General features: G+C 41.1%; 81 protein-coding genes (1 of these 81 running past the window's edge). 33 read left to right on the top strand and 48 right to left on the bottom strand.

What is annotated here, in order from left to right; translation table 11 throughout:
* Nucleotides 1–60 carry the beginning of a M20/M25/M40 family metallo-hydrolase gene (locus DDV96_RS07745; RefSeq protein WP_116694184.1) on the bottom strand. 2,307 nt of this gene lie to the left of the window's left edge, so the window shows 60 of its 2,367 coding nt (coding positions 1–60); its start codon is at nucleotides 58–60; its stop codon lies beyond the left edge, outside the window.
* Between the two features lie 259 nt (nucleotides 61–319).
* On the opposite strand from DDV96_RS07745, the gene DDV96_RS07750 reads away from it, so the two are divergent.
* Nucleotides 320–781 (top strand): CBS domain-containing protein, encoded by a 462-nt coding sequence (locus DDV96_RS07750; RefSeq protein ID WP_116694185.1) that lies wholly within the window; start codon nucleotides 320–322, stop codon nucleotides 779–781.
* A gap of 9 nt (nucleotides 782–790) precedes the next feature.
* Here DDV96_RS07750 and DDV96_RS07755 read toward each other — a convergent pair whose 3' ends face one another.
* From DDV96_RS07755 to DDV96_RS07770, 4 genes are all read right to left on the bottom strand, one after another.
* The gene (locus DDV96_RS07755; RefSeq protein ID WP_116694186.1) at nucleotides 791–1,330 is read right to left on the bottom strand and encodes a hypothetical protein; all 540 of its coding nucleotides are present in this window, start codon (nucleotides 1,328–1,330) and stop codon (nucleotides 791–793) included.
* Nucleotides 1,331–1,420: 90 nt separating this feature from the next.
* Entirely contained in the window at nucleotides 1,421–1,777 is a 357-nt protein-coding gene (locus DDV96_RS07760; protein ID WP_116694187.1) for a hypothetical protein, read from the bottom strand.
* A gap of 1 nt (nucleotide 1,778) precedes the next feature.
* Nucleotides 1,779–2,339: an HNH endonuclease gene (locus DDV96_RS07765; protein ID WP_116694188.1), complete on the bottom strand. Its 561-nt coding sequence runs from the start codon at nucleotides 2,337–2,339 to the stop codon at nucleotides 1,779–1,781.
* A gap of 53 nt (nucleotides 2,340–2,392) precedes the next feature.
* Entirely contained in the window at nucleotides 2,393–3,313 is a 921-nt protein-coding gene (locus DDV96_RS07770; RefSeq protein ID WP_133240825.1) for a DUF6268 family outer membrane beta-barrel protein, read from the bottom strand.
* 159 nt (nucleotides 3,314–3,472) lie between these two features.
* On the opposite strand from DDV96_RS07770, the gene ileS reads away from it, so the two are divergent.
* From ileS to DDV96_RS07790, 4 genes are all read left to right on the top strand, one after another.
* A complete protein-coding gene (gene ileS, locus DDV96_RS07775; protein ID WP_116694273.1) occupies nucleotides 3,473–6,901 on the top strand; it encodes an isoleucine--tRNA ligase in 3,429 nt (1,142 codons plus the stop codon).
* A gap of 2 nt (nucleotides 6,902–6,903) precedes the next feature.
* Complete coding sequence (locus tag DDV96_RS07780; protein ID WP_116694190.1) at nucleotides 6,904–7,287, top strand: TraR/DksA family transcriptional regulator; 384 nt, start codon at nucleotides 6,904–6,906, stop codon at nucleotides 7,285–7,287.
* Nucleotides 7,288–7,428: 141 nt separating this feature from the next.
* Nucleotides 7,429–8,058: a hypothetical protein gene (locus DDV96_RS07785; RefSeq protein ID WP_116694191.1), complete on the top strand. Its 630-nt coding sequence runs from the start codon at nucleotides 7,429–7,431 to the stop codon at nucleotides 8,056–8,058.
* A 32-nt stretch (nucleotides 8,059–8,090) separates the two neighbouring features.
* A complete protein-coding gene (locus tag DDV96_RS07790; RefSeq protein ID WP_116694192.1) occupies nucleotides 8,091–8,708 on the top strand; it encodes a lipoprotein signal peptidase in 618 nt (205 codons plus the stop codon).
* A 4-nt stretch (nucleotides 8,709–8,712) separates the two neighbouring features.
* On the opposite strand, the gene DDV96_RS07795 is transcribed toward DDV96_RS07790, so the two are convergent.
* The 10 genes from DDV96_RS07795 to DDV96_RS07840 form a co-directional block, all read right to left on the bottom strand.
* Nucleotides 8,713–9,126 carry a DUF2752 domain-containing protein gene (locus DDV96_RS07795; protein WP_133240826.1) on the bottom strand — a complete coding sequence of 138 codons (414 nt, stop codon included), beginning with the start codon at nucleotides 9,124–9,126 and terminating at the stop codon, nucleotides 8,713–8,715.
* A complete protein-coding gene (locus DDV96_RS07800; protein ID WP_116694194.1) occupies nucleotides 9,116–9,409 on the bottom strand; it encodes a CD225/dispanin family protein in 294 nt (97 codons plus the stop codon). The genes DDV96_RS07795 and DDV96_RS07800 overlap by 11 nt, the downstream gene beginning before the upstream one ends.
* A 41-nt stretch (nucleotides 9,410–9,450) precedes the next feature.
* The gene (locus DDV96_RS07805) at nucleotides 9,451–10,011 is read right to left on the bottom strand and encodes a 5-formyltetrahydrofolate cyclo-ligase (protein WP_116694195.1); all 561 of its coding nucleotides are present in this window, start codon (nucleotides 10,009–10,011) and stop codon (nucleotides 9,451–9,453) included.
* The gene (locus DDV96_RS07810) at nucleotides 10,011–11,009 is read right to left on the bottom strand and encodes a succinylglutamate desuccinylase/aspartoacylase family protein (RefSeq protein WP_116694196.1); all 999 of its coding nucleotides are present in this window, start codon (nucleotides 11,007–11,009) and stop codon (nucleotides 10,011–10,013) included. Before DDV96_RS07810 ends, DDV96_RS07805 begins: the two co-directional genes overlap by 1 nt.
* A gap of 2 nt (nucleotides 11,010–11,011) precedes the next feature.
* Nucleotides 11,012–11,884: a 30S ribosomal protein S6--L-glutamate ligase gene (gene rimK, locus DDV96_RS07815; protein WP_116694197.1), complete on the bottom strand. Its 873-nt coding sequence runs from the start codon at nucleotides 11,882–11,884 to the stop codon at nucleotides 11,012–11,014.
* Nucleotides 11,881–12,309: an ATP-dependent zinc protease family protein gene (locus DDV96_RS07820; protein ID WP_116694198.1), complete on the bottom strand. Its 429-nt coding sequence runs from the start codon at nucleotides 12,307–12,309 to the stop codon at nucleotides 11,881–11,883. The genes rimK and DDV96_RS07820 overlap by 4 nt, the downstream gene beginning before the upstream one ends.
* Before the next feature lie 30 nt (nucleotides 12,310–12,339).
* Nucleotides 12,340–13,374, bottom strand: a complete 1,035-nt coding sequence (locus DDV96_RS07825; RefSeq protein WP_116694199.1) for an AlbA family DNA-binding domain-containing protein — start codon at nucleotides 13,372–13,374, stop codon at nucleotides 12,340–12,342.
* 81 nt (nucleotides 13,375–13,455) lie between these two features.
* Nucleotides 13,456–14,328, bottom strand: coding sequence for a RimK family alpha-L-glutamate ligase (locus DDV96_RS07830; protein ID WP_116694200.1), 873 nt, complete (start codon nucleotides 14,326–14,328; stop codon nucleotides 13,456–13,458).
* A 62-nt stretch (nucleotides 14,329–14,390) separates the two neighbouring features.
* Nucleotides 14,391–16,298 carry an acetate--CoA ligase gene (gene acs, locus DDV96_RS07835; RefSeq protein WP_116694201.1) on the bottom strand — a complete coding sequence of 636 codons (1,908 nt, stop codon included), beginning with the start codon at nucleotides 16,296–16,298 and terminating at the stop codon, nucleotides 14,391–14,393.
* 137 nt (nucleotides 16,299–16,435) lie between these two features.
* Nucleotides 16,436–17,380: a hypothetical protein gene (locus tag DDV96_RS07840; RefSeq protein ID WP_116694202.1), complete on the bottom strand. Its 945-nt coding sequence runs from the start codon at nucleotides 17,378–17,380 to the stop codon at nucleotides 16,436–16,438.
* A 281-nt stretch (nucleotides 17,381–17,661) separates the two neighbouring features.
* On the opposite strand from DDV96_RS07840, the gene DDV96_RS07845 reads away from it, so the two are divergent.
* From DDV96_RS07845 to DDV96_RS07860, 4 genes are all read left to right on the top strand, one after another.
* Entirely contained in the window at nucleotides 17,662–17,994 is a 333-nt protein-coding gene (locus DDV96_RS07845) for a single-stranded DNA-binding protein (protein ID WP_116694203.1), read from the top strand.
* A 270-nt stretch (nucleotides 17,995–18,264) separates the two neighbouring features.
* Complete coding sequence (locus DDV96_RS07850; RefSeq protein WP_116694204.1) at nucleotides 18,265–18,561, top strand: GIY-YIG nuclease family protein; 297 nt, start codon at nucleotides 18,265–18,267, stop codon at nucleotides 18,559–18,561.
* 358 nt (nucleotides 18,562–18,919) lie between these two features.
* On the top strand, nucleotides 18,920–21,055 hold the full coding sequence (gene recQ, locus DDV96_RS07855) for a DNA helicase RecQ (RefSeq protein WP_116694274.1): 2,136 nt from the start codon (nucleotides 18,920–18,922) through the stop codon (nucleotides 21,053–21,055).
* Nucleotides 21,056–21,259: 204 nt separating this feature from the next.
* Nucleotides 21,260–21,925 (top strand): C40 family peptidase, encoded by a 666-nt coding sequence (locus DDV96_RS07860; protein ID WP_116694205.1) that lies wholly within the window; start codon nucleotides 21,260–21,262, stop codon nucleotides 21,923–21,925.
* 191 nt (nucleotides 21,926–22,116) lie between these two features.
* Here the strand turns inward: DDV96_RS07860 and DDV96_RS07865 are convergent, their stop codons facing one another.
* The 7 genes from DDV96_RS07865 to DDV96_RS07895 all read right to left on the bottom strand — a co-directional run bounded on the left by DDV96_RS07865 (nucleotide 22,117) and on the right by DDV96_RS07895 (nucleotide 33,010).
* Nucleotides 22,117–23,022, bottom strand: a complete 906-nt coding sequence (locus tag DDV96_RS07865; RefSeq protein WP_116694206.1) for a histone deacetylase family protein — start codon at nucleotides 23,020–23,022, stop codon at nucleotides 22,117–22,119.
* The gene (locus DDV96_RS07870) at nucleotides 23,010–23,918 is read right to left on the bottom strand and encodes a DMT family transporter (RefSeq protein ID WP_116694207.1); all 909 of its coding nucleotides are present in this window, start codon (nucleotides 23,916–23,918) and stop codon (nucleotides 23,010–23,012) included. Before DDV96_RS07870 ends, DDV96_RS07865 begins: the two co-directional genes overlap by 13 nt.
* A 119-nt stretch (nucleotides 23,919–24,037) precedes the next feature.
* Nucleotides 24,038–26,176, bottom strand: coding sequence for a Tex family protein (locus DDV96_RS07875; RefSeq protein ID WP_116694208.1), 2,139 nt, complete (start codon nucleotides 26,174–26,176; stop codon nucleotides 24,038–24,040).
* Nucleotides 26,177–26,183: 7 nt separating this feature from the next.
* Nucleotides 26,184–27,599: a hypothetical protein gene (locus DDV96_RS07880; RefSeq protein ID WP_116694209.1), complete on the bottom strand. Its 1,416-nt coding sequence runs from the start codon at nucleotides 27,597–27,599 to the stop codon at nucleotides 26,184–26,186.
* A 7-nt stretch (nucleotides 27,600–27,606) separates the two neighbouring features.
* Nucleotides 27,607–29,763, bottom strand: a complete 2,157-nt coding sequence (gene metG, locus DDV96_RS07885) for a methionine--tRNA ligase (RefSeq protein ID WP_116694210.1) — start codon at nucleotides 29,761–29,763, stop codon at nucleotides 27,607–27,609.
* Between the two features lie 153 nt (nucleotides 29,764–29,916).
* Nucleotides 29,917–31,536 carry a DUF1501 domain-containing protein gene (locus tag DDV96_RS07890; protein WP_116694211.1) on the bottom strand — a complete coding sequence of 540 codons (1,620 nt, stop codon included), beginning with the start codon at nucleotides 31,534–31,536 and terminating at the stop codon, nucleotides 29,917–29,919.
* 7 nt (nucleotides 31,537–31,543) lie between these two features.
* Nucleotides 31,544–33,010, bottom strand: coding sequence for a DUF1800 domain-containing protein (locus tag DDV96_RS07895; RefSeq protein WP_116694212.1), 1,467 nt, complete (start codon nucleotides 33,008–33,010; stop codon nucleotides 31,544–31,546).
* Between the two features lie 113 nt (nucleotides 33,011–33,123).
* Between DDV96_RS07895 and DDV96_RS07900 the strand changes: the two genes are divergently transcribed.
* The 5 genes from DDV96_RS07900 (at nucleotide 33,124) to DDV96_RS07920 (ending at nucleotide 38,350) form a co-directional block, all read left to right on the top strand.
* Entirely contained in the window at nucleotides 33,124–34,023 is a 900-nt protein-coding gene (locus DDV96_RS07900; RefSeq protein ID WP_116694213.1) for a S66 peptidase family protein, read from the top strand.
* 145 nt (nucleotides 34,024–34,168) lie between these two features.
* A complete protein-coding gene (locus DDV96_RS07905) occupies nucleotides 34,169–34,663 on the top strand; it encodes a hypothetical protein (RefSeq protein ID WP_116694275.1) in 495 nt (164 codons plus the stop codon).
* 69 nt (nucleotides 34,664–34,732) lie between these two features.
* Nucleotides 34,733–36,274 (top strand): phage tail sheath family protein, encoded by a 1,542-nt coding sequence (locus DDV96_RS07910; RefSeq protein WP_240607689.1) that lies wholly within the window; start codon nucleotides 34,733–34,735, stop codon nucleotides 36,272–36,274.
* Nucleotides 36,275–36,547: 273 nt separating this feature from the next.
* On the top strand, nucleotides 36,548–37,162 hold the full coding sequence (locus tag DDV96_RS07915) for a hypothetical protein (protein WP_116694214.1): 615 nt from the start codon (nucleotides 36,548–36,550) through the stop codon (nucleotides 37,160–37,162).
* Nucleotides 37,163–37,444: 282 nt separating this feature from the next.
* Nucleotides 37,445–38,350 carry a hypothetical protein gene (locus DDV96_RS07920; RefSeq protein ID WP_133240827.1) on the top strand — a complete coding sequence of 302 codons (906 nt, stop codon included), beginning with the start codon at nucleotides 37,445–37,447 and terminating at the stop codon, nucleotides 38,348–38,350.
* A 100-nt stretch (nucleotides 38,351–38,450) separates the two neighbouring features.
* Here the strand turns inward: DDV96_RS07920 and DDV96_RS07925 are convergent, their stop codons facing one another.
* Nucleotides 38,451–40,358 (bottom strand): S9 family peptidase, encoded by a 1,908-nt coding sequence (locus tag DDV96_RS07925; protein ID WP_116694216.1) that lies wholly within the window; start codon nucleotides 40,356–40,358, stop codon nucleotides 38,451–38,453.
* A gap of 159 nt (nucleotides 40,359–40,517) precedes the next feature.
* Here DDV96_RS07925 and DDV96_RS07930 point away from each other — a divergent pair, with 159 nt between their 5' ends.
* The 3 genes from DDV96_RS07930 (at nucleotide 40,518) to cysM (ending at nucleotide 42,627) form a co-directional block, all read left to right on the top strand.
* On the top strand, nucleotides 40,518–40,880 hold the full coding sequence (locus DDV96_RS07930) for a YraN family protein (RefSeq protein WP_116694217.1): 363 nt from the start codon (nucleotides 40,518–40,520) through the stop codon (nucleotides 40,878–40,880).
* A gap of 72 nt (nucleotides 40,881–40,952) precedes the next feature.
* On the top strand, nucleotides 40,953–41,750 hold the full coding sequence (epsC, locus tag DDV96_RS07935; protein ID WP_116694218.1) for a serine O-acetyltransferase EpsC: 798 nt from the start codon (nucleotides 40,953–40,955) through the stop codon (nucleotides 41,748–41,750).
* A complete protein-coding gene (gene cysM, locus DDV96_RS07940) occupies nucleotides 41,743–42,627 on the top strand; it encodes a cysteine synthase CysM (protein WP_116694219.1) in 885 nt (294 codons plus the stop codon). The genes epsC and cysM overlap by 8 nt, the downstream gene beginning before the upstream one ends.
* A 2-nt stretch (nucleotides 42,628–42,629) precedes the next feature.
* Here the strand turns inward: cysM and DDV96_RS07945 are convergent, their stop codons facing one another.
* Both DDV96_RS07945 and mfd read right to left on the bottom strand, forming a co-directional pair.
* Nucleotides 42,630–43,439 carry a helix-turn-helix domain-containing protein gene (locus tag DDV96_RS07945; protein ID WP_116694220.1) on the bottom strand — a complete coding sequence of 270 codons (810 nt, stop codon included), beginning with the start codon at nucleotides 43,437–43,439 and terminating at the stop codon, nucleotides 42,630–42,632.
* 130 nt (nucleotides 43,440–43,569) lie between these two features.
* Nucleotides 43,570–46,917 (bottom strand): transcription-repair coupling factor, encoded by a 3,348-nt coding sequence (gene mfd, locus DDV96_RS07950; protein WP_116694277.1) that lies wholly within the window; start codon nucleotides 46,915–46,917, stop codon nucleotides 43,570–43,572.
* 126 nt (nucleotides 46,918–47,043) lie between these two features.
* Between mfd and DDV96_RS07955 the strand changes: the two genes are divergently transcribed.
* The gene (locus DDV96_RS07955) at nucleotides 47,044–48,396 is read left to right on the top strand and encodes a dihydrolipoyl dehydrogenase family protein (protein WP_116694221.1); all 1,353 of its coding nucleotides are present in this window, start codon (nucleotides 47,044–47,046) and stop codon (nucleotides 48,394–48,396) included.
* Between the two features lie 61 nt (nucleotides 48,397–48,457).
* Here DDV96_RS07955 and DDV96_RS07960 read toward each other — a convergent pair whose 3' ends face one another.
* The 5 genes from DDV96_RS07960 to DDV96_RS07980 all read right to left on the bottom strand — a co-directional run bounded on the left by DDV96_RS07960 (nucleotide 48,458) and on the right by DDV96_RS07980 (nucleotide 55,072).
* On the bottom strand, nucleotides 48,458–49,258 hold the full coding sequence (locus tag DDV96_RS07960) for a tryptophan-rich sensory protein (RefSeq protein ID WP_116694222.1): 801 nt from the start codon (nucleotides 49,256–49,258) through the stop codon (nucleotides 48,458–48,460).
* 38 nt (nucleotides 49,259–49,296) lie between these two features.
* Nucleotides 49,297–49,932 (bottom strand): ligase-associated DNA damage response endonuclease PdeM, encoded by a 636-nt coding sequence (pdeM, locus tag DDV96_RS07965; protein ID WP_116694223.1) that lies wholly within the window; start codon nucleotides 49,930–49,932, stop codon nucleotides 49,297–49,299.
* Nucleotides 49,929–52,388, bottom strand: a complete 2,460-nt coding sequence (locus DDV96_RS07970) for a ligase-associated DNA damage response DEXH box helicase (protein ID WP_116694224.1) — start codon at nucleotides 52,386–52,388, stop codon at nucleotides 49,929–49,931. Before DDV96_RS07970 ends, pdeM begins: the two co-directional genes overlap by 4 nt.
* Nucleotides 52,385–53,977, bottom strand: coding sequence for an ATP-dependent DNA ligase (locus DDV96_RS07975; RefSeq protein ID WP_116694278.1), 1,593 nt, complete (start codon nucleotides 53,975–53,977; stop codon nucleotides 52,385–52,387). Before DDV96_RS07975 ends, DDV96_RS07970 begins: the two co-directional genes overlap by 4 nt.
* A 69-nt stretch (nucleotides 53,978–54,046) precedes the next feature.
* Entirely contained in the window at nucleotides 54,047–55,072 is a 1,026-nt protein-coding gene (locus DDV96_RS07980; RefSeq protein ID WP_116694225.1) for a ligase-associated DNA damage response exonuclease, read from the bottom strand.
* A 139-nt stretch (nucleotides 55,073–55,211) separates the two neighbouring features.
* Here DDV96_RS07980 and DDV96_RS07985 point away from each other — a divergent pair, with 139 nt between their 5' ends.
* Nucleotides 55,212–55,640 carry a tellurite resistance TerB family protein gene (locus DDV96_RS07985; RefSeq protein ID WP_116694226.1) on the top strand — a complete coding sequence of 143 codons (429 nt, stop codon included), beginning with the start codon at nucleotides 55,212–55,214 and terminating at the stop codon, nucleotides 55,638–55,640.
* Between the two features lie 54 nt (nucleotides 55,641–55,694).
* Here DDV96_RS07985 and DDV96_RS07990 read toward each other — a convergent pair whose 3' ends face one another.
* On the bottom strand, nucleotides 55,695–56,225 hold the full coding sequence (locus DDV96_RS07990) for a hypothetical protein (RefSeq protein WP_116694227.1): 531 nt from the start codon (nucleotides 56,223–56,225) through the stop codon (nucleotides 55,695–55,697).
* A gap of 11 nt (nucleotides 56,226–56,236) precedes the next feature.
* Complete coding sequence (gene fbp, locus DDV96_RS07995) at nucleotides 56,237–57,244, bottom strand: class 1 fructose-bisphosphatase (protein WP_116694228.1); 1,008 nt, start codon at nucleotides 57,242–57,244, stop codon at nucleotides 56,237–56,239.
* A 78-nt stretch (nucleotides 57,245–57,322) separates the two neighbouring features.
* Here fbp and DDV96_RS08000 point away from each other — a divergent pair, with 78 nt between their 5' ends.
* From DDV96_RS08000 to DDV96_RS08010, 3 genes are all read left to right on the top strand, one after another.
* A complete protein-coding gene (locus DDV96_RS08000; RefSeq protein WP_116694229.1) occupies nucleotides 57,323–57,805 on the top strand; it encodes a GNAT family N-acetyltransferase in 483 nt (160 codons plus the stop codon).
* The gene (locus DDV96_RS08005) at nucleotides 57,806–59,062 is read left to right on the top strand and encodes an aspartate kinase (protein ID WP_116694230.1); all 1,257 of its coding nucleotides are present in this window, start codon (nucleotides 57,806–57,808) and stop codon (nucleotides 59,060–59,062) included. It abuts the gene before it with no gap.
* A 67-nt stretch (nucleotides 59,063–59,129) separates the two neighbouring features.
* A complete protein-coding gene (locus DDV96_RS08010) occupies nucleotides 59,130–60,947 on the top strand; it encodes a GNAT family N-acyltransferase (protein WP_116694231.1) in 1,818 nt (605 codons plus the stop codon).
* Between the two features lies 1 nt (nucleotide 60,948).
* Here DDV96_RS08010 and DDV96_RS08015 read toward each other — a convergent pair whose 3' ends face one another.
* The 12 genes from DDV96_RS08015 to DDV96_RS08070 all read right to left on the bottom strand — a co-directional run bounded on the left by DDV96_RS08015 (nucleotide 60,949) and on the right by DDV96_RS08070 (nucleotide 69,791).
* The gene (locus tag DDV96_RS08015; RefSeq protein ID WP_116694232.1) at nucleotides 60,949–61,212 is read right to left on the bottom strand and encodes a DUF1206 domain-containing protein; all 264 of its coding nucleotides are present in this window, start codon (nucleotides 61,210–61,212) and stop codon (nucleotides 60,949–60,951) included.
* 51 nt (nucleotides 61,213–61,263) lie between these two features.
* Complete coding sequence (locus DDV96_RS08020) at nucleotides 61,264–61,716, bottom strand: DUF1206 domain-containing protein (protein ID WP_165805986.1); 453 nt, start codon at nucleotides 61,714–61,716, stop codon at nucleotides 61,264–61,266.
* 64 nt (nucleotides 61,717–61,780) lie between these two features.
* Nucleotides 61,781–62,497: a flavodoxin family protein gene (locus DDV96_RS08025; RefSeq protein WP_116694234.1), complete on the bottom strand. Its 717-nt coding sequence runs from the start codon at nucleotides 62,495–62,497 to the stop codon at nucleotides 61,781–61,783.
* A gap of 126 nt (nucleotides 62,498–62,623) precedes the next feature.
* Entirely contained in the window at nucleotides 62,624–63,022 is a 399-nt protein-coding gene (locus DDV96_RS08030; RefSeq protein ID WP_116694235.1) for a TM2 domain-containing protein, read from the bottom strand.
* 44 nt (nucleotides 63,023–63,066) lie between these two features.
* Nucleotides 63,067–63,456 carry a VOC family protein gene (locus DDV96_RS08035; protein ID WP_116694236.1) on the bottom strand — a complete coding sequence of 130 codons (390 nt, stop codon included), beginning with the start codon at nucleotides 63,454–63,456 and terminating at the stop codon, nucleotides 63,067–63,069.
* 4 nt (nucleotides 63,457–63,460) lie between these two features.
* On the bottom strand, nucleotides 63,461–64,402 hold the full coding sequence (locus tag DDV96_RS08040; protein WP_116694237.1) for a 2-hydroxyacid dehydrogenase: 942 nt from the start codon (nucleotides 64,400–64,402) through the stop codon (nucleotides 63,461–63,463).
* A 3-nt stretch (nucleotides 64,403–64,405) separates the two neighbouring features.
* The gene (locus tag DDV96_RS08045) at nucleotides 64,406–64,771 is read right to left on the bottom strand and encodes a cupin domain-containing protein (protein WP_116694238.1); all 366 of its coding nucleotides are present in this window, start codon (nucleotides 64,769–64,771) and stop codon (nucleotides 64,406–64,408) included.
* 11 nt (nucleotides 64,772–64,782) lie between these two features.
* On the bottom strand, nucleotides 64,783–65,175 hold the full coding sequence (locus tag DDV96_RS08050; RefSeq protein WP_116694239.1) for an acyl-CoA thioesterase: 393 nt from the start codon (nucleotides 65,173–65,175) through the stop codon (nucleotides 64,783–64,785).
* A complete protein-coding gene (gene mgtE / locus DDV96_RS08055; RefSeq protein WP_116694240.1) occupies nucleotides 65,172–66,524 on the bottom strand; it encodes a magnesium transporter in 1,353 nt (450 codons plus the stop codon). Before mgtE ends, DDV96_RS08050 begins: the two co-directional genes overlap by 4 nt.
* Nucleotides 66,505–67,296 (bottom strand): 16S rRNA (adenine(1518)-N(6)/adenine(1519)-N(6))-dimethyltransferase RsmA, encoded by a 792-nt coding sequence (gene rsmA / locus DDV96_RS08060; protein WP_116694241.1) that lies wholly within the window; start codon nucleotides 67,294–67,296, stop codon nucleotides 66,505–66,507. The genes mgtE and rsmA overlap by 20 nt, the downstream gene beginning before the upstream one ends.
* A gap of 268 nt (nucleotides 67,297–67,564) precedes the next feature.
* Nucleotides 67,565–67,873: a DUF4286 family protein gene (locus DDV96_RS08065; protein WP_116694242.1), complete on the bottom strand. Its 309-nt coding sequence runs from the start codon at nucleotides 67,871–67,873 to the stop codon at nucleotides 67,565–67,567.
* 133 nt (nucleotides 67,874–68,006) lie between these two features.
* Nucleotides 68,007–69,791 carry a tetratricopeptide repeat protein gene (locus DDV96_RS08070; protein ID WP_116694243.1) on the bottom strand — a complete coding sequence of 595 codons (1,785 nt, stop codon included), beginning with the start codon at nucleotides 69,789–69,791 and terminating at the stop codon, nucleotides 68,007–68,009.
* A 122-nt stretch (nucleotides 69,792–69,913) separates the two neighbouring features.
* Here DDV96_RS08070 and DDV96_RS08075 point away from each other — a divergent pair, with 122 nt between their 5' ends.
* The 7 genes from DDV96_RS08075 to DDV96_RS08105 all read left to right on the top strand — a co-directional run bounded on the left by DDV96_RS08075 (nucleotide 69,914) and on the right by DDV96_RS08105 (nucleotide 75,655).
* Complete coding sequence (locus DDV96_RS08075) at nucleotides 69,914–70,174, top strand: thiamine-binding protein (protein ID WP_116694244.1); 261 nt, start codon at nucleotides 69,914–69,916, stop codon at nucleotides 70,172–70,174.
* Nucleotides 70,158–70,799: a nicotinamide riboside transporter PnuC gene (gene pnuC, locus DDV96_RS08080; protein WP_116694245.1), complete on the top strand. Its 642-nt coding sequence runs from the start codon at nucleotides 70,158–70,160 to the stop codon at nucleotides 70,797–70,799. Before DDV96_RS08075 ends, pnuC begins: the two co-directional genes overlap by 17 nt.
* The gene (locus DDV96_RS08085) at nucleotides 70,751–71,323 is read left to right on the top strand and encodes an AAA family ATPase (protein ID WP_116694246.1); all 573 of its coding nucleotides are present in this window, start codon (nucleotides 70,751–70,753) and stop codon (nucleotides 71,321–71,323) included. Before pnuC ends, DDV96_RS08085 begins: the two co-directional genes overlap by 49 nt.
* Before the next feature lie 3 nt (nucleotides 71,324–71,326).
* The gene (locus DDV96_RS08090; RefSeq protein ID WP_116694247.1) at nucleotides 71,327–72,898 is read left to right on the top strand and encodes a DUF4301 family protein; all 1,572 of its coding nucleotides are present in this window, start codon (nucleotides 71,327–71,329) and stop codon (nucleotides 72,896–72,898) included.
* Between the two features lies 1 nt (nucleotide 72,899).
* Complete coding sequence (arfB, locus tag DDV96_RS08095) at nucleotides 72,900–73,304, top strand: alternative ribosome rescue aminoacyl-tRNA hydrolase ArfB (RefSeq protein ID WP_116694248.1); 405 nt, start codon at nucleotides 72,900–72,902, stop codon at nucleotides 73,302–73,304.
* Between the two features lie 202 nt (nucleotides 73,305–73,506).
* Nucleotides 73,507–73,836 carry a hypothetical protein gene (locus DDV96_RS08100; RefSeq protein ID WP_116694249.1) on the top strand — a complete coding sequence of 110 codons (330 nt, stop codon included), beginning with the start codon at nucleotides 73,507–73,509 and terminating at the stop codon, nucleotides 73,834–73,836.
* A gap of 436 nt (nucleotides 73,837–74,272) precedes the next feature.
* Nucleotides 74,273–75,655 (top strand): sigma-54-dependent transcriptional regulator, encoded by a 1,383-nt coding sequence (locus DDV96_RS08105; RefSeq protein WP_116694279.1) that lies wholly within the window; start codon nucleotides 74,273–74,275, stop codon nucleotides 75,653–75,655.
* On the opposite strand, the gene DDV96_RS08110 is transcribed toward DDV96_RS08105, so the two are convergent.
* Nucleotides 75,652–78,120 (bottom strand): ATP-binding protein, encoded by a 2,469-nt coding sequence (locus DDV96_RS08110; protein WP_116694250.1) that lies wholly within the window; start codon nucleotides 78,118–78,120, stop codon nucleotides 75,652–75,654. The genes DDV96_RS08105 and DDV96_RS08110 overlap by 4 nt on opposite strands.
* 362 nt (nucleotides 78,121–78,482) lie before the next feature.
* On the opposite strand from DDV96_RS08110, the gene DDV96_RS08115 reads away from it, so the two are divergent.
* Nucleotides 78,483–80,657, top strand: a complete 2,175-nt coding sequence (locus DDV96_RS08115) for a TonB-dependent receptor (protein WP_116694251.1) — start codon at nucleotides 78,483–78,485, stop codon at nucleotides 80,655–80,657.
* Between the two features lie 131 nt (nucleotides 80,658–80,788).
* Here DDV96_RS08115 and DDV96_RS08120 read toward each other — a convergent pair whose 3' ends face one another.
* Nucleotides 80,789–81,220: a Rieske (2Fe-2S) protein gene (locus tag DDV96_RS08120; protein ID WP_116694252.1), complete on the bottom strand. Its 432-nt coding sequence runs from the start codon at nucleotides 81,218–81,220 to the stop codon at nucleotides 80,789–80,791.
* Between the two features lie 182 nt (nucleotides 81,221–81,402).
* Between DDV96_RS08120 and greA the strand changes: the two genes are divergently transcribed.
* The gene (gene greA / locus DDV96_RS08125) at nucleotides 81,403–81,879 is read left to right on the top strand and encodes a transcription elongation factor GreA (RefSeq protein ID WP_116694280.1); all 477 of its coding nucleotides are present in this window, start codon (nucleotides 81,403–81,405) and stop codon (nucleotides 81,877–81,879) included.
* A gap of 3 nt (nucleotides 81,880–81,882) precedes the next feature.
* On the top strand, nucleotides 81,883–82,275 hold the full coding sequence (locus DDV96_RS08130) for an HIT family protein (protein ID WP_116694253.1): 393 nt from the start codon (nucleotides 81,883–81,885) through the stop codon (nucleotides 82,273–82,275).
* A 38-nt stretch (nucleotides 82,276–82,313) separates the two neighbouring features.
* Here DDV96_RS08130 and DDV96_RS08135 read toward each other — a convergent pair whose 3' ends face one another.
* On the bottom strand, nucleotides 82,314–82,673 hold the full coding sequence (locus tag DDV96_RS08135) for a hypothetical protein (RefSeq protein ID WP_116694254.1): 360 nt from the start codon (nucleotides 82,671–82,673) through the stop codon (nucleotides 82,314–82,316).
* 291 nt (nucleotides 82,674–82,964) lie between these two features.
* On the opposite strand from DDV96_RS08135, the gene DDV96_RS08140 reads away from it, so the two are divergent.
* Nucleotides 82,965–85,901 carry a GEVED domain-containing protein gene (locus DDV96_RS08140; protein WP_116694255.1) on the top strand — a complete coding sequence of 979 codons (2,937 nt, stop codon included), beginning with the start codon at nucleotides 82,965–82,967 and terminating at the stop codon, nucleotides 85,899–85,901.
* Nucleotides 85,902–86,016: 115 nt separating this feature from the next.
* Here DDV96_RS08140 and DDV96_RS08145 read toward each other — a convergent pair whose 3' ends face one another.
* Complete coding sequence (locus DDV96_RS08145; RefSeq protein ID WP_240607690.1) at nucleotides 86,017–89,529, bottom strand: hypothetical protein; 3,513 nt, start codon at nucleotides 89,527–89,529, stop codon at nucleotides 86,017–86,019.
* Between the last annotated feature and the right edge of the window lie 221 nt (nucleotides 89,530–89,750).

Raw genomic sequence — 89,750 nt, forward strand, 5'->3', positions numbered from 1 at the left:
GGAATAAAAGACAAGCCCTATTATCAGTAACAGGGAAAGTACGGCAGGGATTCTTTTCATTTGGGCGGTTATTTAGTGACCTAAAAGTACGATTTTTAATGGGATTGCGCTTCTTCAGAAAAGAAGATAACCGAACATATCATAAAATTGACTATCTTTAAAGAACTTAAGAACCTGTTACCGAACAAGCTGTACTTTGGTTTGGTTGTCCTGTACTTTTTGAACAAACCTTCAGGATGCACTATTACCAAGGATTTTGGCATTGGATTTCGGGCAGGCTCGAACCGAAAATTTAAAAACAACTTAAAACAATAGCGTTATGGGAATTAAAAATTATATAGGAAAACGTGCAAAGCCAATAAAAGGCTCTACGGAAAACATAAAAGTTTCAGATTATATGTGCAGGAACCTCATTACGTTCAAGCCAGAGCAAACGGTTTTGGAAGTGATGAATACCTTGATTAAAAAGAAAATCTCCGGCGGCCCGGTGGTAAACGACAACCACGAACTCGTTGGGATTATAAGTGAAGGGGACTGTATAAAAGAAATTAGCAATAGCCGCTATTACAACCAACCCATGGAAGACATAAAAGTGGAAGAACACATGATCAAAGAAGTGGAAACCATAGACGGTGAAATGAACCTTTTTGATGCTGCCGAGAAGTTTTTAACGGCCAAACGCAGGCGGTTCCCCATTTGTGAAAACGGGAAACTGGTTGGGCAAATAAGCCAAAAAGATGTATTAAAAGCCGCGCTGGAGCTGAAAGGGAATAGTTGGTAGTAATCACTGTTATTGGGTAGGTTCCGTGGCAATCCAGTCTATAAAGACATCATTAGTATTTGCATTGTCATAAATTCCAACTGTAAAACCTGTTGTGCTGGCCTTTGCAACTTTAATATGTTCTGCAGAGTAGCTTCCTGAATTATCTGTTCCCGATCCCTCCCTAAATGTAAGGTTTATAATTGGTATGGTAGTGAATGGAGTAGCAAAGACGATCTTATAGTATTGCCAACCTGTGGAGGTAGATCCAACATCAAAACTTCCCGCTTGTTGTGTTCGGTTTACACTGGCAAGACTGGCCAGCTCAATCCATTGTGTGCCGTCGTTATAGAAGAAAGCATTGGCAGTGGTTTCATACACCAACATGCCTTGAACAGCTACCATAGCAGTGCGCTGGCCTTGGGTAAGCCTAGGGATCAATACGCCAGCATCGGTTGCCTGTATGTCTAAAGCAGAATGGGCATTTGGTGTTGTGGTGTTAATGCCCACTTGTGCAGTAGCTAAAAAACTGAAAAAAAGAAAAAATAAAAGTAACGTGCTGTGTTTCATACAGCAATAGTAGAAAACGCGGTATACGGCATAAAATTTTTTCGATAAACCAATAAAAAAAATGGTTTAACGTAAGAAAATACTTCTAAATCACATGGAAAGCTCCGTCTTTACCAACAAGTACCAATCGTCCTCCAGCGGCAAATAGCCTTGGTCATAGACGTAAAAATAGACAGTTCCCGCTTTGGTTACATATTGTCCGGTAAAAAACTTAAAATTGAAACCGTATTTTTGCAGGGTCTGTTTTTTTACTTTGGTTTTGTCTTTCGCATTCAGTTTCTCGAGAATACGGAAGTTTTTACGCAGGCGGTTGTTGATGTTGCGCACCAAATTTTTACTGTCCTTGTTCAGCGCATTGTTGTGAGCATTGCGGCATGCATCGCTACAGAACTTCTTGTCTGCTCGACCCATTATTTTATCGCCACATTCGGGACAGGTTCGTTCCATGTTATTTATAATCTATATGTCCCCAGTTTTCGCCAGACTTTATACGGTACAGTTGCATTTCAGAAATACCAAACTGTTTGGCGATCAATCGCAATCGGGTCCTTCGGTTGGGGTCGAAAATTTTCTTTTTCAACAACCTGACTTTTTGCGGGGATAGCTTGGAGTACTTGGGTTTAATCAAGGCTTCCTTTTTTGCCCGTATGACCGCCGGGTTGTTTTTGTTGTGCTCGGTAAGCTCCTTTCGGTTCACAAACCGCAAGTTCTCAATACGATTGTTGGTTTTGTTAAAATCTTTATGGATGACCATATTTTTTCCTTCGGGCTTCTCTAAAAAAAGCGTGGCAACAGCCCGATGGATATAGATTAAACTGGTTTTGCCGTTTTTCTTAATGGTAGAAAAAACTTCGTAACCGTTCAAGTTGTAGGTGTTCAACAATTCACCTTTGTCATCGTTCCTAAAATGCTTTACCCGGCCGTAGTTTGAAATGTGAAACGTTTCATTTTTACGCCAAGAAGGATCGGAAAACGGCTTCCAAACCTCATCTTTTAAATTCGGTATCATTTAAATAGGGAGTTTGTACCAAATATACTAAAATAAGATTAGTATTTGTACGCTTATTTAATTTCAGGTGTTCTGCTTACTTCGGCGGGCAGGTTAAAGCGGTAAATCGCTTCAATTTTAGCATAGAAACCGCCACTTATACTTGGGTTTAACTGATTGCGGTTGTCCCCAAAACTAAAGGCCGAAACCCCGAGGTCGATGGTGTCATCTTGCGTATATACTTCATAATCATTGGTAGAGTAGCCCAATTTGGTTCGTAACAGCACACTTTTGTCCAAAAAATTGAATTGCCAGTACGCGGCAAAATCCAAGGAGCTTAAATCTACATACCTATCCGATTCATTTTCTTCTTTTATATTGAAACTTCTTCCAATCCCAAAATAATCCATCCCAATAGTGGTTTTTCCCAAAGCATAGCTTACATCGGCCGAGATGGGCAATGACATATCCATTTCAAATTTTTTGTTGGGGCTTAAATAATACCAACCAATAATAGGCGTGGTAAATAAACCGAACGCTTCCTGCGAGCCGTAAGCCCCAAACCGGTAAATTAAATTTTTCTTTTTCTGAAGTTTTAAAACAGCAAACCCTCCCATATAAAAATCGTCACCAGAGATACCGTTATAATCTGAAGCAATTTTAGGCAATAAAACAATGGTTGAACTCCACTTTTCAGAATATGTAGAAGCCAATCCTAATTTTATGTTTGTGCTGTATAAATTGGTGCGTTCGGCTTGGGGGAACAGTTGTAGTTTGTTTGTGCTAAAATCGGCTCCGGTGATTAAAGCGTGAATGTCATTTAAAACGACAGGAAAGGTGAGTCCAACTTCAAACGATTTTACCCGGGTGCTGCTGTTGGTTTTCTTAAAATTATTATTGAACGTTTCGCTATAGCCTATCCTGAAAATATCGACGTAATCCTGTGCGGAAGTCAGCATTGGAACGAGAAGAAATAGAAAAAATAATTTTCTCAAAGGGTGGTTGTTTTTTCAGTAAATATAGAAAAATATGAAAAAAATTGCTGTAAGCGAATAAAAAAAACAGCCCAGCAATGTGTTATTTTGAATGTTTCCAAGAGCGACTTTTTCACTAAAATTTCTTACTTTCGCAACCTTATTGAAACGCAATTGGTTATGAGCAAAAAGTTTAAAGAATACAAGGGATTGGACCTTCCTAAAACAGCAGCAGAAATACTTGATTTTTGGAATGAAAACAACATTTTCGAGAAAAGTATTTCCATTCGGGAAGGCAATGAACCGTTTGTGTTTTTTGAAGGGCCTCCATCTGCAAATGGCATGCCCGGTATTCACCACGTCATGGCACGTTCCATCAAGGACATTTTTTGTCGCTATAAAACCCAAAAAGGCTTTAAAGTGGACAGAAAAGCCGGATGGGATACCCACGGACTCCCAATAGAATTGGGTGTTGAGAAAGAATTGGGCATTACCAAGGAAGATATCGGCAAGAAAATTTCCGTAGAGGCTTATAACGAAGCCTGTAAAAAAGCCGTAATGCGCTACACCGATGCGTGGAACAAAGTAACCGAAGGCTACGGCTATTGGGTGGATATGGACGATCCATACATTACTTACAAGCCAAAATACATGGAAACGGTTTGGTGGTTGCTGAAAGAAATTTACAATAAAGGCCTAATGTACAAAGGCTACACCATACAACCGTACTCGCCAAAAGCTGGAACTGGCTTGAGTTCGCACGAATTGAACCAACCAGGAACCTACCAAGATGTTACCGATACCACTGCGGTGGCACAATTTAAGGCAATTGCAGACACATTACCAGATTTTTTAGCTGAAGAAAGCAATAACATCTTCCTGTTGGCTTGGACAACTACTCCTTGGACTTTACCAAGTAACACGGCGCTTACCGTAGGAAAGAAAATCGATTACGTATTGGTAAAAACCTTTAACCAATACACCTTTGAACAGATATATGTGGTGCTTGCTAAAAACTTAGTGAGTAAACAATTTGGTGGGAAATACGAAGAAAAACCCAATGAAGAAGTCCTTGACAGCTACAAACAGGGCGATAAAACAATACCGTATTTCATTGTAAAAGAGTTTAAAGGAAAAGATCTTTTGGGCATTCGCTACGAGCAGTTGTTGGACTATGCGAAACCTTACGAAAACCCTGAAAACGCGTTCCGGGTAATTGCTGGGGATTTTGTAACTACCGAAGACGGTACAGGGATCGTACATACCGCGCCCACCTTTGGTGCAGACGATGCCAAAGTAGCCAAAGAAGCATCGCCAGAAGTCCCACCATTATTGGTGAAAGATGAAAACGGTAACTTGGTTCCGTTGGTTGATTTACAAGGAAAGTTTCGGCCAGAGATGGGCGAATTGGCGGGGAAATACGTAAAAAACGAATATTACGACGAGGGCGAAGCACCTGAAAAATCGGTCGATGTTGAATTGGTCATTAAACTGAAAACTGAAAACAGGGCGTTCCACGTTGAAAAATATGTACACAGTTACCCAAATTGCTGGCGTACCGATAAACCTATTTTATACTATCCATTAGATTCTTGGTTTATAAAAGTGACCGATTTTAAAGATCGCATGCACGAGCTGAACAAAACCATCAACTGGAAGCCAAAAGCAACCGGAGAAGGTCGTTTTGGCAACTGGTTGGCAAATGCAAACGACTGGAACCTCTCCCGTTCGAGGTATTGGGGCATTCCGTTACCACTTTGGCGTACCGAAGATGGCAAGGAAGAAAAGTGCATCGGCAGTATCGAAGAACTGAAAGCCGAAATGGAAAAAGCCGTTGCCGCTGGCGTTATGGACAAGGCACTTTATGAAGATTTTGTAGTAGGCGATTTTTCCGAAGAAAACTACGACACGGTAGATTTACATAAAAACATTGTTGACGGTATTACACTTGTTTCAGAAAGTGGGAAACCGATGAAACGCGAAGCCGATTTGATCGATGTGTGGTTTGATAGTGGCAGTATGCCGTATGCACAATGGCATTACCCATTCGAAAACAAAGAGAAGGTAGAACAAACGTGGCGTAAAGCTGATTTCATAGCAGAAGGTGTGGACCAAACCCGAGGTTGGTTTTATACCTTGCACGCGATTGCTACGATGATTTTTGATGATGTTGCGTATAAAAATGTGGTGAGCAACGGGCTGGTACTCGATAAAAACGGACAAAAAATGTCAAAACGTTTAGGCAATGCTGTTGACCCGTTTGAAACGTTGAAAACATACGGTCCCGATGCGACACGTTGGTACATGATTAGCAACGCCAATCCGTGGGACAACTTAAAGTTTGACTTGGATGGTATTTCGGAAGTGCGCAATAAATTCTTCGGAACACTTTACAACACCTATAGTTTCTTCAGTTTATATGCCAATTTGGACAATTTCACCTATGCTGAAGCCGATATTCCTTTAGAAAAGAGACCAGAAATAGACCGTTGGATTCTTTCAGAATTACACACGCTTATTGAAAAAGTGGATGCGTATTACAGCGATTACGAACCTACCAAAGCTACGCGAGCTATTTCGGAATTTGTACAGGAAAATTTAAGCAATTGGTTTGTTCGCTTAAGCAGAAGGCGCTACTGGAAAGGAAGTTACAATGATGATAAAATTTCTGCCTACCAAACCCTGTACACGTGTTTGGAAACGGTCGCAAAATTAAGTGCGCCGGTAGCCCCGTTTTTTATGGACAGGTTGTATAAGGATTTAACGGAAGGCGTTGAAAAAGAAGGGAGAGAACCTGTGCTGAGCGGAGACGAAGCATCGGTACATTTAAGTGATTTTCCTAAGGCAGATAGTTCGTTTATAGATAAAACATTGGAACGCAAAATGCAACGGGCGCAGACCATTTCGTCCTTGGTGTTATCACTGCGACAACGCGAAAAGATCAAGGTGCGCCAGCCGCTTCAGAAAATAATGATCCCGGTTTTAGATGAAACCGTTAGAAGTGAAATAAAAGCGGTGGAAGACTTGATAAAATCTGAAGTAAACGTCAAGGAAATCAAGCTTATTGATGAAGCTTCCGGTATTTTGGTTAAACAGATTAAGCCGGACTTTAAAAAGCTGGGCCCACGTTTTGGCAGGGACATGAAGCTGGTAGCCAAAGTCATTGCCGGTTTTGGGCAAGATACGATATCGAAATTGGAAAAAGAAGGACAAATATCAGTTGAAATTAACAAAAAAAGTACTACATTGGCACTTGATGACGTTATCATCAGCTCGCAAGATATAGAAGGCTGGTTGGTCGCCAATGCCAATGGCATTACGGTCGCACTCGATGTGACGATTACCCCGTCGCTTAAAAATGAAGGGATTGCCAGGGAGTTGGTGAACCGTATTCAAAACCTTCGGAAAGACTCCGGGTTTGAAGTGACCGACCGTGTTGAGGTGACCCTAAAAGAAGATGCAACATTAAAACCTGCAGTTGAAGAAAATTTAACGTATATTAAAGAAGAAACATTAACCGAAAAATTGCAATTTGATAATGAGGTAAGCAATGGAACGGAAATTGCTTTTGATGATATTGCAACCCAAATTGAAATAAAAAAACATTAGATATGGCAAATGACGTAAAAACCCGGTACAGCGATAAAGAGCTGGAAGAATTTAAAACTTTGATTCAGGGAAAGATAAAAAAAGCCCAAGAACAGTTAGAACTTATAAAAAGCGCTTACAAAAACGACAGCAATAACGGTACGGATGATACTTCGCCCACCTTTAAGGCTTTTGACGAAGGCAGTAAGGTAATGAGCAAAGAAGCCAACTCCCAATTGGCCATCCGCCAGGAAAAGTTTATCCGTGACCTTAAAAATGCGTTGATCCGCATTGAAAACAAAAGCTACGGCGTGTGTCGTGTTACTGGAAAGCTAATCAATCCAGAACGTTTAAAACTAGTACCGCATGCTACTTTGAGCATTGAGGCTAAGAATATGCAGAAATAATAGGTTTAGGAGATTATATATTCAATGGGCGAATGTTTTGAAAGGTTATTTTAAAACATCGATTTTGATACTATAACCCGTGTACTTTCATTTTTCTTAAAGTAAACAACTAAATTTCGCCCCAATTTTTGGGGCTTTTTTATGATTAAATATATTGTAACCATAGTAGGGGTTTTACTGTTTAGTACCGATGTCGCTGCTCAAAAATTGCTGGAGAAACAATTTAATGCTTCAGCTTTTGAAACGTTGGTCATTGAATCGGACGACGTGTTCAGCATAGCCATTTTAGCAGAAAAGACCAATACTATAAATGTCCGCACCCATATTGAAGGGGAACACTATGAAAGTGTGGTGTTGAACACTTCCGAAGCCCACAAAACGTTAACGCTTTCAACCGGTTACTCCCCTTTTTTTGAAAAAGAAAACGATAAGTTGGCGGCGCATAAATTGATCGCCATCGATATGGTTGTAACCGTTCCTGAAAACATGAACATTGAAATACGGTCTAAAATCGCTTCGGTAACAGGAAGTGGGGCCTTTGAAAATATGTTTGCAGCCCTTGAAAACGGAATGTGTTTGTTACACAATTTCAAAGGCAATGCAACACTATATACCAAACAAGGCGCCATTACCGTTTATGCTGTACCAAATGTTGCTGGCGAAGCGATTTCAAAAAATGGAGCTGTAACCAACGAGCTTCCCAAGACAGGAAGGTATAAAATTAAAGCTGAAAGTAGAACAGGGGCCGTCACACTGCTTCAAAACAAATAATATTGCTATTTTTGCGGCTGTTAAAATAACTTATGTCACTTAAAAAGGCTTCCCTCATTATCATTTTGGTCTTGTTGATCGACCAAATCTCAAAGGTTTACATTAAAACCCACTTTATTCTCGGGGAAGAAATCCACGTGTTCGATTGGTTCCGCATCTTGTTTGTGGAAAACGAAGGGATGGCTTGGGGTGCCAAGATTCCTGGCGAGTACGGCAAGCTGCTTTTAACGCTTTTCCGTCTGGTCGCCATTGTGGGAATTGGGTATTGGCTATGGGATTCGGTACGTAAAAACGCCTCCCGTATATTAATTGTGTCCATCGCCCTAATTTTTGCAGGTGCGATGGGTAACATTATCGATTCTGTATTTTACGGTATTGTTTTTGACGACAGCCACAACCAATTGGCCACGTTTATGCCGGCAGATGGCGGCTATGGCACGTTGTTTCACGGAAAAGTGGTAGACATGCTCTATTTTCCACTTTGGAAAGGGTATCTGCCCGAGTGGTTGCCGTTTTGGGGCGGAGATTATTTTACCTTCTTTGAACCCGTCTTTAATGTAGCAGATTCCTCCATAACCATTGGGGTACTGTTATTGTTGCTGTTTCATAAAAAGGCGTTTCCCGATAAGGAAGAAAAAGCAACGGAATAATGTTCTAACCAGCAGGCGCTAAATAAGTAAACGGCTCATACGGGACGTTCCGCAACACCCAAAACAAGACTACCATCCCAAAATAAGCATAGATAAAAGCATTATTGTAAAAAAACGAAACCCGGTACTTGGTTTGGTTAATAAAATTGTAAATGACTATTCCCACACTGTAAAAAAGTATGGGCAAAGAAAGCACCAATAACGGATTGTACCTAAAAGCTCCGTATATATTGAAATGAGCCAATTGGTGCAACGCCCGTTGTGAGCCACAACCGGGGCAATGCAGTCCTGTTAGGTAGTGGAAAGGACAGGGGATGAAAAAAGAGCTTTCTACGGGGTTGTATAGATAGAATACCATCGATACCGCCCCGAGAAAGCCCACTGTTGAAAGCAGTTTAGTTGTTTTATCAATAACCACTTGCTTCAGTTAATAGTCCTCCGGCTACTCCCAAAATCATCAATAGGATATAGATTATGAAGAATCCGCCGGCAATGATTGCGCCCCACATGGCCCATTTTTTGGCATCGTTTGAAGCTTTTTGGGCTCCAGCATAATCGCCTTGTGCATAAAGCTCATTTACCTTGGTCGATTTTATTATCGATACAATACCTAAAGGCAAACAGCACAAAACCGTACATAAAATAGCCCATACCAAATAGTTGTCTGGTTTTGGGGGTTGGTTGGTTACTTGTTGTTCCATAAAATTGAGTTTTTTTAGAATCTCAAATATAGAACCTTTTTTTAAAACCGAAAGGTTTTCCCAGGGGTTATGCAGTAATGTAACGGAATATCGGTTTTTTCGGAAGGGAGGCTTTTTTCGGGCGGAAAGAACGAAACCCCTACAAATTTAGCTTTTGGGTTGCATTGTGCCAAAAACCGATCGTAAAAGCCTTTTCCGTAGCCAATGCGGTTTCCTTTTTTATCATGAGCCAATAATGGAACAAAAATCACGTCCAGTTTTTCTGCGGGAATTTCAATGCCGTCAACCGGTTCGGGGATCCCGAATTTTGAAAGTTTTATTACCGTATTTTCCTGAAGCAAAAAGTGCTTTAATTCACCCGTTTTAAATTCAGATTTTGAAACTACAATGCTTTTATCTTTTCCTTGAAGAATGTGCATTAGATATTCGGTGTTCACTTCTTTGTGCGACTCAATAGGAAGAAAAATATGATAATACGTTCCTTTCCAAATAGGAAGTTTTAAAGCCTGATTGGCAATTTGCAAACTCAACTCTTCAATTTCTGAAGTAGCAAGCGCTTGCCTCCTTTTTTTATAAGCTGTTCTAAGTTGTGCTTTGTCCATTAGTAATCTTCTTCCTCTTTTTCTGAAATAGGCGTATTTTCGGTTGAAATATGAAAAATAGCATCCCCTTGATAGATAATAGGCGATTGGTTAACGTTGATAATGTAACCATCGTTGGGCGAAAGCACTTTAAACCGCATGGTGCCATAGGGATCGGTGATGGTGGCCAAAAATTCGCCTTTTACCACTTTTTTGTTGCAAGGCACTTTAACGTGCAACAAGCCGCTTTTTTGGGCCCGCAACCACGTGCTTTTTTCAATTACAACGCTTTTGGTTTCAGGTTTTGATGTTTCAAATGTATCTTGAAGCATATCCAAATGCTTTAAAACCCTTACGATACCGTCAACACCGTGTTTAGCAATGTGTTTATCGCTTTCCAAAGATTTTCCGCCTTCAAACAATAAGGTTGGGATGTTTAGGTTATCGCAGGTTGCCCGATACGATTTTTTCAATAAACTGGAATACACAATAAACGGCGGATTGAATACTCTGGCCCACTCCAGCAATTTTTCATCATTTGGCTTAATGCGTATTTGGGCCGCATTGAAACGGCTGGCACCACCGGTATGAAAATCCAGACAATAATCGGCATTGGGAACAATTTCCTTTGTAAAATGGTAGGCCACCCTGCTGGCCAGAGAGCCGTGTTTGGTGCCGGGAAACTTTCGGTTTAGATCTTTGCCATCAGGAAACTCCCGTTGGGCATTTAAAAACCCGAAAACATTTAAAATGGGGATACAAATAATTGTGCCGCGTTTGGGACGGTTCATTTTTTTGGCGATAAGTTGTCGTACCACTTCAACACCGTTTACCTCATCGCCATGAATACCAGCAGTTATCAAAATAGTTGGTCCAGGTTCCACAGCACGTTCCACGATAATAGGAATTTCAACCTTGGTTCCAGTATATAATTTGGCAATGCTGAAATTGAGCTTTTTACTCTCACCGGGAGCTATTTTTGTATTCAGAAGTATTAAGTCGGTGTTTTCTTCTGCCATGGTTATACGTTTCGTTCTATATATTTTATGATGGTCGTGGCAATATCTTTTCCCGTAGCCGCTTCAATGCCTTCCAATCCGGGTGATGAGTTTACTTCTAAAATCAACGGCCCTCTGTCTGATTGCAACATATCAACGCCAGCAATACCCAATCCCATAGCTTTAGCGGCTTTTAGGGCGGCTATTTCTTCTTCATCACTTAGCGTTATAATAGACGCGTTGCCGCCACGGTGCAAGTTTGAACGGAATTCACCTTCCTTTCCTTGCCGTTTCATCGCACCGACCACTTGCCCATCGACAATAAACGCGCGGATATCGGCTCCACCGGCTTCTTTGATGTATTCTTGCACGATTACCCGTGCTTGCAGGTTATTGAACGCTTCGATGACCGATTCGGCTGCTTTTCGTGTTTCGGCTAAAATAACGCCGATACCTTGGGTGCCTTCCAACAATTTAATGATTACCGGGGCACCGCCAGCTTGTTCCACGATTTCCTTTACGTTTTTTGAATAGTTGGTGAAAATGGTTTTTGGAAGTCCCAATCCGGCACGCGACAGTATTTGCAAGCTTCGCAATTTGTCCCGCGAACGAACCAACGCCATGGATTCGGTGGTTGAAAAGACGCGCATCATTTCAAATTGACGAACTACAGCTGTTCCGTAAAACGTTACCGAGGCGCCAATACGCGGGATTACCGCATCGGTGTGTGATAATGGTTTTCCTTTGTAATAGACCATTGGGTTTTTCTTCTCGATGACAATATCACATTTGGTGTGGTTGATGATCTCTACTTCGTGCTTGCGTTTTTTGGCGGCTTCTACCAAACGTTGGGTGGAATACAATCCTGCATTGGCCGAAAGGATTTTTATGTTCATTTCTGTTTTGCTTTAAGTTTGTGTGATAGGTTGGTTTTGTTGATGTCCACCACAAATTTCTTGGTTAAAAAATTACGTCCCAATAATACGGGAAATTTCATTTCCTTTCGGTCGCTTAAGGTTAAGAAAATAGGATGTTTTTTTCCGAATAATACAATCTCCGTGTGTATCCTGTAACGGGTTTGGGCTTCGCCATTGCTGCTTTTTACCACTTTTACGTCGTATTCATCAAAAATAAATTCTTTATTGTGGTATTGTGGGTGTTCTTCATCGAGAAACCTGCATTTAAGATAATCGTTTTCTACGGTAACATCGGTACAATGGATGGAGGAGGTAAATGCCCCGGTATCAATTTTTACTTCTATGTCTTCGAGTTCCAGTTTTGGAAAATCTGCTTTATCTATTCGGCCTATTTTTCTCTTCATTTATTAATCCTTTATACTTTTATAACCAGTTTATATTTGCATTAAAATATCAATTAATTTTTGTTTAATAGCTCGATAAAGTCTTTCAAAATCATCTGGAAAGAAATATAAAAAAATTGTGTGTTCTTTTTCCATTCCAAGTAATGCTTTAGTGTTAGTTTCCAAAATGCCATATGAAGAATTTAAATCATCTCCCATATTTTTAATCATTTTTTCAATAGTTATTATTGGATGAGTTATAGCAATTTTCCCTTTTTTGAAATCTAAGTTGCCATCTAATTCATTTTTTAATAATTGAACAGTTGGCTTAATCATAGAGAAAGGGTTTATCTCAATTTTCTGCCAAGACCAATAACAACTTAACACTCTGTGATTATCAGCTTTAACATCTTTAAAGTCAGTACCTGAAATCTCACTTTCACAAAAATTTTGAAGTTCAACTAACTCATTTTCTTTAGCTAGAAGTAATAGTTTGGTTAACAATGCTGAAAGCTTTATCTTATCGTCTGTAAGTTTTGTTAGATATTTAGAAATTTCAGAATTCAATGAGTTTTTGGCCCCATTATTTGGTAAAGATTTTAGCCATTCATTAATTCTAATAGTGTCAATTGCTTTTGCTTCTGTGTTTGAAGATCCATTTCTATAATAAACTCTCCCTTGTTCTAAACCTTTTAAATTTGAAACTGAAGGCATGATTGGCATTTCGTATTTGGTTATAGGAAACTCGAGTATTCCAAACATTTTGTTGTCATATTCTTTAGTGTAATAACTAAAAACAGGCCTTGGAATTACTTTGTCTTTTACCTTTTGTTGAAGAATAGCATCATCAAAAGCTTTTGATATTCCTTTTAGCTTTGTAGTTTTATTATCTGACTCTCTAACTCCAAAAATTATAAATGATTTCTCCGTTCTGATGGTATTTGAAAATGATATTACATCTTTTAAAAACTTTGAAGTTTGATTACCGTTTCTATCATTATTAAAATCATAAATATCTTCTTTAAAATCTAAAATAGTGCTTTCGTTTTTATTTAGAATATCTTTAAATTCTTTATCAGTAATCATTCTTCTATATTTGGTTTCAACAATATACCAAAAACCGAAACCAATTAAATAGTAGAGAGCGTTTTTATCATTCCTTTAACCCTACCGTTTATTCCGCTCAATATAGCCGATAATGCTTTTTGAAATATTCTTTTGGGTGGTTTTTTCAATGCCTTCGAGGCCGGGGGTGGAGTTGACTTCCAGCACGAGTGGCCCTCTTTTTGATTGTAAAATATCAACGCCACAAACCCCCATTTTTAATGCTTTGGCAGCTTTTAGGGCAATTGCTTCTTCTTCATGGCTTAATTGTAAACTTTCTGAAGTACCACCACGATGTAAATTGGACCGAAAATCGCCTGCTTTGCAATGCCGTTTCATGGCGGCAATGACCACGCCGTCTACCACAATAACCCGGATATCGGCACCTTTTGACTCTTTAATGAATTCTTGTAGTACGAATTTTTGTTTGGCCGCCTGTAGCGTTTCAATGATAGGCATCGCTTGTTTACCGTTTTTAGCTAAAATGACGCCTTGCCCGTGGGTCCCTTCTAATAATTTAATGATAATCGGGTTGTCCCCAAACGTGGCTACTTGTTCGGTTGCTAAATAGGGATTTACGAACACCGTATGCGGCACGGCTACACCTGCTTTTGAAAGTATTTGAAACGAGGTCCATTTATCACGGGAATGCAAGATGGCTTGCGCCGAAACAATACTGAACACATCCATTGCTTCAAAATGTCGCACTAAGGAAGAACCATAATACGTATTGGAAGCTCCAACACGCGGAATAATAGCGTGTAAGTCGTCCACTTGCTCTTCGTGATAATACAGTACGGGTTTTCCTTTTTGAATACTCAACCTACAGTAAGTAGGATCGAGCACTTCCATGGCATGATTGCGTTTTTCACCTGCTTTTAACAGGCTTTGTGTGGAATATAAATGGTATCCTCTGGATAGAATGGCTATGTTCACAACAGGTTCAGTTAAGGGCGCAAGATATAAATTGTCTGCCTTTTTTCAGAAAAAATAACGCTTTACAATGCATTATTGATGATATCTTCAACTACTTCAGGGTTTAGCAGGGTGCTTGTGTCTCCTAAGCTATCGGTTTCATTAGAAGCTATTTTCCGAAGGATACGGCGCATAATTTTTCCGCTTCGGGTTTTGGGCAGGGCATCGGTAAACTGGATTTTATCCAACTTCGCAATTGGCCCAATACGATCGGTAATTAATTGATTGATTTCTTTCCGAAGGTTGTCTTGATCGCGGGTTTCGCCGGCTTCTTTCAGTGTAACATATCCGTAGAGGGCATTTCCTTTTACATCGTGCGGAAATCCAACAATCGCACTTTCGGCCACGGCCGGGTGCTCGTTAATGGCATCTTCAATGGGAGCCGTGCCCAAATTGTGCCCCGAAACAATCACTACATCGTCCACACGACCTGTAATGCGGTAATAGCCCACACTGTCGCGCAAGGCACCATCGCCCGTGAAATACATATTCTCAAAACTTGAAAAATAGGTGTCTTTATACCGTTGGTGATTGCCCCAAATAGTGCGTGCCATCGACGGCCACGGAAATTTAATGCACAACCGACCATCTACCTGATTTCCTTTTAATTCATCACCATTTTCGTCCATTAAAGCGGGTTGCACCCCTGGTAGCGGTAAACTGGCAAATGTTGGAATTGTGGGCGTAACATACGGAATGGCAGCAATCATAATCGCACCGTTTTCTGTCTGCCACCACGTATCGGTAATTGGGCTTTTCTGGTGGCCTACGTTTTCATTGTACCAGTGCCAAGCCTCTTCGTTAATGGGTTCGCCTACGGTGCCCAACACTTTTAGCGAACTGAGGTCGTATTTTTCAACAAACTCCAGATTTTGTTTTGCTAAAGCCCTTATTGCTGTTGGCGCGGTATAAAACTGGTTCACTTTATGCTTTTCGACTATTTCCCAAAAACGGCCCCAATCGGGATAGTGCGGGACGCCTTCGTACATTATGGAGGTCGCTCCGTTGGCCAATGGGCCATAGACAATGTAACTGTGGCCGGTAATCCAGCCAATATCGGCTGTGCACCAATACACATCGTCTTCGCGGTACTGAAACACATTTTTAAAGGTATAGGCCGTGTTCACCATATAGCCGGCGGTGGTATGGACCATGCCTTTGGGTTTTCCGGTAGAGCCCGAGGTGTATAAAATAAAAAGCGGATCTTCGGCATCCATCACTTCGGGTTCGCAGGTGTTTTTGGCTTTACTTAATAACGGCTGCAACCATTCGTCACGACCTTCTTTCATGGTGATGTCGCTTTCAATCCGTTTGGCAACGAGCACGGTTTCAACGCCTTCGCAGGATTCCAACGCTTTGTCCACGATGCCTTTTAAATCGATTGTTTTTTTTCCGCGGAAGGAACCATCTGCCGTAATTACCAGTTTACAATCACAGTCGTTGATGCGCGTTGCCAACGCATTGGAAGAAAACCCGGCAAACACCACCGAGTGGATGGCTCCAATTCGGGCACAGGCCAATACCGAAATGGCCAGTTCAGGGATCATCGGCACGTAAATACACACACGATCGCCTTTTTTAACGCCTTTGTCTTTTAATACATTCGCAAATTGGCACACCCGGTCGTGCAACTGTTGATAGGTGATGTGTTCCGCTTTTTCCGAAGGATCGTTCGGTTCAAATAAAATTGCGGTTTTATCGCCCCGAATGCGCAAGTGGCGGTCAATGCAGTTTTCGGTAATGTTAAGTTTGGCACCTTTAAACCAAGTGACTTCCGGCTTGCTGAAATCCCACGACAACACCTCATCCCACTTTTTACGCCACATAAAATGCTCTTCGGCAATTTCGTCCCAGAACGTCTCGGGGTATCGCACTGATTTGCGGTAGATTGTAAAATATTCTTCTAGGCTCTTTATGTGGTAGTTGCTCATGGATAGGGATTTAAGGTGAAACCAAACACTTGGTTACCAAATTTAGCAAATGTTTAGGGAAGTAGGAAGGGAATAAAGGATGCTAATACGATATTTAACGAATGGTGTGAAATTTTAAGAGGATTGTGTTAATGTGTTTAAAAAGGTAAATCGTCATCATTTGATTTCTTTTTTCGAAAGAAAGTCTCTGGTGTAGGATGATTCTCAATTATATCGAAAAAATTCTTTTGATAAAGAATAAGTAGTTTTTTTGTAGCACGATTTTTACAAGGAATTATTTTGGTATTATTATGCTCAATAAATTCTAAAGTAACATTTGAAAATTTACTTAAAGTATATTCTAAAATGATAGACTGTAAATCAATAATTTTTAAAAGAACAAGTGCAGATTCTATTGATTGGAATATAGATTTATAAGTTACTATGTATTCATCTTCATCTTCATCTTTATCAAAATGCAAATAATTATTAAGTTGTTTAAAATCAATGTGAGCTATCTCACTGAGATAAGAGTAAAAACTACCTAATTGAGAATTAGGTAATGCTTTTTTTAATTTATTGATGTTCGTAGATTTTAGTTTTTTACTTAAAATTTTTGCATTGGCTTTGTCAAACTCTTCTTGTCCTAAGTCATAAAGGTTATAGCAATAATTAATTTGTTCAAAAATCATTCGGTTGATTGACATACTTTCAAAAAAGTATTTGTTCTTTATTAAAAAAACAGAACATTCATAACTGTTCTGTAATCGATGAAAATTCGCTGTTATACCGAGAGTAATATCATTACGATGAGTTAATTTAATCTTAGATAGCTTATCAAATAATTCTTCCGAAAAACTCCAGACATTATCCGTTATTTCTTTTAATAATGAATTTAAAGGATCCGTACTATTTACTGAAGTGTTTTGAAATTTATTTTTAGTATAGTCCACAGAATGATACCCCAAAAAATATTTGGCAAGAGATGCTTTAATATCACTATGGATTTCTTCATCATAATGTTCAGGCACTAAAGCAAAAAAAGAATTAAATGATATTGTTTTGAGATTGTGGATACTTATTTCTTCAAGTCTATTTTGCATCTGTTTAACCAATTTTGAAAATAATAGTTATATAAATATACTAATAATTTATATGTTATATTTTCACCAAGTGTATCAGTAGTTTAGATACTTTATCGTGTATAAATCTTTAATTTTCAATACAATTATTCAAAAACAAACACTTACAAACGTTTATAAACAACTATAAACGAAAGTAAATACGTACCAACCGATTAAAACTTCCAGCCCGTTCTATGTTTGTACCGTTGGACAATTAGTTCAACATTATTCTTAACTGTTAATCCTTAAAAATTAAAATTATGAACGCACTTAGAAACAAAGTACAGTTGATTGGAAGATTGGGACAAGACCCAGAAATCGTAACCTTTGCCGACGGTAACAAAATGGCAAAATTCTCAATGGCTACCGACGATAGCTATAAAGACAAAAACGGACAAAAAGTAGAACGCGCCTATTGGCATAACGTGGTTGTAAAAGGCGGCCTAGTAAAAGTAGTCGAAGAATACGTGACCAAAGGCCAGGAAATCGCCATAGAAGGCAAGCTCACCAACCGCTCTTGGGACGATAAAGATGGTAACAAACGTTACATTACCGAGGTGTTTTGCAATGAGTTGTTGATGTTGAGTAAATAGTTTTTACAATTTTATAAAAGGCGTGGTAAAGGCGCCTTTTATTAAATTATATAACAAGCATAACCGGTCGCTTCGATACATTCCGCCATAGGCGGAACACTCAGCAACCTTAGATCGTGAATTTCAAAGCAATATGTAAGGTGATTGAGTGTTTCGAGGTACGAGAAACGTATCGAAACCTCCGCAATGAAAAGCCAAATTCAAGGTGATTGAGTAATCCCGATGATAATCGGGATTGTACCGAAACCACCGACCTTAAACAGACAAAAAATGGTAAAAGCATACACATACATTCTACAATGTTTCGATGATACTTTTTACGTGGGCAGCACAAAATATTTAGAAAAAAGAATTGAACAACATCAAAACGCTGAAGGATCAGAGTATACAAAAAGAAGGCTTCCAGTTACATTATTCTATTATGAAGAATATGATAGAATTGACCATGCATTTTATAGAGAAAAGCAACTACAGGGTTGGAGTAGGAAAAAGAAATTGGCATTGATGGGTGGTGACTTAGAGTTGTTACCTGAGTTGGCTAAAAAGATATTTAGAGAAAATGAGTAGCCATTCCGGTCACTTCGATACATTCCGCCATAGGCGGAACACTCAGTAACCTCACATTGTGAATTCTAAAGCAATATGTAAGGTGGTTGAGTGTTTCGAGGCACGAGAAACGTATCGAAACCACCGCAATGAAGAGACAAGATCAGGTGGTTGAGCCTGCCTGCCTTTTTCGGTAGGTGATTCCAATGATAATCGGGAGTGTATTGAAACCACCGTAATGTAAAGCCAAATGTAAGGTGATTGAGTGATCCCGATGATAATCGGGATTGTATCGAAACCACCGGCATTCAAACGACCAAAACTGAATTTCATGAAAACCAGTATCATCAGTTATTAAATTAATTTAACTTTGCAACCCATGCCAACAACAAACGCCAATACGTCCATAAAACCAACCCTCCACGACCTCCTAAAAACTCACTTCGGGTACGATGCTTTTCTGCCCAATCAGGAAAAAATAATCAAGAATGTGCTGAACCAAAACGACACTTTGGCCATTATGCCAACGGGTGGCGGGAAATCGTTGTGTTTTCAATTACCGGCTTTGGCGTTGCCGGGAACGGCCATTGTGGTGTCGCCGTTAATTGCACTAATGAAAGATCAAGTCGATGCGTTGCGGTCCAATGGCATTGCAGCGGCATATTTCAACAGTTCGCAACCGCAAGAGGAACAACAACAAACTTTGTCCGATTTACAAGAAGGGAAGTTGAAACTCTTCTACGTAGCGCCGGAAAGTATTTTTTTATTGGAAAATACGTTGCACCATATCGATATAAATCTGTTTGCGATTGACGAGGCCCATTGTATTTCGTCTTGGGGGCACGACTTTCGACCTGCTTATACCCAATTGGGGAGCTTAAAAGAACAGTTTCCACAAACGCCTTTAATAGCGCTCACTGCAACGGCCGATAGTGCCACGCAAGACGATATCGCCAAGCAACTGGCCATCCCAAATGCCAAAAAGTTTATCGCTTCGTTTGATAGGCCCAACTTGTATTTAGATGTTAGGCCTGGACAAAAACGGATTCAGCAAATATTGCAATTCCTGAAATCACATACCGATGAAAGCGGCATCATCTATTGCCTGAGCCGAAAAAGTACCGAAAGCGTAGCCGATAAACTGTTAACGGCTGGCTACGATGCAAAAGCGTATCACGCAGGGATTTCTTCCGAAGAACGGAGCCAGATACAAGAAGATTTTGTAACCGACAAAACGTCTATAATTGTTGCGACCATCGCCTTTGGGATGGGGATCGATAAAAGCAATGTGCGTTGGGTGATTCATTACAATATGCCCAAGAACATTGAAGGGTATTACCAAGAAATTGGCCGTAGTGGTCGGGATGGGTTGCCAGCACATACCTTATTATTTTACAGTTTTGCCGATGTGGTACAACTCAGGAAATTTGCCGAAGGAACGCCCACGGAAGAGTATCAACTCGCCAAACTAGAACGCATGCAGCAATTTGCTGAAGCATTGAGTTGTCGCAGGCGGGCATTATTGGGTTATTTTGGGGAGCATTTACAAGAAGATTGCGGCAATTGCGACATCTGCAACACCCCGCCCACCTATTTCGATGGTACGTTGCTGGCTCAAAAAGTATGTTCGGCAGTGGCGCGTTTGCAAGAACAAGAAGCCTTGGGGATGGTGATCGATGTATTACGAGGCGCCCAAAATGCACAGGTGTTCAACAAAGGCTATCAGAACATAAAAACATACGGAGCAGCCAATGATGTTTCGTGGCGTGATTTGCAACAGTACGTTATTCAGTTAATCAATCAAGGAGTGTTGGAGATTCGGTTTCACGAAAATGGGAGATTAATATTGACGCCCTTGGCAAAAGCGGTATTGTTTGAAAACCGAAAAATTTACTTAGCGAGACCGCTTCAGAAGAAAGAAGAAGAAAAAACAACTATTGATGTCGCCGTAAAATCCAACGGACTTTTTGATAAACTTAAAAATTTACGGCTTGAATTGGCAAAAGAAATGGGCGTTCCGGCCTATGTAATTTTTAGTGATGCCAGTTTAAAGGATATGGTTGCTAAAGTACCTCAAACTGAAATGGAGTTTTCTGAAATAAGCGGTGTAGGGCAAGCAAAACTTGAAAAGTATGCAGCACCTTTTCTGAAAATTATTAAAGAGGAACAGAAAAAGAATCCTAAAAAGAGGGTGAAAGCCACCAAAAAGAAGCGCGTTAAAAAAACACCTACACACTTGATAAGTTTAGCTTTATTTAATGATGGGTTAACGGTCGATGAAATTTCAACGGAACGAAACCTAACTACCGGCACCATTTATGCCCATCTGGAAAAAGCACATATTTCTGGGGAAGAAATAGAAATTGAGCGGTTAATCACTTCGGAAGAAATTGAGAAAATTGTCGCTGCAAAAGATAGTATTGAAAATCCTGAAAGTTTAAAATCGTATTTCGAATATTTTGAAGCCAAAGTTCCGTATTGGAAAATAAAACTGGGATTGCATCTCTCGGAATAAACCAGTAAACAGCTCTTTTTCAATCGACTCGTATAAAGAAAATTTGTACGGATTTCTTTTAATTATGATTGGGTATCCTTGTCATTTTTTATGATACATAGAAAATCGTACTGCTTTTTTGTGTATATTTATGTATTCTTTCCCCCTTTTTTCCCCAAATAATTTTATTAAAAAACATGTTTTTAACTTTTAAAACAATGTATTATGTTGGGAGAAACCTTAAAAATAGCATTAGGTGAGTTGGGCCAAAAAGAAATTAAAGGCACCGACCACAACGAACGTATTTTAGAATACCAAGAAACCACAGGCCTTGACTTTGGTAACGATGAGGTGGCTTGGTGCAGCATTTTTGCAAATTGGGTAGCCTTGCAGGCCAATTTACCAAGATCCAATAGCGCAATGGCACGCAGTTGGTTGCAAACAGGTAAAAAAACCGATTGGCCGCAACCTGGTGATATTGTCGTGTTTTGGCGAATAGACATCAACAGTATCTTTGGTCACGTGGGCTTTTTTATTGGATATACCAAAAGTGGGAAATCCATTTATTGTGTGGGTGGCAATCAAGATGATGAAGTGAACATTCAAACCTTTCCATTAAGCAAAATCATTGAGTTTAGGAGCTTGACCGATGATGTGGACGAAACTTTGGAAATCCCATCAGGTTATCTACGACGTGGCGACAGCAGTGATAATGTAAAATCATTGCAAAAAATATTGAAAAATTTGGATTACTTAACCGGTATTGCCGATGGCATCTTTGGCTCTAAAACCGAAGAAGCGCTCAAGGCCTTTCAAAGAAAAAGCAATATTACAGTCGATGGTATTTATGGCAGTGAGTCGCGAACCGCTTTGGAGGGGGTTTTAAATTAATGGGTTTTGTGGTCTCTTTGTTACCGGAGGTTTCGATACTATTCTGCATAGCAGAATCACTCAATCACCTTAGGTTGTGCATTTAGATTAACTTTTTTAATGGTATGATACGTATTGAGGTGGTTGAGTGTTCCGCCTCTGGCGGAATGTATCGAAACCTCCGCAATGAAACGATTTAATGTGTCCGGAAATCACACAAAAAACAAATCCTGAGCTAACCGGAACGTATTGGCGTGCGCATCGATAATTACTTTTATGTCGGGCGAATACCCGCCGCCCATACTTACTTGTAGGGGAATTTCTTGTCGTTTGATCGTTTCAAAAACAAAAAGATCGCGTTCTTTACACCCACCAACTGTGCAGTTTAGACGGCCCAACTTATCGGTTTCTAAAATATCGACTCCGCTGAGATAGAAAATAAAATTGGGTTGTACATCTTCAATTAGCTGCGGAAGGGTTTCTTTCAATTTTGATAAATAAAACGCATCGCCAGAACCATCGGGAATGGGGATATCGAGGTCACTTACTTCTTTCTTGAATGGATAGTTGCCGGCGCCGTGCATGGAAAAGGTAAAGACCGAATCGTCATTGTGGAATATTTCCGCAGTGCCATTACCTTGATGTACGTCTAGATCGACAATCAGAATTTTTTTGGCCAATCCTTTATTTTGTAAATACCGGGCAGCAATGGCTTGATCGTTAAAAATGCAAAACCCTTCCCCATGATCGGTATAGGCGTGATGGGTGCCGCCGGCAATGTTCATCGCAATGCCGTGTTCCAAAGCATATTCGCAGCCTTGCATCGTCCCCTGTGCAATTAATTGTCCACGTTTCACCAATGTTTCAGAAAGGGGAAAACCAATTTTACGGGCGGCTCGTTTGTCTAAGGTTCCGTTTTTCAGATTCTTGAAATAATCTTCTGTATGAACAGCAAGTATGTGTTCTTCCGAAGGCATATTGGGCTCAAAAAAATTGGCTTCATTGCAGGTTCCTTCATATAACAACTGCTGCGGAAGGAGTTCGTATTTTTCCATAGGAAATCGATGCCCTTCCGGTAACGGGTGCTTATAAATAGGATGATAGGCTATTTTGAGCATGCAATGCGTCTTCTTTTTGAAGGGAACAATCGAGTTTTGAAGGTTATTTCTTTATCGTAAAACGTAATCCTAATTCCCAATAATAAAATTAAGCCACCAATAACCATTTGCAAGTTAATGGTTTCATCTATAAACAACCAAGCTAAGATAGATGCTAAAATGCCTTGTGCCAACAAACTTACCGAAACGCGGGTAGCACGCATTCTTTTAGTGGCAAAACTTATCAATAACCAAGCAGCAAGTTGACACACCAACCCTTGAATGAGCAACACAAACCACCCCATATTGCTGAAACCGGAAAACGGTTCGCCAATGGCATAGCTAATAATACCCAACGCAATGGCCGAAGCCAATAAACTAATGCTCATAAACGATACCACATTAAATTCATGCAAGATGAATTTGCTCACTAGCATATAGACAGCATATAGCATCCCTGATAATATTCCAAACATAAAGGCAAGATCAAAATTGAGGTTTATAAAAAAGTGAAAACCCACTAAGGTTACCATGCCTAAAACAGCCACGACGGTACCGATCCAAAAATTCTTTTTAGGTTTGTTTTTTAAGAAAAAGAACGCGCCAATCCCTACCCACACGGGTGATAAATTAGTCAACAACGAAGCTTGAGTTGCGGTAGATTCTTGTATGGCGACATTCCATACGGCTACGTCCAGCCCAAACACTACCCCGCACAACATGCCCAAAAGCAAAATCTTGGTAGAAGGAATTTTTAACTGCTTTGTAATAAGTACGTACGGAAGCAATACTGCCGAGGCGATGGCCATTCGGTAAAACGCAGAGATAACCCCTGGCGTTAAGCTCAATTTTACCAAAACGGGAAAGATGGAAATACAAATTATCCCTACTACTAAAGCGATTCGTGCCTTTTTCATAGCTATAACAGTTTAAACAACCTTGAGTCAAGGAAGGGTTGATAAATAAGAAAGCGCGAAATTACTCAATAAAAAAGACTGGCAAATGGAAAAAGGAAAAGAAAACAGTTATTTAACACCTATTTATGAAGTTTCAACTGAATCCGTTTTCTTTCCACATCCACTTCCAGCACCTTTACGATAAGCTGTTGGTGTAAATGTACGTGTTCGTTAACGTCGGAAACATAAGAATCTGACAGGTTCGAAATATGAATCAATCCGCTTTCCTTGATTCCCACATCCACAAAAGCACCGAAATTTGTGATGTTGTTAACAATGCCCGGAAGCAATTGCCCCGGTTCCAGATCGCCAATGGTTTTGATGTTTTGGTTAAATGTGAACACTTTTGCGGGCTCGCGGATATCGAGGCCGGGCTTCTCCAGTTCTTTTACAATATCCTGAAGCGTAGGCAGGCCAACGGTTTCCGTTTGGTATTTTTCCAACGGAATTTCTTGAAGCAGTTTTTTATTACCTATCATTTCTGAAATGTCAACCCCTTGATCCTTCGCCATTTTTGAAACCACAGCATAACTTTCCGGATGCACAGCCGAATCGTCCAACGGATTTGCCCCATCTTTTATCCGAAGAAATCCCGCTGCTTGCTGAAAGGCTTTTTCGCCCAACCTTGAAACGTTTTTAATTTCCTTTCTGGAAAAAAAAGTCCCGTTTTCATCCCGGTGCTTTACAATATTTTCCGCCAATTTATCACCAATACCCGAAACATAACTCAGTAACGAAGTACTCGCAGTATTGACGTTAACACCCACGGCATTCACGCAGTTTTCAACTACGCGATCCAAGGAGTTTTTCAGTTTGGTTTGGTTCACATCATGCTGATATTGCCCAACCCCGATTGATTTAGCATCGATTTTCACCAATTCAGCCAATGGATCTTGCAAACGCCGCCCGATGGAAACCGATCCTCGCACGGTAACATCGTAATTGGGGAACTCCTCCCGTGCAATTTTTGAAGCCGAATAAATAGAAGCACCCGCTTCGCTTACCACGAAAACTTGAATGGGACGATCAAATTGAATACGGCGGATCAATTGTTCGGTTTCCCTGGAAGCGGTTCCGTTGCCAATGGCGATGGCTTCAATTTTATGGGCGTTTACCAAGGTGCTAATCTTTTTGATTGCTCCTTTTGAATCGTTTTTTGGCGGATGCGGATAAATGGTTTCGTTGTGCTCCAGTCCGCCTTGGGCATCGAGACAAACCACTTTACAGCCCGTTCTAAAACCGGGATCAATGGCCAACACCTTTTTTTCGCCCAACGGCGAACCCAACAACAGTTGTTTCAGGTTTTTGGCAAATACCTGTATGGCCGTTTCGTCTGCTTTTTCTTTAGCAGCGTTTAAAATTTCGTTGGAAAGTGCAGGGAATAATAACCTTTTGTACGCATCTGCAATGGCCATCGAAATTTGTTCGGCACAGTCGCCATTCGATTTTATAACCCGGTTCTCAATTTTTGAAAGTATGCGTGAATTGTCATCCCGATGGCTATCGGGATCAATTTTCAAACGAATAAACCCTTCTTCCGTAGCGCGAAGGATCGCCAACAATCGGTGCGACGGACAACGGTTTAATGCCTCGCTCCAGTTAAAATAATCCCTGAATTTTTGTGCTTTTTCATCGTCTTTCTTCGCTTTTACGACTTTGGTGGTAAGCACAGCGTGTCGTTCTAATTGTTTCCGAAGCATATTTCGAATGTCGCTCCGTTCGTTGATCCATTCTGAAATGATGTGGCGTGCACCTTCCAAAGCTTCCTCAACCGAAATGGAATCAGACGTATATTGTTCAGCAATCGAATAAATATCTGAAGCATTTTGTGCCATAATAATCTTGGCAAGTGGTTCCAAGCCATTGTTTCGAGCGGTATCAGCTTTGGTTTTGCGTTTCTTTTTATAGGGTAAGTATAAATCTTCTAGCGTGGTGCTATCGGTGGTCGCTTCTATTTTTTTCTGAAGTTCATCGGTAAGCACTTCTTGCTCTTCCAACGCTTTTAAAATAGTGGCTTTGCGCTTTTCCAGTGTTTCAAATGCTTCTTTGTACGAAACAATATCGCCTATTTGCACTTCGTCCAGATTTCCGGTTTGCTCTTTTCGGTAACGGGAAATAAAAGGAATGGTACAATCCTCATTTAATAAAGCAAGGGTGTTTTTTATTGCTTTTTCGGGGAGTTGGGTTTTGGAAGTTATATATTTAAGAAGGCTGTTCATTTTAAAATTATTCTGAAAATTTTACAAGCCTATAATTGTTTTCTTTTCTATTGTAATGCCCCCAGATAAAGGATTCATTTAATTTAAAGATAGTTTCGGCAGTCGCTCCTTTTGTGTTTTCAAAAGTAGTTTTTATTCTATCAAATGGATTTTCAGAAATCGATCCTTCAAGATGGTTGAAATCTTTGTCAAACAAACCTGTAATTCTAACAGATTTTGTGTTTTTATACCCGTTGTAAGTGTAGTTTAAGTTGTTAAAAGAGGCTACTATAATTCCACCGGCAAGACCTCCTAATGCACCTCCAACAATTACTGCGTTATTTGGCTTCTCTACGGTACTGCCCATTGTGATTTCATAAACTCCATTTTGTTTATAAATGGATAAACCAATACCTCCATTCGAAATTTTCCGTAGAAACTTATTCGTTTTTTCTAGTTCCCGATACGAATCAAAATCTCCCCCTTCTTGTATTATTGGGGTGTTTTTAAATTCTAGTTGTTCGTCATCAGTGACAGCGATTTTTTTAATTATTTTCCCTGAAGATATTTCTACTATTTGAAATTGAAGCTTATCAGAATCAGAAGCAATCTGAAAAAGTTTATCCTCCATTAAAAAACTGTTGCTTTTAACCGAAAGATTAAAACCTTCAAATTCTGGTTGGGGCAGTTTTTTGACACTATGCTCAAAAGAAGCTAAATCGATTTGTATGAGATGGGTGTGTTCCCTGAAATGGTCCGATGTGATAGATAAGGAATCGCCTTTTTTATAAAATTTTAAATCTTTTGAAGTCAACTCCAATACATTTGGCGTGTTAGGTTCTATTTGGCCTATGGTAGATTTTATGGCAATTTCACTAAAGTCAAAAGCTTTACCTTTTTGATCTAAAAAAGAATTTTCTTTAAAGATTATTTCATGTAATGTATGGTCAAGGTCATTGTTAAAAGCATAAACATTTAACTGCGAACCTCTGTTTGGAACCGATAGTAAATAAAGATCATTATTGTAGTGTATGGCTTCTAAGTATTTTTCACCTCTAAGTTTAAAACCCAGTTCTTTTGCTTGAGCCATTCCTTTTTCAAAATCAAAGGTCATGGCGCCATAACTCCGGCCGTTTGGGGTATTCATAAACAGGGTTATTACTTTACTCTCGATGGCATAGCCAATAATAGCCTTAAACTTTGAATGAAGGTCTGGACAGATGGTAGTTCCCAAAATATTATAGTTCTCGTCGAACATAAAGCCATAAACCCTATCTCTATCTTCCAAAAACACAAAAAAATTCCCAGATGTTTCATCTACTACGTTAAAAGATTGTTTTATAGTGCTGAATTTGCCTTCCCCATTAATGGTTGCAACTTCTTCCTGTCCATACATTGCCAATTGAAGAAGTAAAGCAATTAAAAAAATAAATCGGTTTTTCATAAAAATGTTAATTTATTGATGCTCCATTGCTTACTTCATCATCTGTGCTGAGCGGAGTCGAAGTGTCTGGATTCACAAAAGATAACTTCCCTTCGGCAGTTTCAGTCATTAAAATCATACCTTGACTTTCTACGCCGCGCAATTTCCTGGGAGCCAAATTAACCAACACCGTTACCTTTTTTCCAACTACATCTTCTGCTTTAAAGCTTTCAGCAATTCCTGAAACGATGGTGCGTACATCAATACCGGTATCCACTTTTAATACCAATAACTTCTTGGTTTTAGGCATTTTTTCGGCTTCGATAATGGTGCCCACGCGCATATCCAACTTGGTAAAATCATCAAACTCTATCATTTCTTTCTGTGGTTTTATAGCATTATTTAAGGTTGCTGAGCTTGTCGAAGCATTGGCTTTTTTGCTGGCTTCTAATTTATCTAACTGTTGTTGAATTTGCTCGTCTTCAATTTTACTGAAGAGCAATTCGCCTTTTCCTATTTGATGGCCTGGGTTTATGAGTCCCTCTCTGCCTTTCGGCATCTCTCCCAAAGGGAGAGAAGAAATATCGTTCCAACTTAACTTTTGGTCACTGAGCGGAGCCGAAGTGAGCATTTCTCTCAATTTTTCTGAAGTAAACGGTAAAAATGGTTCGCTTAAAAACGATAAAGCAGAGGCGATTTGTAATGCAATATACATCACTGTTTTGGTGCGTGCTTCGTCGGTTTTTATGGTTTTCCAAGGTTCTTCGTCTGCCAGATATTTATTTCCCAATCGGGCTACATTCATCAACTCTTGCTGTGCTTCCCTAAAACGGTAGCGTTCAATGGAGCTGGCGATAACAGCCGGATAGGCTTGTAATTCTTTTAAGGTTTGTGTGTCAACTTCTGAAAAGTCTGCTGGTTCGGGTACAATGCCATCGTAATATTTATTGGTCAGCACCACAACCCTGTTTATAAAGTTTCCGAAGATAGCGACCAGCTCGTTGTTGTTCCTGGCTTGAAAATCTGCCCAAGTGAAGTCGTTGTCCTTTGTTTCTGGGGCGTTCGCGGTTAACACGTAACGCAATACATCCTGCTGGTTTGGAAACTCTTCCAGATATTCGTGCAGCCAAACCGCCCAGTTTTTACTGGTTGATATTTTGTTGCCTTCCAGATTCAAAAACTCATTCGCCGGAACGTTATCTGGCAAAATATAGCTTCCTTCGGCTTTTAGCATACTTGGGAAAATGATACAGTGAAAAACGATGTTGTCTTTCCCTATAAAATGCAACAACTTTGTGTCTTCGTTTTTCCAATACGGCTTCCAATCTTTCCCTTCGCGTTCCGCCCATTCTTTAGTAGCAGAGATATAACCAATTGGTGCATCGAACCAAACGTACAATACTTTGCCTTCGCCCCCTTCAACCGGGACGGGAATGCCCCAGTCCAAATCGCGAGTTACCGCACGGGCGCGCAATCCATCGTCAATCCAAGATTTGCATTGGCCGTATACGTTGCTTTTCCAATCTTTTTTATGCTCTTTTAAAATCCATTCTTTTAAAAATCCTTCGTATTGGTCTAAGGGTAAAAACCAGTGGCGTGTTTCTTTTAAAACGGGTTTGTTGCCGGTAATCGCACTTTTTGGGTTTATTAAATCGGTTGCGTTGTGGGACGTTCCGCAGTTTTCACACTGATCGCCGTAGCTTTCTTCAAAACCACATTTAGGACAGGTTCCTAAGATAAACCGATCGGCTAGAAATTGCTTGGCTTCGGCATCGTACAACTGTTCGGTAACTTCTTCAATGAACTTTCCGTCTTCGTACAGTTTTTTGAAAAACGCCGATGCCGTGTCGTGATGTACTTTTGCTGAAGTTCGGGAATAATTATCAAATGAAATTCCGAAATCTTCAAAGGATTTTTTAATGATTCCGTGGTATTTATCCACGACTTCTTGTGGCGTAATGCCTTCTTTTTTTGCCTTGATGGTGATGGGGACGCCGTGTTCGTCACTTCCGCAAACGAAAGCTACGTCCTTATTTTGTAAGCGTTGGTAGCGCGCGTAAATATCTGCCGGCACATAGACCCCTGCTAAATGCCCAATATGAACGGGGCCATTAGTGTAAGGTAAAGCGGCGGTAATGGTATATCGGTTGGGGGACTTGGAATTTGTTGAACTGTTTTCAGCCATAATGTAAACGCATCTGGATTTTAATGGAACGGTGCAAAAATAATGATTTTATGTTCGGTAGGCGTGGACTGCGCGAGGAAAAACAAATCCGCGATAATTTTTTAAGAGGCTGCCTGAAAGTATAGTCAAAATATCGATTATTATTATCGCCGCTTATTTTATAAGAATGGATTTGCTGTAAAAAGTGCCGTGCACCGCAATTCTATAAATATATTGACCGGGGATAAGGCTGGCAGTGCTATTGGTTTTTATATCTATGGTGTGTTTTCCGGGATGGAGTATTCCGTTTTTTAGAGTAGTGATTTCCCGTCCTAAAACATCATATAGTTTAATGTTCATATTTGCGCTGTTGGTCATTTTAATCTCGATGTACGTACGATCGTCTTGATAAATGGGCACGTGGGCAAAGCCATTAACGTTTGAAAACGATTGCGAACCAAGGGTTCCGCAAGTAAGGCCAAGATCTAAATTCTCGTACGTCTGGTTCAACAATATGGTGTTTACCACTGTTGGGTCCAAGCAAAACCAATCGGTCAAAACGGTTGAATAAACCTGCCGAAAATCGGAAGTAGGGATTAAATTATCATTGCTGTCCCAAGTGTTCAGATCGGGGTGTTCGCCTACAAAACCGCTTCCGTTTAAGCCTGTGCCGAACAACATGACCGGTGATGCCGCCCCGTGGTCAGTGCCGTTGGAACCGTTTTCATAGGGACGGCGACCAAATTCTGAAATGGTCATGCTCAATACTTTGTCGTCCATTCCCGTAGCGCCCAAGTCATCGTAAAAATCCTTTAAGGAATCTGCGAGGTCTTCCAGCAGGGCTCGGTGGTCGTTCACTTGATTGGCGTGGGTGTCAAAACTGCCCAAGGTAACCATATATACTTTGGTGCCCAGCCCGCCTTTTATCATCCGGGCGACGATGGCCAGCTGCTTGGCCAATTCTTTTTCGCTGTACGAGGCTTGGTTTTCTGAAGCCATATACGCATCGTTTATCACACCGGCATAGGTGTAGGTGGTATTGGCGGTAGCGCGCATAAACAGCAACTTGTCGCCATATACGCAATCTGGGAGGTTGGTTACATCGTAGAGGGTGCCGTTTTCGGCCACATCGGCCAATTGATCTGGATTGGCCACCGAAAAAGCATAATTGTTGTCATCGCCATCAAAAATTAGGTTGCCAATGCTCCCTATCTGTATGGCTGGTGGTACTTCGGGCGGATTTGTTAAATAATCTGGATAAAGGTCTTCAAAATAACGGCCCCACCATCCAGTAGGTTCTACATTTACAGGGTCTGCGGACGCCCAAATGTCTGAAGAGCGAAAATGCGACAGGTTTTGTTGCGGATAGCCAACGCCGTGGACCACTTTCATTTTTCCGTCGCCCCAAACACTTTCCAAGCTGTTCATATAATTGGGAATGGCAAAATCGGCATTTAGGTTTAGCAAATCGGCTTGTTGGTGTTTTATCGTTGGCCTTAAATTAGCATAGGAAGCATAATCGTACACAGGGACAATGGTGTTGAGCCCGTCGTTGCCGCCTTTTAATCTAATGATGACCAAGATATTCTCGTTTTCGCTTTGCGAGAGTGCAACGGACAACGGGGAAGGTTTCGAGGCCGAAACCGCTGCGTGCCCTACCATTGCCGTGCCCACGCCAGCAAGGCCCAACGCTTGGATAAACGACCTACGGCTCCACGTGGCGTGCTCTTGATCGTGAGCGTTTGTATCAAGCTTCTTTTCTTTGTTGTTCTTAAAATGATGAAAATGGCTCATGGCAGGTTTATTTAAGTTGAAATTCGGGCATTTGGATAATGTGGTGCAAGAGCAGGATTACTTGGTAAGTGGCCGAGCTCCAATCGAGGTTCCAAGAGCCATCGTCATAATAATTTTGAGGAACCTCCCATTTTAAAACATCGGTGGCAATGTCGTAATCGGTTGGGGTGAACAGTTCTTTGGCCATAAAATGGTCCACCAAGGTTTTGGCTATAAAAGCAGGATCGTTGCTGTTGTTGGTAAGCAATTTAGCAAAATCGGTTATGTCCAGTTCCCTGTGATTGTATCCCACCCAATTGTAATAGCGCATGAGTTCCCAACGGCCGGTAAGGGTGGAGGAGTTGATCCAATCTTCGTCCCGTTGCCATCCAGAAACATCAGGCGGGTCGTACAGTTGTTGTCCCACTATGTTACAGAAGTAATAAATAACTTCAAGAGTTTGCGCTTCATAGTGAAAGCCCGTTTCGTTCATATAGCCTAAAATGGTGTCGTAAGGGCTTTTTATGATGACCCCAAGGGCTTCTTCATCAAAAAAATGCTCGCTTTTGAACAATTGCTTGAAAACGGGCACCATTTCAAAATCATTGTCGATCATAGTTTGCGCCAAGGGCTGGATAATTTCCTGTTCGGAAAAGGAATCTATCGTGGGGCTTACAAAAAAGGTATAAAATTTAGTACAGATATACGTGGCAATTTCGGTGGCACGTTCGGCAAATAGAATGTTTATCAAATCGTCGTACCCCCAATTTCCAGTCTGGCCGAAAATGGTTTTCTCGCCATCGTCAAAAGTGCTGGCATTAAAATAAATAGCGCCGCCAATCTCGTCCCAGTGGTTGTAACCAGTCAAGGCTCTTGCGGCATTTGTGATGTCTTCTTGCGTGTACCCAATACCTTCGCCAAGGGTAAAAAGTTCAAAAAGTTCGCGGGCGTAGTTTTCGTTGGGTTGCGTATTGGTGTTTTCAAATCCGTTGAGATATACCAACATGGCGTTATCAATACCCACACCTCTTACAAACTCCCTAAAGTTGCCCAAAGCGTTTAGTTGCATGAGGTGGTAATATTGGTACATATACGGGGCATAATAGTACATTTCCAGCTCGGTTACAAAATGGTTCATCCAGAAAAACGCGAGGCGTCCGCGCATTTTTTCATTTAAAAGATCTGTTTCAGTTTGCACTGCCCATTCTTTTAGGTAAATTTCATTTTCAGTATCAAAATCACCAAAATCATTGTAGGTGTAATGCCCCCAAACGGGCGCTGGGGTTGGTGGGAGGTTATGGGCAGCATCCACCAAGGAGTCTATAAAATCGTTAGGGGAAAGGGACAAAGCGGCGTCTATATCTGCTTTTGGGGCACCAAAGGCCATTCTTCTGTAAGCGTGATTTACCTTAAGGGTATTCCATGGGTTTTGACTTGTAGGGGTATAAGATACAAGGGTAGAAAAATTGCAGGGAGTAGTGACTGTTTTTTCCATTGGGGATATTTAGTGTATTAAAAGTACTGAAAATTAGTTTAGTACGGTATTTGTGTGTTAATTTTAACGTTAATGGTTATTTTTCTGAGTTTAAAACCGTATTCTTTAGCTGTATGAAAACACCTCCAACCTTGCAAAAAGGCGATACCGTCGCAATTGTTTCCACTGCCCGAAAAGTTTCAAAGGAAGAATTAAAATCCGGTTTAAACTTGTTAGAAAAATGGGGTTTGAAGGTAGTTTTAGGAAAGACAATTGAAGCAGAACAAAACCAGTTTGCTGGAGACGATGCCTTGCGAACAGCCGATTTTCAAGACATGTTAGATAATCCAGCTATAAAAGCTATTTGGTGTGCCCGAGGAGGATATGGAACGGTGCGAATGGTTGATGAATTGGACTTTTCAGAATTTAAAAGAAATCCAAAATGGATTATCGGGTATAGTGACATTACGGTGCTGCATTCGCATATTCATAATTTAGGCTTGGAAACATTGCACGCCCAGATGCCGTTGGATATTGAAAATAAAACAGCAGAAACGGTAAATTCCATACGGGAAATACTCTTCGGAAATCCGTACAGATTAGAATTTGTTTCAGAAGAAAAAAACCTTAACAGAACGGGGAAAGCAACCGGCCAACTGGTAGGCGGCAATCTTTCGGTGCTGTATTCAATTGCCGGGAGTGTTTCCGCAGTTGATCCAAAAGGGAAAATCCTGCTTATCGAAGATTTGGACGAATACTTATATCATATAGACCGGATGATGCAAAACCTAAAACGCAGCGGTTTTTTAAAACCCCTTTCGGCATTGGTAGTGGGTGGTATGAGCGATATGAACGACAATACCATTCCTTTTGGGAAAACGGCAGAAACCATCATTTCCGAAGCAATTTCAGAATACAATTACCCCGTTTGCTTCAACGCGCCTGTAGGCCATATAAACGACAACCGGGCACTGATACTGGGCAGGAACATTACGTTGGAGGTGACAAAAAACAGATCGAAATTGGTTTTTTGAACGATTAGCTTCATTCAGATAAAATCGGTTTACTCATCAATACGCACCATTTGTGTGCTTAAATGGGCTGTTTAGTAGAAGGTGCTTGTTTTTAGGCGGCGATTGTGTACTTTTAAATGGTATGGAATTAGTGAAAGTTGAAAACATGAAAATCCTAAAAATAAAAAGCATAGTTTTATTGATTGTGGTTTGCAATATGATGTTGGGTTGCGTTACGCTCCAGCAACCACTTCCGGGGAGCCTTTGGGGCAATTGGGAATTTGTGAAAACTGGTACGATAAGCAACGGGTCCAACGAACGTCTTGAAAACTATAGAAATGTATGTGATAGCGAGCCTGACCGATTGCATTTTTCGTCGGACAATAAAATGTCCCTGCGGTGGTACGATGAAAGTTGTGCCATACATTACTACTTAATTGGGCGTTACCACGTGGAAGGCAATACCTTGAAAGTTGATTTGGCAGACAGCCGTCCGTACCAAGACAGTCCTTTTCCGCCGATTACAGAATTCAGGATCATTCAAATAAATGCGACCACTTTAAAACTTGAAGAAATCCCCAGTGATTATAGGCGCGAAAGACATCAAGGCACGTCATCTGGCCCTGAGGTATTGGTTTTTGTTTTTATGAGGCTTGAGTGATTTCAGAAATCGGTTGATGCATTTGCCCTTTATCATCAATAAATACAGCAAAAAATAAAACGGATTATTATGAACAAGCTATTTGTTATTGTTTTTATGTTTCTTTCTATTGGTACCTCTTCTGTGTTTTCACAGGTAAAAAAGAATCCATCCAAAGAAAAGGCCAAAAAAGGGGTTAGGATCCATAACAAGAAAAAACCCGCTACAAAAAAACAACATACCTTACCGGGCGTTTACATCGATGAAAACGCTACTGCCCCAGTTTCAATAACTCAAGTAAAAACAGCTGTCCCTGCATTTATAGGCTATACCGAGAAGGGGCCTAAAGAGCCTACGCAGATAAGCTCCATGACCGATTATAAAAACCTGTATGGCGGTCCCTCGGCCGAAGATATCGGGGAGTTTGAAATAGACAGGAACGGGTCGGTAAGTGCCCCAGCTATAGATAATGACCCAAAATACAAAATGTATTACATGCTGCAACTGTTTTTTGCCAACGGAGGGCGTGATTGCTTTATAACCTCAGTGGGCCATTATGATGAAGCAGGTAACGCCATTAAAAATGAAGAGTTGTTGGCTGGCTTGGCACTGCTTAAAACCGAAGATGTACCTACCTTGATTCTATTCCCCGATGCAATTAGCTCCAAAAATCAAGGAGATTCTACCGAACTTTATAAGGCAGCACTGGCCCAAAGTGCAGAAAAGAAAGATCGTTTTCTTATCTGTGATGTAGCGGCAGTGAATAATAATATTACGAAATCTGCAAATGCGTTCCGGTTTTCAATGGGAACGGAAAACTTAGCATACGGCGCGGCTTATTTTCCACCGCTAAAAACCAGCTTAACATACGCTATTCCTGAAGATGAAATTCAAGTAAAGCTTAAGGCAAATGACAAAAAGTTAGTGTTAAGGCATACTGAAGATGCGATATCGACTAATTCTGGTAACAAAGAAGCGTCGTTGTACCACACAGAAAACGGACGCTATAGGAGCGCGTATCGAGATATTAAAAACACCATTCAAGCAAAAAAGCTTGAATTGCCACCAAGTGCGGCCATAGCTGGGGTTTATGCAAAGGTAGATGCTTCAAGGGGTGTATGGAAAGCTCCGGCAAACATTTCTTTAAACAAAGTAAGTGCTCCTAAAATTACTATCGACAAAAATGCACAAGCTGCCCTTAATGTGCATAGCAGTGGAAAATCCATAAATGCCATAAGAAGCTTTCGTGGCCGGGGCGTATTGGTTTGGGGCGCCCGTACCTTGGTCGGAAATGATCCTGAATGGAAGTATGTTTCTGTAAAACGACTCGCCATTGCAATTGAAGAATCAGTGACCAATGCCCTAAAGCGTTTTGCGCATGAGCCTAACGATGCGGCAACTTGGGCGAAAGTTAAAGCAATGACCGAAAACTACCTTACAACCCTTTGGCGGTCGGGAGCACTCAACGGCATCAAGCCCGAACAGGCATTTTTTGTAAACATAGGTTTGGGCAAAAGCATGACATCTAGAGATATTCAGGAAGGCAACATGGTTATGGAAATCGGCCTTGCTGCGCTGAAACCTTCCGAGTTTATTGTTTTAAGGTTTTCTCAAAAAATGAACAGCAATTAGGAGTAATCATTAAGAGCAAGCCTTTTGTAAATAACCGATCACAAATTTCTCTTTCATTGAAATGCTTTGTTTTTTGAGGCCGCTACTCTTTAAGCACTACAGTTCAATCATTAAAAGCTACCATCTGCTCAAATGTCCTAATTGCTGCATAATGATTTTGTAGTTTTAACCATATTTAAATCAAACACTTATAAAATTTCGGAAGAATGGAAAGTCTATATTTTCGAGTTGAAAAGGTGTTAAAACTTATAAAACAATAACAAACCACAAATTATGAGAACGAAATTTATATTTATAGGGGTATTTATCTTCTTGCTAACAACGATACCATTTTATGCGCAAAAGGGCTCAAAAACTAAAAAAATGCATAAGCCTACACTGGAAAAAATTTATATGCAAAAGAAGGCAAAAGCTCAAAAAAAGGGGATTGTGAAGAACCAAAAGAAAATGAAGCAAATAGACATTGTTAAACCTATTAAACTCGAAAAAGTTAAGAAGAGAGAGTTTCCTCGCATCGATCCGCTTACCAAAGAAATAATCCCTAAATACAATCCGTCCCCAGAAAATGAAATTACCATTCTCTTTCCAAATTCGGGTATGCTATATCCAAATACAGATGATTTTCTAATACAACATTTTATGATTTTACAATGGAGAGCTACTAGGGGACACACAGTAGAAATTAAAACGCTAAGGGAAACGATTCATGGGAATTATGGAGTGGTTCAAGATTGGACTCCCTATGTTGTAGATGATCCTGAAGGCATTAGGGATGAGAGTATACCTTTTAGTGGATCTCCCGTAGGTCACAGGTTGTTGGTCAAAATATTAATTCGTGATGCGGCAGAAAGATCGCAAGTTAAAACAATTTTTATAGGGCATGAATAATTTTATGTTCTCGCCGTCTTGTAAATGGAAAAGTAGTTTTAATACATTCAAGTTTCTTCCATTTTCACTGAAAAACCTTCAAATTTTATAGCAATCACGCTTTAAACCACACTGTCCAATCATTCAAAGCTGCCGTTTGCTCAAAACCCCCAATAATCATATAGCGGTTTCGTAGCTTTGAATGAATTAAAAGGGTGCTTTCAATGTCGCTAACTAAGAGGCATTTTATCTTATGGTAATGAAAGCTGTTAATTAATGAAAATCAATAACAAACCACAAATCATGAAAACGAAATTATTATTTTTAGGAGCACTACTCTGTTTACTAGTATCGACTCCTCTTTATGCCCAAAAAACCAAGAAAGTAAAACAAAAGGAAATGAAACAAATTGAGGTAGTTAAGCAACCTGAAGTAAAAATTGTTCCTAAAAAGAAACGAGTGATCCGTGGCCACATTGATCCTATTACCGGAGAACAGCACAATACAACTACCAATAATAGCACCGATACACGTATTACCATACCGGTGAAGAAATACCGTAAAATCGAATTTGTCGACATGCCGCTTCTTATTAAAGGAACTGCAAAGCGAAATAGTGAGGTTAATGTAACGATCACTACAACCTACAAAAAATACGGTCAAGAAATCACAAAAAGGAAAAATATCAATAAAATACTAACAAACAATGAAGGTGTCTGGGGCGGTGTAAAGATTTACTCAGTAGAAGTAGATGAAGCCGATGATAAAGTCACGCATAAGATTACAGCCGAGCGGGTGGAAAATGATAACGTAGTGGGCAATACCGATACTGTTACCGTATATTCCAACCCAAAGGAAATCACTTCGATTAAAATTACCGATCCCGAGAGCAATCTTTATCAAGGGGCCAAAGTAACATCGCCAATTACCGTGCGCGGAAGAGCCATAAAAGGACATACTGTTGAAATTAGGGTGCAAACCGGACAAAAAACGGCTAACAACTACAACCAATCCAGTTCCGGAAGTAGGTTGATCAAGGACTGGACGCCTGTTAGCGTGAATTCTCAAGGGCGTTGGAGCAAACAATTAAACACCGGTAAGCCAAAAACCAAAAACGGTCGCGCTCCGCAAAGCGAATATAACCTTACCATTTTGGTTCGTGATAAAGACAATCCATCGGAAGTCAAAACCTTGTGGTTGAGGCGATAAAAATAGAACCACTTTTCAGCTAACATAAACCAAAAAACCCTTCAAGTTTTAAATTTTGAAGGGTTTTGTTATGGAAGATGCTGTAGCTTATAATTGAATGTTAAAGCGTTTCTTTCAACCACTTAAAAAACTCCCGTTGCCACACGAGTGCGTTTTGCGGTGTCAATATCCAATGGTTTTCTTCGGGGAAATAAAGCAATTTGCTTTTTAACCCTAACAATTGTGCAGCTTGATAAGCACTCAGTCCTTGTTCAATGGGTACACGGTAATCCTTTCCGCCTTGAATGATCAACATAGGCGTGTCCCAGTTTGATACTTTGGTAATTGGATTAAATTCGTTGTAAGTTTTTTGAGCCGCTTTGTTTTTTTTATCCCAATATGGACCACCAAAATCGTGGTTTACAAAAAACAGCTCTTCGGTGGTACCGTACATGCTTCGGGTATCGAACACCCCATCGTGAGCGATAAACGATTTAAATCGGTTGTTGTGGATGCCAGCCAAGTAAAAAACAGAATAGCCACCAAAACTGGCTCCTACGGCACCCAAACGGTCGTTGTCAACATACGGTTCTTTTGCAATTTCATCAATGGCCGAAAGGTAGTCGTTCATTACTTGGCCGCCCCAATCTTTGCTAATGGCTTCGTTCCATTCTACACCGTGACCAGGCATGCCGCGACGGTTGGGTGCTACCACAATATATCCTTGCGAAGCCATTAACTGGAAATTCCACCGGTAGGAATAAAACTGCGATAATGGCGATTGCGGACCACCTTGTGCATATAACAAAGTTGGGTATTTTTTTGAAGTATCAAAATTAGGCGGTAAAATAACCCAAACCAGCATTTGTTTGCCATCGGTCGTGGTTACCATTCGTTTTTCAACCTTTGGCAAATCGATGCTGTTGTATAGGTCGAGGTTGATGCTGGTCAACTGCTTAAACGTGTTGTCTTTTAAATTAAAACTGAAAATTTCAGCAGCATGGTTCATATCGGTTCGGGTAACCAACAGCGTATTGTCTTTTTGGGCAATAATGCTTGTTACATCAAATTGGCCTTTTGAAAGCTGCTCTACAACAGGTGCTATGCGTTTCTTTCCAGGATAGTTCACTTTAAATAACTGAATGGTTCCATCTACTGGAGCAGTGAAATACACATCATCGCCATCTTGGCTCCAAAGGAAACTGCGAACCGTGCCGTCCCATCGTTGGGTTAAATTTTGTTTAACACCATTGTTTAAAACAACAATATCATTTTTGTCAGCTTCGTAACCATCGGTTTTCATTTGCAACCACGCTAAAGCTCCATTTGATGAAAACGCTGGGTTGGTATCGTAGCCTTTATTGTCTTTGGTAATGTTCTCGGTGGTTTTAGAGTCTAAATTATACTTGTAAATATCGGTATTGGTGCTTGTTGCGTATTCTTTGCCCTTGAGTTTTTTGCTCACGTAATAAATGCTTTTACTATCTGGCGACCAAATGTAATCTTCGTCACCACCAAACGGACGTTGAGGCGTGTGATAGGGTTGTTTGGGCATAATATCGGTGCCAGTTGCATTTTCGTTATCAGTAGGTTTGTAAAAAACGTGGTTGTAGCTACCATCTTGCCACGTATCCCAATGACGGATATCTAAATCGGAAAAAATATAGGCGTTAGATTCTTCCAGGTTTTTATAGACGTCTTTGGCTTCAATGTCTTCAATGTGTACTTCGTCATCGAACAAGGTGTATTCGCCGTTGGGCGACACGTTTTTGTTCTTTGCGTTGGCATCGTCTTCTTCAATTTCAACCACGGTGCCGCCGGTTACGGGCATTTTATAGTATTTGGTGTCAAAATCGTTTTCTTCTATGTTCGGGATTTTTACTTTAAAATAGATCGTTGATCCCTCTTGGTCCAGCCCCATCACACTCAGTCGTTTTACTTGCCACAGCAGCTCGGGGGTCATGGTTTGCTGTCCAACCATTAAACTACTGCTCAACATTAAACTTAGTATTAGGATTACTTTTTTCATAGCTATTCTTTTTTATAGTGGAATTGTTTTTTTCTGAAATGTTATTGAATGTAACCATAGCAACAAAGTTAACAATAAGAAACCTTATTTGCTCGGGCTTTCAAGGGAAAAGCCATTCAATTTTAATGGTTATATTGTAAGTCGTAATCTTGAAAAGATATGGCGCATCACAACGAACTCGGGAAAATAGGCGAAGAAATAGCTGTTATGCATTTGCTAAAAAATGGCTATACAATTTTAGAGCGTAACTTTTTCTACGACAAAGCCGAAATAGACATCATTGCCCAAAAAGAAGAAGATACTATCGTGATTGTAGAAGTTAAAACCCGAAACAGTGACTTTTTTGGCGATCCACAAAGTTTTGTAACTAAAAAAAAGATAAAACTATTAGTGAAAGCAGCGAATGAGTATATAATTGTAAACAACCTCCATAAAGAAGTGCGATTTGATATTATTGCGGTATTGAAAAATAAAACTACCGAGAAAATCGAGCATATTGAAAATGCGTTTTATCATTTTTGAAAAGATGTCTTCTAATGGTATTTCTGTAATTTTGAAATAGGAATTCGACTTACTAAATTTCAGTTTCTAGCTATGACACAAAAGAAAGAAGATATTATTAAAGCTATTCAGCAACAAAAAGAAAACCCTAATTTAAAGTATCGGTTAAAAGACCGTACTGAAGAATTTACCAAATTATTGTTTCGTACGTTATTCGATTCGGAAACTTTGGTTTCAGAAAATTTAGATACGTTAGAAACGCTTTTTGAAGAATTGGTTGACATGGCTTGTTGGGAACCCGAAAAACCCTGTAAGAAATTGTGGGAGTCGTACTTAAATATGCTTCCAGAGATATTAGAAAAATTAAATAAAGACGCTAAGGCATTTGTTGATAGTGATCCTGCGGCTAATTCCATAGAAGAAGTATATCTTTCATACCCTGGATTTTATGCAATTGTAATCTATCGATTGAGCCACGAATTATATAAGTTTGGAATGCCCTTAGTACCAAGGCTTATGAGTGAATGTGCACACCGTATTTCAGGAGCCGATATTAATCCTGGGGCTCAAATTGGCGAATCTTTTTTTCTAGACCATGCAACAGGAACAGTAATTGGGGAAACTACAATTATTAAAAATAACGTAAAAATCTATCAAGGAGTTACGTTAGGTGCGCTTTCGGTAGCAAAAAATTTACGGAATGTAAAGCGCCACCCTACGGTTGAAGATAATGTAGTTATTTATGCAAACGCAACTATTTTAGGTGGAGAAACAACCATTGGTGCTGATAGCGTTGTAGGCGGTAATACGTGGATAACCAACTCTGTTCCTGCAAACTCGATTGCTTCAAACACCAATGAAGTGAAAATTAAAACAACTGAAAATGTTTAAAAATATAACCGACTTTATAGGAAAAACACCCTTAATAGAAGCCAAAAGTTTAATTAAAAACCCAAACATCACTTTGCTTTTAAAAATGGAGGGTCATAATCCCGGCGGAAGTGTAAAAGATAGAGCCGCTTATAACATGATAAAGTCTGCTTTAGATCGAGGTGATATTGATAAGAATTCGAAGCTTATTGAAGCCACGAGTGGAAATACAGGTATTGCATTAGCAATGATAGCAGGGATTTTTAAGCTGAATATAGAATTAGTAATGCCAGAAAATTCAACCAAAGAGCGTGTACAAACCATGCGAGCCTATGGTGCGAAAGTTACGTTAACATCTTCCGATATTGGTATTGAAGGTGCACGGGATTATGCCGAACAAAAAGTAGCTGAAGAAGGTTATTATTCGTTTAATCAATTTGCGAATGACGATAATTGGAAAGCACATTATAAAACTACAGGCCCTGAAATTTGGAACGATACTGAAGGGAAAATAACACATTTTGTTTCGGCAATGGGTACTACAGGAACGATTATGGGAACGTCTACTTATTTGAAAGAAAAGAATACAAACATTCAAATTGTAGGAGCGCAGCCAACAGACGGATCTAAAATACCGGGCATTCGAAAATGGGAAAAAGCATACTTACCTAAAATTTTTAATCCTGAAAAAGTAGATCAAGTAATTGAAGTGAGCGAAGCTGAAGCTACAGCAATGGCAAAACGTTTGGCCGAAGAAGAAGGCGTTTTCTCCGGAATGAGCAGCGGCGGAAGCGTTATAGCAGCCTTAAAATTAGCTGAAACTATAGAAAGTGGTGTAATCGTAGCCGTAATCTGCGATCGAGGGGATCGGTATTTGTCTTCTCCTTTGTTTGAATGATTTTAAATTGCTACTGAAACATTTTTTGCGTTGGAAAGTGTTTTAACTTTATAAAGCAAGACAATCTCGAGTAATACTGCAGGAATTAAAAACAAAGCGCCCAGCCATCCCAAAAACACTGAAAGTAAAAATACAGAACTTGCCATTTTAAATCCACCGGCTACGGTGGCTACAATTCCTAAAGGTTTGGAAAGTTTCAGAAGCGAATAGCCAAATAGAAAACCACCTAATCCATAAAAAATGGATTCTATTACGACAACATATTCAATTGCAAAGCCGTCAAAATAGAGGGAAGATATATCGTATACATAAAATAGAAGCGTCATTGCAATTAAAACATAGGTTGAAATAGTCAAGAGACTATTTTCAAAAATTTTACCGACGCGAATAAACCCAATCGAAAAATATAAATACGATACTAGCGCTATACATTTAACGCTGATGTAAGCTACATTTCCTAAAATCATTTCATTTTCGAAGAAACGCGCCCAGTCTAATGCAAATTCAGGGAAACCAATAATAAAGTAAATAATTGCTCCAATAACGGCAAGCGTTAAAAAGGATTTAGAGTTGCTTAGCATGGTTTCATTAAACGTAACATCTGTTTCTGTTTCCTTTTCAAATGCTTCTAAATCGAAATCTAATGCATCTAAAATACTCTTTATAGTATAACTTCTCGGGGTTACCTCTCCAGCTTCTATACGTTGAATCGTGCGCACATTGATATTGCATTTTTCAACTAACTCTTCTTGTGTAAATCCTTTTTGTTTACGAAGGGTAACAATTTTTTGACCTAATTCTGGTTGTTTCATAACAGAGTAAATTTATAAGACAATAGTACAACCAAGGTGGAAATAATGCAATTTTTACGATTGAATTTCACCCGACATTTACCCGACATTGTATAATAGATGGGGCTTATCTTGTTTAAAAGATACTTGTTTATTCTCTAAAAGGCGTTAACGCTTCTAGCGCTTTGTCCACCGAGGTAATCTTATCAAAGGTTAACAACAACCGTAAGCCGTTACGTGTTTTCTTCTCCTTCATCGTTACGCGCTGTGGGTGGTTTTGCACATATTGTAATACTTTTGTAAACGCCGGACTTTGGTAATACGCACTTTGTTGATCGCTCACAAAATACCCGACCAATTTGTTTTTCTTCATAATAACACGTTCCAGCCCCATTTTTATGGCGATCCATTTAATGCGGACGCTGTTCAGTAAATCGACAGCTTCTTCAGGAAGTTCGCCAAAACGGTCAATCAATTCTTTTTCAAATTGTTGAAGTTCTTCCTCAGTTTTTAACTGATTTAACTTGGTGTAGAGGTTCAGTCGCTCGGTGATATTATTAATGTAATCATCAGGAAAAAGCAATTCAAAATCGGTATCTAGAACCGTTTCTTTCACAAAATCTTTCTTTTCGTGTTCGGTGCCTTCATACAGATCTTTAAATTCTTTCTCTTTAAGTTCATCAATTGCTTCAGAAAGGATTTTTTGATAGGTTTCAAAACCAATCTCGTTTATAAATCCGCTTTGTTCTCCGCCCAATAAATCTCCGGCACCACGGATTTCCAAATCTTTCATCGCAATATTCAATCCGCTACCTAATTCAGAAAATTGCTCTAAAGCCGTAATTCGTTTTCGTGCTTCTTCGGTCATAGCCGAATACGGAGGTGTGATAAAATAACAGAAGGCTTTTTTATTGCTCCGCCCAACCCGACCGCGCATTTGGTGCAGATCGGACAGTCCAAAATTGTTGGCATTGTTGATGAAAATGGTGTTGGCGTTGGGAACGTCCAACCCACTTTCAATAATAGTGGTCGAAACCAATACATCAAACTCATTGTTCATAAAACCAAGCATGAGCTTTTCCAGTTTTTTACCTTCCATCTGGCCGTGACCGATTCCTATTTTAGCATCAGGGACCAAACGCTGAATCATCCCGGCAACCTCTTTTATGTTTTCAATGCGGTTATGGACAAAGTACACCTGTCCGCCGCGTGATATTTCATACCGAATGGCGTCGCGAATACTTTCTTCCCCAAAGCGGATCACGTGCGTTTCCACCGGATAACGGTTGGGCGGCGGGGTGGTAATGACCGACAAATCCCGCGCGGCCATTAAACTGAACTGCAACGTTCTTGGAATTGGCGTAGCGGTCAAGGTTAAGGTGTCCACATTTTCTTTAATGGTTTTCAGTTTATCTTTTACTGCAACACCAAATTTTTGCTCTTCGTCAATAATCAACAGCCCAAGGTCTTTAAATTCAACCGATTTGTTTACCAATTGGTGGGTGCCGATGACGATATCGAGGGTTCCATCTTTTAACCCTTCTAAAACGGTGCGGCGTTCTTTAGCAGTTCGAAAACGGTTAAGGTAGTCGATGTTTACGGGCATGTCAGCCAATCGCTCGGTAAATGTTTTAAAATGCTGAAATGCTAAAATGGTGGTGGGCACCAAAATAGCAACTTGTTTGTTGTTATCGACCGCCTTAAAAGCGGCGCGAACGGCTACTTCTGTTTTTCCGAAACCTACGTCGCCGCAGATTAGTCGGTCCATCGGGCGTTCGTTTTCCATGTCGCGCTTTACATCATCGGTAGCGGTAGATTGATCGGGCGTGTCTTCATACATAAAAGACGATTCCAATTCTGCTTGCAGGTATGAATCGGGATCATATGCAAACCCTTTTTGCAAACGGCGTTTGGCGTAGAGTTCGATAAGATTGAAGGCAATCTCCTTAACGCGTTTTTTGGTCTTCTGTTTTAGTTTTTTCCAAGCGGCACTTCCCAGTTTGTATATTTTGGGGGCAGACCCGTCCTTGCCGTTGTATTTGGTTATTTTATGAAGCGAATGAATGCTGAGGTACAAAATATCGCGTTCGCCATAAATCAATTTAATGGCTTCTTGTTGCTTTCCTTCCACATCGATTTTTTGGAGGCCGCCAAACTTCCCAATTCCGTGATCAATATGGGTTACGTAATCGCCTACCTCAAGGTTGGTCAATTCTTTTAAGGTGATCGCCTGCTTTTTGGCGTATCCATTTTTTAACTGAAACTTATGGTAGCGCTCAAAAATCTGATGATCTGTATAACACACATTTTTTTGACTGTCATCGATAAACCCTTGAAACAAAGGAAAAACAACTGTTTGGTATTCTTTTACGTGTTGTTCGGCATCTTCAAAAATGTCATGAAATCGCTTCGCTTGTTGTTCGCTACTGCAAAAAATGTAGTTTTTGTAGCCCTTTTCAACGTTTTCATTTAAGTTTTCAATCAATAAATTGAATTGTTTGTTAAACGAAGGTTGTGGTTTTGTGTTGAATGAAATTGAAGTTGAAGTCGAATCTGAAATTGAATTACTTTTTAATTGAACCGTTGTAAATTCGTTCAATTGTTGTCGCAATAATTCTGAAGTGCAAAACAGTTCTTTTGGTTCGCTTTGGGTAACTTCTCCTGAAGCATTTTTAAAAGAATCGGTAGCTTTTTCGAATAATTTGGTAATGCTGCTGCTTAACAGTTCTTCGTTTTTCAGAAAAACTACAGTTTTGGAAGCGATATATTTTAAGAAACTTTCACGCGTTTCTTCCATCATTTTATTCTCCACATTTGGGATGATGGATATTTTCTTTAATTGTGCTTCTGAAAGTTGTGTTTCTACATCAAACGTACGGATACTATCCACTTCATCGCCAAAAAACTCAATCCGGTAGGGTTCGTCATTGCTAAAACTAAAGACATCCAATATCCCGCCACGGACTGAAAATTCGCCCGGTTCCGTAACAAAATCGGTGCGTTTAAATTTATATTCAAACAACACTTCATTTACAAAATCGATAGAAACTTCTTCGCCTATTTTTAGCTTTAAGGTGTTTTTTTCGAGTTCTTTTCGGGTCACCACTTTTTCAAAAAGCGCTTCGGGATAGGTGACGATAATGGCCGGTTTCCGTCGGGAATTGATACGGTTCAATACTTCGCTTCGCAACAATACATTGGCATTGTCGGTTTCTTCAATTTGGTAGGGTCGGCGATAACTACCTGGATAAAACAACACATTTTGGTCACCGTGTAGTTGTTCCAAATCATTCAAATGGTACGCAGCTTCTTCCTTATCATTTAAAATAAGTAGGAATGGTTTTTCCGAAGTTTTAAAAACTTCAGAAATAACAATAGAAGTAGCGGATCCCACTAAGCCTGAAACCGAAATTTTTTGTTGTGAACTGGATATAGCTTCCCCTAGTTTCCGTGTTTGGGGAGACTGTTCGAAAAGTGAATGGACAACCGTTTTGCTCATAAAAAGGGCAAAGATAAACCAATTTCCGCCTATCCTGCAAGATTTAGAAAACCAAGTAGGTTTAAACAAATTAACTTTACCATTTCCATAACACAAATAGCCCGTCTCATTGTTTATTTTTAAAGTATGGCTATAAAAGAATTTGATGTATTTGTAATAGGAACCGGAACAGCAGGAAAAAACGTAGCGTATGATTGTGTTGAAGCAGGAATGAGCGTTGCCATTGCCGATAATAGGGAGTTTGGTGGTACGTGTGCCAATCGTGGCTGCGATCCCAAAAAGGTATTGGTCGGTTTTACTGAAGCTTTGCACTTGGCTGGAAATTTAAAAGGAAAAGGTATTGTGTCTGTTCCCGAAATAAATTGGAAAGCACTCCAAAAATATAAATCAACCTTTACCGATGCCGTTCCTGCCGCGACCGAACGCGATTTAAAAGAAGCGGGGATTGCTATGTACCACCAATCGCCTCAGTTTTTAGATGAAAATACACTATCGGTGGAAGGGAAAACGGTAAAAGCGAAAAAAATCGTCATTGCTACGGGACAGAAACCTTTAGAACTAAAGATTCCGGGAAGAGAATATTTAAAAGTAAGCGATGATTTTTTAGACTTGCCAGAACTGCCTGAGAGTATCGTATTCGTAGGTGCCGGCTATATTGGGATGGAATTTGCCCACATCGCCGCCCGCTGTGGCGCCAAAGTTACCGTGGTCGAATTTGCCCCAAGACCGTTGTCGCCTTTTGATGAAGACATTGTGAATCACCTCACGGAAGCTTCAAAGAAATTGGGAATTGACTTTATTTTCAACGCACAAGTGACCGAAGTGGAAAAACTGCAAAAGAATTATCGGGTTATTTTTCAGAAGAACGGAAAAGAAAGTTCGGTAAAAGGAAGAGCTGTTTTTAATACCGCAGGCCGTGTGCCTTCCATAGCCGAATTGGATTTAGAAAAAGGGAATGTCATTTTTGAAAAAGAAGGTATTTCAGTCAATGAATTTCTTCAAAGCACCACCAATCCATCGGTGTATGCGTGTGGCGATGTTTCGGCAAGTGGTTCGTTGCCGTTAACACCTACTTCTTCACAGGAAGCGCGGGTGGTTTCAAAAAATGTTCGAAAAAATAACGTGTTGAAAATGGACTTTCCACCGGTGCCTTCCGTAGTGTTTACATTGCCACAGGTTGCTGCTATTGGTTTGACTGAAGAAGAAGCTAAAAAACAAGGGTACGACATTGTGGTGGAGTCTAAAAGCGTACCTTCTTGGTTTAACGCCAAACGCATTAACGCAAAAACCTACGCCTATAAAACCATAGTGGATAAAAAACGAAACCTGATTTTGGGCGCACACATTATCGCACCCCAAGCCGGCGAAATGATTAACCTGTTTGTACTTGCCATGTGCGGAAAATTAGAGCCCGAAGATTTAAAAAGGATGATTTTTGCCTACCCAACCTGGGGAAACGATATTAAGGGGATGGTTTGATGCCATTGAAATTGAAATCGAAGTTGAAGCTGAAGTCGAAAAAACGAAATTATTTTTTGCCTTAGCTCTTCCCAAAATACTCCCTGCATTTCTGAACGGGGCTTGTGTCTTTATTTTTAGCTGCGTGCACACCACTGCTTATAAATAAAACAGCGGCTGTTATCAAGGTTGCGTAAACAACTGTTTGGTTGCTGTCCCAATTGGCTACGGCAATGGCTACCAAAGCCCAAACGCCCACCAAGGCAAATTCACGCATATTGCGTTTCCAAGTTACAGCGAGATTGATGATACCGGCGATGATGACCATTATAACTGTCCAAGAGGTTTCGGAAATTCCCCATCCAGTCCAACCGATACTGCTTAAGTACGCAGCTATATTGGCAATGCTGGCCACGGTTACCCATCCGCTGTAAAAAACAAAAGGCCACCATAAAAACACAATGACCGAGATTGGCGCATCCCACAGTTCCATGCGGTTGTTCATCACGATTTTCAACAACGAAAAAAGCAGCACAAAAATGGCGATGATAGAATAACTGGTATAACCGTACACCCAGAACGTAACCCATAACATATTGGCCACGCAAGACAATACAAACCACCAGCCTGTTTTCAGTACAAAAGCATCGTTCCTAACCGTGGTAAAAAGGCTTCGGCTTTGATAAATAACAAATCCCAGCAGCAATAAATAAAGAAAGCCCCAAATGGAAAACGCATAGCCCGCCGGAGTGAACAAATTGGGCATGATTGCCGATATTTCACCAATGGTGGTATCGTTCATCGCACCGGTATTGGAAAGGTAGTTCACAAAAACGGTGGCTATAAAAGCAAGTATGTTGGCAATTTGGAGTGTTTTTTTCATAGTTCAATAAATATAATTAAAATAAACCTTTTTTAAAGTTACGACACACAAATCACTTCGCCATCCACAATGGCATAGACCGTGTCTTTTTCCGAAGGGTGCAAAATATATTTTCCGGTGAAATTTCCGAAGGCAGGAAGAATCAACTGGTGTTCTTTTTTATAAAAACAAGCCAATTTAATAGATTGTCTTCCGGTTCCTTGCATATTGATGCCCGGGTGAATGTGCCCCGAAAAGTTGAAATAACCCTCACGTTCGGTGGGATGATGGGTTAAAAGAAATGATGTTATCTTTAGACCTTCTGAAACCGATATACCTAAAGCTTCAAATTTGTGAGGTGAAATAATGTCGTGGTTCCCGCTTACCAAAATGATTTTTGCCATTGTGTTTTTTGCCCAAGTCTCAAAAAGTCGCCATTCATTATTGAGCGTGCTGTGAAACAAATCGCCCAGAAAACAAATGGTATCAGGGTTGTGGCGCTCCATGGCTTCTGCTAACTTTTTATAATTTGCCGAAGAAGCACGTGAAGGTACTGCGGCACCATATTTTCTGAAATGCGCTACTTTTCCGAAATGCACATCGGCTATCATCAACATATTTTGTTCGTGCCAAAAGATAGCTCCCGTGGGGTCTAAACTGAAATGTTCATCGTGTATGGTTATTTGCTGCATCATTTTTCCAGTTTCAATTTCATCTTTTTTATGCGGTCGGCCAATTTTTCCGAAGACAATTTTTCCCGCAACCTATCGGTGATGATTGGGAAGCTGAAGGGGGTTGGCTTTTTGCAGTTTTTCCAAATGATTTCTTGATTGGTTATGCGTTCCAAAGCCAATCGCAGCCGGCCTTCTTCCAGTTGATGCTCATACGTTTCCCGAAAAGCCTGTTGGTACAACAAATTATCGGCTTCGTAATCCCGAAACACATCGAACAACAGTTGGCTGCTCCTCTGCAAATGCTTGGTCTTGATCATTTTGTTGGGGTAGCCCTGAAACACCAACCCGCTGATTACGGCAATATCCCTGAATTTCCGTCGCGCCAACTCCGTAGCATTGATGCTTTTTTGCAGGTCGCTGAACAGATACTGGGTACTGAACAAGTTGTTGTCTATCACGTTTTGCACATCCAGCGGTTGGTCGCTCAGGAGCTCAAACCCGTAATCATTATACGCTAACGAAAAGGTGATGGGACTCAACAAACTGATGCGGTACGCTAGCAATCCGCTCATGGCTTCGTGCACAAAACGGCCTTCAAAAGGGTAGAAAATAGTGTGATGGCCTTCGCGGGTTTTAAACGTTTCAATTAAAAATTCGTTCTCTTTGGGGACAATGCTCTCTTTTTCTTGCTGGGCAAATAACGGTTTCAATGCTTTTAATTCGGGGGTTTGGTATTTGTGGTCGGCTTCGCTCTGTAATTCTTCCCTTAAAATTTCACTCATTTGGGAAGAGAGCGTCATCCGCCCACCCATAAAACTTACCACGTTGTTGCTTTTCTTTTTGGAGCGTTTTACTTGCGCCACCATATTGCGAAGTCGTACCAGCTCTAAGGTGCGGCCTGCAAAAACAAAGGTGTCGCCGGGTTTCATTTTTCCGATAAAAAATTCTTCAATGGTTCCTATAAATCCGCCGCTCACATATTTTACCAGCAACATACTATCGCTCACAATAGTGCCGATGGAAAGCCGGTGCATCATGGCAACCCTTCGGCTTTCTACCTTAAAAAGACCTTCAGGTGTTACTGTTACACGCTTGTATTCATCATAATTTTGAAGGCTTTGGCTGCCCAAGGTGATAAAATTGAGGCACCACTGCCACTGCTCGTTGGTAATACCTTGAAAACAAAAGGTTGTTTCTATTTCTTTTTTTATTTCAGAAGGAATAAAGCCGTCGCTCACCGCTAAGGTCACTAAATATTGAATAAGCACATCAAAACTCAACAAATACGGGATCCTGTCTTCAATTACCCGCTCTTTCACGGCCCTTTTCAAGGCTGAAGCTTCGATCAATTCTAAGGCGTGTGTGGGCAAGAAGTAAATGACTGAAGCCTCGCCGGGACGGTGGTTGCTCCTTCCGGCACGTTGCAAAAACTTGGCTACGCCTTTTGGACCTCCAATTTGGATTATGGTTTCCACCGGGGCAAAATCGACTCCCAAATCGAGGCTGGAAGTTGCCACCACGGCTTTTAACGATTCATTTCTAATGGCCTGTTCCACCCAAAGCCGGGTATCTTTTGAAATACTGCCGTGGTGCATAGCCAACTCACCTGCAAATTCGGGATGTTTTTCTAATAGTTTCTGAAACCAGATTTCACATTGTCCACGCGTATTGGTAAAAATAAGGGTGGTTTTGCTGTTTTTAATGATGGGCACGATCTCTTCCAGAAGGTGAAGCCCTAAATGCCCCCGCCAAGGAAAAGTTTCCATCTTTTTCGGGATGATGGATTTTACCTTGATCTTCTTCTTTTTTGAGGCCTTGATCAATACCGACTCTTGAAGTAATGCCTTATCGGTGCCCAACAAAACCTGTTGCGCTTGCTCCAGGTTTCCAATGGTGGCCGAAACGCCCCATATTCTCAAATGGGGACAGATTGTTTTTAAGCGGGATAAGCCCAGTTCCATTTGTACGCCCCTTTTGCTGCCCAGCAATTCATGCCACTCATCGACCACCACCGCTGTAAGGGTTTTAAACAACTTAGCATAACCTTTGCTGGCCAAAAGAAGCATTAAGCTTTCTGGCGTGGTGATGAGCAAATCGGGCATGGAACGCTTTTGTTTTGCGCGCTCTTTTTGTGGCGTGTCACCAGTGCGGATACCAACGGTAAGCCCGGTTTCCAAATCATCTGCAAAACGTTGTGCGGCTTGTTGAATTTCTACTGAAAGGGCTCGCAGCGGCGTAATCCAGATGGCCTTGATCCCTTTTTTCTTTTTTGATCTGTAATCGGGGTTGTTTTTAATGTATTCTAGAACAATGGGCGCCCAAAGGGCATAGGTTTTTCCACTTCCGGTTGGGGCGTTCAACAAACCATTTTTACCTTGTAAAAAGGCACGCCAGGTTTTTTTCTGAAACGGAAAAGGTTTCCAGTTTTTTTGATGAAACCAATCTTCAGCAATCGCTATTAGTTCGATTTTCTTCACTTTGGAATTAAGGCTTTAAGGTCATCAAGGGTGTTGGCTTCTTCAATAGGCTTGTCTTTACGCCAGCGTACAATACGCGGAAAACGGGTGGCAACCCCGCTTTTATGGCGTTTGCTTTCGGCTATGCCTTCAAAAGCGATTTCAAAAACGTGATGTGGGGTGACGCTGCGTACCGGGCCGAAACGTTCTAAGGTATTTTTCTTTATCCAAGCGTCCACTTGCCTAAATTCCTTGTCGGTCAAGCCGGAATAGGCTTTCGCAAAGGTTACCAGCTCGTCTCCATCCCACAATCCAAAGGTATAATCGGTATAAAGGTTTGCCCTGCGGCCGTGACCGCGCATCGCATAGGTTAAAACGCCGTCTATGGTAAACGGATCGACTTTCCATTTCCACCAATCGCCTTTCTTTCTTCCTACGAGATAGGGCGAGTCTTTTTTCTTCAGCATTAATCCCTCGCTTCTCTTTTCCCGGGAACGGTTCCGTTCCTTGGCGGCGGCCTCCCACGTTGAAAACTGCATGGTTTCACTTAAATACAAGCCAAACCGTTCGCAATCGCATTCGTTGACCAATTTGTCCAACAGTTTCCTGCGTTCCACAAATGCTTTTTGGCGGATGTCTTCGCCTTTCCATTCCAATAAATCGTAGGCTATGAGAATAACCGGTGTTTTTTTTAGCAGGGCTTTGGTTACGTTTTTCCGGCCAATACGGGTTTGGAGGTCTTTAAAGTTCCCAATGCTTCCTTTTCCGAAGGGAATAATCTCGCCATCCAATACCGTTCCGTTGGGGATTTCATCTAAAAACCGTTGAAATTCAGGAAATTTATCGGTCACCAATTCTTCACCCCGCGACCATACAAAAACTTCATCATTCCGGAGAATCACTTGCGCCCGGATGCCGTCCCATTTATGTTCAAAACTCCAGTTTGAAATGTCTTGCAATTCTTCTTCAAAATCGTCTTCTACGGCATACGCCAGATAAAATGGATACGGTTTGCTAAGGTAATCTTCTTCGTTTTCTTCCAAAATCAGTTTTTGGAATGTCGTGTTATCGGGCGTCCAATTGCCCATGAGTTTGTAGGCAAGGATGTCTTGTTCAATATCGGTGGCTTTGGCCAAAGCGCGCGTCATCAGTTTTTGGCTTACCCCAATACGGAAGCTTCCGGTAATTATTTTGTTGAACACAAAGCGCTCATAATAATTCAACCGCATCCAATTGGTGTGTAAATAGTCCTTTTTTTCGGCTTCAGGAAGGGAGCGTAAGGTTTGTATTTCTGAAATATACGCAGCCAGCGATTTTGTGCTGGATGTTTCATTTTTAGGAAGGATCAACGCAATGGTTTCGGCCAGATCGCCAACAATGTGATAGCTTTCTTCGAACAACCACAGCGGAATGTTGCTTAGTTCGGTAGCCCATTCCCGAAGCAAGGTGGTGTTAACAGGTCTTTTTGGGCGCCGGTGCGACAAAATGGCGATGGTCCATAACTTGTCTTTGTTTGGGGCGATTTTAAAATATTCGGTTAAAGCAGCCACCTTAACATTGGTTTTGTTGGTGCTGTCGATGGTTTTTATGAGTTGGGCAAATTTTTTCATAACCACTCCAACTTTGGTACCCCTTGAAAAAAGGAGAGGGCCAATGTTTTTAAACATTCAATTGTGCTATTAACCTGATACATTGTCCAATTTTTGTTCTGTTTCTGTGATGTTTTCTTCGTATTGCGTTTGTTCGGTACGGGCGTCGTAACCCAGTTCTTCCCTTAAATACCTCGAAAAAATATCGGTATAGCCATGGGTTGCGATTACTTTGTCGCAACCAGTAGCTTTAATGGTGTCGAGCAAGCCGTTCCAGTCGGCATGGTCGCTTAACACAAAGCCTTTGTCAATGGCCCTCCGTCGTCGGGCGCCTCTAAAGGTCATCCAGCCACTAGCGGACGCAGTTACAAAAGGTGCCATTTTGCGTATCCACGTCCCTCCGTGAGCACTGGGCGGTGCGAGCACAATATTGCCTTTAATGGCTTCTTTTTTGGTATCCCTTGTCACACGGACTGTAGCGGGGAATGAATAGTTTTCTCTTAACACTTCGGTCATATTTTCAATGGCGCCGTGGGTATAGATGGTGCCGATAGAAGTGTCTAAATGTTTTAACAAGCGTTGTGCTTTTCCTAAGCTGTAACCAAACAATACTGAGGTTTTCCCTTCTTCTTTATTGGTATTCCACCATGAATTTATATCTGAAAAAACTTCGTTTTGTGGCACCCATTTAAAAGCTGGTAATCCAAAAGTGCATTCTGTGATAAAAGTATGGCAGGAAACTGGTTCAAAAGGTTGGGCGAGGCCGTCGTTTTCGGTTTTAAAATCCCCGGTAAACACCCAGACTTCGCCTTTATATTCCACCCGAACTTGCGACGAAGCTACAATATGTCCGGCAGGGTGAAGGGAAAAAGTTACTCCGTTAATGGTGAAGGTTTCGTTCCACTCTTTTCCGGCAACAACAATATCGCCCAATCTGTGCTTAATGATGGGTACATTGTTGGTGTGCGTAATGTACTGTTTGTGGCCCCAACGGCTATGGTCTGCGTGGCCGTGGGTAACAATGCACTTATCAACGGGTTTCCAGGCATCGATATAGACATCGGCCTGTTTGCAGTAAATACCTTTATCGTTAAAAACAAGTAAGGGTTGCTTCATTAGTACAATTTCATAGCTTTCTAAAAATAAGGTTTTTGAACGCTCTTTTTTACCGAATTAAGAAAAGTTTAAACAAAAACAGCTTGGTTTGCTCAACTTGATTTGGAAATATTTTATATTTGTAATTTAACTCGATACTATGTCATTTACAGATCTTTTTGAAAGTGGGCACCATTCCCGAAACTTGAGCCATTTTGCATCGATAGCGAACATTGCGGCCATTGATGGCGAAATAAACGATGAGGAAGAAAAACTGTTGAAGCGTTTTGCGTATAAACTGGATATTGATGAAGATGAATACAAAGCCGTAATCAAAGACCCTTCGAAATACCCCATACATCCACCAAATAGCTCAGATAGGCGTTTGGAACGGATGCACGATTTGTTTGAAATGATTTTTGCCGATCACGAAATAGACGATCACGAGCGTTTTTTAATTGAGCGCTATGCTATTGGATTGGGCTATTCAACCGAATTGGCGCAAAAACTCATTAAACGTTCCATCGAGATTTATGATGGTGGCTTGAGCCTTGAAGATTACCGGTATTTATTGAATAGAGATAAATAATCGCTTCAGAAATATAATTAGAACACCCAAAATTTATTTGGTTTTGGGTGTTTTTTACTCCCAATAGTTTATCAAATCTTCAATTTCAAAATTGTCATCACCAATATAAATAGTATCCCAGTATATTTTTTCATCTATTTCTACGAAAACTTTATAGTATCCAGAATTTAAGCTTTCTAAATTCACGAAGATACTACTTGAACTTTGATTAAGTAATTTCAATGTTGCATTTGAATCAATTTGAGTTTCTGAATATAGATCTGAATTTAATATTTCATTAAAATCTGTCTCTTGGTAAATTTTTTCAGCATTAGCAGGTGTAATCCAAACATTAGAGATATTTTGGTTAGATTCTAGGTTTAACTGTCCTACCGGGGGATTTGGATAGGCAATAAATTGATTGTTTGTATAAATATTTGGGTTGCCTAATTGAATACCGTCGCCATTTACAGAATTTCTAATATTGATTCCAGTGACTAAATTAAAATCTGTTTCGCTAGAAGTGTTTTCATTAGTATTCTTGTCATCGTCACTGCTGCAACTAACAAATAGAAATATGGATAGTATAATTGTCAAATTTTTCATTGATCTGTATTTTATTTTGCATTTTTCATAAATTCTTCCGCCTTTTCCATCATATTTACGCTGCCGCAGAAAAAAGGAACGCGCTGGTGCAGTTTGGTGGGCTCTATGTCCAAGATGCGGTTAAACCCATCACTGGCTTTTCCGCCAGCTTGTTCGGTCAATAAAGCCATGGGATTGCATTCGTATAATAAACGCAGCTTTCCATCGGGGTTTTTAGAAGTGCTCGGGTAAATGTAAATGCCGCCTTTAATCAAATTTCTATGGAAGTCTGAAACCATCGAGCCAATATACCTCGCAGTGTACGGCCGGTCGCCTTCTTCTTTTTGGCAGTATTTTATATAATCTTTCACACCCTGCGGAAAATGCACGTAATTCCCTTCGTTTACCGAGTAAATATGCCCGTCTTTGGGAAATTTCATATTGGGGTGCGACAAATAATAGGTGCCAATGGCAGGGTTTAATGTAAAGCCATTAACCCCGTGGCCAGTAGTGTAAACGATCATCGTTGAGGTGCCATACACAATGTAGCCGGCGGCCACTTGCCGGTTTCCGGGCTGTAAAAAATCATCGATGGTTACAGGTGAACCGGAAGGCGTTATCCGTCTATAAATGGAAAAAATGGTCCCTACCGAAACATTTACGTCGATATTCGAAGAGCCATCCAACGGATCGATCAATACCACATATTTGTTATCGTTCTTTTCGTTGCGGCCTTTAATGGTAATAAAATCGTCTTCCTCTTCACTGGCTATCCCACAAACAATTTCCCTGTTGGTCAATGTTTTAATAAACGCTTCGTTAGCATAAACATCCAGCTTTTGCTGATCTTCACCTTGTATATTTTGATCGCCGACGGCACCGAGAATATCGACCAAACCGGCTTTGTTCACTTCGTGGTTCACTACTTTAGCCGCCAAGCGAATGGAATTGATCAACCGCGATAACTCGCCCGAAGAGTACTTGAATTCCTCTTGATTTTCAATAATAAATTCGCCTAAGGTTTTGTTTTTGTTTGCCATTTTTATCTAAATAGGTGCATTTTAGTCGCAAATATCGATATTTTTGTCCAAAGCGTATTTTAATTAAACCGAAAAAAGATGGATTTCAACATTCGCAAAAGTACCAAAGAAGACATGCCGGCCGTATTGCACTTGATAAAAGAACTGGCCGATTACGAAAAAATGGAACACGAAGTGGAAATAACCACCGAAGATTTGATAAGAGAAGGCTTTGGCGAACATTCCCTCTTTGACTGTTTTATTGCCGAAAAAGAGGACGGCGAAGTAGTGGGAATGGCATTGGTCTATTTTCGGTTTTCAACCTGGAAAGGGAAAACGCTTCACTTGGAAGATTTAATGGTAAAAAAGGAATACCGGGGCAAAGGCTTGGGGATTGCCATATATTCCGAAGTGATACAATACGGTGCCTCCCACGGCGTAAAACGTATAGAATGGATTGTGCTGGACTGGAACAAAAACGCCATTAAGTTTTATGAAGATACCGGTGCTGAACTGCAAAAGCAATGGTACACCGTGCAAATGGACGAAGAAGGAATTAAAAAATTTGTTGAAAATTTGTAGATGAAAATATTCAAATTTGGAGGAGCGTCCATAAAAGATGCCGATGGCATTAATAACCTTGTAAAGGTGCTTGAAACAACGGGGGAAAAAAATTTGGTGGTGGTTGTTTCGGCAATGGGGAAAATGACCAATGCCTTGGAAAAAGTGGTTACGGCGCATTTGCAACAAGACGATAGGTTAAAAAACCAGCTTTCAAGCATCGAAAACTACCATTTTGATATTTTAAAAAAATTGTTCCCCAATCAAGAACATCCCATTTATAAAGCGGTCTCAGGCCTTTTTGATCAATTGAAAGCTTTTTTGGCTTCTTCAAAATCCAAAAACCACGCATTTGTGTATGATCAAATAGTGAGTTATGGCGAGTTGGTTTCAACAACCATCGTTTCCACGTTTCTTTCCGAAAAAAACATCTCCAATACATGGCTCGACGTTCGCGGCTGTATCAAGACCGATTCCAATTACCGCGACGCAAAAGTAGATTGGGACGTGACCCAAAAGCGAATTACCGATAAAGTGAGCCCAATGGGAATTACCATTACCCAAGGGTTTTTAGGAGCGGAACATGAAAATAACTTTACCACTACCTTAGGGCGCGAAGGGAGCGATTATACCGCAGCGATTTTTGCCTACTGCCTAAACGCTATATCGGTGACCATTTGGAAAGACGTTCCCGGCGTGTTGAACGCCGATCCCAGGTATTTCAGCAAAACGCAGTTGTTGAATAAAATTTCCTACCGGGAAGCGATTGAACTTGCCTTTTACGGCGCGTCGGTCATTCACCCAAAAACGTTGCAGCCCTTGCAGCGAAAGGAAATCCCGTTGTACGTAAAATCGTTTTACAGCCCTCATGATGCCGGCACTTGCGTGGGCAAAGGCGTTGCATTAGACCCTAAAACCTCCTGCTTTATCTTGAAAGACAACTTAGTGCTTATTTCGCTGTCTTCATTAGATTTTAGTTTTATGATGGAAGACAACATAGGCGATGTCTTTAAGTGGTTGCACCAATACAAAATGAAAGTTGAATTGATACAGAATTCGGCCATTAGTTTTTCGGTTTGTGTGGACAATAAATTCAATACCCTTGACGCGCTATTGGTGAAACTACGAGAAAAATTCAGGGTAAAATGGAATGAAGGGGTTACCCTTTACACGGTGCGGCATTCGGCTGTTTCAGAAATTAAAGCTTTGACCGAAAACCGTAAAGTGCTGTTAAAACAGGAAAGCAGGGGCACGGTGCAAATTGTAGTGGAAAATTAGTTGGATTGCTTTCCTTATATTTGTGAAAGCTACAAACGATGCTGCCTCTTAAAAAACAAAAACACCTATGGGATTAGTGAATGCTAAAGAAGTGGCTAAGGCCATCAACGTCGATAACCTCGGCTTTCTGGGCACCTTTATGGGCTGGTCCCTTATGAAGGTGTTGAACATTTCCACCCTTAATAAAATCTATGACCGCAACAAGCATTTAAGCGATTTGGAGTTTATAAACGCCCTACTGGATGAATTTGAAATCAATTTTGAAATCCCTGAAGAAGATTTAAAACGGATTCCTAAAAAAGGGCCATTCATAACCATTTCCAACCATCCGTTGGGCGGAATAGACGGTATTCTTTTGCTGAAATTATTATTGGAACAACGCCCCGATTTTAAGATCATTGCCAATTTTCTGTTGCACCGCATTGAGCCACTGAAGCCTTTTGTAATGCCCGTTAACCCTTTTGAGAACCGAAAAGACGTGAAATCCAGCCTCATGGGGTTCAAACACGCATTGGCGCATGTAAAAGAAGGTCATCCCTTAGGTATTTTCCCAGCCGGGGAAGTTTCAACGTATAGGGACGATAAATTGTTGGTGGACAAACCTTGGGAGCCGGCCGCTATGAAATTGATTAAAAAAGCCGAAGTGCCTGTTGTTCCCATTTATTTTCACGCCAAGAACAGCAAATTGTTCTACCGCATGGCAAAACTGAACGATACCCTACGTACCGCAAAACTCCCTTCGGAATTATTGACTCAAAAAGAACGGGTGATCAAAGTGCGCATTGGGAATGCCATTTCGGTAAAAGATCAAGCCGAACACGAATCGTTAGAAGATTTTACCAACATCCTTAGGCGAAAAACGTATGTGTTGGCCAATCCTTTTCAGAAGAAAAAATCAATCAATACCTTGCCCACTGCTTTAAAAATACCCAAATTGCCCAAAAAAATTGCAGGCCCTATCCCTGTAAAAGACTTGGAAAGTGAAGTTGAAAAGCTACGTGAAAACGACAAACGGCTGCTCATTAGTAAAAACTACGAGGTTTTTTTGGCTCAGGCCGAGACCATTCCCAATATTCTGCGCGAAATAGGACGCCTACGTGAAATCACGTTTCGGGAAGTGGGAGAAGGGACCAACAATGCTGTTGATCTGGACGATTTTGATGCCTATTACCACCATATGTTCTTGTGGGACAATGAGGCAAAAAAGCTGGCCGGCGCCTACCGGATGGGACTTGGGGAGCAAATTTTCAAACAGTTTGGTATCGATGGGTTTTACCTTCAAGATCTTTTTCGTTTTGATCCGGAACTCTTTCCTATGATGAGCAAAAGCATCGAAATGGGCAGGGCATTTATCATTAAAGAATATCAATTGCGGCCCATGCCACTGTTTTTGTTGTGGAAAGGCATTGTGCATACCACGCTTAGATTCCCGAACCATCGGTATTTAATTGGTGGGGTGAGCATTAGCAATAAGTTTTCCGATTTCAGTAAAAGTTTGATGATCGAGTTTATGAAATCGAACTACTATGATCCTTATGTCGCCCAATACATAAAACCCAAAAAAGAATACAAAGTGAGGCTGAAAGATGCCGACAAAGATTTTATTTTTGACGAAAGCGAAGCCGATCTCAATAAATTCGATAAAATAATCGATGAAGTGGAGCCTGGCAATCTACGACTTCCGGTATTGATAAAAAAATACATTAAACAAAACGCTAAAGTGGTGGCTTTTAATGTAGATCCGTTGTTTAACAATGCGGTAGATGGTTTAATGTACATCCGTATTGCCGATTTGCCCGAAAGCACGGTAAAACCCGTTATGGAAGAGTTTCAAGAGGAATTGGAAAAAAAATACGCCAACGGAGGAAAAAAAGAAGAGGAATAGCTTAGTTAACGCTTAAACTACTGTACTTGGCTTTTATCATCATGAAAACCCCGTAAGCGATGAGCCCAAGGGCAATAACCCCCAAAACCACCGAGCCAAATTCATCTTGAAGAAAACCAAAAGCTTGTGTTTTATCCACTTTTTCGGTAGCTTCAGAAAAAGCTCTCCTAAACATTAAAAAAGCCATAATGGCCACAACGATGCCCCGGGCGGTAAGTCCAATCTTGGCTGCTGGCAACAACGCTTTTTTTGCTTTTTTGTCCAACCCTGCTTCGTCAAGCTCTTCCCTAAATTTACCGGAATACGCTTGATAGAACTAATAAACGGACTTAACCAGTAAAGCCAAACCTATTGCGATTGCCACAGCCTTGATGTCAAGCATGTTCAGGAGAAAAGAATTTTCCCCGCCTCCTGAAGTGTTTCCCAGTACCTGTTTACTTGCTGAAAAGGCCAAAAAGCCGTAGAATGCGCCGCTTATAAAATAACTGAAACGTTTTACCAGTGCTTTAAATTCAGTGCCGTTGTTTTTAGGATCGGCAAAAGCTTGGTACCACCGCCAAAAAACGTAGCCCAGAAGCCCAATGGCTGTGATGATGAGCAATACCTTGCCAAATGGCTGTTTAGAAATAAAGTCCAGTGCATTGCTGCTGCCAGACTTTTGACCGCCGAGACCAAACGCCGCAAAAGCGGTTAGACCCCCAATTAAGACATATACAAACCCTTTTGTGGCGACCCCGAAACGGGCAAAATTTTGTTTTTTGTTTCCCATCTCAATTTTAATTGCTGTGTCAAGGTACTGATAAAAAGCAATATAGAGGCTATAATTCGGAAGATTAACGATATTCTGGATTTTCAAAATTCCACCGGGTGCCATCGTCCCAGTCGGCACGGGAGTTTCCGTAGGCGGGATAGCCGTCTTGCTCTTTTAGCATCTTGGCCAAGTGCAACAGGTTGTAGGTCATAAACGTAGTGTTGCGGTTGGTGAAACTGTTGTTTTTGGCACCGCTTTCTTCATCTCTGTAACTGGGGCCAGGCCCTGCTTCGCCAATCCAACCACAATCTGCTTGCGGCGGAATGCTGTAGCCTACGTGCTGCAAAGAATATAAAATGTTCATGGCACAATGTTTAATACCGTCCTCATTGCCGGTAATGATACAGCCGCCTGCTTTTCCGTAGAAATAATATTGTCCTTTGTCGTTTTGTTTGCCGCTCATTGCATACAGACGTTCAATGAGTTTGGTGGCTTCGGAAGATTTGTCCCCTAACCAAATTGGGGTGCCGATAATTAAAATATCGGCGGCGTCCACCTTTTCCCAGAGTTTGGGCCACGCGTCGGTTTTGGTACCGTGCTCGGTCATATCAAAATACACGCCAGGTGCCACATCGTGATCGACAAAGCGGATAATTTCGACCGAAACACCTTCCGCTTTCATAATATGTGCCGAAACATCGATCAAGCCACGGGTATGGCTCATTCTTGGCGACTGCTTTAAAGTACAATTAACATACAGTGCGCTGAGGTTGCTGAAATCTGGTTTTTCTGAAGCCATAAGTGTCCTTTTTTGTATTCGATAGGTCGAAAGAGAACAAGGATACTTTCGGGTTACCGAAATAAAAAATCCCCAAAGAATTTCATTGGGGATTGATAATGTTAGTTAACCTGAGTTGTAAAGAAATTAAAACCAAGGTTTCTCACCCACTTGGTAGGTGTTGTAAAACTCTTCATCGCTTTTGGTAAGGTAAATGATGCCTTCGATAAGGCCTACGATACCAGTGGCCATTAAAATGAAAATTCCAACTCCTAAACAGGACGTGGCATAGCCAATCAATGAAGCGACCAAAAGGATGATACCTTCTTTATTATACCCTAAAATAAATTTGTGAATGCCCAATGAACCTAATACAATGGCCAAGATGCCGGCCATTAGTTTTTTGTTGTCTTGGTTTTGCGTGGCTTGGTTCCAGCCTTCTTTAAATTCGTTGGCCGAACTTTTGGCTTCATTTTCAAAATTTCCAGCAGTATTGTCGGTGTTTTTTTTGGTGCTGTCGTAATCTTCGTTTGTATTTTGTTCCATAATTGCGTTTGGTTAAATTTTATGCAATGTAAATGTAACAAAAATTATGATATGAAAGCACTATCTATTGGTTCCCAAAGTTCTATTTTGTTTCCTTCGGGATCGAGTATCCAACCAAATTTCCCGTATTCGTATTCCTCTATTTCACCCACAACGGTTACGCCTTCTTCTTTGAGTGTTTTGAGTAATTCAACTAAATTTTCAACCCGGAAATTCATCATAAATTCTTTTTCGCTGGGTTTAAAGTATTCTGTATTCTCATCAAAAGGGCTCCATTGTGTGGAACATTTGTTGCCTTTTTCGTCGTTCCACCAAAAGGTACAGCCGTAGTCATCCGTGTTTAGCCCTAAATGTTTGTTATACCAGTTTCTTACGGCTTTTGGATCTTTGCTTTTGAAAAAGAATCCGCCTAAGCCTGTCACTCTTTTTTTCATGTGTCTAATTTTTAAATTTTTCCAATATTTTCTCTACAATCGTTTCGGCTAATTTTATTCTGCTTTCAACCGTCCAACCAGCTATATGCGGACTTACCATCACTTGTTCCATTTGTAGCAATTGCTGAAGCGGTACGGGCATTTCTTCTGAAGTGAAAAGCGATTCGAACGAGAGTTTTTCATATTCCAGCACATCAAGGCCTGCTCCCAGAACTTTTCCGCTTTGCAAGGCTGAAACCAAATCGGCTGTTATTACACTTTTTCCACGAGCGGTGTTAATGAACCAAAACGGTTTGCTGAAACTGTTGATAAAATTGGTATTGATCATTTTATCGGTCAAAGGCGTCCAAGGGGTGTGCAGGCTAAGTACATCTGCCATTTCCTGTAGGGTTTTAAGCGAAACTTGTGTTGCATGTTTGTCGCCTACATCGTCTTTAATGTCATAACACAGCACAGTACAATCAAAACCTTGCAGTTTTTTGGCAAAAGCTTTGCCCATATTTCCGTAGCCAATAAGACCGACTGTTTTTCCGTCCAGTTCGGTGCCCCGGTTGGCTTCCCGGTTCCATTGGCCTTTTTTTACCTCGGAATTTGCTTTGTTCAACTTATTGAACAAGGACAACAACATTCCTAAAGCATGTTCGCCCACGGCATTTCGGTTGCCTTCCGGGGCGGCGATTAAATGGATATTCTTGCTTCTGGCATATTCAGTATCGATACTTTCAAGACCGGCGCCAACACGGGCGATAAATTTCAGATTTTTGGCGGCATCGATAAATTGTTGGTCTATTTTAAAGCGGCTTCTAATAACAACGCCATCGTAGTTTTTTATCTTTTTTTCAATTTCTTCTTTTGAGGCGGAGTAATCTTCATCATTCACATAACCAGCATTAGAAAGCCGTTCTACTAAAAGCGGATGGTTTTTATCTAAGTGAAGGATTTTCATGGGTTAGATTTTTGGATAGTTGGAAATTGTTTTTTCATCATTAACATTTCCGGTATGTTTCGTGGTTTGTTTTTCAAACAGCAACACGTGCACCTCTTGACCATTTTGGGTTTTGGGGCAATGTTCCACCCCTTTGGGGACCACAATCAGTTCACCTTCTTTGACCACTTCAACTTTATCGCGAAAATGCATTTCAAGGGTTCCTTTCTGCACAAAAAATAGCTCGTCTTCATTTTCGTGTTTATGCCAAACAAATTCATCCTTCAGTTTTGCGAGAAGCACTTGCATGTCATCTACAACAGCTATTTGATGCGGATGCCAATGTTTACTGAATGATGTGAATTTTTTCTGAAGGTTTATTGCATTCAATTTCTATCGGTTTATAGAAACAAATTACGAATTTCTTCGGTAATTCGTGTAGGTTTTTGCGATTTTAGTTCAACAAAACACCACAGGGTTTTAGCATTGACCATTGTTTTTCCGTCTTTTTTTCTGAAAATCTTGTAATGACGTTCGCTTTTTACGCCTTCGGCAGAGGTAACCCACGTTTCAATTTGCAGTTCTTCGCCTTCAAAAGCCGGGTTTTTGTATTCGATAAAATGGTTAAGCACCACCCAGAAGTAGTTGGAATGCAGTTCTTTTGGTGCTTTCGAGAACCAGTGTTTTTCAGCAATGTCGATGCACCATTGTAAATAGGTGATATTGTTGACGTGACCATTGACATCGATTGCCGATTTGGGAACAGTGAAGGTATTTGAAAAAACCGCGCTCAAAACCCTAAAATTAGTTTAGCAATGGTAAAATAAATTAAAATACCACAAATGTCGTTACTGGTGGTGATAAAAGGACCGGTGGCCATGGCAGGGTCTATGCCCATCCTGTCCAAAATAATGGGAACGAGCGTACCGATTAACGATGCACTTATAATGACCGACGTCAACGAAATAGCGATGGTGAGCCCAAATTTAAAATCTAAGCCCATAATAATCGTACCGGCGGCAATTAAAAGCAACGAAAGCACAAAACCGTTGAACAAGCTGAGCACCACTTCTTTAAAAAGCCGTTTCATTAAAGGGTCCCTAAGGGTTTTGTTCGCCAATCCTTGCATGACAATGGCAGACGACTGCACGCCTACGTTACCGGCCATAGCAGCAATAAGCGGCACAAAAAAGAACAATGCGGCGTGGTCTGCAATAGCATCGGAAAAAGTGCCCAACACCGTAACACTTACAAAACCACCTACCAGTGCCAAAATAAGCCAAGGCAAGCGCGCCCGGATAATTTTCCGCATGCTGTCATCGGCTTCTACGTCTTCTGAAATACCTGCTGCAAGCTGGTAATCGCGGTCGGCTTCTTCTTTAATGAAATCCACAATGTCATCAATGGTAATGCGCCCCACCAAAACGCCATTCTCATCGACTACCGGAATGGCTTCGAGGTCGTATTTTTGCATAATGCGGGCCACTTCTTCATTTTCGGTATGAACGGTCACATAATCCACCTTGGGGATGAACACATCGCTTATGTGCGCTTTTTCACCAGCTGTCAATAAGTCTTTTAGCGAAAGACGCCCCGTTAATTTGCCTTCTTTGTTCACCACGTAAATAGAATGGACGCGCGTAACGTTTTTGGCCTGTCGCCGCATTTCGCGCACGCAGCCGGCAACGGTCCAGGTTTCTTTAACGCGCACCAGCTCTTTGGCCATGAGGGCTCCAGCGGTATCTTCTTCATACTTGAGCAATTCTACGATATCGGCAACATGCTCGGTATCTTCAATTTCCTTGATAACCTGTTTTTGGATGTCCTCATGGAGTTCGCCCATCACGTCCACTGCGTCGTCGGTGTCCATTTCTTCCAGTTCGGCAGCGATTTCTTTTGGAGATAGGCGCTCCAATATTTTTTCACGGATGTCTTCGTCCAGCTCGATCAATGCTTCGGAAGTAATATCGCTTTCCAAAAGTTTAATGAGGTAGGTGGCCTCTTCAGAATCCAGTTCTTCGAGTATTTCGGCTATATCGGCAAAGTGGAATTCCTCTAACTGCTGGCGTAGCGCATCGCCATCTTTGTTGGCAATGAGCTGTTCTATTTGCGCTATGTAATCATCAGTGAGTTGAAACTGCATCGTTTTCTATCTTTTGCGTGAGCGAAATGAACTGGGAGACCGAGAGTTGCTCGGGACGTTGGCCAAAGATACTATCTTCTTTCAGCTTATCGGAAATATTGAGGGTTTTTAAACTGTTTCTTAACGTTTTCCTGCGTTGCTGAAATGCCGTTTTAACCACTTTGTAAAACAGTTTTTCATCGCAGGGAAGCGAAAAATTTGCTTTTCGCCTTAACCTAAGTACGCCGCTATCCACTTTTGGCGGTGGATTGAAAACCCCGGGCTTTACGGTAAACAAATATTCGGCATCGTAGAACGCTTGGGTAAGTACCGAAAGGATTCCGTAGGTTTTGCTGCCTTCTTTTTCACAAATGCGTTGGGCGACTTCTTTTTGAAACATACCTGAAAATTCAGGGATCTGCGTTCTATATTCCAGCGTTTTGAAGACAATTTGCGTGGAAATGTTATACGGGAAGTTGCCAATTATGGCAAAAGGTTCTTTCCCGAACAAATCGCTTAATTCCGTTTTTAAAAAATCGGCTTCTAAAATCTGCAGGTTTTCATTGGGGTAGTTTTTTTCTAAATAATCAATGGATTCGCTGTCCAAATCCATCGCGATTACCTGAATGTCTTTCTTAATAAGATACTTTGTGAGTACACCCATCCCGGGGCCAATTTCCAGCACGTTTTTATAGCCTTTTAAGGTAAGGCTATTGCTTATTTTTTCGGCAATGCGCTCATCGTGCAGGAAATGCTGTCCCAAATGTTTTTTGGCGCGTACTTGTTTGCTCATATTAATCGTGATAATGGGCTAAATATACTGTTAATGAATAAGAAACGGATAACCTGACGGAATAAAAAAAAGTAAAAAAAACCGTTTTTTGCGTAATTGAACGAGAAAAAACATCCATTGAACAAAAACAGCAAAGTATGTTTTTAAACAAACCCAATTGGCTGTATATTGCTCTTAATAACGCATTTGCATTTGTCTTATTGAGGAGTGAGCTGAATGCATGATATAAAAGCCCGGTAAGCCTTTTTTGGTTTTTCGGGCTTTTGTTTTACTGTTCGTTCACAACTTTGAGTTCGGTCCTGAACGCTACGAACTTGCCTTCAAAAGGTTTGCTCTGTTCACGAAGGGTATCGGCGTCTTCTTCGTAATATTTTTGGAGCATTTCCTTGCTCTCGGTGCGGTATTGAACGGAATACGTGATACCGCCCATGTCCTCTTCAACCTGCACTTGTGTCATCAAGGCTTTTGAAAATTTACCCGTATCGAGCATTGCGGGGATGTGCTTGGTCTTCATCCAGTGAAGCCACTCATCGTGCACGCTCTGGTCTATATTTATGGTTACGTTGTAGATGTACATGTTGTTTAGTTGTCTTTTGGTTGTTTATTTGCAAAATTACCGAATTCTTGAAATTTTTGATCAGTATGATTTCGCATAAACGGCTTAAAATATTTTTTTATGTGAAAAGGGGTAACTTCTTTCATTCATCATTTTACTCAATCGCATCGCCTCGCAAGGCCCTAAACCGTTTTCGGGCTTCTACAAAGTAGATGCTGTCTGCAAAATTATAGATTATTTGTTCGTAAAGGTCCTTGGCTTTGTTGGATTGTCCCAGTTTTTCTTCATAGAGCTTTGCCAGTTTAAAGTAGGCATCATCGGCCAGGATTTCATCAGGGTAGTGTGCTATCAATTTGTTGTAATTGGTTTCCGCTTTTTGCAATTGGGTTGTTTTTTCAAATAATTCGGCTTGTTTCAGTAAGGCTTCATCTTCAATCTTTTCGCCTTTGTGGTTGTTAAGGATATCATCTAGTAGTGCAATGGCTTGTGCGTCTTTGTTCTGAAGGGCCAATAAATCGGCCTTGGCATATTTTTTCAAGGCGGTCTGGGTAGAGTCTTCTAACGAGTTGTCCCGTATCATTAAACTAAGTTCCATCGCATCGTTGGCAATAAGTTGGGAAGCAGATTTGCGCAACACGTCCAACTGGATTTGCGCCCACTCAAAATCGCCTTTGTAATAACTGGTCTTGGCTACTTTAAACCTTGCTTCTTGCGCCAAAACATCGTTTCGTACTTTTTTCTGAATTTGGGAATAATAAATCAATGCTTGGTTAAATTTTTCGTCGAACACCAAAATATCGGCCAGTTCCATCTTTACCCGTGCTTCTTGAAACGAGGTGAGCCGGTCTTTTAAGAGATTCTTTAAATTACCGATGGCTTCATCCTTCTTTTCTGCATTAAAAGCCAAAAAATGGTTGTAATCTATTTGAAGCATATAGGTTTGTGGGCCGTAACCGAATTCGTTTAAAATAGCTTCAAACTGTTGTTCAATTTCAGGATAATCTTCTTTCGTTGCTGTTTTCAACGCGATTTTCATTAAATATTGATGGCCTTGCAGTTTCGCTTCCGGGGTGTAGGAATGTGCTATAATAAAGGTAACGATGTCTTTAGCGTTTTCATAATCTTCTTCGGCAATGGTAACCAATGCAAGGTTGGCAATACCGCTCAACTCTTCGCCGGTGCGCTTGTAAATGGCCTTTTCTTGCGCAAATGCTTTTTTGAATTCTTTTTGCTGAATGAACAACCAACTAAGCAGGCTGTTGTAAAGCACATCTGGATTGTTTTGAAGCCGTTGTAATAAAATTTTCCTAAGCAGGATGTTGGCTTCGGTGGATGGGTCTTCCTTGATGAAATCACTGAAATTGCGTTTAGCGCTCACCTTATAAGAAGGGTTTTTCTCGATAAGGTCGATATAACGTGAAAACATTTTCTCTAACTTTCCCTGCTCACCATAAATACGGGCCAATTGGATGTTAAAATCCTTGCCGGGATCGTTTTCCATGGCTTTTTCATAGGTGGTAATGGCATAGTCCAATAAGCTGTATTTTGAAAAAGCCTTGGCTACGGTATAAGAATAATTGGGGTTCTCTAGAGTGTAATCTATCGCTTTGTCATAATTAAAAGTAGCCAAGCTGTCTTTTTGCTGCAAGGAGTAATTGTAGCCCAATTCTACGTACAGTTGCGGGTAAACCCTGCGCCCATCCAATTTTCCCTGAAGCAATTTTTCTGAAGCGGTAAAATCTTCCAGCTGTTGGTTTACTTCCACCAAGGCGATAAAATAATCCAATCGGTTTGGGTTTTTATCGTACAATTTGTCATAAATAGCCCGCGCTTTTTCGTATTCGCCTTGTTCAAAATAATTTTTGGCCAAGGCCTCGTTTTGGGCATGAACGGAAGTTAAAGCAACAAAAAGAAGCAATATGAAAAGAATAATGCGCATGGGCTAAAGATAATAAAATGATATGGTACTGCCAGCGCAAAAATAACGCCAGTTGCTGCTTACTAGCTATCTTCTTTCAAACCTTTACTAATATCTGTACCTTTGGCTATAAATTATCTATCATGAACATTTCAGTAGAATTGACCCTTACCCCTATACAGGATGATTATGAACCGGCAATCATCAATTTTATAAAAAGCCTGCGAAATTCTGGCCTTACGGTAAAAGAAAACCCATTGAGCACACAGGTTTATGGCGAATATGATGCCGTTATGCAATTGCTCCAAAAAGAAATGAAAACCGCATTGGAAGCTGTAGAAAGAGGGCTGTTGTACATAAAAATAGTAAAAACCGACCGCAGCGGCTATGAGCCCCATTTTTGAGTTTCTGTTTGGGCAATACGAAGGGTATGCCACCTACCAAATCGTACTTGAAATCTTAGCCGTTCTGTTTGGGCTGGCCTCTTCGTTGTTTTCCATGAAAAACAGTATTTGGGTTTATCCCACAGGGATTGTGAGCACGTCTATTTTTGTGTACTTGTTGTGGCAATGGGGCTTGTTGGGCGATATGATCATCAACGGCTACTATTTTATCATGAGCATCTATGGCTGGTATATCTGGACCCGGAAGGTGACCCCAACCCGGTACACACCCATTAGTAAAACCACCAAAAACGAACAGTATATCTCGGCAGGTATTTTCGTAGGTACCTTGCTGTTTATCTATGCCGTGTATGATTTTTTTGAAAAATGGACCAGTTGGACGGCCTATGTCGATACCTTGACCACGGCGCTCTTTTTTGTGGGCATGTGGCTCTTGGCCAAGCGCAAAATTGAAAACTGGCTTTACCTTTTGGTAGGAAACGCCATAAGTGTCCCACTTTATTTTTACAAAGGGTACACCATAAGCAGTATGCTGTATATTGTATTTGTATTTATATCAATCGCAGGTTATTTCGCATGGAAAAAACGCTTGAACAATCCGCAGGAAACGGGGGTCATTGCCTAAAAATAGTGCTCTACGGCCCAGAATCCACCGGAAAAACCACCTTGGCCAAACAACTGGCAGCCCATTACAATACCCTGTGGGTGCCCGAGTATATGCGCAGTTATCTGGAAGAAAAATGGGAAAGCGAGCGTGAGATGATAAGCCGGGACGATCTGTTGCCCATTGCAAAAGGACAGATGGCTTTAGAAAATAAATTGGCAAAGAAAGCAAACAGGCTGCTGTTTTGCGATACCAACTTACTGGAACTGAAAGTCTATTCAGAATATTACTACAACGGATTTTGCCCTTCGGAATTAAAACGAGCTGCCCAAAAAAACCATTACCATCATTATTTTTTAACCTATATCGATGTGCCTTGGGAAGCCGATAGATTACGGGACCGGCCCCACGATAGAATGAAAATGTTTAGTATTTTTGAAGCAGAACTGCGCAATCAACAACTTCCTTATACTGTTTTAAAAGGTTCTGTGGAACAACGGATGAAAGCCGCGACAAAACACATAGAACGATTGCTCAACACCTGATGTATGCTAAACAAAGAAGACGTAAAACAAATTGAAGCCCATGGCCACACCGTGGAAAGCGTGGCAAGGCAAATGGAAACTTTTGCCAAGGGAATCCCTTTTTCAAACGTGATTACCACGGCTTCGGTAGGCAATGGCATAGAGGCCATCCCGTTGAGTAACAGTCATTCCGAAGTGGTCTCTGCCGGTAGGCAAGAGGAAACCCAACAACAGTTGATCCAGCTTTTTGAAACCGAAAAAACCCGTTTGGAACTGGTAAAATTTGTTCCGGCTTCGGGCGCGGCAACACGTATGTTTAAGTTTCTGTTTCAGTTTTTAGCAGAGTACAATCCCGATGAAGATACCCTGAACAAATACATAAAGAAAGGAAAGCACGACGCCTTGAAGGTTTTTATGGCCAACTTAAAGAACTTTGCCTTTGTAAACGAAGTACGGAAAAAAATCCGAGAATTGTACCCCGATTACAAAACCAGCAAAAAAGGGCAACGTGCTGTGTATTTTGTGAAATCCATGTTGCAGCCAGAAGGCTTGGGCTACAAAAACTTGCCTAAAGGGTTGATCCCCTTTCACAAATACAAAAAATACTACACTACCGCTTTTGAAGAACAACTGTACGAAGCCGCTTACTATGCTTCGGCAAAAGACAACGCGTATTTGCATTTTACGTTTTCCGAAGCACACGTATCAAAATTCAAGAAAACATTCGAAGCTGTAAAAAACAGGTTGGAAAAAGCTACAAAAACCAAGTTTCACATTTCGTATTCGTTTCAGAAAAAAGAAACCGATACCCTTGCCGTTACCAAAGATAATAAGCCTTTTAGAGATGTAGAAGGGAGGTTGGTTTTCCGCCCTTCTGGCCACGGGGCCCTGTTGGAAAACCTCAATGAAGTAAACGCCGATATCGTGTTTATAAAAAACATAGACAATGTCATCATCCGCGAACACGTAACGGAAATTGCGCAATACAAAAAATTGCTGGCCGGCAAACTGATTTGGTTGCAACAAAAAAGCTTCGGGTTCTTGGAGAAACTTGCTGCCAATAGGGTTACCGACGACGAATTGAACGAAATCCGTTCGTTTCTATGGAACCACCTTAACTGTAGGGATTTGCCAGAAACCAGAGAACACATGTTCAATAAACTGAACAGGCCATTACGGGTCTGCGGCGTGGTAAAAAATACCGGAGCGCCGGGTGGTGGCCCATTCTGGGTGAAAAATGAAGCAGGCGAAACCACCTTGCAAATTGTGGAAACCGCCCAAATAGATATGGAAGATCCGCACCAAAAAACCATTGTAAACGAAGCCACGCATTTTAATCCGGTAGATTTGGTTTGCGGTATCCGGGATTTCAAGGGCAAGAAATTCGACCTGAAACAGTTCAGTGATCCCGATACGGGTTTTATTTCCCTGAAATCACAAAATGGAAAACCGTTGAAAGCCTTGGAATTGCCAGGACTGTGGAACGGTGCCATGGCCAAGTGGAACTCGGTTTTCGTGGAAGTCCCTTTAATCACCTTCAATCCCGTTAAAACCGTAAACGATCTGTTGCAGCCCAACCACCGCCCAAACAAATAAAATGAATACCGATAAACTAATAAAAGAGCTTACCTTTAAAACCATGCGCAGCAGTGGCCCGGGCGGGCAGCATGTTAATAAAACGTCCAGCAAAGTGGAGGTAAGCTTTAATATTGAGTCCTCACAGGCGTTAAGCGATCAAGAAAAGCAACGGTTGCAACAAAAACTGCAAAATAAATTGACTTCAGACGGAACCCTCAGCCTGCAATGCAGTGAAAGCCGAAGCCAGCACCGCAATAAAGCTATCGTAATCGAACGGCTTATCGCATTGCTGAAACACAGCCTAAAACCGGTAAAAAAACGGAAAAAGACCAAAATCCCTAAAAAAGCCATTGAAAAACGCTTAAACGAAAAAAAGAAGAAGGCACTAAAAAAAGCCAACCGAAAACCACCCAAAATCGACTGATTTCACACAGTGGGCGTGTAGTTTTTACACAACTGTACTTTCCTTTACACACCATTTATCCTCGTTTCAAGATTGGTTAAAACTACTTCTAACTATGATAAGCAAAGGGGTTTTTGGCTGATGTTTCCGAAGCAGGGGACACATGGCATTACTTTTTCATTATACAGGGCAAATAACAATAACAAACATAATTTTAGAAACTATGAAAAAGTCAATTTTAGCAATCGCAATCGCTTTGGGAACATTAACAGCGGTACAAGCACAGGATAAGGCAATCGCGCAAAAAACAACAGATAAAGCCCCTGCAATCTTAACTGCGCAAGCCCCAGCCCAAGAAGATTATAAGGAAATTAAAGCAAGTGAATTGCCAAAACCAGTATTGGAAGCCGTAGCCAAGGAGTTTGAAGGCGCTACTGTATCTAAAGCTTACAAAAACGAGCAAGGCGAATACAAACTGGTGCTCGCTACAGCCGGTATGGCACAAAAAACCGTATATGCCAACGCTCAAGGCGAGTGGATCAAGAAGCAGTAAGCTGCAGTAGTTAGATTCAATACTTCGGAGGGTGTTCAGTTTTGAGCGCCCTCTTTTTTTTATTGTCTTAGGGCTATCCCCAACACCATGTATAATGATTGGATAGAAAAAAGACGGTTTAGGATTTGAACCTTGCGCACCCGTTATCCAGCTGTAAAAATTAACCTCGTTCTTAAATAATACTCTGGATTAACTGTGTCCCGTCTTTTGAGCGATAATGATACTGGATTTTCTTTAAAATTCAAATTTTTTTCGATGAACGGAAACATCCACTGCAAAATTGATGTTCGGTATTTACATTATTTTAAAAGTTTCTTGATGTCGTGACGGTTCACTGGTTGCAGTTTAAAGGATTGTTTTAACCATTTCTTTTTTATGAAAACTTTAAAGATTTGCTCCGTTCATAGCTGTATTTTTGTTTTTACAGAAGAAGGGCATGGTACACAAAATACTTATTGTTGAAGACGATATCGCTTTCGGAAAAATGTTAGCCACTTTTTTAGAACGTAGAAATTTTCTGGTCACTACCAGCAGCACGGGTATTGCTGGGAAAGAAGAATTGAAAAAAGGTGATTTTGATGTGTTGATCACCGATTTAAAACTGCCCGACACCAACGGTATGGCCCTTTTGGAACACGTAAAAGAAACCTTCCCCAACACCCGCGTTATCCTAATGACGGGGTATGCCGAAGTGAACACAGCGGTAGAGGCCATAAAAAAAGGAGCTTTGGATTATATTTCGAAACCCTTCCGACCTGAAGAGCTTTTAATGGTGATAGAACAAGCTTTTGAAAAGCCTGTGCCTTCAAGTGAGGAAAAACAACCTACTCCTTCAAAAAAACCGAAAGAACAAACACGTATTCAAAATAGAGAAGCCAAAACCAATCTTTCCGAAACCAATTTCGTGACCGGAATCAGTGAAGCATCAAAAAAATTCAATCAGTATTTAAAACTGGTGGGCCCTACCGATATGTGCGTGCTCATACAAGGTGAAAGTGGTACGGGAAAAGAGGTGGCAGCGCAGGCCATACACGATTTCAGCAACCGGAGCGACCGGCCATTTATAGCGGTAGATTGCGGTGCCATCCCTAAGGAAATTGCCAGCAGCGAATTTTTTGGGCATGTAAAAGGAAGTTTCACCGGTGCCGTAACCGATAAAAAAGGCCATTTTGAAGCCGCCCACACCGGCACCTTGTTTTTAGACGAAGTGGGAAACCTCTCTTACGAAAACCAAGTGCAATTGCTCCGGGCACTGCAAGAGCGGAAAATAAAACCAGTGGGCAGCAATACCGAAATACACGTTGACGTACGCATTATTTCGGCTACCAATGAAGATTTGACCAAGGCTGTCGAAGAAGGAAGGTTCCGTGAAGACCTGTATCATCGGTTAAACGAATTTTCCGTCCATATTCCTTCGTTGCGCGAACGCAGTGAAGATTTGTTCCTGTTCACCGAGTTTTTCTTGGAACAAGCCAACCGGTCGCTCAACAAAAATGTGATGGGCCTTTCAAAAGAAGTAGAAACCGCCTTTAAACAATATGCATGGCCCGGTAACCTACGGGAGTTGAAAAACATCATAAAACGATCGGTTTTATTGACCCCTGGCGAAAAGATACCCTTGGAGGTGATCCCCAGAGAGGTGGTAAAAGCAAGAGGAACACCCCAAACGCCGGACTTTTCAAAAGAAAGCAACGAAAAACAGTTGATTTTAAACGCCTTGAAGGAAACGAGGAACAACAAATCGAGGGCCGCCAAATTGCTGAACATTACCCGGAAAACACTCTACAACAAACTGAAACAATACGATATTGAACTTTAACGGTTTCCTTTTAAACCATCGATCAATTCTGCCATTTCAAGTTTTAACGCATTAAAAAGGGAAGCAAGTTTGTTTTCTTCTGGTTGCCCGTTCTGGAGGCCGTGAGCTTCAAGTTGTTCCAAAATTGCCGTTACTTTAGTGGCTTGCAATTGTCGGCACATCGTTAACATTCGGTGTGCGGTTTGTGCCACTTGTTCTGTGGTGCCGGTTTCTATAAGCCCTTGCAATTTGGCCATGTCTTTCTCGGTCTGTTTAAAAAAGACCTGCAGCACGTCGTTTAATGCCTCGTTGGTTTCGAGAAAGGACCGCAAGAGGGATAAATCGTATTTGTCGTCCCGTTTTTTTGGGGGTTTTGTTGAAAGTCCTTCAGCAGGAAGTGAAGTGCCGGAGGGGAACAGTTTCTGTAAAATGGTGGCCAACTCTTCTTTGGTAAACGGTTTTTGCAATACCTCTGCGAAACCCTTGCCCAGATACTCTTGCCGCGAGTGTTCCCGGCTTCCGGTCATGGCGATTACCGGTTGGCCGGTATAGTTTTTTACCCTTCCTTTTTTTAGCTGTTTTAAAACCTCAAAGCCATCGGTAGTTGGCATTTGTATATCGGTCAATACAAAATCAAAACCAATTTGTTCTCCTTTTTCAAAAGTGGAATATTTTTCAAAATCACGTATCTCGATGTCCATCTGCTCAAACAGTCCCGAAAGCATGGTGCGCATGGCAGGGTCATCGTCAAATACCACCGCTCTCATGTTTTTAAAGGCTGTTTCCGGTTGAGGCTGAACAGCAGGCTTCTTTGTTTGTTTAGGAATTGACCGTTCCGATTTTTTCAGCAAAAGATGCAACGTGAACGTACTGCCTTTAAGCGGTTTGCTTTTCACCGTCAGGTTACCGCCCAACAGCTTGGCCATTTTGCGCGAAATGGCCAGTCCAAGTCCATAGCCGCCAAATTTCTTTGCCGTATCAGCTTCGGCTTGGGTAAATTCTTTAAAAATAAGTTGTTGTTTTTCTTCTGAAATACCAATGCCGGTGTCTATAACGTCAATAGTGAGGTCAACGGTTTTATGTTCCTGTTTTTGCACCCTGGCTTTAATCTCGATACTGCCGGTTTCGGTAAATTTAAAAGCATTGCTAAGTAGGTTGTTCAAAATTTGTTGCAGCCTAAGCGGATCGCTTTCAAAAACTTTCCCTTGTAATTCAGGTGATAAGGTGACCAAAAGTTCCACTTCTTTTTCTGAATACATGTCCCGGTACGTTTCTGCGGTTTGTCGCAATAGGTTTTCCAACGAAAAAGGGACTGCTTCCATTTTTAGCTTCCCCGCTTCCAGTTTTGAAAAATCCAGCAAATCGTTCACCAATTTCGACACATATTGCGACCCTGAATGGATCTGGTTCACATAATAATGCTGCTTTTCCGAAAGCGAAGTATTTTCCATCAAACCGGTATATCCCACAATGGTGTTCAAAGGCGTTTTAAGATCGTGGCTAACGGTGGCGATTAACTGTTCCCGGCTTTTTAAAAGGTCTTCGGCGTATTGTTTGGCATCTTTAAGTGATTCCTTAAACCGTTCGGCCTTGAAAAAGTCGCTTAGAATAAAATACGTGAACAATAAAATTAAAACGAAACCCACCGCCGCGGCTATTTGCAACATGCTTACCGTTCGTTTTACCGAGGCTTCCCGTTCTGCCTTTTCCAGGTTGTTACGCTTGGTATTTTCAGCTTCAAAATCGGTGATGATACGCCTTAACTGAGATGAAAGCGTGAGGTCGTTGCGTATTAATTCGTTTTCTTTTTCTTGTAATGCACGTTGCGCACGGGAATTTTGGCGTTTCACTTCGGCTACAAGAAAGCGGGATTGCGCCAACATAGAATCGACCACCCGTGCTTGCACTTTGGTCGTGTCTGCCTGGTTGTTTTGGTTTATCAATTCGATGTAGGAGTTCCAGAACGTGCGTTCTTTTTCTGTGAGCCGAGAAGGGTTTTCCACAAAGGTTTCCAAAGTGAGCTTGCCCATGGAGGTGTCCAGTTTTTTGAACTCGGCCAAGATATCGTCCAAAGTAGTGGTGTTGCTGTTGGTTACTTTCAGCAAACGCAACTGCTCGATGTTTTTTTCCTTTTCAGAAAGCAACTCTTTAACGCTGTCCAACTGTTTTTTTTGATACGCGTCGTCGGTGAGCAGTTTTATGCTTTCAATTTTTTTGAAAAGCGAATCGTTCAGGGCATGATACCTTTGGTAGTCTTCTTCCTGCTGGGTAAGCAATGCCAGGCGTGAAAAACTATCGGCTTCATAAACCTGGTTGATAAGCGACCCTGCGGCAAATAGCTTTTTCTCTTCGGTTTTTTCGGTTGGGGCGTTGAGGTATTTTTCAAATTCAGAATAGATAAAATACCCTGCAACCACGGCCAGTGCGCCTAACACCAAGTAGCTTAGGATGATTTTAAAGGTAAACCTGTTTTTGGTTTTTGGCATGGTTCAAAAATACGCACTACTTAAATGACAACATATTAAGGATATGGTAAAAAAGCACAATTGGGTTTTTAAATATCAAAGACTTGTTTACTTTTGCCGGACATCTCAAAGGGGTGCTGAAAAAAGTACGAAATTGGAGGTACGAAGTACGAATTGTGAAATAATGCGATCGTACCTCGTCATTCATAAATCGTACTTCAAAAAGCTGAGATTACACCCATAGAACCTGGAACAGGTAATGCTGTTTAGGAAAAGAACAACAAGCCGTTGTAGCCAGTAAAAGACATTTTTACTGGAAATTTTAAACCATTTATTAACCGAGAATAATGGCCCCTTTTATTCGTAATTAAATTTTTTTACGAATGAAATCGTTATTTATTTCGGCTGCTTTATTTACAACTACTTTAGCAGCCATTGCACAAGAAAAAGAACAGGATTCCACCAAAGTTGAAAGCTTGGAAGAAGTGTTCATTCAAGCGGTGAGAGTCGATGCCGATTCGCCCATTACCCACTCTAACTTAGATGAAGAAGAACTGGAAACCCGAAACTTGGGACAAGATGTTCCCTATTTACTTAATTATTTACCGTCGGTGGTTACCACCAGTGATGCCGGTGCTGGCGTTGGTTATACCTATATTCGTGTGCGAGGTAGCGACGCTTCGCGGGTAAATGTAACGTTGAACGGTATTCCGTACAACGACTCGGAAAGCCAAGGCTCTTTTTGGGTAAACCTGCCCGATTTTGCCTCGTCCATCCAAAACCTGCAATTGCAACGTGGCGTTGGCACATCCAGTAATGGCTCGGGAGGGTTTGGCGCGAGTTTGAATATTTTGACCGATGAGGTTTCAAGGGAAGCCTACGGTGAAATTTCAAACTCATTTGGTTCGTTTAACACGCGAAAGCACAATGTAAAATTCAGTACCGGATTGTTGAAAGACCGCGTAGAAATTGCCGGGCGGTTGTCCAAAATTGAATCGGACGGTTATATCGACCGGGCAACTTCCGATTTAAAATCCTACTTTCTGCAAGCGGCCTATAAAGACCGCAACACCTTGATAAAAGCTATAACTTTTGGCGGACAAGAGGAAACTTACCAAGCCTGGAACGGTATTGATGCCGAAACCTTGGAAACTGACCGGACGTTTAATCCATCTGGTATGTACACCGATGAAGATGGAAATACCCGCTTTTATGACAATGAGATTGATAATTACGCACAAGATCATTATCAAGTACTTTGGAACCAGCGCTACAACAACAATTGGAGCAGTAACGTTGCATTGAATTACACCTACGGAAGAGGCTATTTTGAGCAATATAAAGAAGATGAAGAATTTGAAATTTATGGGTTTAACCCCATTGAAATTGACAACGATACCATTAGCACAACCGATTTAATTCGCCGCCGTTGGTTAGACAACGATTTTTACGCCATCAATGCCAACATTAACTACAAAGATGATGCGCTTAGCGTTTCGGCAGGCACTTTTTACAGTGTTTATAAAGGCGATCATTATGGCGAAGTGATCTGGGCGCGTTATGCCAGTGACTCTGAAATACGCGATCGGTATTATTTTAGCGATGCCACCAAAAACGAGTTCACTGCTTTTGCCAAAGCAACCTACCGTATTGACGACCAATGGCAAGTGTTTGGAGATTTACAAGGGCGTTTTATAACGTATGAAACAGGAGGGATTTCTTCAGATATTATACCACTTAACGTAGATGAAACGTATAGCTTTTTTAATCCTAAAGCCGGGGTATCGTTTCAATTGAACGATGCTAACCAATTTTATGCTTCCTACGGAAGGGCGCACCGCGAACCCACCCGAAACGATTTTGAAGAAGACATCACTACTCCCGAAAAACTGGACGATTTTGAATTGGGCTGGCGATACGCTTCCGAAGCTGTGCAAGTAAATACCAACTTGTTTTATATGGATTACAAAGACCAATTGGTGCTTTCGGGCGAGCTCAACGATGTTGGTGCGCCATTGCGAACCACCAGTGGCGAAAGCTATCGTTTGGGGCTGGAAGTGGATGCTACAATAGCTATTTCAGAAAACATAAGCATTCGTCCCAATGTAGCGTTAAGCTCCAATAAAAACGTGGATTTTGTTGCTTCCCAAGATGGCGAACTCGTCAACCTTGGAAATACGAACATTTCTTTTTCCCCTGAAATCGTAGCCGGGAATATGCTGGAATACCGTCCGGTTAAAAATGTGCAAGTAGCACTGTTGTCTAAATATGTAGGCGAACAGTATATGGGGAATATCGACAGCGAGGTTTCAAAACTGAACAGTTACTTTATCAATAATTTGAATGTGGCGTACCGCTGGCAAAACGTACCGTTTGTAAACGAAATATTGTTTACTGGCTTGGTGAACAACATTTTTAATGTGGAATACGTGTCCAACGGCTATTTTTACACCTTTGAAGGAGTAAACGATCAAGGGAATGTGACCACTTTTGAAGGAGCCGGCTATTATCCACAGGCGAAAATCAATTTTTTGGTGGGGGCGACGGTTACCTTTTAACTATATATCGCAAAGAAAAGGACTGTCTAAAAAATAAAAAAATTGGTTTGTCCGGTCGAGGCTGTCTGCACGGTAGGATCGCACTGATATCTAAAATTATTTTTTAGACAGTCCTATTTTTTAAAATTCAGTTAATTGGTTACCCTCACATTATTGCCTACCCTTTCGGCCCGGTACCGTTGCATGGGGTAGCGGCTGGGGTCGGTTATGTTTTGGCCTGTGGTAATCAGGTATTTGTTGTCATCGGTCTCGCACGGGCAGGTGGCTTCTATACCGTTTATTTCCATACGGGAGCAGTCATTGGGTATGTGGTTGGGGTCGCTTATCTCAAAAGCATGGTAAATGCTATTGTTTTCATTATAGATCACAATGCCTTTAATGCCCTGTTGGGTAATTACTATGGAGTTGCCGGCATATTTAAGGGGGTCGTATTGTGGCAAATTCAAGTTGAGGTTTAAATTGACCAAGGGGGAGGTTAAATACGGATTGTCGTCCAATTTTTCATCATCGCTCTTGCAGGCAAATAGTATAAATAAGGACAAAACAAAAACAATTCTTTTCATAGGTGCATATTTCAACTGCGAAATTACAATAATTTACGCAACAAGTTATTTTTTAGTATATTTGTTATTAAAGATCCCGTCGAGCGCGCATGGGATTTTTTATGTTTATAAACCAAGTTCAACATATTGGTTTTTCAAAATTAATACAAGAACCACGTGTACAGTACACAAACGATGAAGTTATGAGTAAAGTATCTTATTACACTGCCGAAGGACTGAAAAAATTACGGGAAGAGCTCAACCAATTAAAAGACGTGGAGCGTCCTAAAGCCTCTCAGGCCATTGCCGAAGCACGGGACAAAGGCGATTTGAGCGAAAATGCCGAATACGATGCGGCAAAAGAAGCACAAGGGATGCTGGAGATGCGTATATCAAAATTAGAAGAAGTACTTGCCAATGCCCGGGTGATCGATGAGTCGCAATTGGATACCTCAAAGGTTTTGGTGCATTCCAACGTGAAGATAAAAAACAAGGGCAACAAAGCCGAAATGCAATATAAACTGGTGGCACAGAGCGAAGCAGACCTGAAAAACGGAAAAATCTCAGTAGATTCGCCCATAGGAAAAGGGCTGCTGGGCAAAAAAGTAGGCGATGTGGCCGAAATACAAGTGCCTAACGGCACCGTGCAATTCGAAATTCTTGAAATCACAAGGGATTAAACCATGGCAACCATATTCACAAAAATAATTAAAGGCGAAATACCCAGCCACAAAGTGGCCGAAGACGACAGTTTTATCGCCTTCCTCGATGTAAACCCCAACGCAAAAGGGCATACGCTCTGTGTGCCCAAAGAAGAAGTGGACAAAATTTTTGACATGGGCGAACACAAATACTTGGAATTGATGCAATTTTCACGTCGCGTGGCCAAAGCCCTAGCAAAAACAGTGCCTTGCAACAGGGTAGGGATGGCCGCCGTTGGCCTTGAAGTGCCGCATGTGCACGTGCATTTAATCCCGCTTAACGGTATGGGGGATATGGACTTTTCAAAAAAAGTGGAGATGTCGCAAGACGAACTTTCCCAGTTGGCGGCGGCCATTCGTAAAAATTTGGATTAAGGTGCAGTTTGTTCAAGAGTAACTAACTCAAAAAAACATTATTCAGCTCTTTTTTGTATTTCAGAAAGATACACTGGGTTGGCTTTTACGCACCGGTTCATTCTACGTAGCGGATTGAATTGGAACCAGACCTTCTCACCATTGGTTTTATAGCTTTCTTCTAAATTAATAGGGTCGTAATAGGTGTCTTCTTTTTCCAGTTTGATGGTATAAGGGCAATCGCCTTCCTTGTCGGAATACACAACGATGCCTTTTTTAAAGCCGGCGGCCATCATTTTTTGTTCATTCTGCTGTTCTACTGAAGGCTTGTCGTCGTTATTTGAGATGGTTTCTTTTGTGGTATTGCAGGCTATTGCAAATAGGAATAAAAATCCGAAGCTGAATTTTAGTGGTGTCATAAAATCGTTGTTTTGTTTGGAAAGGTTAAAGTACGAATAATGTACCGAAAAACAGTGCCACTACCAAAAAACAATAACAGATACTTATTGAAAAAAAATAGATAAAGAGAAATTTTGAAACTTTGTCTATACAAAATCAGTTAACGTGCATTTGTAACTAATAACATGTTTTGTTCAATTAAATGAATATAAGCCATGTCCTGATGTAATTTTAACGCTAAATTTCTTTGTAATTAAACGCAACCTTGTATTTTTATAAAATTAAGAAACTATTAACTAAAAAGTAATACAATGAAATTAAAACTATCCCTGCTTGGGTTGTTTTTACTGGCGTTATGTTCAGTACAAGCCCAAGACAAAAATGGAGCGAAACCAGCCTTTATTGGAAAAGCAATTTCAATGCAAAAAGTTCCATCTATTGCTTCTCAAACCAATCTTCCTGCTGCTAGAGTAAAAGAAAGAGAGATGTATGATGCAAGAGCTTCCAAAAACAACGTGATTCCTGGCAAAGACCCACAAACGGAGGACGATTATTTTGTGCGCAACCCACATCGATTGACAGGAAAAATTGCAGGAAAACAGCCCTCTTTGGTGTTTGATGCAGCACAGTCCAACTCACAACCTACCGACCCTGCACTGGCGGTTGGTCCCGATCATGTGTTTGTTGTGTTCAACACCGGTTTTATAATTTATGATAAAGCAGGTAATGCATTGACTCCACAAACGGCACCAAACCCAACCATCTTCCCAAATGGCGGTTGTTGCGACCTTACCGTTTCTTACGACAATGCGGCGGACCGCTGGGTAATCACCTTTTTAGGTGCCGGTGCACAGGTAGCAGTATCCGATGGTCCCGACCCGATCAATGATGGATGGTATGTGTATAACATACCGACTATTACTGATTATCAAAAACTTTCAATTTGGAGTGATGGCTATTATATTACAGACAATACAAACGGACCGGGTGGAGACCCGAATTTGGCTGTTAATGTATTAGAGCGTGATGCTATGTTAGCGGGCGATCCCAATGCCCAGATAATTGGGTTTCCATTGCCAGGTATTGCTACAAACGGTTTTTACAGTCCACAGGCCATTAACGTTACCGACGGCAACATGCCAGCGGCTGGAAGTGCTCCCATTGTCTATCTACAAGACGACGCTTGGGGCGGTGTTTCAGAGGATCATTTAAAAGTATGGACGGTCGATGTAGATTGGGATACCCCAGGTAATTCAACCATTTCACAGCCTAATGAACTTACAACAACCCCATTTATAGGTGTATTTGATGGTGGTAGTTTTTCTAACTTGAGCCAACCTGGAGGCGGATCTATAGATGCATTACAGGCAACGATTATGAACCAAGCTCAGTTTAGAAAATTTTCAGGGCATAATTCGGCCGTTTTCAACTTTGTGGTTGATACTGATGCTTCTGGAGGCAAATTGGCTGGGATTCGTTGGTACGAACTGCGCCAACCGGGTGATGGACAACCTTGGACCATATACCAAGAAGGAACTTATACTTCTACAAACGGCAAACACGCCTGGCATGGAAGTATGATGATGGACCTGCAAGGAAATATAGGGATGGGCTATACCGCAATGGCAGGGCCCGATACGCCAAATCCTTCCGATTTTAGGGTAAGTTCCTACTACACAGGCCGCTTTGCTTCAGACCCCTTAAACACCATGACCGTTAGTGAAGAGCTTATTGCTGCCGGTAATGGCAACATTCCTTCAAACCGGTACGGGGATTACAGTAAGATAGATTTGGATCCTAACAATGATAAAGAGTTCTGGTTCATTAACGAATATATCAATTCCGGAAGGAAAGATGTGGTTGGGGTGTTTCAAATTGCACCAAACTTTAACGATGATGTAGGCGTAGTAAGTATTGACGAACCCGTTACCGGAACTTTATCGGGAAGTGAAGATGTAACTGTGACCATTTTCAATTTTGGTCAAAATGCAGCTTCAAATTTCGATGTAACCTACCAAGTAGATGGCGGGGCATTGGTAACCGAGACCTTTGCAGGCCCATTGGCTTCTGCAACATCGGCACAATATACCTTTACTGCCACAGCAGATTTATCCACCGTAGGACAAACCTATTCCATTACAGCAGCCACCGATTACAGCGCTGATGAAGATAATAGCAACGATTCAACGACAAAAGAAGTGACGTATTTAGAACCCAATGATATTGGTGTTACGGCCATCACGTCACCAAATTCTGGTGAAAATTTAACAGCTTCTGAAACTGTTGCCGTTACTATCAATAATTTTGGTGGAGAACCACAGTCCAATTTTGATGTTTCTTATGAGGTTAATGGCAATATCGTTACAGAAACCGTTGCAGGGCCGTTGGCAGGTAATTCGCAAACAAGTTATACTTTTAATCAAGATGCCGATCTCTCGGCGTTTGGAACGTATAACTTTACAGCCTACACGTCTTTGTCCAACGATAGCGATACCAGCAATGATGCCACTTCAAAAGTTGTGGTTAACTCAAATTGCCAACCGGAATCCAATTGTTCACTGGGCGACGGTATCCGGTTGTTTCAAGTGGCGAATGTCAACAATTCGTCAGGCTGTGATCCTGATGGGTATGGCGATTACACCAGCATTACCGCCGATCTTGAAATAGATACTACTTACGATCTTACCATTACCACAGGATATGGTAATCAGTTTGTTCGCGTATGGATAGACTTTAATGATGATTTTGTCTTTACGTTAGATGAATTGGTAGTTGATAATTATGAAATTGCCGATGGACAAACTGGTGGAACCCACACTGAGACAATGGATCTCGTAATCCCAGCTGGTGTAACGTTAGGACAGCACTTAATGCGGGCCAAAACAAATTGGAATTCACCTGTACCAGACGATGCTTGTGAAGAAACGTCTTATGGTGAAACAGAAGATTATATGGCCAATATTTTCGATCCATTAAGTACTAACGATCCGTTTAACGATGCTCAGTTTACCATTGTAAACCAAGGAAACAACAACTTTGATGTTACCTTGAAAACACAATCGGTTACTGGGAAACTGGAGCTAACCGTTTACAATGTGCTTGGGCAACGTATCGTGTACCGCGTGCTTGAAAACGAAGGCAACGGATACCACCACAACCTAAATATGAACTACGTGAAAAGCGGCGTTTATTTAGTGAAAATTGGCAACAATGAAGTAGGAAAAGTACAGCGTATTATTGTTGAATAGTATTTCTATTGAAATTTGAAATTAAAAGGCGGAACTTATTGTTCCGTCTTTTTTTATATGCTGTTTTTTTATCTCATGTCTCATGTCTGTCAGTAGAACGGTCTCAAGTTTCAATTTAAAAATAAGCCCGCAACTGTACACTGCCCGTATGTACGGTTTTGGAAGTCTCGCTTTTTCTCCCGAAATACGATAAATTCGCGTCCAAATATTTGGTTATCCGTTTCTGAAACAATAGCTGCCACGTAAAGTTGGTTCCCGGTTGCAAGCCTTCCAGCATTTGGTAGGCCACAGGCGAAAAAGCACTGCCCGAAAAATCGTTGGTAATGTAATTGAACTCTCCATTAACCGAAATTTTTTCAGCATTGCTGTAGGCAAACGAAACCCCTAATTTTTGTTGGTTCAAGACTTCCATGTCGCCAAGGGTGTTGTCTTTGTTGGCAAACTGGTAAAACACATCAAAACGGGTTTGTGGGTTCAGCAAATAGGATACTTTGGGTTCAAACTCGTAGGTGTCGAGTTTAAAATTGCGCCTCGGAAAATTTTCCGAAGTACTTTCATTGTTCCCCAAAGCTGCTTCTAAGTTAAACAGCCAACCTTCCCAAACCTTGTGGTTAAACTTTAATTGATGGCTCTGTAAGGTGTTTTTTTGAAGCCCCACCGAAAGCAGGTTGTCACTCGAAGAAGCAATATAGGTATAGCTCGTGGTGTAGCGCTGTTTGCCACGGTTAAAAAACAGGGCGTTCCTAAAGTTGAGGTTAAGCCCCAATTGGTCGTCGCCACCATCTTCGAAAGGATTGATGTTAAATCCGTCGTTGTTGCGTTTTACCTTCCGGTCAATCAGGTATGATATTTGGTTGTAAAATTTGGAAAGCACTTTAAAAATCCCTTCTTTGTTGGACCATTGCTGTGGATTGAGCGTCACGATCTGGCTAAATTTGTTCTGCCTTATTTTTACAAAAAGCTGATTGGGCAGCAATACGCGTACATATTCCGCTTGGTCTTGAAACTGTGCCACTTCAAATTCTTCCAGTTCTTGAACGCCGTTGTTGTTATAATCGATCCACGTATAAACGCCCTGCCCAGGATCTACTTTTACGTACGTGAACTCCTGCCGCGGCACCACCCCGTTGTTCGATTCTAAAGTGGTATTGAGCCGTATTCCGTTGTTAAATAGCCCTTGGCTGTAGATAATGCGGGAGTTCAACGATTTTTCCAGCTGTTCCTCCCTTTGCTCAATGGGGCTTGTTGTTTCACTAAGGCCTGTGCTGTCTTCACTTGGCAAGGCTTCCTGTTTCAACACCCGGTAATTGGCAAATACCGAAAGTTGTGCGTTGTCACTATTAATGAGTTTCGATTTCATAAAATAAGTGTTCGAGCTGTTCACCTTCTGAAGCGTGGCGTTATGAATACTATCGTTGATCTGGTGGCGGTATCCTGCTTCCACAAATACATTGGTGCTGTCGCCAATGCCAGCATAGGCCTCGTACGACTGAAACTTTTGGCTAACAGGCGTTAACTTGTCATTATTAACTGTACGCACTTGGTTGTCTTCATACGCTATTTTACCGCCCACCCAACCTTTGTTGAACGAATAGCTCGTAGTGTTCGCCAAACGTGTAAACTTGCTCTCCAAAGAATCGCTTTTACTGTTCAGAAGACTTCCGTTGGTTCGTATCCGTAGCTTTTTGAGTTGTATTGCTGAAGAAACCACATGCCGAACCCCGCTGAAATTTTCAGAAAAATCTAAATTCTGAAACTCGTAGCTCCCATTGCCAATTCCAGGATGTGAAAACGAGGCTCCGGCCGTTATAAAGCGCTGGTCGCCCATAGGATCGATCAAGTTCCAGTCGCGGTTGAACTCTATATTGTACAGCCGTTCAATCGTCCTGAAATCGCTGTTGATAAAATCTAATGTTCCATATCCATTTACCTGTAAGGTGTCCTGTGTGTTCAATAGTTGTTGTTTGGCCGTTAAGCGTCCGGCAAATCCATCGTTGTTGCCGTCGTCCAGATTGGAAAAGAGGTTGAGGTCGTTTCGGCTTCCGGCGACTTCAAAACCGATATTTGTTTTTTCCGAAAGACGGTATTGACCGTTTAAACCGCCAATTTGCAATTTGGTTGGAGCGTTTAATTGGATAATGGGTTCGTAATTCCCTTGCGGAACGCCGTTAATAGGAGCGACATACTCAAAAATACGACTGATGGCACTTTGGTCGCTCACCACGTAATTTCCCTGATTATTGCCCACTAACGTAAACCGAACGCTGAACAGTTCATCTTCAGGATCATTGGAAAACACAAACACTTCCTGGCCGTCGATTAGTTCTTTTTTATATAAAATCTTGTTTTCTGAATACGAATCGGGAACGGCCGAAGGGGCGATCATTTTGTCCATATCGTCTCCAGCGGCCTTTAAAATGGCTACCTGTTCTTCTGAAAGGTTTTGTTGCAGGGGTTGGTTTTTGGCATCGTTTTCTGAATAGATATACGTGCCAATATCGAGTTTTTCACTGCTATAATTTCCGCCGCCATACCCAATAAACCGGGTGTAATTGCGGTCGGTGTATTGATATTCCACGGTAATGCGCATGTTGGCAGTAATGGGATAGGTAGGGTTGAAAGTGATCTCGCCTGCGTTATAATCGATCACGTAATCATTGCTCTCGCCCCGTTGTAGCAACAGCCCGTTTACATACACCCGTTCGCTGCCCGAAACGATTAAAATGAAGAGTTCGCCATTAGGCCCAACCAGTTTATAAGGGCCTTGGTTGCCTTCTTGGCCCGTAAATTCACTGCGCTGAAATACGCCTTTTACAATGGCCCCACTGGCAAAAGCCGAGGTTTTGGCGCCGTTTTCGTGCTCTAAAGTGCCGCCAAGGGCGATCCCCTGTACTTTTTTAGTAAACTGCCCAAAATAGCTGTTGTTGTTTTCAAGATCGACATCGCCGGCCCTTATTTTCCAATTATCGCTATAAAGTTCTATGAAAATCTGGTCAAATTCGTCCAGGCTCTGGGAGTAACCACCTTCCTGCGTAGGAATGTTGGCATCTTGTATCGAGGCTCTTATGGAAACCTTATCGCTCAGTTTGCCGGTAATTTGGAGATCGAGCTGGGAATTTAAAACGGCGTTTTGGTTGTTGCCAATGGTAACGCCTCGCGAAATGCTCCCGACGGTGTTCAGGCCGTCGAAAGGCGTAAAGGTATTGTCTGTGGTGCTTTCGTCCAAAGAATACAGTTTTTCGATGGCCCCGGTTTTTTCGACGATCAAGTTTTTGTCAAACGTGTAATACTCACGGGTTAAAAAAAGGGGATAACGCAGATATTCAATGGTAATGGAGTCTTGAACCTTATTGGTTTTTCCTTCCTTATCGGTAGGAAAGTCGGAAAAAACAACTGTTCCATTTTCATAATCCACGGAATACGATAGCGAATCGATAGCGGCTCCGGTTTTATCCAGCACCCGAAAGTGAGAGGGATTTATGCTCAGGCTGTCTACCACCACTGTATCGGCAATCACGGTTTTTTTGGTACGGTAATTGGAAAGTGTATCCTGCGCAAAGCTTGTTGCGGCCATTAACAAAGCCAAAACAAGGATGTACAGTTTCGCGATTTTTGGCAGGGTTCCCATTATTTATACAACTTACCACAATGGTTTTTATTTTGTGTGATTTTTTATGAAAAACTTTCAAAACAATCAAGGTGTTCTTTTGTCGAACTTGTAGTGGATCAAGAACATTTTCTGGGTTTTTGAGTTTTTAAGCAAATAATTTTTCAAGTCTGTACAGGAAGAATTCAGTTCTTCTTACGCCTCTTAATTGTGCTCTAAATGCTTTAATTTTTGCATTAAAA

Source organism: Marixanthomonas spongiae (assembly GCF_003095375.1).
Taxonomy (GTDB): Bacteria; Bacteroidota; Bacteroidia; order Flavobacteriales; family Flavobacteriaceae; genus Marixanthomonas; species Marixanthomonas spongiae.

Excerpts from the sequence above, each read along its gene's own strand:
- greA (WP_116694280.1), top strand. The coding sequence starts at position 81,403 with ATGAGTAAAGTATCTTATTACACTGCCGAAGGACTGAAAAAATTACGG.
- DDV96_RS07840 (WP_116694202.1), bottom strand. The coding sequence starts at position 17,380 with ATGCAAAATAGACTTGAAGAAATAAGTATCCACAATCTCAAAACAATA.
- DDV96_RS08065 (WP_116694242.1), bottom strand. The coding sequence starts at position 67,873 with ATGTACATCTACAACGTAACCATAAATATAGACCAGAGCGTGCACGAT.
- DDV96_RS07900 (WP_116694213.1), top strand. The coding sequence starts at position 33,124 with ATGAAAACACCTCCAACCTTGCAAAAAGGCGATACCGTCGCAATTGTT.
- ileS (WP_116694273.1), top strand. The coding sequence starts at position 3,473 with ATGAGCAAAAAGTTTAAAGAATACAAGGGATTGGACCTTCCTAAAACA.
- DDV96_RS07810 (WP_116694196.1), bottom strand. The coding sequence starts at position 11,009 with ATGGCAGAAGAAAACACCGACTTAATACTTCTGAATACAAAAATAGCT.
- DDV96_RS07755 (WP_116694186.1), bottom strand. The coding sequence starts at position 1,330 with ATGAAACACAGCACGTTACTTTTATTTTTTCTTTTTTTCAGTTTTTTA.
- DDV96_RS07760 (WP_116694187.1), bottom strand. The coding sequence starts at position 1,777 with ATGGAACGAACCTGTCCCGAATGTGGCGATAAAATAATGGGTCGAGCA.
- mfd (WP_116694277.1), bottom strand. The coding sequence starts at position 46,917 with ATGAGCAAAACGGTTGTCCATTCACTTTTCGAACAGTCTCCCCAAACA.
- cysM (WP_116694219.1), top strand. The coding sequence starts at position 41,743 with ATGTTTAAAAATATAACCGACTTTATAGGAAAAACACCCTTAATAGAA.
- DDV96_RS07790 (WP_116694192.1), top strand. The coding sequence starts at position 8,091 with ATGTCACTTAAAAAGGCTTCCCTCATTATCATTTTGGTCTTGTTGATC.
- DDV96_RS07865 (WP_116694206.1), bottom strand. The coding sequence starts at position 23,022 with ATGCTCAAAATAGCCTATCATCCTATTTATAAGCACCCGTTACCGGAA.
- DDV96_RS08135 (WP_116694254.1), bottom strand. The coding sequence starts at position 82,673 with ATGACACCACTAAAATTCAGCTTCGGATTTTTATTCCTATTTGCAATA.
- DDV96_RS07945 (WP_116694220.1), bottom strand. The coding sequence starts at position 43,439 with ATGAAACAACCAGAATTAGGTCAAAAAATTGTTACCCTTCGTAAACAA.
- DDV96_RS08070 (WP_116694243.1), bottom strand. The coding sequence starts at position 69,791 with ATGCGCATTATTCTTTTCATATTGCTTCTTTTTGTTGCTTTAACTTCC.
- DDV96_RS07905 (WP_116694275.1), top strand. The coding sequence starts at position 34,169 with ATGAAAATCCTAAAAATAAAAAGCATAGTTTTATTGATTGTGGTTTGC.
- pdeM (WP_116694223.1), bottom strand. The coding sequence starts at position 49,932 with ATGATGCAGCAAATAACCATACACGATGAACATTTCAGTTTAGACCCC.
- DDV96_RS07975 (WP_116694278.1), bottom strand. The coding sequence starts at position 53,977 with ATGAAAAAATTTGCCCAACTCATAAAAACCATCGACAGCACCAACAAA.
- DDV96_RS07750 (WP_116694185.1), top strand. The coding sequence starts at position 320 with ATGGGAATTAAAAATTATATAGGAAAACGTGCAAAGCCAATAAAAGGC.
- DDV96_RS08075 (WP_116694244.1), top strand. The coding sequence starts at position 69,914 with ATGAACATTTCAGTAGAATTGACCCTTACCCCTATACAGGATGATTAT.
- DDV96_RS07930 (WP_116694217.1), top strand. The coding sequence starts at position 40,518 with ATGGCGCATCACAACGAACTCGGGAAAATAGGCGAAGAAATAGCTGTT.
- DDV96_RS07870 (WP_116694207.1), bottom strand. The coding sequence starts at position 23,918 with ATGAAAAAGGCACGAATCGCTTTAGTAGTAGGGATAATTTGTATTTCC.
- DDV96_RS08020 (WP_165805986.1), bottom strand. The coding sequence starts at position 61,716 with ATGGGAAACAAAAAACAAAATTTTGCCCGTTTCGGGGTCGCCACAAAA.
- fbp (WP_116694228.1), bottom strand. The coding sequence starts at position 57,244 with ATGGCAAACAAAAACAAAACCTTAGGCGAATTTATTATTGAAAATCAA.
- epsC (WP_116694218.1), top strand. The coding sequence starts at position 40,953 with ATGACACAAAAGAAAGAAGATATTATTAAAGCTATTCAGCAACAAAAA.
- DDV96_RS07925 (WP_116694216.1), bottom strand. The coding sequence starts at position 40,358 with ATGAAAAAAGTAATCCTAATACTAAGTTTAATGTTGAGCAGTAGTTTA.
- DDV96_RS08040 (WP_116694237.1), bottom strand. The coding sequence starts at position 64,402 with ATGAAAATCCTTCACTTAGATAAAAACCATCCGCTTTTAGTAGAACGG.
- recQ (WP_116694274.1), top strand. The coding sequence starts at position 18,920 with ATGCCAACAACAAACGCCAATACGTCCATAAAACCAACCCTCCACGAC.
- DDV96_RS07955 (WP_116694221.1), top strand. The coding sequence starts at position 47,044 with ATGGCTATAAAAGAATTTGATGTATTTGTAATAGGAACCGGAACAGCA.
- DDV96_RS08115 (WP_116694251.1), top strand. The coding sequence starts at position 78,483 with ATGAAATCGTTATTTATTTCGGCTGCTTTATTTACAACTACTTTAGCA.
- DDV96_RS07910 (WP_240607689.1), top strand. The coding sequence starts at position 34,733 with ATGAACAAGCTATTTGTTATTGTTTTTATGTTTCTTTCTATTGGTACC.
- DDV96_RS08120 (WP_116694252.1), bottom strand. The coding sequence starts at position 81,220 with ATGAAAAGAATTGTTTTTGTTTTGTCCTTATTTATACTATTTGCCTGC.
- rsmA (WP_116694241.1), bottom strand. The coding sequence starts at position 67,296 with ATGAGCAAACAAGTACGCGCCAAAAAACATTTGGGACAGCATTTCCTG.
- pnuC (WP_116694245.1), top strand. The coding sequence starts at position 70,158 with ATGAGCCCCATTTTTGAGTTTCTGTTTGGGCAATACGAAGGGTATGCC.
- DDV96_RS07800 (WP_116694194.1), bottom strand. The coding sequence starts at position 9,409 with ATGGAACAACAAGTAACCAACCAACCCCCAAAACCAGACAACTATTTG.
- DDV96_RS07785 (WP_116694191.1), top strand. The coding sequence starts at position 7,429 with ATGATTAAATATATTGTAACCATAGTAGGGGTTTTACTGTTTAGTACC.
- rimK (WP_116694197.1), bottom strand. The coding sequence starts at position 11,884 with ATGAACATAAAAATCCTTTCGGCCAATGCAGGATTGTATTCCACCCAA.
- DDV96_RS07825 (WP_116694199.1), bottom strand. The coding sequence starts at position 13,374 with ATGATTACTGATAAAGAATTTAAAGATATTCTAAATAAAAACGAAAGC.
- DDV96_RS08105 (WP_116694279.1), top strand. The coding sequence starts at position 74,273 with ATGGTACACAAAATACTTATTGTTGAAGACGATATCGCTTTCGGAAAA.
- DDV96_RS08030 (WP_116694235.1), bottom strand. The coding sequence starts at position 63,022 with ATGGAACAAAATACAAACGAAGATTACGACAGCACCAAAAAAAACACC.
- DDV96_RS07920 (WP_133240827.1), top strand. The coding sequence starts at position 37,445 with ATGAAAACGAAATTATTATTTTTAGGAGCACTACTCTGTTTACTAGTA.
- DDV96_RS07845 (WP_116694203.1), top strand. The coding sequence starts at position 17,662 with ATGAACGCACTTAGAAACAAAGTACAGTTGATTGGAAGATTGGGACAA.
- DDV96_RS07875 (WP_116694208.1), bottom strand. The coding sequence starts at position 26,176 with ATGAACAGCCTTCTTAAATATATAACTTCCAAAACCCAACTCCCCGAA.
- DDV96_RS07895 (WP_116694212.1), bottom strand. The coding sequence starts at position 33,010 with ATGGAAAAAACAGTCACTACTCCCTGCAATTTTTCTACCCTTGTATCT.
- DDV96_RS08090 (WP_116694247.1), top strand. The coding sequence starts at position 71,327 with ATGCTAAACAAAGAAGACGTAAAACAAATTGAAGCCCATGGCCACACC.
- DDV96_RS07860 (WP_116694205.1), top strand. The coding sequence starts at position 21,260 with ATGTTGGGAGAAACCTTAAAAATAGCATTAGGTGAGTTGGGCCAAAAA.
- DDV96_RS08035 (WP_116694236.1), bottom strand. The coding sequence starts at position 63,456 with ATGAAAAAAAGAGTGACAGGCTTAGGCGGATTCTTTTTCAAAAGCAAA.
- DDV96_RS07850 (WP_116694204.1), top strand. The coding sequence starts at position 18,265 with ATGGTAAAAGCATACACATACATTCTACAATGTTTCGATGATACTTTT.
- metG (WP_116694210.1), bottom strand. The coding sequence starts at position 29,763 with ATGGCTGAAAACAGTTCAACAAATTCCAAGTCCCCCAACCGATATACC.
- DDV96_RS07915 (WP_116694214.1), top strand. The coding sequence starts at position 36,548 with ATGAGAACGAAATTTATATTTATAGGGGTATTTATCTTCTTGCTAACA.
- DDV96_RS07805 (WP_116694195.1), bottom strand. The coding sequence starts at position 10,011 with ATGGACAAAGCACAACTTAGAACAGCTTATAAAAAAAGGAGGCAAGCG.
- DDV96_RS08100 (WP_116694249.1), top strand. The coding sequence starts at position 73,507 with ATGAAAAAGTCAATTTTAGCAATCGCAATCGCTTTGGGAACATTAACA.
- DDV96_RS07990 (WP_116694227.1), bottom strand. The coding sequence starts at position 56,225 with ATGAAAAATTTGACAATTATACTATCCATATTTCTATTTGTTAGTTGC.
- DDV96_RS07880 (WP_116694209.1), bottom strand. The coding sequence starts at position 27,599 with ATGAAAAACCGATTTATTTTTTTAATTGCTTTACTTCTTCAATTGGCA.
- DDV96_RS08000 (WP_116694229.1), top strand. The coding sequence starts at position 57,323 with ATGGATTTCAACATTCGCAAAAGTACCAAAGAAGACATGCCGGCCGTA.
- DDV96_RS08130 (WP_116694253.1), top strand. The coding sequence starts at position 81,883 with ATGGCAACCATATTCACAAAAATAATTAAAGGCGAAATACCCAGCCAC.
- acs (WP_116694201.1), bottom strand. The coding sequence starts at position 16,298 with ATGAGCAACTACCACATAAAGAGCCTAGAAGAATATTTTACAATCTAC.
- DDV96_RS08010 (WP_116694231.1), top strand. The coding sequence starts at position 59,130 with ATGGGATTAGTGAATGCTAAAGAAGTGGCTAAGGCCATCAACGTCGAT.
- DDV96_RS08140 (WP_116694255.1), top strand. The coding sequence starts at position 82,965 with ATGAAATTAAAACTATCCCTGCTTGGGTTGTTTTTACTGGCGTTATGT.
- DDV96_RS07960 (WP_116694222.1), bottom strand. The coding sequence starts at position 49,258 with ATGAAAAAAACACTCCAAATTGCCAACATACTTGCTTTTATAGCCACC.
- DDV96_RS08005 (WP_116694230.1), top strand. The coding sequence starts at position 57,806 with ATGAAAATATTCAAATTTGGAGGAGCGTCCATAAAAGATGCCGATGGC.
- DDV96_RS07820 (WP_116694198.1), bottom strand. The coding sequence starts at position 12,309 with ATGAAGAGAAAAATAGGCCGAATAGATAAAGCAGATTTTCCAAAACTG.
- DDV96_RS08145 (WP_240607690.1), bottom strand. The coding sequence starts at position 89,529 with ATGGGAACCCTGCCAAAAATCGCGAAACTGTACATCCTTGTTTTGGCT.
- DDV96_RS07765 (WP_116694188.1), bottom strand. The coding sequence starts at position 2,339 with ATGATACCGAATTTAAAAGATGAGGTTTGGAAGCCGTTTTCCGATCCT.
- DDV96_RS08085 (WP_116694246.1), top strand. The coding sequence starts at position 70,751 with ATGGAAAAAACGCTTGAACAATCCGCAGGAAACGGGGGTCATTGCCTA.
- DDV96_RS08025 (WP_116694234.1), bottom strand. The coding sequence starts at position 62,497 with ATGGCTTCAGAAAAACCAGATTTCAGCAACCTCAGCGCACTGTATGTT.
- mgtE (WP_116694240.1), bottom strand. The coding sequence starts at position 66,524 with ATGCAGTTTCAACTCACTGATGATTACATAGCGCAAATAGAACAGCTC.
- DDV96_RS07890 (WP_116694211.1), bottom strand. The coding sequence starts at position 31,536 with ATGAGCCATTTTCATCATTTTAAGAACAACAAAGAAAAGAAGCTTGAT.
- arfB (WP_116694248.1), top strand. The coding sequence starts at position 72,900 with ATGAATACCGATAAACTAATAAAAGAGCTTACCTTTAAAACCATGCGC.
- DDV96_RS07980 (WP_116694225.1), bottom strand. The coding sequence starts at position 55,072 with ATGAAGCAACCCTTACTTGTTTTTAACGATAAAGGTATTTACTGCAAA.
- DDV96_RS08110 (WP_116694250.1), bottom strand. The coding sequence starts at position 78,120 with ATGCCAAAAACCAAAAACAGGTTTACCTTTAAAATCATCCTAAGCTAC.
- DDV96_RS07780 (WP_116694190.1), top strand. The coding sequence starts at position 6,904 with ATGGCAAATGACGTAAAAACCCGGTACAGCGATAAAGAGCTGGAAGAA.
- DDV96_RS07985 (WP_116694226.1), top strand. The coding sequence starts at position 55,212 with ATGTCATTTACAGATCTTTTTGAAAGTGGGCACCATTCCCGAAACTTG.